This is a genomic window from Bacillus sp. FG16, from assembly GCF_057809515.1.
Genome location: NZ_JBMDKC010000001.1, coordinates 1 through 113,878, shown reverse-complemented (window position 1 = coordinate 113,878; position 113,878 = coordinate 1). Strand labels below are relative to the sequence as shown.

Genomic DNA, 113,878 nt, shown 5'->3' with positions numbered 1-113,878 from the left:
TGCAATTTCAGCACGCTCTTCAATTGTTTCTCCCATGCCAAAAATCGCCCCAGAGCATGGTGAAATACCAGCTTGTTTCGCTTTTTGAACTGTATCAACACGATCATCATACGTATGCGTTGAACAAATACTATCGTAATTATTTGCATGTGTATTTAAGTTGTGGTTATAACGATGCACGCCTGCTTCCGCTAAACGTCCTGCTTGATCTTCATTTAAGAAACCTAAACAACAACAAATCTTCAAGTCTGTCGTTTCACGAATTTCCTTAACTGCTCCAATTACGTGATTTACCTCTTTATCCGTCGGACGACGACCAGATGCTACAATACAATATGTACCCGCTTTACGGCGTATTGCTTCATGTGCCCCTTCTACAATCTTCTCCTGCGTTAACCATGCATATTTATCAATCGGCGCTTCTGAAATAATAGACTGTGAGCAATATCCACAATCTTCAGGACATAATCCAGATTTCGTATTAATAATCATATTCAATTTTACTTTCTTACCAAAGTGATGATGGCGAATAATGTAAGCTGCATTCATAATTTCTAAAACTTCTGTATCATCAGCTTCTAATATCGCTATTGCATCTTCTTTCGTAATCATCTTCTCTTCCACTACGTCGTATGCAAGTTTTTTCCAATCCCTTTTTGTTTGTACTTGTTTCATTTCATCTCTTCCCCTCTTTTGTTATATGCATAAATAAAGCATGATACGTTGCCATTATCCCTTCATTTCCCGTGAAGTCTCTTTCGTATATGCGCAGCATCGCACGAAAGAGTGAGGGACTTTGACAATATGATCCTTCATTGCTATTAGTCGCTCCTACTTTTCGAATAGAATGCAGAAACTCCTTAACTTCTGTAAAACTCTCTATGTAACATGTTTCAGAAACATGCACATCCCCTGTTTCTATCTTGCATATATGAAGCAACTGATCTTTTGAATAAAAACGTTGACCAATCGATGTTTCATTTTTTATATTTCTTTCTTCTTTCGCACGTTGGAACGAAGTATGCAATTCTTGAAATGTTTCATGTCCAAACGTTGAAAAGAGTAATATCCCATCTATAGACAAATGATGAAATAAATTTCTTAACACTTGTTGTAAATTATTTAACCATTGAAATGTAGCATTTGAAATAATGACATCATATGATTCTTCTAATCGTAATCGCTCAATATCTTCACAGTGAAACGTTACATTTTTTACATTTTGTCTAGTTTGCGCAATCGCAATCATACTTTCAGCAAAATCAACTGCTGTAATATGTGCTTTCGGAAATAACTTTGATAATTGCTCTGTTACATACCCCGTCCCGCACCCCAGTTCTAAAATACGTATCGATGCCGTTTCACTATATCGTTCCTTTAAGATTGAAAGTAATGAATGTGCCATCTTTTTTTGTACATTTGCATATCGATCGTAAGATACGGCTGCCCCATTAAACCGTTTTTGTAGTAACGTTTTGTTGATCATGTCGTATCCCCTCTACAAATTGAATTATCTCATTTACGCAATATTCAAAATTCGTTACACATAATGCATGCCCTGCTTCACTTACTACTTTCAGCTCGCTACTGCTATTCTCCGTCATACTACGTGCCGCAGACAATGGGCATATTACATCCTGTTCTCCGTGAATAAGTAGTATAGGTACTTTAATTTCTTTTAGTTCTTCTCTCATATCTGTTTCTATTAAATAATCCAAACCTAGTTGTAAAGACTGAATAGAATCACCTTTAAAACGGTCTACAATGTCTTCAAAGTTTTTATTCTCTTTTAGCTCATCTTTCGTAAACATATTTTCATAAAACCGCTTGAGCGTATCTTCTTTCCTTCTCGCCAAATTCCTTTTCAGCCGTTCTACATGCAAAGCATTCCATCCGTTACTGTAATCGCTCGTATTTGTAAATTTAGCAGTACCACCAATTAATACGATGCCTTTTGCCTTAATCTTTTTATAAGCTTCAACTGCTGCTAACGCTCCTAGTGACCAACCAACTAAAATTACGTTGTCGTTATGTGCTACATCTATAATTCGTTCCACAAATTCACTTCGTTCGTTCACATTACGCCAATCTATGCATTGAACAGGATATCCTTTAAAATACGGAAGTACTAAATCCCAAATATTCTCTTCCATTCCCCATCCGGGGATAAAAATAATCTTTAGCTCTTTCATACGAAAATCTCCTCTTCTTTCGCAATGTGAATAATTCGGTCAATAGCCCATTTTAAATCAGCTATTGTATGTTGCGATGTAACTGCAAAGCGAATTCGAGAACTATGAATTGGCACAGTTGGCGGACGAATTGCAATGGCCGCAATCCCTGCCTCTTGCAACCTTTTACTAAACCTTAAAGCATGTTCATTTGAACCGACTACAATCGGTACAATATGAGTTGAGCTATTCCCAATATCAAAACCAGCATCCCTTAATTTAGTTCTGAAGTATTCTCCATTTGCTATAAGGTTCTCTCTTCTTTCGTTATCTTCTTTTACAATTTCAATTGCTTTTTGCACCGCTCCTAACGTACTTGGTGGTAAAGCTGTAGTAAAAATAAAGCTTCTCATCATATTTTGTAAATACTCTATATAAATTTCATCACCTGTCAAATACGCACCATAACACCCTAAAGCCTTGCTAAACGTCCCCATATGTATATCAATTTTTTGAGCAAGATTTTTTTCTATATGAGATAACCCAGCTCCGCCGATTCCATATATTCCACTCGCATGTGCTTCATCGACTATAATGATTGCCCCGTATTTCTCTTTCAGCTGTACTAAATCTCTCAAATACGCAGTATCACCATCCATACTAAAAACGGTATCTGTTACGATTAATTTCCTTTTTTCAGGCGAAGCCATTTTCAACAACTTCTCTAAATGATCCAAATCATTATGACGATACCTTTTATGCTCTGCCCCGCTTAATATGATTCCATCAACAATACTTGCGTGATTTAACTTATCACTAAAAACAATATCGTGCCGAGAGGCTAAAGAAGATATGGCACCTATATTTGCCGTATATCCACTATTTACAATTAAAGCTCTTTCAGTACCTTTCCAGTCACATATGCTTCTCTCAACCTCTTCATATAATGGATGATTTCCTACAACAAGGCGGGAGGCAGTCGCTCCAGTTCCATATCTTTTTGTACAGGCAATAGCAGCTTCTTTTAACCTTTCATCTCCAGCTAACCCTAAATAATTATTTGACGCTAAATTTAACATCCTTTTTTTATCTCGAATAAGCCAAGTCTCTTCTGCCTTCTCTGTTACATGCAAATCACGATACTGCCCTTGCTCATGTAATTGTTGTAATTTAGATTGAAGGTGCGCCCGCCACGTTTGATTCATTTTGGATAAACTCCTCTAATTTTGAAATCATAATATGTTCTTTTGCAGCTTCTAATACTTCTTCTTTCGTAAACTCACCTGCAAAGAATGGCAATAATCCTAAAACTGGTACCCCGCTCAGCTCTTCAATCATCTCTTTATTTTCTTGCACTCTTTCCATTTCACATTCTTTACAACCTGATAAAATGACACCCGCTACGGTTAAACCATGCGCCTTTGCGTAAGCAATCGTTAACACTGTATGATTTACTGTTCCTAATGTAGGACGAGCTACTACAATAAGAGGCAACTGTAATTCTGTTGCAAAATCTATTACTAAAGCATCTTCTGTATATGGGACAGCAAGCCCACCTGCTCCTTCTACAAATAAGCTATTAAACTCTTTTAATAGTTCATTATAGTAATCAGTAATTTCTTTTAACTTTACTACTCTTCCAGCTCTTTTCATGGCAAGTCTCGGAGCAAGTGGTTCTTCAATAGAATAAGGGCAAATTTCATTTTCTTGTGTCGGTACACCTGATAGTACTTTTAACCTTGCCGCATCTCCCTCAGGGTTTGATGCAACATGCCCACTTTGCAACGGTTTATATACCCCTACGTTATATCCTAATTCTCTAAATACACCTGCCATAGCACCTGCAACTACTGTTTTTCCAACTTCAGTATCAGTTGCTGTTATGAAAAAACCACTCATTATTCTCCCTCCGTAACATCCGAGATTGCCTTGTATAAAATACGTAACATATCATCAATCTCTTCAAAAGTAGAAGCAAGTGGTGGCATAAATACAATCGTATTACCTAGCGGTCGTAAAATCATACCCAGCTCTCTTGAGCGTTTACATACTTGAACACCGACTCTTTCTGTCCAGTCAAAAGCTTCTTTCGTTCCCTTATTCTTCACAAGCTCAATACCAACCATTAATCCGCACTGACGAATATCACCTACATGTTTATAGGCAAAGAGCTTTTCTAATTGCGCTGCCACATAATCCGTTTTACGTGCCACTTCTTCTATTAAATTTGTTTTTTCATATAGTTCTAGATTCGCGATTGCTACGGCACACCCTAACGGATTGCCTGTGTAGCTATGTCCATGGAAAAATGTTTTTTGTTCTTCATATTCTCCTAAGAAAGCATTATATATTTCATCTGTCGTTACCGTAACTGCAATTGGTAAATATCCACCTGTTAAACCTTTCCCAGCAGTTAAAATGTCTGGCGTCACATTTTCATGTTCACACGCAAACATTTTCCCTGTACGCCCAAATCCAGTCGCTACCTCATCTGTAATAAATAATACATTGTACTTTGTACATAAATCGCGCAGTCCTTTTAAATATCCTTTTGGCATTGTAATCATTCCGCCAGCACCTTGCATTAATGGCTCTACAATGATGGCAGCTACTTCTTCATGCTTTTCTTTCAACAATTCTTCCATTTCTTCTAAATGGCTTTTTACAATTTCCTCCTTATTATTTCCGTAAGGAGAACGATATGTATATGGATACGGCATTTTAATCGCATCAAATAAGAGCGAACTATACACTTGGTGAAACAAGTCTATTGCTCCTACTGAAACAGCTCCAATTGTATCACCGTGATATGCTTCTTTTAATGTAACGAATCTTTGTTTCTTTGGTTTCCCTTTATGCTGCCAATATTGGAAAGCCATCTTAATTGCAATTTCAACAGCGGTAGAACCTGAATCAGAGTAGAATACCTTCTTCAATCCATCTGGTACAACCTCAATAATTTTTTCTGCTAATAAAATAGATGGAACGTTAGCAAGTCCTAACATAGTAGAATGAGCAATTTTATTTAATTGCTCACGAATTGCTTCATCTAATTCCGGTACTTGATGTCCGTGAACATTTAACCATATAGATGAAACACCATCCCAATACTCATTACCATTTACATCGTATAGTTTTCTTCCCTCTCCACGTTCAATAATGACAGGATCTTCTTCTAAATAATCTTTCATTTGTGTAAATGGGTGCCATACATAAGCTTTATTTTTCTCTGCTAATTCTTCATATGTATAAGATGATTTTTCAATCGTTTTACTGTTTATTGTCACAATTGCCACCCCTAATGTTAACTTGTTTATAAATATAGTTAACATTAAATCCGAATGACTGTCAATTATTTTAAAATCAAATAGTTCTTAAAAAAGAACAACTTATCATACGATAAGTTGTTCTACTTTCCATGCTGTATCTTTCCAATTTCTAAAATAATTTCTTCATCTTTTTTTCCCTCTGTATCAATTCCAAGTTGCTTAGCGTGCTCAATTAATAAATCATGACGCTTCTCAAACCTAGCGGTATTCACTTCTTTCGTAACCTCTTCTTTTGTTTTCCCCTCAGTAGAAACTCCTAGTTTCTCTGCTGCTTTTTCCATTGATTTCTTCTCTTCTATTTCTTTTACTTTCTTCACTTCTGACTGTTGTATTTGCTTTTGTTTCAACTGCTCTGATTCAGCCGCAAAAGCTGTGTAAATTCCAGCACTTCCTCCAATAACTAATAAAGTGGTAAAAAGAATTATTTTTTTCTTCACTCTTTCCTCCCCCTTTCAAATTCATTATAACGTACATTTTTACAGCGTTAAAAACAATTCTCCTTTATTTCCCTAAAAAAATATTTAATATTTTTATTGACATGTAAGATGAAAATATGATAAAAATTTAACTAACATCATATGAATCGGCGTTGATAGGATTTAGTAGTATTTCGATTTCTGATTTCAGAGAGCTGGTGGTCGGTGCGAACCAGTACAGAGCGAATTATGAATTACCCCCTGGAGCTTCTTTTACGAAACGTAAGGAGTAGTGAAAGACGGTTATAGACCGTTATGTCTAAAGAGTGGTGGAACGAAACTGTTTCACAATTTAGGGTGGTACCGCGAATTTTTCGTCCCTGCATATATTGCAGGGGCGTTTTTATTTTATTAACGCATATCATACGACCCTTTATTTTGTGATACATTCATTTCACAAGCTAGGGTGGTACCGCGATTTCTTCGTCCCTGCATAATTATATGCAGGGGCGTTTTTTTATCCAATCATTTCCGCATCATATTGAGATATGGACAATTACCGGTAATTTGTCACAAAATTCTAAATTCTAGAAGGAAATAAACAATATTGGCGAATTTTATATAAAAAAGAGCTATTTTAGATTACTTAGGAGGGGAAAACAATGGTTTCAAAAATTGAATCTGTTCTTTTAACAATTTTTATCTTTTTCTGCATTGGCTTTAGTGTTATCAAATTAGAAGTTTCACCACACATCCCAATTTTATTTGGTATCGTTCTTTTATTAGCATTTGGATTCTTGAAGAGAATCTCTTGGTCTACTATGGAGAAAGGGATGATCAGTAGTATTTCAGCTGGTATTCCATCTATATTTATTTTCTTACTTGTAGGCGTATTAATTAGCGTTTGGATCGCAGCTGGAACTATTCCAACTTTAATGGTATACGGCTTCCAACTTGTATCTCCAAAAATTTTCGTTCCAACTGTTTTTGTTGTTTGTGCAATTGTTGGAACGAGTATCGGTAGTGCATTTACAACTGCTGCAACTGTAGGACTTGCCTTTATGGGAATGGGTACTGCCCTTGGATACGATCCAGCTCTTATTGCTGGTGCAATTATTTCTGGTGCATTCTTCGGAGATAAAATGTCTCCTTTATCTGATACAACAAACTTAGCGCCTGCTGTAACAGGTGTAGATTTATTTGAACATATTCGTAACATGCTTTGGACAACAGTGCCAGCTTTCATTATTGCATTTATCGCATTTTTCATTTTAGGAAGCGGATCTGGTGGAAACGTTGATTTCTCAGCATTTATTAACACATTAGAAAAAAATACAACAATTTCTATCGTTACACTGATTCCTATTTTATTACTGTTCCTATTCGCATTTAAAAAGGTACCCGCAGTTCCAACATTACTTGCAGGAATTGTGGTAGGAATTATTATTCTCTTTATTTTTAAACCTAGCACTTCTTTAGCTGATTTAATGAAAATTATGCAAGACGGTTACGTTTCTAAAACTGGTATCAAAGATATTGATAGCTTATTATCTCGCGGTGGCCTGCAAAGTATGATGATGTCGATTGCCCTTATTTTCCTAGCTCTTTGTATGGGAGGATTATTACAAGGAATGGGTATTATAGCGCAGCTGATGAATATTATCTCTAGCTTCGTAAAAAATAGCACACGCTTAATTATTTCTACTGCTTCAACTGCAATTGGTGTAAACTTCTTACTTGGTGAACAGTACTTATCAATTGTTTTAACAGGACAAGCATTTGCTAATAAATACGATGAAGTCGGTTTAGAACGTCGTAATTTATCACGAGTATTAGAAGATGCAGGTACAGTTATTAACCCGCTCGTACCATGGGGTGTAAGTGGCGTATTCTTAACAAACGTCCTTAGCGTTCCAACATTCGATTACCTTCCATACGCAATCTTCTGTTTAGCTTGTCCAGTCGTAACGATTATCGTCGGCTTTACTGGATTTGGCCTGTCATGGAAGAAAGAAAAAGCAGTACCAGTTTCATAATATAACAAAAAGGATTACCAAATCGGTAATCCTTTTTATATTTCTCGACTATCTATTCGCTTTCTTTCTTCTAAATAACAGAAGGAATCCCGCTCCAACAAACGCAAGACCAGCTCCAATTGTAGAAGCAATACTTGCACCTGTTTTTGGTAAATCACGTTCATCTTTTTCAGCTTCTTTATTTTCACTTACAGTTGTTGTTGTTTCTTTTGTATTTTGATCATCTGTTGTAGTTTGTCCAGATCCAGTATTGTTTCCATCTTGCTTTGGTTCATTACCATTATTACCTTCTTCTGTTGGTGGTGTTGGGTTTTCTCCATTACCTGTTGGCGGTGTCGTTGGATTTTCTCCACCACCTGTTGGCGGTGTCGTCGGATTTTCTCCATCACCTTTCGGCGGTGTCGTTGGATTTCCTTCACCAGTTTCTTTATCATCATTCTTCTTCGTTATATCAATTGCATATTTAGCAAATTCATTTTCAGATGGTCCAACATATGAAATCTTTCCATCTGCCTTTATATACTTTTGTGCATTTGGTGAAGAATCAAATGTTGTATTTAATTTATCTGCAACAATCGGTTTAAACGTCCAATTTTTATCTGCTTCCGGATTAATAACTGGTGTTTCTTGCATATACTTCACAATAATTTGACGTGTTTCATCTTGTGATTGGTATACAACTTCCCCTTTACTTACACCCGGGAACGTCTGGCTACTTCCACGATAGTTATTTGTAGCGACGATGAACTCTTGCTCGTCAGCTACTGGCTTACCTTCATATGTCATATTTATAATACGATTCGTATTTGCATTTACAACTTTTCCATCTTTATCGTATTTCGCCGGTTGTGTTACATCAATTTCGTATTTTAAGCCATCTAAAATATCAAAGTTATATGTAGGATAGCCTATATTTACTAATGGCTGTTCTTCTGTTTTCTTTGGATCAATTTGATTAAACTGACCTGCAGACATTTCAAGCCATTCTTTCACTTGTGCCCCATTTACTTTTACAGCATATAACGTATTTGGATACACGTATAAATCTGCAACGTTTTTAATCGCTAACGTTCCAGCTGGAATATCAGTATAATATGTTGCACCGTTTCGGCCACCTGCTTTAAATGGTGCACCTGCAGATAAAACTGGAATTCCTTTATATTTGCTATACTGTCCATTTTCAGCAAATAACTTTTCTACATACCACTTTTGTGCATTTGTCACAAGTTGTACAGAAGGATCATCTTGTACTAATGAAAAATAACTATTAATTGGTGCTTTCGTTTCACCTACAGCTGTATTTACATAGTCGATTGTCGCTTGATGATCGTCTTTAATTTCATTAACTAAATTTTGATCAGATTCTACTAATGGTTTTCCTTTACTATCAGCAATCGGACGAAGTTGCGGCTTCGATTGCTCTTTTTGTACTTCCCATGTTCCGTTTACCTTTTTCAATTGCATATCAATAATACCTAAGTTACTACCAAAAACACCAGGCATTACAACTGGAACACCATTAAATACATCCTTCACTTCAGTATGTGAATGTCCCATTAATACTGCATCTACGCCAGGAACTTGCGTTGCTAAATGATATGATGCATTTTCCATTTTATTCACTTCTTTATATTCGCTCTTATCGACGCCTGAATGAGCCAATGCAACGATAATATCTGCACCCTCATCTTGCATTTTTTTCACCATTATTTTTGCTGTTGCGACGATGTCTTTCGCTTTTACTTTTCCTTCTAAGTTCGCTTTATCCCAGTTCATGATTTGTGGTGGAACAAATCCCATTACACCAATTTTCACTATTTGTTTTTGACCTGCTTCATCCACTACTTCTTTCTTTAAAATATGATATGGTTTAAAATAATTTTCATCGTTCTCTTCCTTATCATCATGGTCAACTTTATATACATTCGAGTTAATAACCGGGAAATCCGTTTTTTCAATCACCTTGTTTAAATAATCTAAACCGTAGTTAAATTCATGATTCCCAAGAGAGATGACGTCATACTTCATTAAATTCATTACACGATATAATGGATGTGTATAACTAGGATCCACAAGATTTTTCGGATCATTTATTTTATTCGCTACGTAATCCCCAAGCGGTGTCCCTTGTAATGCATCCCCATCATCAAATAGGACAGAGTTTTTCACTTCTTCACGTGCTTTATTAACGAGTGTTGCCGTTTGTACAAGACCTACTTTATTATCTGTTTTCGTTTGATAATAATCGTAATTCATTAAGTTAACGTGAATATCTGATGTTTCTAGAATTCGTAAGTTAACTGTACTCTCCCCAGTGTTATCATCTGCATGAGCTGTTGCTGGCATTACTTGCGGTGCCATTACACCAATCGCAAGAGTTGCTCCAGCTAGCATTTTTTTTGACTTTTTCACAAAAAATCCCCCTTATACAATTACCAGAAATAATGAAATGAATCCCTATCCGTCTCTAACCACATACCTTTTTTCTTCTATTAGAGACACAATTTTCATTTCACCCTGCGCTAACGAGTAGTCCCCTTAAACGCTCGATTGATGAAGACTAACAATTAATAGGAAATAAAGCTCCCACTAATTAAAATTTCACCTTATCTGACATTATCATATATAAAGTTCTTTCCTATCGTCAATATTTTTTGACAAACTTCAACAAATTTTCTGTAAAGTTATTATAAACTTTTCATAAACATATAATATGCCCTTACATTGCTAATACTGCTGAATATGATACAATTACCAATTACAAGGAGGATGAATTTATGAAAAAAGTCATCTTAACAATTGTTTGTCTCCTCCTTCTGATCATTTCTTATTCTTATTTTGAAAAGAACGACGAGACAAAACAAAATGAATCTGAAGAAAAAACAGAAAAAACATCTGCCCCAAATTGGATTGATAAGCAAACAAACGAATCTTTTTATCATCTTGTATTAGGTGATTCACTCGCTAAAGGATATGGATCGACACAAGGTGGATTTGCTGAATTAGCTTCTAAGCAAATAGAAGCACAAATTCATAAACCAATTACAGTAGAAAACCTTGGGGTAAACGGTCTTACAACAGATCGTCTCGCTAAAAAAGTTCAATCAGAAGATGTAAAGGAAAAAATTAGAGCAGCAAATATAATTACAATTAATATTGGAGGAAATAATTTATTTCGTTTAAATCGTGATGTTGGTGTTATAGATGGTATAAAAATGTTAAATAAAGAAAAAGCTCATTTTGAAGCGGATGTAAAAAATATTGTAAAGACAGTCCGAGATCAAAATCCGGATGCTTTACTCATTCTTTCTGAACTCTATAACCCGTTACAACTCGATGACTCCATCGCAAGTTATGCAGATATGTTTTTAGACGGCTGGAATGAATCCGTTTATTTCATTGCAAAAGTGAATCAACCATCTATCGTTTTGCCAATTCGTAAATTAATATCGAATGATAAAAAAGAATTGCTCTTTGACCAAGTACACCCAAATGATAAAGGCTATACGATTATTGCCGATTCATTTACAAAAAAAGTGTTGGCCTACAAATATTAAAATTCCCATGAAACAATTCTATTTTTATAACATGTCTTTTTTGTTACAATGATAGTGGAAGGGGGCCTTTATATGGAATCACGCGAGTGGGAACGTATTGTTGATCATCTTCTTTCGCTAGTGCCTCTTTTTTATCGCAAATTTATGCTTCCTGGAGAATTTTCTTCTCAAAGACATATGCCGCCATCACATACACAAGTATTACTGCTTTTGCATGAAAACGGCACATTAGCAGTTTCCGAAATCGGCAAGCGGCTAGCGATTTCACGGCCTAACATGACACCTCTATTAAACAAACTTATTCAAGAAGAACTAATAGAGCGTCATTATAGCGAAAAAGATCGACGGGTCATTTTAATTTCTCTAACAGCTGAAGGGAAATTATTAGTAAATCAGTATCAGCAATTCATTTTAGACAAACTAAAAGAAAATTTCCAAACATTATCTGAGGAAGAGCGCGAAAAGCTCATTCATTCTCTTCAAACCATTCAAAATTTAATTTTGAAAACAAACGTATAAAGCTGCTTCTAAATAGAAGCAGCTTTATGATTCGTAATAATTACCATAGTACACATTGGAATATGGCCATGTTGTTAAATATGGTTTTTTTTCCTGTGTAGGCTGTTGTTGTGGTAATTGTGGTATTTGCTGTAATTGTTGTTGCCGATATAATTCGTATTGTCTACTCGTATCATAAACCGGATAATAATTTACATATGGATATACTTGAGGTACGTAATAATAATACATTATCCTCTCCTCCTTTTTCTTAAACATATTCAAAGGAGAAAATGAATGTGACATTGTTTATAATTGTACAAGTGGTTCTCTCACTCGTTTCTTCCTTTTCTTCAAGCGTAACTTACGGTTCTTTTCGTATAAATAATGCACAACGAAATATGAAATGAGACCAAACACAACTCCTAAAATCGTCATTCCAATTAATACATACACTTCACTTTGTAATAAGCTCTTTAATATCGTAAAAATGTGACTTGAAAACAAGTCCGCTATCGTAAATGGTTCATGATGAATTTTCTGTACATGAAATGGATAAATCATTTTTCCTAGCGCATACGCAAGCGGAAATAAAAATACTGGGAGAAACGATATTTTCCCAATAATATTGCCAATAACTGCCGCAGGAAAAGATCCCTTTGCTAACCTGACGATTGGATAAAATATTACATATACGAGCGATGCCGTATAAATGACTAACATTTCTAAGCCGAATCCTATAGCAAACCCTAACGATACTTTCTTTGCGCCTTCTGGCGATCGAAGCAACTTATAATATTGAAACTTTAATATTCTCCATATCCGCTGAAAAAACGAATATGTTTTCTTAGTTGTTTTCACCCTCATCATCTCTTTAACTATATTTTTATATGTAGTATGTCCTTACACACTCTGAAAAACAAATTTAGTTTTCTCTTTTATTATAAATGATATCGAAATGGTTAACCAAATATACATCCGACATTTTAATATAAAAAAACCTCCCTTTTAGGAAGGCTCTTCTACATTTCTAAATAAACTCACTAATAATGCTTTTTGAGCATGCAATCGATTACCAGCTTGCTCAAAGACGATAGACTGTGGTCCATCTATAATTTCTCCTGTTACTTCTTCTTCACGATGGGCAGGTAAACAGTGTAAGAAACGATATGTTTGCTTCGCATGCTTAACAAGTTCTTTATTAATTTGGTAAGGTTGAAATAAAGAATATTTCGCTTCTTCTCCCTCTTGCCCCATGCTCATCCAAACGTCAGTATAAATGAAATCTGCTTCATTCACCGCTAATTCAGGATCATGCAAAACTTCAATTTCAGCTCCTGTTTCCTTGGCAATCGCTAACGCTTTTTTTACAATCTCTTCATTCGGTTCATATCCTACAGGCGTTGCAACAGTCATATGCATTCCGACTTTTGCACTCGCTAGCAACAATGAATGACATACATTATTTCCGTCACCTACGTAAGCCAATTTTATTCCTTTAAATGTATTTATTTCTTCATATATCGTCATGAGGTCTGCCAATGCTTGACAAGGATGATGATCATCCGTTAAACCGTTAATAACAGGAATACTCGATTCTTTTGCAAGCTCTTCTACATCCGCGTGTGAGAATGTACGTATCATGATCCCGTCAATATACTGCGATAATACTTTCGCAGTATCTGAAACGGTTTCTCCTCTTCCCATTTGCATCTCTTTCCCACTTAAAAACATACCATGTCCCCCGAGTTGTACCATTCCCGCTTCAAAAGATACACGAGTACGAGTTGAATGCTTATCAAAAATAAGCCCTAATATTTTGCCTTGTAATAAAGGCTCTTGCTTATTCTTTTTTAAATATATAGCGAACTCAATTAAAGAAATAATTTTTTCTTTCGTTAATTCTTCTAGTGTTAAAAGATCTTTCGTATTTAATTTCGGTACTTGTACAGTTGACATGAAACTTCCCCCTTATATGATTGATACGTTTTTTGTACAAACTACTTTTTTTATTATATATACTGCCTGTTCTAACTCTTCATTCGTGACAATGAGTGGCGGTAATAGTCTTATAACATTAGGGCCTGCTTGTAATACGAGAAGTCCTTCGTTTTCTAGTTGTTCTATAAAACTTGCAACTTCATGCTTACACTCAATCCCAATCATAAGCCCCTTACCACGTATATTTTGAATACATTCGACATGCTGTAATTCCTCTTGCAACTTCTCTAATACGTACTCGCCTTTTTCTTGTACTTCTTTTAAAAACGATGGTTTTTTACTCACTTGCAATACTTCTTTCGCTGCAGCCATCGCGATGTAATTCCCGCCAAAAGTTGAACCGTGTGATCCTGCAGTAAACGACGTTCCGAGCTCTTTCCCGCCAATCATCGCTCCGACAGGAATCCCATTCCCAAGTGCCTTTGCAACGGTAACGATATCAGGCTCTATTCCCACTTGTTCATAAGCGAATAGTGTTCCAGTTCTTCCTATCCCCGTTTGTACTTCGTCTATAATAAATAAGGAACCGAACTTATTACATAATGTTTCAATCTCTTTCAAAAAAGATAGATCAGCAGGTATTACTCCTCCCTCTCCTTGAACAACTTCTACCATTACCGCCGCAACTTCTTCATTCATTACTTCCTCTAATGCTTTAATATCGTTAAAAGGGATATGTAAAAAAGATGGAAGTAATGGACCAAATCCTTCTTTCACCTTATCTTGGCCCGTTGCACTCATCGTTCCCAATGTTCTACCGTGAAAAGACTGCTGGCATGTTACGACGAGAGATTTTCCAGTATGCTTACGTGCTAACTTTAAAGCTGCTTCATTTGCCTCTGCCCCACTATTACAGAAAAACACATAATCTAATGCTCTATTTTCTGTTAATAATGACGCAACTTCTTCTTGTAAGCTGTTTGTAAACAGGTTAGATATATGCCATATATCATCAAGTTGCTCTTGTACACCTTTGAGAACAGTAGAGTGACAATGTCCTAAATTACATACGCCAATTCCTGCTGTAAAATCTAAATATTGCTTACCTTTATTATCAATAACTTTCGTTCCAGTTCCCTTTACAAACTCAATAGTTCTTCTGCCATACGTTTGAAAAAGATGACTCGTCATGCAATACTCACACCTTTCGTTACCGTCGTTCCAATAAACTCTCCCGTAACCTCAGTAAAATCTTTTGTACCATTCACAATACTTATCTTTTGCACTCCCATTTTTAATGATGCTAGTGCCGCCTGTACTTTCGGAATCATCCCACCTGTAATAACACCTGTTTCTATAAAAGTTGCAATTTCAGATTCATCCGTTTCCTTTACCAAATTCCCTTCATGTAATATTCCATCTACATCCGTAATAAAAATAAGCTCTTTTGCCCCTAACGCGGCCGCAATCCCAGCTGCAGCATTGTCCGCATTTATGTTATAAATTTCATTACCATTTACCCCGATTGGAGCAATAACAGGAATATACCCCATATTTATTAATCCTTTTAATAAGGCTGTTTCTACATAACTTACTTCTCCCACATATCCTATCTCCTCGCTGACAGGTTGAACTTGAAGTAAATTACCGTCACACCCCGAACAACCTACAGCAAGTAAATTATGCTTTTGTAAATTCATTACGAGTTTTTTATTCGTACTTCCGCATAGCACCATTTGAACAACATCCATAACTTCTTTTGGTGTTACGCGTAATCCATCTCTTTTTTCTACGTTGATGTTACAATCTTTTAATTTGGCATCAATTTCTGGCCCACCACCATGAACAATCACTACTTTATACTTCTGTTGCAATTTCTTTATACAATCAAAAAACACAGCATTTAATTGATTCAACATACTACCGCCGCATTTCACTACAATATAATCGCTCATCTTCTCTCTCCTTATGTACGATAACAAGCATTTATTTTCACATATTCATAGCTTAAGTCACAGCCCCAAGCTGATCCTGTCTCTTCACCTAAGTGTAAGTACACATTAATGACTATTTCATCTTCTTGTAATCTCTCTTTCATTTCTTCTTCAGAAAATATTTGAGGCTCACTATTTTTTAATACCGATATAGATTGAAGAGTAATGTCAATTGTGTTCGGATTAATAGCTACTTCACTTTGTCCAATACTGCTAATAATTCGCCCCCAGTTTGGGTCTTCACCATGTATTGCTGTTTTCACAAGACTCGAACCGACTATTTGCTTTGCAATTTTTTTTGCCTCTTCATTCGTTTGAGCTCCTAGCACATTTACTTCTATTAACTTCTTAGCTCCTTCACCATCTTGCGCAATTTTTTTCGCTAAATCTTCACATACCTTCTGTAAAGCACATACGAAAGTTTCCCAATCTGTATGTTCCATATTTATCGGTCTTGTTTCTGATAATCCACTTGCCATAACGATGACCATATCATTCGTAGAAGTATCTCCATCTACCGTAATTTGATTAAATGTATGATTCGTAATTTGGGATAACACTGTTTGCAATACGTCATGCTCTATATGAGCATTTGTCGTAATAAAACTAAGCATCGTTGCCATATTCGGATGAATCATCCCTGAACCTTTTGCAACACCCGCAATCGCCACTTTCTTCCCATCAATAATCATTTCATAGCAAGTTTCTTTCGTTATAAGATCCGTCGTTAAAATTGCTTCAGAAAAACAATATGCTTCACTTTCTTCCTTCGTTGGTATAAGAGTTGCAACTCCCTTTCGGATTATATCCATCGGCAGTGGAACACCAATTACACCTGTTGAAGCTACTGCAACGTAATTTTCTTTCATCCCAAAATGTTCCGCCCCTAATGCGCGCATCTCGTATGCGTCTTGTAATCCTTTCATTCCAGTACAAGCATTTGCATTTCCACTATTGACGATAATAGCTTGTAATTTCCCTTCTGCCGTTATACTATCCTTCGTTACTTGCAAAGGAGCTGCTTGTATTTGATTCGTTGTATACACAGCGGCACATGATGCTGGTACATCACAAACGATGGCACCTAAATCCTTTTTCTCCTTTTTTAAACCATTTGCAGTACCAATTGCCGAAAAGCCTTTCGGCGTTACAATTGAACCATTTTCTAATTTTGTAATAGACGCTACTTTAATCATCATGTCCCCCCTTATAGATAAAGCGGCATATGTTGTAAACCTGTTGTCTCTTCTAGTCCCGCTATTATGTTTGCATTTTGAATCGCTTGCCCAGCCGCGCCTTTCATCATATTGTCTATAACAGAAACGACCGTAACTCTTTCAGCTCTTTCATCGTAAGCTATGCCAATATCACAATAATTTGAGCCTCTCACTTCTTTTGGACTTGGAAATTTCCCTTGCGTACAAATTCGGATGAAAGGCGATTGTTCATACGTTTCTTCATACAATTTTTGAAGTTGCTTTATTTCCATCTTTTGTTTTACTTTTGCATAAAGTGTAATCATGATTCCTCGTGATATCGGTATTAAATGTGTGCTAAATGTAATTGGCTGTGATTCACTATTCCATTCTGTAAGCATTTGCTCAATCTCTGGAACGTGCTGATGCTCATTCACTTTATAAATGTGCAAGTTATCATATAGCTCAGGAAAATGAGTCATTGTTGTTGGTGTTTTACCTGCTCCTGATACCCCTGATTTCGCATCAATAATAATCGAATCTTCTTCAATCATGCCGCTACGTACTAACGGCGCTATCGCTAGCAATGTGGCTGTAGCAAAACATCCTGGGTTTGCAATTAAATTTGCCTTTTGAATCCCAGTCCTTTTCCATTCACTTAACCCATACACTGCTTTTCTAAGAATTTCTTCTTTCGCTGCTGGCCTTTTATACCACAGTTCATATGACGAAGGATCTATCATACGAAAGTCTCCAGATAGGTCAATTACTTTTAAACCTTCTGCTAATAACTTGGGAGTTAACTCCGCCGATGCTCCTGCTGGGGTTGCTAGAAATACGAATTCTGCTTCTTTTCCTATCGTCTCCACATCAATTTCTTGTAACGTATGAAAAAGGACATTTCGAAGATGCGGATATACATTTGTTATACACTCACCAACTTGTGAAAAAGAATGGAGAGATGCTATCGAAAAATATGGATGTTGTGCTAATAAACGAATTAACTCAATGCCCCCATATCCAGTGGCTCCAATAATTGCGACTTTCATAAGTTCCTCCTCATATCGATTCTTTAAATTAAGTATGATTATAATATTGTATATTTATAGAGTCAATTAAATATTTATAAATTTTTAAATCTAAAAAAACTTAATTTTATTAGAAAAATAATATACTCAACCGAATTTTTATACAAAAATAGTGCATAGTAGTTTTTTTATTTCACTTCAAGTACAATAAAACAATACATACGTACATACAGGCGGGGAAAAATATGAACGAAAAATTAATTGAGAAAATGATTATAAAAAGTTTTCAACAATATCAATGCAGTCCAATATCAAAAGAAGATCAGGAAATGCTAGTGAAACATATTCAAACGGTGACTCATTCAAATATTGAAATTGATTTATACGAGGAAATTGAGGATATTGTTTATGATTATGTAACTGGAAAACAATAAAAAATAGGAGATTTCCATATGGAAATCTCCTATTTTTTACTTAATGATTTACCTGCTACACGTTCAAATAAACCTGGGAATAAAGCATAAAGTTTCGGGCCAATTCCCATCCACTTCGGTAAGTTTACTTCACGTTTTTTCGTGTGCATCGACTTTACGATTTGTTCTGCTACGTATGTTGGTTTTAACATGTAACGTCCCATATTCTTTACATATGTACCAGATTGATCCGCTATTTCAAAAAAGTTTGTATCTATCGGACCTGGATTAATTGCTGTAACATAAATATCTGTATTGGCTAATTCCATGCGTAAACTATTCGTAAATCCTAATACGGCATGTTTCGTTGCTGCATAAGCACTCGATTTCGGAGTTGCAATTTTTCCAGCAAGTGAAGCAATATTAATAATATGTCCTTCATTCTTGTTTACCATATAAGGTAGTACCTCTTTCGTACATGCTACTAATCCAAATACATTTACTTGGAACATATCTTTTACTTCACCCATTGACGCATCTTCAAACGTTTTAAAAATACCAAATCCCGCATTGTTTACTAATATATCAATACGTCCCACTTCTTGTAATACCTTTGAAAAAACAGACTGTACTTCCATCTCTTCACTTACATCTAATACATAATAATAGCAAGGCGTATTATAAGTTTCTTTAATTTTGTCTACTAACGCTTGTAGTTTCTCTTCTGTTCGAGCCATTAATACTGGAGTCGCTCCCTGTGCTGCAACTTGCATTGCAACTTGCTCACCAATCCCACTAGAAGCACCTGTAATGACGATTACTTTATTTTGTAAACGTCCTGTCATTGCTGTCACCTACTTTGCATAATAAATCAATTGTTGCGATGACTCATCAATCATCACTTGTTGATTATATGCTAAATAGTCCAATTGTCCAACCGTTTCTGAAATAGTAAGTGGTAATTGTTCTTTATATAATACTGGAAATAATTTTACACATACTTCAAATGCTGTCATTGGTTTTTCCTTTAATAACTCAAGCACTTTAAAAGCACGTGTTTCTTGCTTTTGTAATCTCGTTTCAATAAGTTGTTTCACATTTAGAACATCTTCCCCATGCCCTGATAAAATGCGTGAAATATTCATTTCGCTTAAACGCTGTAATGTTTGATTATATTGTAGTAATGGGCGTGCCCGTTCTGTTTGCCCTTCATATGGTGGTTCTAGTATTGGATTCGAAGAAATATGACTAATGAGAGCATCTCCACCAATTAATATTCCATCAGATTCTCTATATAAAGAAATATGAGTAGAAGCATGACCTGGTGTTTCAAGCACTGTAAATCCAGGCAAAGAATTAATACGATCTCCTTCTCTCACAGTATGCGTTAACGATCTATTACAAGAATATTTAAGTGTCCTCGTCGTCAATAACGACTCGTCTTTCAAAAATGCTACTGGCACACCAAACTGTAAGGCCGTCTCTCTAAAAAATTCATGATACCGCTTTAAAAACTCTGGATTTTGTGTGATCCAAGGCTCATTCCAAGGATGTCCAATAATATTCGTCTTCTCAGAAAATATATTTAAAAGTCCACAATGATCTGCATGATGATGCGTAATGACTACTGTTTCAATATCTTCTATCGTATGTCCTAATGCACCTAATTGACTTTCTAACGCATTTCTTGCCTCTTCTGTATTCGTCCCTGTATCAATTAATGTTAATGTCTCCCCCTCAACTAAAAACACATTCACAGTTTCTACTGCAAATGGTACAGGAATCTCCATTCGGTGAATCGCCGTCATGCTTAGCCCCCCTGTCTCTTTCCGGTTCAAAAATGAATACTTCTTCAGTTTACAACTTCTATATATATTTGTCATTATTTTCAGATAAAAAGAGGTGTTTCCTATAAAAAAACGAATGTATGTACATTTATAAGAATTTCTAACCAAAATTAAAGGAGGAACATCATGTCTATTCAAAACATTTCCTTTCTCGGTGCAGGCTCTATTGCTGAAGCTATTATTGGTGGCTTGTTACATGCAAATGTTGTTAAAGGTGAACAAATTACTGTAAGTAATCGTTCTAACGAGACAAGATTACAAGAGCTACATAAAAAATACGGTGTCAAAGGTACTCATAATAAAAAAGAATTACTTACTGATGCAAATATTCTTTTTCTAGCAATGAAACCAAAGGATGTTGCAGAGGCGCTTACCCCTTTTAAAGAATACATAAATAATAACGTGCTTATTATTTCATTACTAGCAGGTGTTTCTACTCACTCAATTAGAAAACTACTTCAAAAAGACGTTCCAATTATTCGTGCAATGCCAAATACATCCGCAACCATTTTAAAATCAGCTACCGCTATCTCCCCTTCGAAACATGCAACAGCGGAACATATTCGCACTGCAACATCTTTATTTGAAACAATTGGTCTCGTCTCTGTTGTAGAGGAAGAAGATATGCATGCTGTCACTGCATTATCCGGAAGTGGACCTGCTTATATTTATTACGTAGTGGAAGCTATGGAAGAAGCTGCAAAAAAAATTGGTTTAAAAGAAGATATTGCAAAATCACTTATTCTTCAAACGATGATTGGTGCTGCTGAAATGCTAAAAGCAAGTGACAAACACCCTTCTATTTTGCGAAAGGAAATTACTTCTCCTGGCGGAACTACCGAAGCAGGTATTGAAGTATTACAAGAACATAAATTTCAACAAGCACTTATTTCTTGTATTACACAGGCAACGGAACGATCACATAATCTTGGAAAAACATTAGAACAACTAACAAAAGAAAAATAGAAAAAGGAGCTCAAGTTTATTTGAGCTCCTTTTTCTATAATTACACTTAGTTATTGTTCTTCCCAAAAATCTCTTCTTGCAGGCGACGACCAGTCGGCGTTGCTGCAAGTCCACCTTCCGCTGTTTCACGAAGTGCTACTGGCATCGTTTGTCCGATTCTAAACATTGCCTCAATTACTTCATCACATGGAATTGTACTCGTTACACCAGCTAATGCTAAATCTGCTGAAATCATCGCATTTGCAGCTCCTGCTGCATTACGTTTTACACAAGGTACTTCTACAAGTCCTGCAACAGGATCACACACTAAACCAAGCATGTTCTTTAATGAAATTGCCATCGCTGTAGCTGCTTGATCTTGTGTTCCACCAGCCATCTCAACTGCAGCTGCAGCCGCCATTCCACTTGCTGAACCAACTTCAGCTTGGCATCCTCCTGCCGCACCAGAAATACAAGCGTTATTCGCAACAACCATACCGAAAGCTCCTGCTGTAAATAAGAATTCAATCATTTCTTCACGTGTAGGCTGCAATTTTTCTCTTAGCGCAAATAGTACACCTGGCACTGTTCCAGCAGACCCTGCTGTTGGTGTTGCACAAATAATTCCCATCGCTGCGTTTACTTCATTTGTTGCAACAGCTTTGCTTACTGCATCCAAAATCGTATCTCCAGATAAGCCTTTTCCACTCTTCATATACGCTTGAACTTTTACAGCATCTCCACCAGTTAAACCAGTTGGTGATTTCACGCCGCGAATACCACGTTCTACTGCTTGTTCCATCACGACTAAGTTCTTTTCCATACCAGCAATTACTTCTTCACGTGAAATACTTCTTGTTTCCATTTCACATTGAATCATAATTTCTGCGATTTTTACATTTTGTTCTTTAGCTTGCGCCACTAGTTCCGCTGCGTTCCGAAACATGGTGTGTCCCCCCTGCAATTAATCCATAATAGTTACTTGACAAATATTTTGTTGCGCTTTTATTTCTTCAATTACTTCATCTGCTAATAATTCATCTGTTTCAATAACCATAAGCGCTCTTCTTCCTTTTTCTTTACGAGAAACACTCATTGTACTAATGTTAATCTCGTTTGTAGCAAGGATTGAAGCTACTGCTGCAATAGCACCAAAGCGATCGTTATTTACAATAAGTAGTGCTGGACTTGTGCCTGATAATTGAAGATCGAATCCGTTTAATTCTACAACTTCAATTTTACCGCCACCAATTGAGCAAGCAACCACTTCAATTTCTTCTTCACCTTTATACAAACGAATTTTCGCTGTATTTGGGTGAGGTGCATTGGCATCTTCTTCAATGAATTCCACTTCAATTCCGCGCTCTTTTGCTATTTCTAGCGCCTCTGGAATACGTAAGTCATCTGTTTCAAATCCTAATATTCCACCGATTAGTGCTACATCCGTACCATGCCCTCGATACGTCTTTGCAAATGATCCATATAACGAAATGCTTACTCTTTCTGGTTCATGACGAAACAGCTGGCGAGCAACTTGCCCCATTCTTGCCGCGCCTGCTGTATGTGAACTTGATGGTCCAATCATAACTGGACCGATAATATCAAATACTGAGCGATACTTCATCATAACTCCCCCTAAACCTCTATGCAAAAATTTATTCTACTATTCTATTAACCTGCTACATCTGTCGCTTTTCCAGTTGTACCACGAATTTGTTCTGCTGTATGAATTGGATAATTTTCAAATAAAAGTAATCCAATATAACCTGAAATAATACCAGTTATAATAATACATAAGAATCTTAGCATTATTTTCATTAAAAAATGATATAAGATAATCCACAATAAAGTCTGGTAGCAATCCAAAGTTTAACACAGAAGCCATTGCAAGGATAGCATAAACAAGCGATATCTTTCCTATTATAATTCTCATGTTACTCTCTCATGGTTTAGTCAACTTCACTTGTTACGATAATAACTAAAAAGCATGTGACTTATCATAAATTATAATCTGCCCTCATTATAGCTTGTTTTTTATAAAACGCTTACTTTTGTTGAATTTTAAAAGTTCTGAATAAAAGTCCATTCCTGCTATTTGTATCACTTGTATGTCATCTGACTTATATAACAGTTTTTCTAAATAATCATTATTTCGTATTTTTATCGTATATATTCAAACCATTCTAATTTTCTGTATCATCCAAGTATAAATATAAAATAATAACAGTTTTATTTTTAAATTTTTTTAGACATAAAAAAATGGTAACCTATCGTTACCATTTTTTACAAAATTATTATTTTTCTACTGGGAATGATTTCAAATCTGTCGCTATTTCTGTATTAGAAAACAACTCTCTTGCCTCTTTCAATAATTCCTTATATGTATCTCCTTGATAGCGAGAACTAATGTGAGTTAAGATTAATCGCTTCGCATTTGCCTGAAGTGCAATGCTCGCAGCTTGCTTAGATGTGGAATGAAAATAATCATGCGCTTGTTGCTCATCTTCTGCTGCGAAAGTCGCTTCATGGACAAGTACATCTGCATCTTGCGCAAGCTCCCTACTCGCTTCGCAATATCGCGTATCACCTAAGATAGTAATAATTCTTCCTTTTTGAGGTGGGCCGATAAACTCATTTCCATTTAATATCGTGCCACCCTCTAATTCAACTACTTCTCCATCCTTTAAACGTTTAAAGATTGGACCTGGTTTCACACCCATCTCAAGCAACTTATCAACTAAAAGAGCACCTTGTATATCTTTCTCTACAATACGATATCCAAAACATTCTATACCGTGTGACAATCTTTTCGTTTCTACATAAAATTCATTATCTTCAAATACGGTACCTTCTTCTGTTATCTCCACAACTTCAAGTGGATATTTCACATGTGTCGTACTTACCGATAATGCCACTTCAATAAATTGTTTAATTCCTTTCGGTCCATACACCGTTAAAGGCGTAGTTCCTCCTTGAAATGAACGGCTACCTAATAAACCAGGCAATCCAAAAATATGATCGCCATGTAAATGCGTAATAAATATTTTTTCAATGCGGCGCGGACGTACAGATGTATGTAATATTTGATGTTGCGTGGCCTCGCCACAATCAAATAACCAAGTTTGTCCTCGTTCTTCTAACAATTGTAAAGCAATTGCTGAAACGTTCCTTCCTTTTGAAGGAACACCTGCACCAGTTCCTAAAAATACAAATTCCACTTTCTTTCCTCCAGCTCTAAATATACTCTATCTCTCATCTTACGGAATGTTATTTCAAATGGCAAATTGAATTTACATAACCAATCATCTAGACAACTATATAACACGAACATTATACTTAAAAAATTTAGCAATCGTTCGTGTTTTGTGTTAAAATGATTATACTACATTTTAAGGGAGCGTTTTATTATGAAAGAAGTATTTCGTTTACAAACTGATTTTTCATCTTCATTTGATCGCTGGGTAAGTTCTTTCGTGTCTGATCACCCAGCACAATTAGAATGGACAACTTTAAAGGAATTAATCCATGAATATACAACATCACATACAAATGATACGTTACCAGCATATATTTCTTCAGCTTTAACATATTACGCCCAACGCGTTTCAACTACAAACAGTTCAGAGATTGTTATTTTTGAAAACCCTACAATCTCGTAATCTATAATAAAAAAGCACTGGTTACAGTGCTTTTTTTATTTATACTTATTTAGCAAATGATTATATTCCGTCCAAAAGTCTGTATACATACTTTGATCAAACTCATCTAAAATTACCTTTTCACTTGATTTATTGAATAATTCTTTTGCTTGTAGCGCAAAAGAAACAATTTGTTTTCTATATTCATTTTCATTTACTTCTATATGAAGCCCTTCATAGTATATAGCCTCTTGATCAGTAGAAATAACTTTGACAAAATCCTTTAAAACCACATTTTCACCTATATGGTTTATAGTCCAATGAATTGAAATTGGGCATCCTAACATGAGCATAGTGCCACATCCGTGCAAAATAAGCCCCTCTTCATTTTCAATATCACAAATATATTCTTTATCTAAAGTTCGTAACAGAGCTAAAGCTGATTCACTTATTCCCCATTCCTCATCCATACCTGTCTACGTAATAATCGTTCCAGCCACATTTAAATAAAGGGAAACTTTAATCAGTGGGGGGCACCGTCCCCACTGATTATTAGTTGAACCAATCGGGCTTTTACGGGCAGTTTGATCTCTCCCACCTAACTCCTTTGCTCTAGCCGAATTTTGAGGTGGGAGTCTTACTGCCCGTTAATGCGGGATATATTTCTCCATGAGAACATAAATCTTCCTGCTCATTAAACAACCACTTTTGATTCTCAATATTTATAATAAAATTTTGTGGTACCATTACAAATTCCCCTCTTATAAAAATATTTATTTTCCACATTATTTATAATTAATATCATGCATTTCATCCCATATATCTATTATAAATCCATTTAATATTTTAAAAACACAGATAAAAAAGATATTGACACTACGATTTTACAGTGCTAACATTCAACATGTAATTGAATATGGTCTCTGTTAGGTGAGGCTCCTGTATAGAGAAACGCTGCTGCCCAAAAATGTCGAGAGACGCCAATGGGTCAACAGGAAAGGTCGGAATGAAGGCCTTTCTTAACGTAGCTGGTTTCAGTACCTATGCTATACAGTGCTAAAACTCAACGAGGGAGAGGTGCATATATTTTGTCACACACAAAAACTGTTTTTATTTATGTCTACTAGCAGTCTTTGTTGTGGACTCTTTTAACTGCGAATTCAGACCTTTACTCGTTTTGAGTAAAGGTCTTTTTACGTATCTATGCACCTTACTATGAAACAAACATAGCATATTCAGAAACTACTAAATTGTACGGAGGTGAGGAACAGTTGGCAATTGATGATTCGGCCCAGATACCCATACGTTTTACATTCATATTTCATCATGTAGGTAGGAAAGAAACTGTTCCTCACCATTTCAAATAGTTAGGTAACAGATTGTTTCCTCCTTCATGACAGAGGAGGAACTACCAATGTTTAATTTACAAAGACAAGAAACAAAGCATGCTTATGAGCAAAATAGCATGCAAACAAATAACGAATTATTAGTGGAGGTTGCAACACAAGATGTAATCTCTGCGTTAAAACTTCTAGAAACAACACAAGATGGATTATCTAAACAAGAAGCGTCTCGTAGACTTTCTTTATACGGTCCGAACGAAATAGCTCATAATAAAATGGCGCCGTGGTACATTCAATTTCTTTCGGCATTTAAAAATCCATTTATTTTCGTTTTATTAGCTCTTGGAGCACTCTCCTTTTTCACAGATGACATACAAGGAACAATTGTCGTATCTGCAATGGTACTACTTAGTGCAACGATTCGGTTTTCCCAAGAATTTCGTTCTCAAAAAGCTGCCGATAAGTTAAAAGCTATGGTTCGAACAACTGCGAGTGTATTTAGAATAAATGGATTTGTACATGAAATAAAAAATGTAACGAATTTAAATCGAAATTACACAACAGAAATTCCAATTGAGGAACTTGTACCTGGCGATATTATTTCCCTTTCAGCAGGTGATATCGTTCCCGCTGATGCGCGTATTGTATCCGCTAAAGATTTATTTGTTAATCAATCTTCCTTAACAGGGGAAGCACTTCCTGTAGAAAAATACGAACACTGCTACCATACAGAAAATAAGCATATCTTACCGAAAAACATGAAAAAAAATTACAATCCACTCGATATGGAAAACCTTTGTTTCATGGGAACAAATATTGTAAGTGGTAGCGCAAAAGCTGTTGTCATCTCAACAAGTACTGATACGTATTTCGGCTCTTTAGCAAATAAGGTAATCGGAAAGCGTGTAGAAACAAGCTTTGATAAAGGTGTAAACAAAGTAAGCTGGCTCTTAATTACATTCATGCTTATTATGGCGCCTATTGTCCTTCTCATTAATGGATTCACAAAAGGAGATTGGCAAGAAGCTTTCTTCTTCGCTATTGCAGTTGCTGTTGGTCTTACACCAGAAATGTTACCAATGATTGTAACTGCTAATTTAGCTAAAGGTGCCGTTAACATGTCTAAACAAAAAGTAATTGTAAAACAACTAAATTCTATTCAAAACTTAGGTGCTATGAACATTCTTTGTACAGATAAAACCGGAACTTTAACAGAAGATAAAGTTGTCCTTGTTCGTCACTTAGATCCTAGTGGAAATGAATGTAATCGCGTCTTGCAATTTGCCTATTTAAATAGTTTCTATCAAACTGGATTGAAAAACTTAATAGATAAAGCTGTTATTAAGCATACAGAGGAAAACAATACATTTGATCCATCAGCTTTTCAAAAGCTAGATGAAATTCCATTCGATTTCGCCCGCCGGCGTATGTCAGTCATCGTAAAGGATAGTTCAGGTGAACATACAATGGTTTGTAAAGGTGCCGTAGAAGAAATTTTATCAATTTGTAACTACACTGAAGTGGATAAAAAAATAGTTACACTCACTGAGGAGACACGCTCAAATGTCAAAAAACTAAGCGAGACATTGAATAGTGAAGGTATGCGGGTTATTGCTGTGGCTTATAAAAAAGATAGAAAAATAAATGATAAAGAGTACGCAGTAAAAGACGAAACTGATATGATTCTCGCTGGATATATCGGCTTTTTAGATCCACCGAAACCATCTGCAGCAGCTGCAATTCAAGCATTACAAAAGCATGGTGTACAAGTGAAAATTTTAACTGGCGATAACGAAATTGTTACAAGAAAGGTTTGTAAAGAAGTTGGATTAAATATCGGCGAACCCATCCTCGGTTACGAGATTGATTCTTTACCAGATAAAGCATTAGCAAAACTTGCTGAAGAAACGACTGTATTTGCGAAGCTAAATCCAATGCAAAAATCTCGCATTATACGCGCACTACAAGGAAATGGACACACTGTAGGTTATATGGGAGATGGCATTAACGATGCTGTAGCATTACGTGAAGCTGATGTCGGAATATCCGTTGATACTGCTACTGATATTGCAAAAGAAGCTTCCGATATTATTCTACTCGAAAAAAGTTTAACTATATTAGAAGCCGGGATTTTAGAAGGGCGTACTACATTCGGAAATATTTTAAAATATATTAAGATGACAGCTAGCTCTAACTTCGGTAATGTGTTTAGCGTGTTAGTAGCAAGTGCTTTCATTCCCTTTTTACCGATGCTTGCCATTCATCTTTTAATTCAAAACTTACTTTATGATATTTCACAACTTTCTATTCCATGGGACAAAATGGATAAAGAGTTTCTAGAAAAGCCACGAAAATGGGATACTGCAAACTTACGAAACTTCATTATTTGTATCGGCCCAATTAGTTCTATATTTGATATTATCACATACGTAGTCATGTGGAATGTATTTGGCGCAAATACACCGAGCGAACAATCATTATTCCAGTCCGGTTGGTTTGTCGTTGGATTGTTAACACAAACTTTAATTGTTCACATGATAAGAACACAGAAGATTCCATTTATTCAAAGCGCTGCATCAACACCAGTCGTTTTATTAACTGCTCTTATTATGGCAATCGGGATTTATATTCCATTCTCACCACTTGGTGCAGCCGTTGGTTTACAAGCATTGCCACTTAGCTACTTCCCTTGGTTAGTAGGAATACTATTAGGCTACGCTGTCTTAACACAATTCCTGAAAAAGCTTTATATTAAAAAGTTTCATAGCTGGTTGTAAAAATAAGAATGAGTGGGTATCCCCCGCTCATTCTAAAAAACATAACAGATACTTATATATGGAGGTGACCATGATGGTATGGTACGACATTGTATTCAGATTAGTTATCGCAATTATTGTAGGTGCTTGCATCGGAATGGAAAGGCAATGGAGACACCGAATGGCCGGGCTGAGGACAAATGCTCTCGTATCACTTGGTGCCTGTATATTTGTTTTATTATCCGTCATGCTTGATCATGATGCTAGCCCATCCCGCATTGCTGCTCAAGTTGTTAGTGGTATTGGTTTTTTAGGGGGTGGCGTTATTATCCGCGATGGTTTTAGTATTAGAGGGCTAAATACGGCAGCTACTTTATGGTGTGCAGCTGCTGTCGGTACTCTTACAGGCGCCGGTTTCCTCGTTGCAGCTATATTAGGTGCAGCCGGCGTGTTACTAGCAAATATACTTCTTCGCCCAATTGCTCTTTTTATGAATAAAAAATCAAAAGAAGAATCACCTGAACAAACGAACTACTTACTTTCCCTTACTTGTTCAGAAGAAAATGAAGCACATATTCGTTTTTTACTTATGCATATGGTAAGTACAGAAGGGCTCAGTTTAAAAGAGTTGTATAGTGAAGATGTAGATTCTAATCAAAAAGTTTGTATACAGGCTACATTACATTGCAAGACAAATGCAGCTATCTTAATTGAAAAAATAGTAAGTAGAATGCTATTAGAATCTGGCGTTACTGGAGCTGGATGGAAGACTTCTTTAGATTTAGAAGCGAGTTAAATAGGAAAGGTGTCATGATATTTACTACTTCATGACACCTTCTACATAAACTTATTTTCTAACTTTTGTTGAAACGACTTCTCTTGCTTGCGTAGTAGTTGACTACCTCGTTGTAAAAGCGGGGTTCCATACTTATCATTAATTTGATCAATGACAGCAAGTAGCGGTTCTTTTTTTGCATCCTCTTCAAATGAAAACAAATCTAATTGTTTCACCGATTCTGTCTTCCACTCTATTTCAGTAGCTGTAACACCTAGTAAACGCACGGAATCACCATCCCAATGTTGCTTCCATAAACGGGATGCTGCTTGAAAAATATCGCGTTCTTCCCAAATCGCATTTTTCAATTGCTTACTCCGTGTTACTGTTCGCCTATCATGGTATTTAATCATAATTTGAATATTATAGCTGACAAGGGTTCGCTTTTGTAACCTTTTACTCACTGACTTTGATAAACGTTCTAACATATCAAGTAATTCTTTCTCTTCATCCATATCCTTTGAAAAAGTCATCGAGTTACCGACGCTTTTATGCTGTCCCATTTGACTCGGATCCACTTCCCTATCATCCATACCTTTTGCACGCCTTTGCAAATCAACACCGTGCTTGCCAATTTTAGCGCGAATGATATGCTCGTCTCCCTTTGCCAACTGTTCAATTGTCTGTATATGAATATCATTTAATTTTTCAGCTGTTTTCTCACCAATTCCATGCATTGCTCTAACTGGACGTGGCCAAATCAGTTCTGGAATATCGCGTTTTCGAAGCACGGTAATACCAAGTGGTTTTTTCATATCTGAAGCGGTCTTTGCTAGAAATAGATTTGGAGCAATTCCGATACTACACGGTAGCTGCAACTCTGTTAATAGTGCCTGTTGAATCATCTTTGCTATTTCAAGAGGCGAACCAAGTGCGTAGCAATCTGTAATATCTAAATATCCTTCATCTATTGAGACTGGTTGTATCTTTTCTGTAAAACGAGAAAGGACTTGAAACATTTGAAATGAAGCTTCGCGATATAATGTGAAATTAGGACGCCTTACAACTAATTGCGGGCATAACCTTTTCGCTTCCCAAAGGGGCATCGTCGTACGTATTCCGTATTCTCTCGCCTCATAACTACATGTTATAATAATTCCTTTTCTCTCTTTTTCATTTCCAGCAACCGCTAATGGCTTTCCTTGTAATGATGGATCATGAGCAATTTCAACAGATGCGAAAAAGCAATTCATATCTACATGCAAAATTACACGACCATTTTTCGGATACATTTCTCGCATAGTACTCACCCCCCTAATCAGAACATTCGTTCTTTCATTATATCAAATTTTGCACAATAGTTATAATAATTACTTGTTCTTTTTTATAATCCATATAAAGAGGATACACATGTGAAAGAGGCTGATTATGATGAAATTAACTATATGTTCCTTGTAGTTATATTAATCATCATAATTAATTATTTACTCCTTCCAATTTTCAACATGAATACGTTTGGATTTTTCTCTCGTCTAATATTATATACTGCCATGATTTTTCTTGTATTGGCTTATACGCCTTATAAAAATAATCGAATCAAAATAAAAAGCGTGTAAATCACAATTGATTTACACGCTTTTTCTATTCTATTACTTCGCTACTTCTTCAATAATTGCAACAACTAATTCTGCTGTTTTTGCTAACTCTTCAACAGGAATCTTCTCGTTTGTTGTATGAATTTCTTCATAACCAACTGCCAAGTTAACTGTTGGGATACCGTGTCCTGCAATTACGTTTGCATCACTTCCGCCACCACTTTGGTGAAGAGAAGGTGTACGACCAATTTTTTCAGCTGCACGTTTCGCAACTTCTACAACGTGATCGCCATCTGCAAATTTAAATCCTGGGTACATAACGTTTACTTCAACGTCTGCATGACCACCCATTTCTTTTGCAGTTGTTTCAAATGCTTCTTTCATTTTCGCAACTTGTGCTTCCATTTTCTCATTGATTAAAGAACGAGCTTCTGCAAAGATTTGTACATGATCGCAAACGATATTCGTTTGTGTACCACCTTCAAAACGTCCAATGTTTGCAGTCGTTTCAGAGTCAATGCGACCAAGTGGCATCTTCGCAATTGCTTTCGCTGCAATAGTAATTGCAGATACACCTTTCTCCGGTGCTACACCAGCGTGAGCTGTTTTCCCGCGAATAATTGCGTTCACTTTCGCTTGTGTTGGAGCTGCAACAACGATTTCACCAACTTTTCCATCGCTATCTAATGCGTAGCCATACTTCGCTGTAATACGCTCACGATCTAAAGCTTTTGCACCAACAAGACCTGATTCTTCTCCGACTGTAATAATAAATTCAATTTTACCGTGAGGGATATTTTTCTCTTTTAAAACACGGATTGCTTCGAACATTGATGCTAATCCAGCTTTATCATCCGCACCTAAAATTGTTGTACCATCTGATACGATATATCCATCTTTAATAGAAGGCTTAATTCCATTACCAGGAACTACTGTATCCATATGAGAAGTAAAGTAAATTGTATCAACACCATCTTTTGTTGCTGGTAAAGTACAAATTAAGTTACCTGCACCATGACCAGTTACAGCCATTGTGTCATCTTCAAATACTTCTACACCTAAATCTGTAAATTTCTTCGTTAATACTTTGCAGATTTCTGCTTCAAATTTCGTTTCAGAATCTACTTGTACTAATTCCATAAATTCATTTACTAAACGTTCTTGATTAATCATAAGACTGCGCCTCCTGCACTACCATTATGTATGTAACACTATTAATTATAACAGAATTTCGCAAAAGTTTCGAAATACAAGACAAAAAACAGATGGTTTACATGTCTAGATAACCATCTGCTTTCTATTACTCATTTAACAATACCCAGCGCATATGATCCTCCCACACGCCATTTACCATTAACATCTTCCTAGACACGCCTTCATATTGAAAGCCTATCTTCGTCACTACTTGTATAGATGCTAAATTACGAGGCATAATCGGAGCTTCTATACGATGTAACTGAAATCCCTCAAAAGCAACTTGAATTGCTTTTCTAAGCGCTTCTGTCGTATACCCTTTGTTTAACTCTGCTTTATCTAATTTATAACCGAGTACACAAGATTGATAAATGCCACGAACGATTAAATTAAATGAAATGCACCCAATTATTTTCGTATCATCACCTTTTTTAAAAATCCATAGTCTGATGATTTTCCCTTCTTCGAACTCTTTTCTATCCTTTTGCAACTTTTTCTTTTGATAATCTAGCGTAAAAAAATCATCCGGTCTATACTCTTCCCAAGCTTTTAAAAACTCACGATTTCTGTCGTAATATTGAAGAACTGTTTCAGCATACGACTCATCAATTTCCCTTAAATATAAACGATCTGTTTCGTATATTTTCATCATCGTATCTCCATTCTTCAGCTTGCCCAACTAAAAATTAACAATATACCCTTTTACTATATTCTCTACACACACTCAAATTTCCTGTTATATTTTGCAACCCCTTCCCGAATTTTGTCCTTACTCTCCCCTTGTCCATAATTTCATTTCTCGTTACAATGAAATTGTACTGATTTGCAAGGAGGTATAACGATGCATAAAAAAGCTCAAAAAATTATGGTTTATGTGATGCTAATTTCTATGCTTGTAACAACATTACTTGCTGGCGCGAGTATGTTTTGGTAAAAAGGGCGATGTGTTCGTCCTTTTTTTACTTTTTACACATGACAAAATAAACCATCTCGACATCGAGATGGTTTATTTTATATAAAACACAATCGCTACAATACTAAAGGAAAATGACATTACAAGTGCTATTACAAAACTTGTATATTGTTTCTGCTGAAATGCCCCGATAACAAAAGTGAGATTAAGTAATGCCATACATACAATCGCTACAAGATAAGAACATATATTAAAAGTTGCCAATATGAATGTAATAACAAATAGAAATCCCATAAAAAACTGCATATACGAAAGTTTTGGATTCAAGTACATATGAGCAACCCCTTTATCTAATTTTATCTTTCTATACTTTCATTAACGCACGGTTATGTACACATGTCAAGACAACTTATTACAATAGAAAAAGCCAACCTTTTCGTTGACTTCTTCATATGCAACGGCTCCTTTTTCTTTTGCCAATTGCTGAAATGATTTTTTCGATTTCACAATCCATACTTTCGTTCCAATTGGAATACGATCAAACAAATATTCCACATCGTTTTTCTTCATTCTTATACATCCTTGTGAAATATACTTTCCAATTGAACTCGGTTGGTTTGTTCCATGTATTCCATATTTACTTCCATCAGTTCCTCTTGCATTAAATCCAATCCACCTTGATCCAAGTGGATTTTTTGGCGATCCACCTGGAATATCCTTCGCAATATAATACGGATCCTTCGCTTTCATTACAACATCAAAAGTTCCTTCTGGAGTTAATTCATTCGTTTTTCCTGTCGCTACTGGAAAAACCTTTTGAATCTTTCCATCGTCAATGTAAGCTAATTTATTCGTTGCTTTATTTACAATAATAAAAGGATCTCCGGCACGTGGATTATCCCCAAGAGGCCAAATCGGCGATAAAGAAAGACATAATATGATAGAGAGAAGATACGGCATAGATAATTCCTACCTTCTATATAAGTTCTTTTATATTATCCTTTCCCTTAAAGCGACTTTTAATGAGTAAATATTGTTCCATTTCATACACAAGTTGAACAAGTTTCGCACGTATCTCAAATTCTTCGCGTGTAGCTGGCAATGGCATGTCTCTAAATAATTCCCTCATTTCTTGAAGCTGCCTTAAGGAAATAACTCCAGTACTCTCAGGGCTAATAGCATTACCAATGTTTTCAACAACATCTGCAATCATGTCAGCTTGTTCATACGTCCACGATAAAGAAGCTGCTAGTGGTATCATTCTCTCTAAAATTTCGAATTGTTGCATACGCATATTAAAATAACGATAGTAATAATCATCTTCTCGCATAAATGCATTCTCAAGTTTTTTAAACGATAAATCTCTTGCTTCATTTAACATATTCTCGGTTTCAATGAGTTCTGCTCCACTCCAACTACTTTCTCGATTTCGTAAATACACAACCATTTCAAACAAAATCGTTTTAAAATTACTCTCTATTTTATCCTGATACTCTTTTAGCTTATTTTCACTACTCGGCATATACATATTTACTAATAACGCCACGCTAATCCCTATCGTTAATATAGCAATTTCATTTCCAACTATAAGCCATGTAATTTGCTTCAATGAATATAGATGCATAACAATAACTGAACTCGTGACAATACCTTCTTGAATTTTAAGCATTACTGCAGTCGGAATAAATGTAAGTAACAATATGCTAATTGCAAGTGGTGTATAGCCGATCGTTTCAAAAATACAAAACGCGAATACCATTGATAATACACACGCTAGAAAACGATGTAACGACACTTGAAGCGATTTGCGCTTCGTATTTTGTACACATAAAATAACTAAAATACCTGCTGAACTATAAAATTCTAATCCTAATAACTGAGCAATAAAAACTGCCGCGCCTGTCCCAATTGCTGTTTTTACTGTACGGTATCCAATTTTGAACATATCATTGCTCCTATATGTATAAACGTATTTACAGCTAGTATAAAAAAAGGATGACACAATGTCATCCTTTTCTACTTATTATTCACATAACCTTTTCATATTACAATATTTTTTGTAAAAATTGTTGCGCACGTTCACTTTTCGGCGCTGCAAAAAATTCTTCTGGCGCACTATCTTCTACAAGCTTTCCTCCGTCCAAGAAAAGAACACGATCTGCCACTTCTTTTGCAAAGCCCATTTCATGTGTAACGATAGCCATCGTCATTCCAGTCGTAACTAACGATTTCATAACTTCTAACACTTCTTTCACCATCTCTGGATCTAGCGCCGATGTCGGTTCATCAAATAACATAACTTCCGGTTCCATAGCTAACGCTCTTGCAATTGCTACACGTTGCTTTTGTCCTCCCGAAAGACGATTCGGATACGTATCTTTTTTATCTACTAATCCAACCTTTTCTAAAAGTTTCTCAGCTTTCTTTTCAGCTTCTTGCTTCGTTACCCCTTTTACATTGATAGGAGCATACGTAATATTTTCTAATACAGTCATATGAGGAAATAAGTGAAAATGCTGAAAGACCATACCGACATTTTCACGAACATGCATAACATTCGTTTTCGGATTCGTTACTTCTTCCGTTCCAATCCAAATGTGACCATTCGTCGGTGCTTCTAACATATTCATACAACGTAAAAATGTTGATTTCCCTGATCCAGAAGGCCCTATAATTGCAACTACTTCCCCTTTTTCAATCGTTGTTGTGATTCCTTTTAATACTTCGTTTTTACCAAATGATTTATGAAGGTTTTCAATTTTAATCACTTTTCTTCATTCTCCCTTCAATTGCCTTCCCGACTAATGTAAGAATAATGACTAACATATAATAAATCAGTCCAACAAAAAGTAATGGTTCAAGATATTTAAACGTTTCACCGCCTACGATGTAAGCACGGCGCATTAAATCAGTCGCGCCTATTACTGTTACTACAGCTGATTCTTTCGTAAGTGTCGCAAATTCGTTCACAAGCGCTGGTAATATATTTTTTAATGCTTGAGGGAAAATAATATTTCTCATCATTTTTCCGTACGGTATCCCTAAAGCCATTGCTGCTTCTGTTTGTCCTTTATCAACTGCTTGAATACCAGCACGAATCACTTCTGACATGTATGCACCTGAATTTAAGCTAAATGCAAGTACAGCTGCTAAGAATGCTGGTATTTCATAACCAATTATTTGCGGGACGCCGAAATAAATAATCATTAATTGCAATACAAGTGGTGTACCACGAAAAATTGATGTATAAAAATCTGCTGCTATATTTAACGCTCGTATTCTAGCAATTTTACAAAGTGCTAATAATGTTCCTAAAATAAATCCTGCTAAAGCTGATACTGCTACAATTTTCAAAGTAACTTCTAAACCTTTTAGTATATACGGTATCGAAGGCGTAATCGCCGAGAAATCTAAATTCATACTGCTCATTCCCCTCACAGAAAAGTGAAAGGCAGCTTATTTTTCGCTGCCAAACCATTTCTTCACTAATTTATCCATTTCTCCATTTTCTTGCATTTTTTTAATTACTTTATTAAATTCAGCTGTTTTATCACTGTTTTTCGGAAGGGCAATTGCTGCTCCAACTTCTTCTGGTGCTTCTTTAATTTCAATTCCTTGTAAATCTTTCATTTTCTCTAAATAATTTTTAGCAACTGTGTCTTCTATAATTGCAGCGTCAAAACGACCAGCTTTAATTTCTTGTACGATTTCTGGTATACGGTCACGTCCCTCAACTTTGAAATCTACTTGTTTTTTAAATTCTGCTGCTTTCTCTTCTTGAATAGATCCTGTTTGTACTCCTACTTTTTTCCCTTTTAAATCCTCTACAGATTTAATGTTAGAATCCTTTTTAGAAACGACCATATTTTTCGCAACAAAATAAATATCTGTAAAATCAACATTATTTTTACGCTCTGCAGTTGGCGTCATGCCTGCCATTACGAAATCAACTTTTCCTGAACTAAGAGATGCTAATAAACCACCAAAATCCATATCTTTCACTTTCACTTCATACCCAAGTTCTTTTCCGATATATTTAGCAACATCAACATCAAAACCAATAATTTCATCACTTTTTGAAGCTTCCACGTATTCATATGGTTTATAATCTGCTGAAGTCCCCATTACGAGTACTTTCTTATTTCCTTTTGTTTCTTTCGATTCCCCATTACTACAAGCGCTGAATATACTTACAATTAAAATAAGTGCAAACGATATTGATAATAACTTCTTCATCTTTCTTCCCCCTAATAATGTATATTTAAAAGTTTAATAGAATATTTATTCGATGTTTGTATTGTATCAGCACTTTCATTTTTATGCAATATATAAAATAAAAATAAATAAAATTACAATACAAATGCTGTTTGTTATGTATAAAATTATGCATAAAACAACACAACTATGCATATCTCAGAAATTGAAATAATAAATAAAAAAAGGCGGTACATCCACTTGATTGTGGACGTACCGCCTTTTTTCTTATTTTTTATAGTTCTTCACAATTCTCTTCGAAATACGATTGTAGTTTCGCAATAACTTGCATCGGTTCATGTCCTTCAATTTCATGACGCTCTACCATCGTTACAATTTTTCCATCTTTTAATAAAGCAAATGATGGAGAAGAAGGTGGGTACCCTTCGAAATATTCACGCGCTCTTGCTGTCGCTTCTTTATCTTGACCTGCAAACACCGTTACAAGGTGGTTAGGACGTTTATCATAATGTACGGAATGCGCAGCAGCAGGACGAGCAATACCACCTGCACAACCACATACAGAGTTTACCATTACAAGTGTTGTTCCATTTCTTTTAAACGCTTCTTCTACCGCTTCCGGCGTCGTCAATTCTGTATATCCAGCAGAGACAATCTCTTCACGCGCTTGGCGAACAACATCATTCATAAAAAAGTTAAAATTAATCACTCTTTTCCCTCCTCTAAAACTACCTATTTGTATCTTACCAGTTAATGTTTATGAAATACAAGTAAGTTTACTTGTATTTCAGTATAGAAAAGGTGTTAGAGCACTTGCTCTAACACCTTTTCTTTAATGACCACGATGTTTTTGCTTTGCTTTTTGTACTTTAATTAAACGTCTTCTTTCTTTTTCAGCTTCTCGCTTCTCTTTAGACTGCACTTTCTTTTCTTGTTTATGCAATTCATAAGATAAACTAATCGCCTCTTGCGCCTTAGTAAAACGTTTAACATTTGTTTCTTTTGCTACTTGTCGTATGATACGCTTTATGTTTTTAGGACGCTGTTTTTCTTTAACTTCTACACCACATTTTGCAAAATGCTGAAAGTGCTCTAAAAGTGAACCATTCACAAACATAAGCACTTCTTCATCTGACGGTTCCGTTCCAAAAATATACCTCGCTCCATACAATTTCCCTTGTTCTTTGCATGTAATAATTCCAACAAAAAATTGACCATCATGATATACTGTCAACTCCATTGACAGCCCCTCCTTTAAAAAATTAGAAATACGGGACATCCCGGAGGGGAAGGTTACTGACATAAAATCATGCGTCTGGACTACCAACCAGAGCTGTGTTTTTGTATTTCTTTCACTATTATTATATCTTTTTTTCCATAATCTTCATATATTCAACAATCATTTTTTTATGCGATCCTACAATATAGTCAGGTAGTTCTGTTACTGAAAAGAATTTAAGCTGAACTGCTTCTTCTTTATTCATAACAAAATCCCCTTCGTATTCATCCGTATAATAGGCGGTTGTTACAGATTGAAATTCATCACCGTTTGCTAATTTTGTAAAGTAGTTCGCTCCAGAAAATACATTGATTAGTCGCAAGTTCTTCACTCTTATTCCTGTCTCTTCATATACTTCACGATAAGCTGTTTCTTCTGGTGATTCACTAAGCTCCATTAGCCCGCCAGGTAGCCCCCATTTTCCGTACGGCTCTGTCCGCTGCTGCAATAAAACATAACCATTTTCATTTATAACGAGTACAACAGCACCAACTAAAATTAAAGGGCGATGACCAACTATTTTTCGTAATTCTTCTACATATCCCACCGTATCGCCTCCTTTTTCGTTGTCCACACTATTGTATCATATGTACGAAACGACAAAATGCGTATATTTTTCATTTTTTTAACAAAATATTTATTTTATGTGATTCATCTACTGTAGCTAACATAATGGATTCAATTTCCGCACTCTTCTCTAAAAACTCTTTTGCCCACTCTTCTGTTTTTCCTATTAAAGCGAGAACGTCCTGCTGAATCCTTCCATCTTTCACTAAAATAAAAGAAACTGGAGACCTTCTCCCCGCCACTTTTAGATCACGCCGGGAAGCTGCTTCATATTCTGGATACTGAAATATAGAAACAACGCCACTCGCTTCCCATAATGCTAATTTAACCGTTTGAATATCGCTCACATTTCGCATGCGAAGTTCCGAAAATAAATATTCCGCCGTAATTCTCGCCTTTTTCAAATTGCTAAAATCAATGGAACCATTGTGTATAAGAACAATAGGTGCTGGCTCTAAAAAACGTCTCCATCTATCCCATTTCAACATTAAAATAGAGCTTACAATATGAAGTACAACTAGTATAAAAGTTGTAATCATTGAACCAAGTAATCCGACTTTTTCATCAGATAGTGCATTAGAAATATTCCCACCAAGCAATAATACTAATACAACATCTAAAAAGCGCAGCTGCGCGATGGATCTTTGCCCCATTGCTTTCGCAACTAATATTAAAAATATGTACGCTATTATAGCTCGAACAACCCATTCACCAATCGAAAGATGCCTTGCTCCTTCAAAAATATGCATATGCATCACTTTGCACTCCTTACATCCCAAACTGCTAGTCTGTTTTAGTTTGCAACGTTTATGAGCATATATGTAAAAAAGCTGGTTCGTTTAAAAACGAACCAGCTTTTTTTACTTAACTGAAAACATATATTTTTTATACGTTTTCCGTACCGATAGTATGAGCCCCATCATAATCATATTCGAGAATAAGGAACTTCCCCCGTACGATAAGAAAGGTAATGCAATACCTTTTACAGGCATTAATCCAACGATCATACCAATGTTTTGGAATATTTGAACCGTTAATATACCGATTGATCCAGCGCATAATAATGTACCAAATATATTATCAGCGGAATAACCAATAATAATTGTTCGATATAGTAGTAATAGGAACAAGAACACAACTAACGCCGCGACTATAAATCCACCTTCTTCGGCAATTGTAGCGAAAATAAAGTCAGTATGTTTCTCTGGGATATAGACGCTTCCTCCCCCAAACCCTTTACCTTCCATTCCTCCACTACCTACAGCTAAAATCGATTGCTGCGTTTGATAACCTTGATCTGCATTTTCAAATGGATTTAACCAACCTACAATACGCGACTGTTGGTGAGGTTTTAGTAAAGTAACTAAATTATTATAGAAAAAATCTTGATACTTAAAGAAAATAAATATTAAAGCAGATAGTATGGTCAACGGAATAACTGTACATAATGCTATCAATTTCTTTTGAATACCTGACATAAATAAAATACATGCAATAGCAGCAGCATATAAGAACACCATACCTGTATCCGGTTGACTATATACAACCGCCATAGGTGGCAGTGACACTAGCATAATTTTACCTACTAGCTTTAAATCTGTTTGGAATGTCCTTGCCATATACTGTGCATTATGTTTCACTGCTATACTCGCTACTACAAGTAGCAATGCAATTTTGAAAAACTCAGACGGCTGAATTTGTCCAAATACTGGGAAAACAAACCATCTTTTTGCACCTAATTTTTCAGGTGTAAAACCTGATGGTGGTAATACTTTCAAAAGAATAAGTGAAGCAAACCCGGCAATATAAAGCGGCCAAGATAATTTTTGTAACTGATCTAAATCAATGCTTGCAACAAGAAGTAACAATACAACCCCAATTATGTAGTTAACACCTTGTTTCATAGCAAAGTTTGCAGCTCCATACTGTCCCGTTTGCTGACTGCTATATATAGCAGCTATACTCGTCACACATAGTGCACACAAAATTAAAATTAATTTTACATCTAAACTTTTTAGAAACTCGGTACTTCTTTTCATGACATCCTCCTGAAACATTGTTACGGCAAAAATAAAAAACCAGGAGTCAACATTCTTCATGTTTTGACGACTGATTACACATTATCTATAAAACACTTATATAGAATAACTCTCTTTTTCATACAATACAATATATTATACTACAGTTTCATCAGTAAGATTTGCCAAAAAAATTATTCTTTTCTTATTTTATATCCATATACCATATATCAGCAATGTATTTTCGTAAATTCCTAATACATAATCGTTTATTGTAAGATTACTGGGAAAGGTATTTATACATATAGTAGGATGTAGATGAAGAAATAAGATAATAAAAAGCTCGCATAAGCGAGCTTTTTATTAATATACAGATGTATTATTTTCTGACATGTTTTCTAAAATTTCTTTAACACGTCCTAAGAACTTACCACAAATTAAACCATCAAGTACGCGGTGATCAAGTGATAAACATAAGTTAACCATGTCACGAGCACCGAACATACCGTTATCCATAATTACTGGGCGTTTTACAATTGATTCAACTTGTAAAATAGCCGCTTGTGGGTAATTAATAATACCCATAGATTGAACAGAACCGAATGATCCTGTGTTATTAATTGTAAATGTTCCACCTTGCATTTCGTCTGCTTTTAACGATTTCGTGCGTACTTTTCCTGCAAGTTCTGTAATTTCACGAGCGATACCTTTAATTGTTTTCTCGTCCGCTTGCTTAATTACTGGTACAAATAGTTCTTCCTCTGTTGCAACAGCGATAGAAAGGTTAATATCTTTCTTCTGAACAATTTTATCGCCAGCCCACATTGAATTAATTTGAGGATACTCTTTTAACGCTTGTGCCACTGCTTTTACGAAGAAAGCAAAGAACGTTAAGTTAAAGCCTTCACGCTTCTTAAAGTCACCTTTAATTGAGTTACGGTATGACACAAGGTTTGTCACATCTACTTCAATCATCATCCAAGCATGTGGTGCTTCATGTTTACTACGTAACATGTTTGCTGCGATTGCTTTACGCACACCTGTGACTGGAATTTCGATATCTCCAGGCATTGTAGGTACAGAAACTGGTTTCGCAGCTTCTACTTTTTGCGCTACTGGTGCTGCTTTTGGTGCTTCTGGGCGAGCTTCTACTACCGCCGCTACAGCTTCCTCTTTTTTCGCACCTGCTTGCGGAATATTTCCAGATTCCACTAGCTTTAAAATATCTTTACGAGTGATACGGCCATTTGCTCCCGTACCTTCTACTAAATCTAAATCAACGTTATGCTCACCCGCAAGTTTTAACACAGCTGGTGAAAAACGTGGCTTTCCATCAGTTGGTTGTTTTACTTTCGGTGCTTTTTCAGGCGTAATTGCTGCTGCCTTTGGTTCTTCTTTCGTTTTTTCCTCAACAGCTGTTGCTGCTACTTCGTCTGCGCCTTCTACTTGAATCACACAAACTACTTCACCTACAGCTAACGTATCACCTTCACCAGCTATTAACTCTTTCACAATACCAGTGAAAGAAGATGGTACTTCAGCATTTACTTTATCAGTCATTACTTCTGCAAGCGGATCATACTTGTTTACGTGATCGCCAACATTAACGAGCCATTTACTAATTGTGCCCTCTGTAACGCTCTCCCCGAGCTGAGGCATTGTAATATTTTCTACAGCCATGTATAGTCCCCCCGATTAAAATTCCGCAAGTTCACGCATTGCTTTTTCAACTTTATCTGGATTTACCATAAAGAATTTTTCCATTGTTGGTGCATATGGCATTGCTGGAACGTCTGGACCTGCAAGACGTGCGATTGGCGCATCTAGATCAAATAGACAGTTTTCAGCAATAATTGCTGCCACTTCACTCATAATGCTTCCTTCTTTATTGTCTTCTGTTACAAGAAGAACTTTACCTGTTTTAGAAGCCGCTTCAATGATTGCTTCTTTATCTAATGGATATACAGTACGTAAATCAAGAATGTGTGCAGAGATGCCATCTTGTGCTAACTTTTCAGCTGCTTGAAGAGCAAAATGAACACATAATCCGTACGTGATAACTGTAATATCATCACCTTCACGTTTTACATCTGCTTTTCCGATTGGTAATACGTAGTCATCCTCTGGCACTTCACCTTTAATTAAACGATATGCACGTTTATGTTCGAAGAATAATACTGGATCTTCATCACGAATGGCTGCTTTTAATAAGCCTTTTGCATCATATGGTGTAGAAGGGATAACGATTTTTAAACCTGGTTGGTTTGCAAACATCGCTTCTACAGATTGTGAATGATACAATGCACCGTGAACACCCCCACCAAATGGTGCACGGATTGTAACTGGACAAGTCCAATCATTATTAGAACGATAACGAATTTTTGCTGCCTCAGAAACAATTTGGTTTACTGCTGGCATGATGAAATCAGCAAACTGCATTTCAGCGATTGGACGCATACCATACATTGCTGCACCAATTGCTACCCCAGCAATTGCAGATTCTGCAAGCGGTGCATCAAGCGCACGATCTTCACCAAATTGATCATACAAACCGTGTGTCGCTTTAAATACGCCACCTTTTTTACCAACATCTTCTCCTAAAACGAATACTTTTTCATCGCGTTCCATTTCTTCGCGCATTGCTAATGTAATAGCATCAATATAAGACATTACAGCCATGAAACGTTCCCCCCCTATTCTGCGTATACGTGCTTCAATGCATCTTCAGGTGCTGCATACGGAGCATTTTCTGCATATTCTGTTGCTTCATTTACGATATGCATAATTTCGTCTAACATTTGTTTTTCCGATTCCTCAGTTAACACACCAGCTTCTTTTAAATAAGCCGCGAATGTTATAATTGAATCTTTTTTCTTTGCTTCTTCTACTTCTTCTTTATCACGATAAACACGATCATCATCGTCACTAGAATGTGCTGTTAAACGATATGATACTGTTTCAATTAAAGTTGGGCCTTCACCACGACGACCGCGATCTGCTGCTTCTTTTACAGCTTTATATACTGCAAGCGGATCGTTTCCGTCTATTGTATATCCAGGCATACCATAACCAATTGCACGATCTGATACGTTTTTACATGCTAATTGTTTTTCAACCGGAATAGAGATTGCATATTTGTTATTTTCACACATAAAAATAACAGGTAGTTTGTGTACACCAGCAAAGTTTGCCCCTTCATGGAAGTCACCTTGGTTTGAAGAACCTTCTCCAAATGTAACGAACGTTACTAAATCTTTCTTCTCCATTTTTCCAGCTAGTGCAATACCAACTGCATGTGGTACTTGCGTTGTTACTGGAGATGAACCTGTAACAATACGATTTTTCTTTTGACCGAAGTGACCAGGCATTTGACGACCACCAGAGTTTGGATCTCCAGCTTTTGCGAAAGCAGACAACATAAGCTCTTTAGCTGTCATACCAAATGCTAGTACAACACCCATATCACGGTAGTATGGTAATGCATAGTCTTTCTCTCTATCAAGAGCGAACGCCGCTCCAACTTGTGCAGCCTCTTGTCCTTGACAAGAAATTACGAATGGAATTTTTCCAGCACGGTTTAATAACCACATACGTTCGTCGATTTTACGTGCAAGTAACATCGTACGGAACATTTCTAATACTTGCTCATCACTTAAGCCAAGCTCTTCATGGCGCTTTTCTTTTACTTCTGCCATTTTTCATAACCTCCTAAATCCACATTTTTATGCGTGTAACGCTCTTCCATCTACAGCAAGTGCTGCTTCACCAATCGCCTCAGATAATGATGGATGCGGATGAATTGTATGTGCTACTTCCCAAGGTGTTGCATCAAGTACTCTTGCAAGACCAGCTTCAGAAATCATATCTGTTACATGTGGTCCAATCATATGAACACCAAGAATGTCATTTGTCTCTTCATCAACTACAAGTTTTACGAAACCATCTGATTCTCCGTATACAAGTGCTTTTCCGATTGCGCGGAATGAGAACTTACCTACTTTTAACTTATAGCCTTTTTCTTTCGCTTCTTGTTCTGTTAAACCGACAGAAGCAACTTCTGGACTGCTATATACGCATTTTGATACCATAGAGTAATCAATTGGTGTAACTTCTTTCCCTGCAATATGTTCTACTGCAGCAATCCCTTCATGAGAAGCAACGTGAGCAAGTTGCAAACCACCGATTACATCTCCAATTGCGTAAATATGCGATTCTTTCGTTTGATAAAACTCATTTGTTTGAATGTATCCTTTTTCCACAACGATATCTGTGTTCTCTAAGCCAATATTTTGTGTATTCGCTTGTCTTCCTACAGATACAAGCATTTTTTCAGCTTTAAATTCTTTATTCTCACCGTTATGTTCAGCTTGGATTGTTACTCCATTATCTTTTACCAATGTTTCTGGTAATACTTTTGCACCAGTTACCACTTTAATACCTTTTTTCTTGAATAGACGTTGCATTTCTTTTGAAACGTCCTGATCTTCTAGTGGTAATATCGTTTTCGCATACTCTAATACTGTAACTTCTACACCGAAGTCAGCAAGCATAGATGCCCACTCAATACCGATTACACCGCCACCAACGATAATAATCGAACTAGGAAGCGTTTCCATTTTTAGGGCATGATCTGAAGACATTACGTATTCTCCATCTAATTCTAAACCCGGTAATGAATTTGGACGAGAACCTGTTGCAACAAGTACATTTTTTGGAATTAACATTTCATTCTCTTCTCCACTTGCAAGTTCAACTGAAATTGTCCCTGGCATAGGAGAAAAAATAGACGGGCCAAGAATACGGCCAATACCTTCAAACACATCAATTTTACCTTGTTTCATTAAATGTTGAACGCCTTTATGAAGCTGCGTTACAATCTTCTCTTTACGCTCTTGTACTTTCGCAAAGTTTAGTTCTACATTGCTTGCGATAACTCCGAACTCCTCGCTTTTTTTAGCAGTTGCATATACTTCCGCACTACGTAAAAGAGCTTTACTAGGAATACATCCTTTGTGTAAACAAGTACCACCAAGATTTTCTTTTTCGACTAGTGCTGTTTTTAACCCTAATTGTGATGCACGAATTGCAGCAACATATCCACCAGTACCGCCGCCAACGATGACTAAATCATATTCTTTTGCCATTATCTCAACCCCTAGCTACCGTTTCTTTTTCACGTACAACGTATTCTTTTGGAGCTTCTTCTTCACGTAATACACGAAGTGCTCCTTCTGCTAACGCTTCTAACTCATCTTCGCCTGGATGTACGATAACATCTGCAATCCAGTCCACTCGCTCTTTAATTTCATCGACAAGAATTTTACTGTATGCCAGTCCACCAGTTAATACGATTGCATCGATTTTCCCGTGAAGTACAGCGCTAGCTCCGCCAATCTCTTTTGCAACTTGATATGCCATTGCTTTATAAATAAGAGTTGCTTCAGGATCACCTTTTTCAACCATTTGCTCTACTTTAATCGCATCATTTGTACCGATTAAACTTACAAGTCCACCTTGTCCGACAAGTTTTTTAATCATTTCATCACGGTAATACTCACCAGAGAAACACATTTCTACTAGTTGCCCTACTGGTACTGTACCAGCGCGCTCTGGACTAAATGGTCCTTCTCCGTTTAAACCGTTATTCACATCGATTACTCTTCCTTTTTTATGAGCACCAACTGTAATACCGCCACCCATATGTGTAACTAATAAATTTAAATCCTCGTATTTGTGATTTAACTGTTCAGCTACTTTACGAGCAACTGCTTTTTGATTTAATGCATGGAAGATACTTTTGCGTTCCATACCAGCAATGCCACTTATACGAGCAACCGGCTCCATCTCATCTACAACGACAGGATCTACAATGAATGCAGGAATGTTTAATCCAGAAGCAATTTCATATGCCAAAATGCCTCCAAGGTTTGAAGCGTGATGACCGCTAAAGCCATTTTTTAAATCTTCTAACATCGCATCGTTTACTGTATACGTACCGCCTTCGATTGGACGGAGTAATCCACCACGTCCACAAACAGCGTTTAATTTTGAAATGTTAATACCATGAGAATGTAGAACTTCTAAAATCGTTTCTTTTCGAAACTCATATTGGTCGATAATTCGCTTATATTTTCCAATCTGTTCTACGTCATGACGAATCGTTTCTTCTAGAACGGGTCTTTCATTATCAAAAACACCAATTTTTGTGGATGTACTACCTGGGTTAATAACAAGAATTCGATTTACAGACAATGTTGCTACCTCCACTAATAAATTCAAAAGGAAGTGGAAACCTCATAAGAGGTAACCACACCTTTTGTAAAAGTTATATATGAATGATTAGCGACGGCTAATAATATCGTGACCGTTGCGTAAGTAAGTGCTACGAGAATTTTTCAAGCTTGCAATGCGCTCTTCAGCTAGACGATCTGCCGCTACATAAGTTGCTATGCCATCGCGTTTTGAAATTTCGATTACTTTTGCAATCGTGTCATAAATAGACTCAACACGTTTTAGTGCACGTTCTCTATTGTATCCATATAATTCGTCTGCTACGTTAATTACGCCACCTGCATTAATTACATAATCTGGTGCGTATACAATACCCATTTCATGAATGATGTCACCGTGACGATCTTCTTTTAATTGGTTATTTGCAGAACCTGCGATTACTTTTGCTTTAAGTTGTGGAATAGTTTCATCATTAACTGTTGCGCCTAATGCACATGGTGCGTAAATATCGCATTCAACACCGTAAATTTCATTTGGTTCAACTGCTGATGCACCGAATTCTTCTACAGCACGTTGTACAGCTTCTTTATTAATATCTGTAACGATTAATTTTGCTCCTTCAGCGTGTAAATGTTTGCATAGGTGATATGCTACGTTACCAACGCCTTGAACAGCAATTACTTTTCCTTCTAAATTGTCAGTACCGAAAGCTTCTTTTGCAGCTGCTTTCATACCACGGTAAACACCGTATGCAGTTACTGGAGATGGGTTACCAGAAGAACCGAATGATGGTGAGATACCTGTTACAAAGTCAGTTTCTTCGTGGATAATATCCATATCATCTACTGTTGTACCAACATCTTCAGCTGTAATGTATCGTCCGTTTAGTCCTTGGATATAACGTCCTAGTGCACGGAACATTGCTTCGCTCTTATCTTTACGAGGATCACCGATAATTACTGTTTTCGCACCACCTAAGTTTAAACCAGCTGCTGCGTTTTTGTATGTCATCCCTTTTGCAAGACGCAATGCATCTTCAATCGCCGCTTCTTCAGAATCATATGTCCACATTCTTGTTCCACCAAGAGCCGGTCCAAGTGTTGTATCATGAATTGCAATAATTGCTTTTAAACCAGATTCTTTATCTTGACAAAATACTACTTGCTCATAATCATATTTTTCTAAGTATTCGAAGATTTCTAATGTCATTGTCGTTTCCCCCTAATGTTTTACCCTTTTTGGTTTATTTTGAAGCAGTCGCAACTGCCAATGCTAATGAATATACTTTTGTTTCTGCTGAATCAGCACGAGATGTTAAAACAATCGGTGCTTTTGCGCCAGCAATCATTGCTCCTACTTTTGCATCCGCAAAGTATACGAGTGATTTATATAGCACATTTCCAGCTTCAATCGTTGGGACGAGTAAAATGTCTGCCTTACCTGCTACATCACTTACTATGCCTTTATGCTCTGCTGCAATTTGTGATACTGCATTATCTAAAGCAAGTGGTCCATCAACGATACAATCTTTAATTTGTCCGCGGCGATTCATTTGTGTTAACATCGCTGCATCAATTGTCGCCTGCATCGCTGGATTCACAACTTCTACTGCTGCAATTGGTGCCACTTTTGGCAAGTCGATTCCTATTGCCCGGGCAACTTCTACAGTATTTTGTATAATAGCAGCTTTTTGTGTTACATCAGGTGCGATGTTCATCGCTGCATCTGTAACGAAAATAAGACGATCATAATTTGGAACTTCAAATGCTGCTACATGTGAAAGTACGCTACCTTTACGTAGGCCCCACTCTTTGTTTAACACAGCCTTCAAAATATTCGCTGTTGGGATGTTACCCTTCATAAGCACGTCTGCCTCACCATTTCTCACAGCTTTAACAGAAAGTTCTGCAGCCTCTGCATTAGACATTGCTGCAATCACTTCAACATGTTCTGAAGTTTGTAAACCATGTTCTTGTAGCATCCCCATTATTTTTTCTTGATTTCCATATAGACGAAATTGAGCTAGCTGTAATTTAATTGCTTTCGCTACAGCTTCAATTACTTCATGATCTTCAGCTACTGCTACAGCTACAGTTTTTTTAGGCTGTCCCGCTGCTTGATCAATTAAGTATTCTAACTTCATATTTTGTAATCAACCCTTTCCGTCGTCCCTCGTCTATTTATAAAGCAAATACCGTGCCAACTTTTAAAAGTGGTCTTACCAATAATGAAAACGCATTCAAAATGCAGTAAAATCAATACTTTGGAAAATAACAAAATATTCTGTCTTATTTTGTCGCTTTTTGTATACCATGCAATAAATTGCACGGTACGCAATTTATTGCATGCTATTTTTTGCACGGTCATACTTTTCTAGCTTATAATATAAATTTCGAACGGAAATTCCTAATGCTTTTGCAGTTTGTGTTTTATTCCCATCAAATCTCTCCAAATATTCATGAATAATATTCCCTTCAAACTCTGTTACTAAATGTTCAAGTGGCTTTTCTTCTAATTCAGGTAATAAATGAGATTGCTTTGACTCCACCTGCTCTTCATTATGTAATGGCGGTAAATGTTGTACATCAATATAGATCTCGTTATAATTCATAAAAATAATCGCTCGTCCTAAAATATTTTCAAGTTCTCTCACATTTCCTGGCCATTCGTATGATTGTAAATATAAAATAGCTGAATCAGTGAGCCCTTCTACATTACGACCATAATCTTGATTAATTTTTTGAATCAACCTGTCCGCAATTTTCGGTATATCTCCTTTACGTTGACGAAGAGATGGAATTTGAATTGGAATTTTATTTAATCGATAATATAAATCCTCCCTAAACTTCCCTTCTAGAATAGCCTTTTCTAAATTCACATGTGTCGCTGCAATTACTCGAACATTAATAGGTATCGCTTTCGTTCCACCAACTTTTACAATTTCTTTTTCCTGCAATACACGAAGGAGTTTCGCTTGTGTATTTGCAGATAACTCCCCTATTTCATCTAAAAAAATACTACCGTTATTCGCTTCCTCAAAGAACCCACGTTTCCCGCCTCTTTTCGCTCCAGAAAACGCCCCTTCCTCATAACCAAATAATTCACTTTCTAACAACGTCTCCGAAATGGCCGCACAGTTTACACGGACGAACTTATTATATTTTCGATTACTTCCATTATGGATTGCATGTGCAAACAATTCTTTACCAGTACCAGATTCACCGCGTAACAGTACTGTTGCTGGTGTATTCGCTCCTAGCTTCGCCTGTTCGATAGCTGCCGTTGTTTCATCTGAATTTCCGACAATATCATCAAATGAATATTTTGCTTCTAATGTGCGAATAATTTGCCTTGCTCTATTCAATTCATTTGTTAACTTTTGAATTTCCGACACGTCACGGATAACACCGACGCTTCCCTTCAATATTCCATCCACAATAACTGGTGCTACGTTTACAATTACATCGCGCTTTTTTTGTCCAATCTTCATATGTATTCCGCGCACTGCACGACGCGTTCGAAGTACTTTCATATGCATACTTTCGCCTTCTACAATATCAGTTGTAGCAGGCTTCCCAATAATATCTTCTTCTGTTAAACCCGTTAATTTCGTATATGCCGGGTTAATGACTAAACCTCTTCCTTTTTCATCCACAACCGAAATCGCTTCTTCAGATGAGTTAATAATTGCCTCTAATAGTGTTTGAATTTCTTTTAAGTCTGTAACTTCTTCCGCTAAATCTACAACTTCTGTTATATCTTTAAAAATTGCAAATGCCCCTTGTACCTCTCCGCCCTCTTTTAATATCGGTATACGCGTTGTAATAATTTTCTTTCCATTCTCTAATGTTAGTTCATAATTTACTTCTATTTGTTTCGTACGTATAATGCGAAGTAATTTACTAGTGGGAATGACTTCTAAAATATATTTTCCTATCGCCTCTTCTTTTTTATATCCGATAATACGCTCTGCACTTTTATTAAAAAGACGAACTTGTCCCTCTCGATCAATTACGATCATGCCGTCATGCGTAGAATTTAAAATTAATTCTCCTTGTTGCGTTTGTTCCTCTAACCGCCCAATTAACCCTTCCTTCTCATGCGCTAATCCTGTAACAATTTTTGCAATATCACCTGGTATAAGAAGAGTGTCTTTTTTCTTTTTTTCCAATAAAACTTTATGTACATCATCTTCACCTGTCATATCAAATATTACATCGATATGCATAGAAAGAAATGGAGTTACACTTTCTCCAATTGCAATCCCATATTCCTTAGCAATTTGTAATCCTTTTGCCACCGGATTTATATCAATAATCCCTATAATTTGAAATATATTCGAACTTTGTAACAGATTCAGCAGTGCGCTCCCGCCTTCACCTGCACCAACAATTAATACTTTTTGTTTCATATATTACACTTCCTCTCGAAGTAGCTCTGCAAATTTTTTCACACCTTTATCTTACTCGTTCAGCAACCTCTTGACAAACCACCTTTCCATATAACATCATTAAAATATACGAAATAATCTGAAAAGGAGCGTTATGTATGCAGCGTTACGTTGCTCTACTATTAGCACTCATCCCTATTTCATTAGCTGTGTTTGGTATAAAGTTAATGAGAGATACTGTATTCGGGATTCTATTTCCACCAATCTCTATACTGTGGTTACAATTTTTAATCGGCGCTCTCTGCTTCGGGCTCGGGTTTTATATCTTTGGTGGCTTCGTCGTACACCGAGATCGCAAACGAAATAAAGTACAAGCTCGCTTCAGAAGATAGGAAGGCCCCACTATTTATAAATAAAAAAATGAGACCGTTACACGCGGTCTCATTTTTTTATCGGCAATAACGTTCTTGCCGTTTCAGGGTAATCAGTAATAATCGCCGATATATTCATATCAAAATATTTACGCATAAGCGTTTCTTCATTAATTGTATAAGGGCGAACCTCTACACCACTTTCCATCGTTAGTTCAGCAATAGCATCTTGAAGATAACGATAATTCGGATGTACTGCTGTAGCTCCCATTTTTTTCGCGTATGCCCACGGACTATGCAAACCTTCGCGATATAAAATAGCTGTTTGAATATCAGGAGCCATCATATGGCACCGTTTCATACTGTAGTGATTAAACGAAGAAAATATAACGCGATCCTCTAAACTAAATTTCCGTACAAGCGTTATTACTTCTTCCTCTAAACCTCTGTATGGAATTTTATTATTTTTAAGTTCAATATTAAGTAGCAAACTCGTTCGTTCAAGCCATTCTAATACCTCTTCTAAAAGTGGTATTTTGCAAAAACCTACTTTATCACTAAATTTATAACTTGCATCTAACTTACATAAATCCTCATATACATAATTCCGAACCGCACCTTTTCCATTTGTTGTCCGGTCCACTGTTTCATCATGAATGACGACAACTTTTCCATCTTTCGTTAATTGAACATCAAGTTCAATTCCATCCGCTCTAGAAGACTCAGCCGCTTCAAACGAAATCATTGTATTTTCTGGGTACGTTCCAGCCGCACCACGATGTGCAAATATAAGAGTCATCCTCACTCCCCCAATCTTATGCTATACTATACGAAAAAGGAGGTACTTCTATGAGACCATTACAAATTTCTCCAGATACTGCAGTCCGCTTATCAAAAGCACTAGGTGTTCCACTTGAACAACTCATGCATATGCCGCAGCACATTTTAATTCAAAAGCTAGTTGAATTAGAAAAACAAAATAAAGACGAAGAATAATACAGTCCTGTTTTGCAGGGCTTTTTATTTCCCTCCATTATACCATGGATACTTTCCCTACTAAAATTCTTCAATAGATGTACTTCGGTGCAATTTAGCCGTTCCTTCATCATTTAATAATGAATCATATCTTTTCTTTTTTGTTACAAGTCATAAAGAAAGTAGACTATTTATTTATAAGTCCCCATTGCATCCTTAAAACACGATAATACAAAACTAGAAAGCCTTTATATTATTTTTTATTGAACGTGCGGAGCATCCCCTGATTCGTATAGTTCTTTCGCCTTTTCCTCCCCGAATGTAGTTAAAATATAATGTTGCTCTTCTAACGCATCCATTGCTCTAGTTGCTTTACAAACGCTATCTTCTTGAGCATCCGAGAAATAATTGTGATCTTCTACAATTTTACTAAAATCTTTTTTCACCCATCTATCAGCAATTGCTAAAAGCTCATTTTTCTTCGCAAAGCTACTCTTATTTATGATTTCTTTTAACTTTTTAGCATTATTTTGAACCATTGGGATAGAGCCCGATTTTCGTTCTGCCACCACTTTTTGATGAGTCATGTGATGCATCGCTGTAATGACTTCGCTTTCAGTAGAATTTTCAGTAACATACACATCAACAAAGACTCCATCTACCTCTCTACCTACTATCGTTTGGTCTTCTTTTTTGTCCATTTGAGCACTCACCTCTTTATCTGCTGGATTATCGGCAAGTTCTAACATTCCAAATGTAACTGCTACAGCAAGAACTCCCATAGCTGCTACTATTCCTAACCAAGTTAAAATTTTATTTTTCATTCCCCTTCTCCCTATCTATACCTATTTAATTACCTTATAAAAAACTCACTTATATGTAATATTACTAAAAATAGGTTTTATTTTCCATGGTATGAAATAATCTCTTTTTCTCAACAAAATAAAAAGACCAACGAATCATAAAATTCATTGGTCATTGAGTGAAAAGTTTATTGGTTTTAAAATTGATATTAAGTATAGATTTCAAGAATTTGTCGGCTTAGCTAAAGAGTAAACCCTTACTATCTTTACTCTCAGCTAGCTTTATGTTCAAGTCTCAGTTTATCCGCAACCATTGCGATAAACTCAGAGTTCGTAGGTTTTGCTTTTGACATGGATACTGTATAGCCAAATAAGGATGAAATAGAATCAATATTACCACGGCTCCACGCTACTTCAATCGCGTGACGAATTGCGCGCTCCACACGGCTTGCTGTGGTATTATATTTCTTTGCGATATCTGGATACAATACTTTCGTAATCGATCCTAATAATTCGATATCGTTGTATACCATGGAGATTGCTTCTCGTAAATACATATATCCTTTAATATGAGCGGGTACACCAATTTCATGAATGATACTCGTAATACTCGCATCTAAGTTTTTCGGTTTTCCATCTACTGTTGTTGCTGATCGGAATGATGGTAGTGGACGTTTAATCATAGCGTTTGCTTTACCACTCACTTGACGAATATGACTCGTTAAATTCTCCATATCAAATGGTTTTAATATGAAATATGAGGCACCTAAGTCAACTGCTTTTTTCGTCACATCTTCTTGCCCGAATGCTGTCAACATAATTACGCTAGGCTGTCTTAACCTTTCAATATGTCGCATTTTTTCCAATACAGCTAACCCATCTAAATGTGGCATAATAATGTCTAAAACGAGTACATCAGGTTGCTTATCTGTTAATAAGTTTAAACACTCTTGACCATTATAAGCAATACCGATTACTTCCATATCATCTTGAGCGGCTACATAGCTCTCTAACATTGATACTAGTTCTTTATTATCATCCACAAGACATACTTTAATTTTCTCCACAGCTTTTCCTCCCTTACCGAATCGATTCTCCGACATGTGTATCCTTCTAGGCTACATGAATTGTTCGACAATTGTGTGAAAATTCCCTTTTAAAGTTTCTTACTTTCCGATAAAATCACAAAAAAATATGTTTATCGTTCATTTATTCCCTTTCGCAACACATTCCATCATAGAAATACAACGAAACGTTCAACCCTTTTCTTTTATTTTACAACAAAAAACACCTCTTGCGGAGCTTTTACAAAATTTCAACGAATTTTTCAACAGAAAAAACGAGCTAATATGTATTAGCTCGCTTTTTTCTCTTGATCATAAATATTAATTCCAGCTTGATGTAACATCCATTCAATATGAACACCATATCCTGATGTTGGATCATTTACAAATACATGTGTAACAGCACCAATCACTTTTCCATTTTGTACAATTGGACTTCCACTCATTCCTTGTACGATACCGCCCGTTTTCGCTAATAGGCGCTTATCTGTTACTTTTATGACCATACCCTTTGTGGCTGGAAATTTTTGCTGCACTGTACTAACAACTTCAATATCAAACGCTTCTACTTTATCTTGATCAATAACTGTTAATATTTTTGCCGGCCCTTCTTTTACTTGATGAGATAATGCGATAGGCATTGCTTTATCCATTATACCGTTTTTCATATTTGTATTTAATTTTCCAAAAATACCATATGGACTATTAATTGTAATATTGCCAATCACTTCACGATCTGGTGAGAATCTTGCTAATTTCTCCCCTGGATTCCCATGACTACCTCTTTCAATTGATGTAACTGTCGAGCGCATAATTTGTCCATCTTCGACTTGAATCGGCTTTTTTGTATCATTATCAGAAATAACATGACCAAGCGCCCCGTATTTCATAGAATCCGGATGAACAAATGTCATTGTTCCAATTCCAGCTGCCGAATCACGAATATACAAGCCAATTCGATAAGACGACTCACCGTTGTCTTTTTGTGGCGTTAGTTTCGTGCGAATATATTTTCCATCTCTTAACAATACAAGATTAAGCGGTTCACCTGTTTCTCCACTATTATGAATAAACGGTGCTACATCACTCATTCTTTCAATTGTTTTACCATTAATTTCAGTAATCATATCTCCAATTTGTACACCTGCTGTTTCACCAGGAGATATTTTACCTTTTTCAGTTTGAATTAAATGATGGCCTACAACAAGTACACCTTTTGTATTTAATTTCACACCAATTGATTGTCCACCTGGAATCACCTTAAAATCTTTTAACACTTTCACATTTACTTTTTTCACTGGAAAACCAGCAAGCTGAAATACCATATCAGCTTCACCATTTTGATGAGAATTTACCATAAGTCCTTGTTTTTGTTCATTCGAACTCACTGTAAACACATGACGATTTGTGGATGAAGCTTTGAAAACTGGTAATGATGATATTTCTGATTGTTGTCCCTCAAAAACAACAAGTTGTTTCGGTGATGAAATAAACGTTCGAAGCGGTTTAAAACATCCAATAAAAACTAAAGAAACAAGGAGACAAAGACCTATTATTTTTCGAAATTTTTCTAATTTCAACTTGTTCACTCTCCTCGCTCCTACCCCACATTCAGCCTTTTGGCTTCACTTTTTAATCTCTCCTTGCAGTGCTTTATTTATAACCGGAAGAATTAAGAAATCGTCATTTGAGAAAAAAAGCTATCCATTACTGGATAGCCTCTGCTGTCTGTTTAAAATGATGCGCTTGCGTAAGTAATTCTTTCGCATGCTCTGTCGTTAAATCTGTAATTTCCACACCAGAAATCATTCGAGCTATTTCTGTTACTTTATCCTCCATAGTTAAAACAGTAACTGATGTAATTGTCCGATCATTCGCTACTTGTTTTCGAATAAATAAATGCGAATCCGCCATTGAAGCTACTTGAGGTAAGTGCGTAATACAAAGTACTTGCGAGTTTACTGATACTCGATAAATTTTTTCCGCAATAGCCTGTGCGACCCGGCCACTTACACCCGTATCCACTTCATCAAAAATAACAGATGCAACCCCTTGATGCTTAGAAAAAATGCTTTTTAAAGCTAAAATGATACGAGATAACTCTCCACCAGAAGCAACCTTTGAAAGTGGTTTTAGCGGCTCTCCTGGGTTCGTTGAAATATAAAATTCCACATGATCGTAACCATCCGCCGTAAGTCTTACCGGTGCACCTTCCACAAGGGGCTCTTCTGCATTTCCTTCTCTCTTCATAATTCTCACTTCAAATTTCGTTTTTTCCATATATAATTCTTTTAATTCCTGATGAATTGCATTTGTAAGATGTTCTGCAAGCTCATGACGCATATTACTTAACAACGTTGCTTCTTTCAGAATAACACTTTCTAATTCCTTCAACTGTTTCTTCGTCGTTTCAATATGAACGTCTTTATTTTCAATCGTAAAAATTTCCTGTTCAATTTTATCAGCATACGCTAAAATCTCTTCTACAGTATTTCCATATTTTCTCTTCAGCATACGAATTTCATTCAAACGTGTTTCGATTTCATCTAAACGATTTGGATCATATTCCATCATATCGAGCTTTTCTCTCAGTTGATATGCAACCTCTTCTAACAAGTAATAGCTATTTGCAATTGAATCATGATTCTCTTGATACATTTCATCTAAATGTGTAATACTTTCCATTTGTCCCATTGCGCTTCTTACATTATCTAATCCTTGTCCGTCAGCACTTAACGAACGATATGCATCACCTAATGCTTTATAAATCTTTTCAAAATTAGAAATTTGCAATCGTTCCTCAGTTAATTCATTTTCTTCATCCATCTTTAAATCAGCTTTGCGAATTTCTTCATGCTGAAATTGAATTAAATCTAAGCGATGTGCCATTTGTTGTTCATTTTCACTTAACGATTTTAATTGTTTTTTTAATTTTTCATAGTCAGCGTATACATTTTGATATATGTCTAGTTGTTTAACGATTCGATCCCCATCAAAGTGATCAAGCATAAACAGATGTCGTTCTTCATTCATTAAATCTTGCGTTTCATGCTGTCCATGAATATCAACAAGTGTTTTCCCAATTTCTTTTAATATGCTAAGTGTAACAAGCTTCCCATTTACACGACATACACTCTTCCCGTTCGCAGCAATATCACGCTTCAAAATAATCATGCCATCTTCTATTTCTATATCTAACTCTTCTGCCTTTTCAATACATGGATGCTTCTCATCTTCAACATAAAACAGCCCTTCAATCTCAGCCTTTTCTGTTCCATATCGAACAAACTCTGCTGACCCACGGCCACCTACAAGTAAACTAATTGCATCAATAATAATCGATTTTCCGGCCCCTGTTTCACCGCTTAAAACCGTTAAACCTTTTTGAAAAGAAATATTTAATGCTTCAATAATAGCAAAGTTTCTAATCGATAATTCCGATAACAATGCCCCATTCACCTCGTTATAAAATAATCCCTTACTAAAGGATTTTCTCAGTTCTTCATTCAAATAATCATACTATATATTTGTATGTATATACTCTTCTAACCCGCTTCATTGTACCAAACATTTGTTTTACGGGTCAATCCATCTATTTTCTAACTTTATGCATACAAAATATTATATTACAATTAGAAAAATCATATTTTTAACCAATAAAAATATCTTGTTCACTTCCCACTTTACGATGGAAAGCAAACAAGATTTTTTGTTACAACATATTTAAGAAACGATCAGAGACAACACCTGTATCGTCAGGTGTACGGCAAATAATTAAGCAAGTATCATCACCACAGATGGTTCCGATGATCTCATCCCACTCTAAATGATCAATAAGTGCTCCAAGTGAATGAGCGTTACCAGGCAATGTTTTTAGCACAAGCATATGTCCTGCCGTGTCTAATTTTACAAATGAATCCACTAGATTTCGTTTTAATTTTTGTAACGGGTTAAATCGTTGATCGGCTGGCAAGCTATATTTATAGCGCCCATCATGTAATGGCACCTTCACTAAGTGCAGTTCTTTAATATCGCGCGATACTGTTGCTTGCGTTACATTAAATCCCTCATTACGTAAAATATCAACTAATTCATCTTGTGTTTCAATTTCTTTGTTTGCAATAATTTCCCTGATTTTAATATGGCGCTGACCTTTATTCATACATTTGCACCTCACACTATCTCTTACCATAGTTTAAACATTGGTATACTTCACTTATTTATGTTAACTTATAATTCGTTTCTTGTACACAATTGTTTTTACAATCATTATACAATTACAACAAAAAGAGGAACAACATATGTTATTCCCCTTTCCCTTTTTGTTTTAGAACGTCATGCGCTTCTGTAACAACTTGCTCTATAGAAATCGGAGAATGATTTTCGCCATTCTCACGTTCACCATGCCATTTCAGATGAATTAAAAATTCAATATTACCATCCCCACCCGTAATTGGTGAGAATGTTAAACCTTCCACATCATAGCCCTCTTTTAAAGCAAAATCGACAATCATTTCCACAACAGCTTCATGTACTTTTCTATCACGAACGATACCTTTTTTCCCAACTTGCTCTCTTCCAGCTTCAAACTGCGGTTTAATTAATGCTGCTACATCTCCGTTAGGCATAAGCATTGTTTTTAAAACCGGCAGTATAAGCTTTAATGATATAAATGAAACATCAATACTTGCAAATTGAGGTAAACCACGTTCTAAGTCTGCTGGTGTCACGTAACGGAAGTTTGTTCGTTCCATTACAACAACACGCTCATCTTGACGTAATTTCCACGCTAGTTGATTGTATCCTACATCTAATGCATAAGATAATTTCGCTCCATTTTGAAGTGCGCAATCTGTAAAGCCACCAGTTGATGAACCAATATCTATCATAACTTTATCTTGTAAATCAAGATGAAATGTCTCTAATGCCTTTTCAAGTTTATAACCACCACGACTTACATACGGCATAACTTGCCCCTTCACCGTAATCTCAGTATCTTGCGAGATTTTCTCTCCTGGCTTATCAAGTCTCATTTCATTTGCATATACGAGTCCGGCCATAACGGCGCGCTTTGCTTTCTCACGCGTTTCTATAAGTCCTCGCTCTACTAATAGTACATCTACTCTTTCTTTTTTTACGCTCATTTGTTACGCCCTTTTTTGTTTTGATGGAATCATTGTATGAATACGGTCTACAACAGCATCTGTCGTTAAACCAATTTCTTCTAATAATTTTGTTACACTTCCGTGCTCTATGAAGCGGTCTGGAATACCCATTCGTTCAACTAATGCACTATGGTAACCATTTTCAGATGCAAATTCAACTACTCCTGTTCCAAAACCACCGATTAAACAAGCTTCTTCAATCGTTAAAATCGGTATATTCTTTCCTAGAAGATCATGTAAATATGCTTCATCCATTGGTTTAATAAAGCGAGCATTCACTACTTTCACTGAAACTCCAGCTTTTTCAAGACGCTCAGCGGCTTCCATTGCCATTGGTATTGTCGTACCAAACGTTAAAATAGCTGCTTGTGTACCCTCTTTTAACGTCTCCCACGTACCGATTGGAATCGCCTTTAATTCTTCATCCATAGGAACGCCAAGTCCATTACCGCGCGCATAACGCAGTGCGATTGGTCCATCTTCATATTGCATTGCCGTATAAACTAAATGTTGCCCTTCATTTTCATCTTTCGGCATCATAAGCACCATATTTGGCAAGTGACGTAAGAATGAGATGTCAAATACACCTTGATGCGTTTCACCATCTGCTCCTACTAATCCCGAGCGATCTATTCCGATGAAAACATTTAAGTTTTGGCGGCATATATCATGAACAACTTGGTCATATGCTCTTTGTAAAAATGTCGAATAAATTGCTAAGAATGGCTTCATTCCTTGCGTTGCCATACCTGCTGCCATTGTTGTAGCATGCTGCTCTGCAATACCTACATCAATCATACGATCTGGGAATTCTTTTTGGAATTTCTCAAGTTTTGATCCAACAGGCATTGCAGGTGTAATTGCTACGATACGCTCATCCGCTCTCGCTAGCTTAAGTACTGTTTCACTAACAACAGCACTCCATGCTGGTGCAACTTCTTTCGGCTTAACGAAGTCACCTGATTCAATTTTATAAGGTCCTGTTCCATGCCAAGTTCCAATAACGTCACTCTCAGCCGGTTTATAACCTTTTCCTTTTTTCGTAATAACGTGAACAAGTACTGGACCTTTTGTTTTCTTTGCATATTGCAACGTTTCGAATAACTTTTCATAATCATGCCCATCGACTGGACCTAAATATGTAAAGCCTAACTCTTCGAAAAAGACACCAGATACTAGTAAATATTTAAGACTATCTTTTATTTTCTCTGCTGTCGCAGCCACTTTCCCACCAACTGCTGGGATTTTCTTTAATATATACTCTAATTCATCTTTTACCCAGTGATATTTTCCTGCTGTACGTAAACGACCGAGTACATTATGAAGCGCACCAACGTTTGGTGCAATCGACATTTCATTATCATTCAAAATAACAATCATGTCTGTTTTTTCATGTCCAATATGGTTCAATGCCTCTAAAGCCATTCCGCCTGTTAAAGCACCATCCCCAATAATTGGTATAACATATTCTTTCGTTTTCTTTAAATCACGTGCCAGAGCCATTCCCATTGCAGCCGATAACGACGTTGAGCTATGACCAGTTTCCCATACATCGTGCTCACTTTCGCAACGTTTCGGAAAACCACATAGACCTTGATATTGCCTTAATGTACCAAACTCTTTCGCGCGTCCAGTTAAAATTTTATGTACATAGGATTGATGTCCTACATCCCATAAAAATTTATCTTGCGGGCTATCAAATAATTTATGCAGAGCAATTGTGAGTTCTACTACACCTAAATTAGGTGCAATATGTCCACCTGTTTGAGAGAGCTCTTCAATTAAAAACTTACGAATATCCTCACTCAATCCCTCTAGTTCACTGATAGACATATCTTTCAAAAAACTAGGGTTTTGAATTTGCGTTAGATCCACATGGATCACTCACTTTCATTTCATAATCTGTCAACATGTCAAATATTATAAAAAACATTTACACAAAACAAGAAATTCTCTTTTCTATTTTTCGTCTTGTCCCGCTATTAACCAGTCTATTGCGCCTTAATCCTATTATAAACCATATTTCTTTAGGCGATGAAAAAAATAGCCGCTAACACGAAGTGATAACGGCAATGTAATCTACATATATTTTTGCCAATAACAAGAAAAGAAAAACCTTTTCCTACATTTATATCATAAAATGATGAATGACTCAACAAATGAAAACGCTGTTATATTAGTTATTACGTTTTGCAATCAAATCGCAAATAGATAGTAAATATTCATCTTGTAATTGCAAGGAGCTAATCGCACCTTTTGCTTCTGCAATTGTTTCTTCTAAAATATCCTTTGCTCTATCTACAGTAAACAACGTCGTATATGTGCTCTTTTCATTAGAAAGATCGCTACCAATCGGTTTTCCAATCTCTTCTTCGGTTCCTTCGACATCTAAAATATCATCTCGAATTTGGAAAGCTAGACCGATATATTTGGCAAACGTAAGCAACCTTTCTTCTTGCTCTTCTGTCGCATCAGAAAGTATCGCACCCGCAAGTACAGCAAATTCAAGCAGTTTTCCGGTCTTATGTTTATGGATGTACTCCAATTCATCAATCGTAAGGCGTTTCCCTTCAGCTTCCATATCTGCCACTTGTCCGCCAACCATTCCTTCTGGTCCTGCTGCTTTTGCAAGTTCAAGTACAAGTCTTACTTTTTTTTCGGCAGAAATTTCTTTTTGTTCATATGCCATAATAACTTGAAAAGCATACGTCAATAAGCCATCTCCTGCTAAAACTGCCATCGCTTCACCAAATACTTTGTGATTTGTGGGCTTTCCTCTTCTTAAATCATCATCATCCATACAAGGTAAATCGTCATGAACTAACGAATATGTATGAATCATTTCAAGAGCACAAGCTGCACCTACTCCAAGATTTCTTTCTTTCCCGAACGCTTGTAATGTTGCAAACAAAAGTAACGGGCGGAGACGTTTTCCACCCGCTTCCAAAGAATATGCCATCGCTTCACGAAGTACATTTGGACATTGTAATTCATTTGCATAGCTTACAAGTTTCTCTTCTACGAAAGTTTTACTTTCCTTCAAAAAAGTATCAAAAGCAATCGTCACTATGCTTCATCTCCTAAAGCAGTAAACGGTTCAAGCTCTCCATCTTCCCCAAGAATAACTGCCATTTGTTCTTGTACATTCTTCAACTTCTCATCACAAAGCTTAGATAATTCCATACCCTCTTTAAAATAAGAAATTGCTTCTTCTAAAGGTACGTCACCTTGTTCTAGCTTAGAAACAAGATGCTCAAGTTGCGAAATTGCCTCTTCAAAGCTTAATTTATTTTCCATTATTCAATTCACGCTCCTCTATGCCTGATACGCTACAATCTAGTATTCCATCTTGTAATTGAACTGAAACAGCATCTCCAAGGCTTACATCTTTCACACTTTTTAACACTTGCTTCTCTTCATCATATACAAGCCCGTACCCTCTCATCATTACTTTAAGCGGACTTAACGCTTCAAGTTTTTGAGCAGCTCTTACAAAGGCAAATTCTTTCGTTTGGAGTAACGTTTGCATTTCACGTTGTAATTGCTTTTGCAACGTTTCAACAGCTACCTTCGTTTGCATAATTTTTTGAGATGGGTGGTGCTTCTCTAAATAAAATGAAAGTTGCTTTAACTGATTCACCTTTTTATCAATATAGCGCTCTTTCGCTAAAACAAGCTGTTCTAGCGCTCTATCTAATTGCTCTTCCTTTTGCTCATATACTTGTCTTGGATAACGGAACGCATACGATTTTTGCAACACTTGTAGTTTTTCTTCTTTTTTATGTACTAACTCTTTCATTGCTCTTTGCAATCTCAGAGTTCTTTGTAATACCTTTTCTTGTAACTCTATAATGTTAGGTGCTGCTAGCTCAGCTGCTGCAGTCGGTGTTGGCGCGCGTAAATCTGCAACAAAATCTGCGATTGTAAAATCCGTTTCATGGCCTACTGCCGAAATAATAGGAATTTCACTCTTAAAGATTGCTCTTGCAACCATTTCCTCATTGAAAGCCCATAATTCCTCAATAGAACCTCCACCACGACCAACGATTAGTACATCTATCTCTCCCATTTCATTCGCTGTACGAATCGCTTGTACAATCGAGGGAGCCGCTGACTCCCCTTGTACAAGTACCGGAAATACAATAACATTCCCAATTGGATAACGACGTTTAATCGTTGTTATAATATCACGAATCGCTGCTCCTGTTGGCGACGTAATTACACCTATTGTTTTAGCGTAAGGAGGAATTGTTTTTTTATAAACTTGAGAAAAAAGTCCTTCTTCTTCTAAACGAACTTTTAACTGTTCGTACGCTAAATGTAAATTTCCGACTCCGTCAGGCTGCATGTCTTGAATATAAATTTGATAAGAACCACTCGCCTCGTAAACAGAGATTTTCCCTTTCACGAGTACCTTCATCCCATTTTCAGGTTTGAATTTAATATTACGATTATGACCCGCAAACATAACCGCTGCGATTCTTGCATTTTCATCTTTCAATGTAAAATACATGTGGCCACGGCTATGATTTTTAAAGTTGGAAATTTCACCTTTTAACCAAACAGACTGCAAATGCGGATCATATTCTATTTTTGTTTTTATATAGCGTGTTAACGCTGTAACGGTTAAATATTGCTTCTCCATTTCTCTCTCCTCATAGCCGACTCAAATTATTTACAAACGACACCTGTACGTTTGGCAGATTCAACAGTATTATGAAGAAGCATTGTGATTGTCATTGGACCAACACCCTTTGGCACAGGTGTAATGTAACCCGCAACATCTAACACGTTGTCAAAGTCAACATCACCACAAAGTTTTCCTGTTTCTAAACGGTTAACACCAACGTCAATTACAACCGCTCCTTCTTTAATATAATCCGCTGTTATCATTTTAGGTCGTCCAACAGCTACGATTAAAATATCAGCTAACTTCGATAACTCTTTCATATTTTGCGTCTTAGAATGACAATATGTGACAGTTGCATTTTCATTTAAAAACAATTGCCCCACTGGTTTACCGACAATATTACTTCTTCCAATTACTACTACATGTTTTCCAGAAATATCAAGATTTGTTTCTTTTACTAATTCTACAATACCATGCGGTGTACATGGAAGGAATGTATCTTGTCCCGTCATCATACGTCCCACGCTGATTGGGTGAAATCCGTCTACATCCTTTTCTGGTGAAATTCTTTCAATGATAGCTTTTTCTTCAATATGTTTTGGTAAAGGTAATTGCACTAATATGCCATTAATACGGTCATCGCCATTTAAGCGATCGATTTCAGCAAGCAAACGTTCCTCAGTAATTGTTTCAGGAAGTTCAATTAGCTCTGAGTAAATCCCTACTTGTTCACAGCCTTTTTCTTTTCCTTTCACATAAGAACGAGATGCTGGATCTTCTCCAACTAAAATAACTGCTAATCCTGGTACAATACCTTGCTCTTTCAACTTCACAACTTCTTCTGTTAATTGTGCTCGTTTTTTCTCCGCAACTTCATTTCCTTTGATGATTACTGCTACCATTTTAAGATTCCCCCTTAAAGAATTTACAGTGTATCTTTTATATTAGATAAAACGCCGTTAATAAAACGACGAGATTCCTCATCCCCAAATGTTTTAGCAATTTCAATTGCTTCGTTAATTGTTACGTTGTGTGGAATTTCTTCCATGTATTTCATTTCATACACAGCTACACGTAAAATACTGCGATCAACAATGCTAATACGCTCAAGCTTCCACTTTTTTAAGTTTTGACGAATCGCTTCATCGATTGCTTCTTTATTTTCTACAAAACCTACTACAAGTGACTCTAGAAACTCATTTGTTTCTTCGCCTTCATCTAGCGTGTTTTCCACTGCTACTTTCGGTTCTAATTCACCTGTAATATCCATTTGGTATAATGCTTGCATTGCTCTTTCTCTAGCCGTCCTACGTTTCATTGTAACTCTCCTTTATGCTTCAAGTCTTTCCTTATACTTTGTTATATTATTATAATTTATAAGCCGTCAATTCACTTACTCTTACAGTTTTCATTGATTTTCCAACCTTATAATACAATGATAATAACACAATTTATCGTTTCACACACGGGTTACAAGGCTGAAAAATAATAAAAAGATTAACTTCAAGTTCCATATCTTATCACAATGTACGTTTTTTGGAAAAACGACACATTTTCTTGTTTATTTCTTATTTTTTGAAATAGTATAATAATTAGAGGGTTGTAATTTGTGAAGAAATGAAACGATAAAAAAGATGCCTATGTTACTAGGCACCTTTTCATTCTTACACTGGTTCGATTTCTGTTTTTTGTGTTTCGAATGTTACGCCAACGATGTGAACATTCACTTCTTTTGGCTCAAGTCCTGTCATTGTAAAGAGTGCTTGGCGAATATTGTCTTGAATCTTTTGTGCAACAACTGGAATTGCTACACCAAAATACATTACAACATAAAGGTCAACGATAATATCTTCGTTTGCTAATTCAACCTTTACACCTTTACCGTGATTTTTCTTACCTAACTTCTCAACAACATCTGTAGCAAAATTACCGCGCATTGCCGCTACACCTTCTACTTCAGCAGCTGCAATACCTGCAATTACTTCAATTACTTCTGGTGCAATTTCTACTTTACCAAGAGTTGTATCTTGACCCATATCTAACATATGTTCAGCCATGAAAAAAACCTCCTTTAATGTATCACTGCGTCACAAGTTCATGCTCTTCCAAAAATTTCGTATTAAACTCACCTTTTACAAAATCAGGATGATCTAGCAATTGCAAATGGAACGGGATTGTTGTATGTACGCCTTCAATGACAAATTCACTAAGTGCGCGCTTCATTTTTGCAATTGCCTCTTCACGTGTTTTTCCGTGAACAATTAATTTAGCAACCATCGAATCATAGAAAGGTGGGATTGAATATCCCGGATATACAGCTGAATCGACGCGAATACCAAATCCTCCTGGTGGTAAGTACATTTCTACTTTACCTGGAGATGGCATAAATTTTTTGGCAGGGTTTTCCGCATTAATTCGACATTCAATTGCCCAACCATTAAATTGTACTTCTTCTTGCTGTAACGATAACTTTTCTCCTGAAGCAACAAGAATTTGTTCTTTAATTAAGTCCATTCCCGTTACCATTTCAGTAACCGGATGCTCAACCTGAATTCTCGTATTCATCTCCATGAAATAAAAGGTTTTCGTTTTATATTCATAAATAAACTCAACCGTACCAGCACCTGTATAATCAACCGCTACCGCCGCTTTAACTGCCGCTTCACCCATCTGCTTGCGAATATCTTCATCAAGTGCAGGTGATGGACTTTCTTCTAATAGTTTTTGCAAACGGCGCTGAATTGTACAATCACGCTCTCCTAAATGAATGGCATTTCCGTGTGTATCTGCCATTATTTGAATCTCAACATGGCGGAAATCTTCAACGTACTTTTCTAAGTATACACCAGGGTTCCCAAAAGCGGTACTAGCTTCTTGCTGTGTAATTTGAATTCCTTTTATAAGCTCTTCTTCATGGCGTGCAACACGAATACCTTTTCCGCCGCCACCTGCAGTCGCTTTAATAATAACTGGATATCCAATTTGATTAGCAAGCTCGATCGCTTCTTCGGTATTTTTAATAATTCCTTGTGAACCTGGTACAATCGGAACCCCTGCTTCTTTCATTGTATCACGAGCAACGTCTTTTGTGCCCATCTTTGAAATAGCTTCTGGACTTGGACCGATAAAAATCAAGTTACATTCACGGCATAACTCTGCGAAATCTGCATTCTCTGCTAAAAATCCGTATCCCGGATGAATAGCATCGCAGCCTGTTAACTTCGCAACGCTAATAATGTTCGTCAAATTTAAATAGCTTTCTTTCGAAATCGTTGGTCCTACACAATACGCCTCGTCTGCAATCTGTACGTGAAGTGACTCTTTATCTGCTTCTGAATAAATTGCAACTGTTTCAATATCCATTTCTTTACAAGCACGAATAATTCGTACAGCAATTTCCCCACGATTGGCTATTAATACTTTTTTTATCATCACAAAGACTCCCTTATTACGCTTTTACAAGAAATAGCGGTTGTCCATATTCAACAAGCTGTCCGTTATTAACAAGAATTTCAACAATTTCGCCCTCTACATCAGCATCAATTTCGTTAAATAACTTCATAGCCTCGACAATACATACGATAGAATCTTTCGATACTCTATCCCCAACACTTACATATGGAGGTGTATCAGGCGAAGAAGAAGAATAGAATGTACCTACCATCGGTGATGTGATTTTATGTAGGTTTTCATTTTGAACAGCCTTCTTCTCTTCTTGTTTTGGCGCTTCTGCTTGCGCTGCTGCTACTGTCGTTTCAACTTCAACAGGCGCTACTGGTTGCATAGCTTGTTTTGCTGCAGGTGCTTGCACAGCAACAACTTCATTACCACGCTTTTTCATTTTGATTGTTGTACCGTCTTTTTTGTATTCAAATTCATCAATATTAGAGCTATCAATTAATTTAATTAATTCACGAACTTCTTGAATTTTAAACATGTAAAATCCACTCCCATACTCTTGTTTGTCCCGTTTTTACAGATTCTCGTCACGAAAACTAGATTGACTGTAAAAATACGATGTATTCTATTAGAAAATATATTTCATTAACTAATAGAAATATTTACTATTTCCATCTTACGATAAATTTTTTAAACATTCCAATTTATATTTCTTTATAATAAATCGAAACTCCTGTAAAAATATTATTCCAATAAAAATTTAATACCTAGTAATAATACCAAGTTTCACATGAAATTGGCAAGACCACTTCTTAAAAAACATTCACTACTTTAGCAAAACGTTACACAGCAAACATGCCATTCCCTCTCTACTCTTCACCACACCTATAGTCAATAACATATTTTTACCAAATATTATTTTTTTGTTTACACGCCGTTCATCATTCCTTCATATAAGAATAGTATGTTCAAAGTGTAGAAAATATATTGTGTCGAGGTGTGGAAATATGATATGGCTCATTCTCTTTTTACCTGCCGTAATCGTTTGGGCATGTGTTCTTTGCATCCACGTCAAATCCGGAAAAAGTAATCATCAGTACCATGAACCATTAATCTTTTACTCGCAACGTGTTTCTCCATTCCGAGTTGAACATAGTAAAAATAACTACAAAGACGAAATAGAAAAAAGCTATCGAAAATGATAGCTTTTTTCTATTCACACATTTACTTACATACTCTATTTTACTATTTGCATACCCTTTGCTTAGTAAAAGATAATAATCCGCAGGGAAATCCCTGCGGATTAAAGTTTCACTTATTTCGCTGGTGGATCAAATTTCACACCTACATCTTTTGATCCGCCTTCACTTCTTACAAGTTGAATAATTTTATTTGCTTCTTTCTGTGAATGTTTTGCCGCTTTAACCGTTACTCTAATATCAGTACCATCAGCTCTTACAAGAGCATCTGGATATCCTCCTTGAGATTTAATTACTGTCTCAAGTAATTCTTGCTTCGTTTCCATTGTAGTGATTGCATCAAAGTTATCTTTCGCTTTACTCTTTTCTGTTGCTGAAGATTTCGAAGAATTCATCACTTCTTGTAATTTCGCTTTCGCTTCACTACGTTGATCTTCCATTTGCATACGTAAAGCTGTGAAATTCTCATCACTTGATTGAACTGATACATTGCCCTCTTTTTTACTTGTTTCTTTTTTAGTATTTTCTTTTTTGTCTGTTTCTTTATTCGTTGTTTCCTTGCTTGTATTTTCTTTTTTCGGAGTTTCTTTAGGTGCTTCGTTTGTTACTGCTTTATCAGTACCTTGTTTTTCTTGTCCAATCTTTTCACCTGTTGCTGGCGATGCTGTATTCATTTTGTCAGGAGTTGTCACGTAATACACCGATAGTACAACAACTAAACTTAACATCGTTAATAGCCAAACTGTTTGTTTTTTTAACACTTTATTTCCTCCCTATCAATTTTTCGGTGAAACTGAAACGCGATGGGCCGGTACATCTAGCAGCCTTATCACAGCTTCTTTTACCATTGCTTTAACTTGTATATTATCCACTCCCTTTGCTACGACAAGAACACCACGTACTTTCGGCTTCTCTGTTCGTAAAACAACAGGAGTTTCTTTATCCCCTTCACGTATAATGACAGTCTTTTCATCAAGAGACTCGTCCTCTACTTCTCTTTTACCGCCTGTTTTATCTGTTTCACCTGTTGTTTGTGAGCGTTTCACTGTATTTTTTTCTAAAATTTTTTCTTCAGATGAATCTAAATTCACTTTAATCGTTACGTCTTTTACTCCTGCTATTTCTTCTAAAGCAGTTTTTAATTCTTGTTCATACGCTTTTTCATATTTTTCTACATTTGACATACTATCATTACTTTTTTGTCCGAAAGTTGGTACGTCTTTTTCTTGATTTTGAGTTTTTTGTTCTTTAAATACAGGTACTTCTTCTTTTTTACTTGAAAAGAGACTACTAGAAAACATAAGCAAAATTCCAAGTATGAGTAGGACAAGTAAAAACTTAGGTGTTACCTTTTTACCCTTCTCGTTGCTTTCTTTTTGATCCCCATTCAATAAGTTTCGAAAAAATGAGAACTTCGAATTTTTATCTTTATTGTCCATTTACTCTACCTGTCCTCCCTTCCATTTGAACTTGGATTTGTTTACCCTCTAGTTGCCACCTGCTTGAAAAGAAATCTTTCATTTCTACATTCGTTTCTTCCACTTTTTTTGGAGGCTCTTTCGTGTTAATTTCAATTGGCTTTACTGTTTCGATTGCATCATTTTTACTACGTTCTTTTTCTTTCAACGTCACAACAACAGATTGAATATCTTTCGCTGACTTTACTTCTTCTATATTTTCTGCTGCGACTATTTGTATTTCAGAGACAGTCATACCATACTTTTTCTCAAACTCTTTTCCTACTTCTTTTTTCATTTTGGTAGCCATCTCTTCTAAACTATATGCACGTGTTAGAGCTTGTATTTCTTTTTTCTTCGAATCTATTGAATTTTTTACAGATCCTTCTGCTACGTACTTTTCTTCATTAAAATTTGCAATTACTTCATTTACATCTGTCTGCAATAGTTTAAAAAGAGGCGTTAAAATTAATACAACTAACAAAAGACTTACAACGAATTTAACGTACTTTTGCAAATTCGAATTTGGAAGAATAAGATGAAGCATTGTCGCTAAGAGCAAAAAAACGATAATATTTCTGATCCACTCTGTAACAAATTGCATACTCTTCACCTCCTACCGCATCATAAGTGTAATATTCCCCGCAGCAATAATAATTGTAATACTTAAAAAGAACATAAATGATACGATAGCTAAGCAAGCAAATACGTAAATGATACTTCGTCCAATAATGTCTAAGCATTGAATAATTGCTCCGCCGCCAACCGGTTGCAATACTGCTGCTGCGAATTTATAAATAAATGCGATACAGAAAATTTGAATCGCTGGAAAAGCAACAATTAAACATAAAATGACGAGCCCAATAATTCCGACTGTGTTTTTCAATAATCCTGATGCGCTAATAACAGTATCTGCCGCTTCCGTAAACATCCTTCCAACTACTGGAATGAAGTTTCCTGTTACAAATTTAGCAGTTTTCACAGCTATTCCATCAGCAACGGCTGTTGCTGTTCCTTGTACAGATAATACTCCTAAAAAAATTGTTAAAAAGACACCGATAATCCCTACGCTAACGTTTTGCAGAAGCTTGGATAATTTCGTCACTTTATATTGATCACTCATTGTACTTACAATACTTAATATCGTTGCCAGTAATAAAAGTGGTAGAACGATATAATTCATAAGAAGCCCACTCGTATTCATTAAGAAAATGATAACCGGATGAAAAAATGATACAGATACAACCCCGCCCCCAGTTGCTATAAGCGCCAGCAAAATTGGCAATAACGCTAATATGAAATCTACCATTGTTTGTATCGTTTCTCTTGCATATGTCATAACGACATAAAAACTATTTAAAGCAAAAATAATAAGTACCATATATACAACAGCATCAGCAATTTTACTTACGCTACTTTTTGAAAAAGCGGATTGCAGTGATTGCAACAATGCACTAAAGATTGTGAGCATAATAAGTGTGCCAAGCAGTTTTCCATTAGCAGCAAGCTCATGAAATAAATATTTTAATAACCCTATCATCCACTCTTTTAGAGAGAATTCTTTTTCTCCCTTTACAAACTCCATAAAGCTCCCTTTTTGACTCTCTGGCAAATAGCCTCCATATTTTGTAACAAGCCCGTCCCAAAATTGCTTCACATCTTCAATTCCGAGCTTATCCAATTGTTGATCAACGACGTTTGTTTCTACAGGAGAAGCTTGTACAACAACCGGTAAAGAAAAGAAAAGGAAGCAAGCAAATAGCAGCTTAGCTCCAAACCTCCTCAACATTCACTCCCCCTTATCCCGTCGGTAAAAATCCGAGAATAGTTTCAATTACAACCGTCAAAATAGGAATCGCCATAACGAGAATTAAGATTTTCCCAGCAAGTTCAATTTTCGAAGCGATGGCACCTTGACCAGCATCTTTTGTAATTTGGGCTCCAAACTCAGCAATATAAGCAATTCCAATAATCTTTAGTAACGTTTCCACGTAGACGTTACTAACTTTCGCTTCACTTGCTACTCTCTCAATCATTTGTAAAATAGAATGAATTTGATCGATTAAAATAAGAAACATCACGCTACCTACGAACACAATAAATAAAGATGTAATACTAGATTTATGCTGATTCAAAACAGCAGCTAAAAACGTAGCAACGAGGCCTAATCCGACAATTTGTATAATTTCGATTCGAACCGCCTCCTTTACTGGAAGAGAAAGACACTTTTAATCTTGTCAAATAGCGTATTAATTAAAAATGCAACATGAAATAAAATGACGACAAAACCGACAAGGATAACCCAATTTGCAATATCCTCCCGCTTTAATTCTTTTAGTACAGTATGAATGAAAGCTAAAACAATGCCGATTCCGGCGATTTGAAATATTAATCCAACATCAATGGACATCGCCTTTCTCCCCCCTATAGCAGTAAAATTACAATAAGTAGCCCTGCTAGTACCCCTAAGCTCTTGATCATTTTTTCGTATTGCAGTTGTAATGCTTTCGCTTCTCCTTCTTCTCTCTCCAAATGTGTAATACATAAGCGAATATGTTTTTGTTGTGATTCACGATCATGTTGCCCGAGCGTTTCACCAAATTGCTGCAGTATTTCATACTCAGTTTGTTGAAATGCGGTTAACTTCCAGTTCTCTTTCAAACTATCTATCCACGCTTCTCTTACTGTTTGTTCTCCACTTTCTAGTTTTTTAGCGAAACTTTGAAATATCCAATTTAATGGCTTCGGCATTTGTTTCACTAATCGCTCGGCAGCTTCAGATAAAGGTGTGTGTCCATACATAATTTCTGCTTCTAATGATTGTAATGCCGCCTTTAATAACCTAAGTTGCCGCGGTCTCTCACTGTACCTTTTAGCGTATGAAAATCCGAAAAAGGTGCTGACAGCAACTATTAATACCGCACCAAATATTTTCACCATACGCCTTGCGCCTTTTTATGAGGTAGTACTGGTTTTCCAGCTCTATCTTTCACTTGCATTACCGTTCCTGGACCTCTCGCTTTTGACAATTCCACAAACCTGTCAAACACGCCAAGTTCCAGCACCGCTTTTAGTGATGGCCGCTTTACAACATCTTCATAGGAAAATCCGTGTGCACTTATAAAAAGCTGAACACCTGCATGCACCGCTTCCATAATTGCTTCACTATCTTCTTTACGGCCAATTTCATCTACGATCAAAATATCAGGACTCATAGAACGAATCATCATCATCATTCCTTCAGCCTTTGGACATGCGTCTAACACATCGACTCGTGTGCCAAAATCATATTGCGGGATTCCTTTCACACAGCCAGCAATTTCTGATCGTTCATCAACAATCCCCACTTTACAGGAAGGAATTTCCGAAGCACTTACCCCTTGACTCATGCAGCGTGCCACATCTCTTAAAAGTGTCGTTTTTCCCGTTTGTGGAGGGCCAATTACCATCGTGTTTAACCATCTTGTTTCATACAAATATGGCAAAAGCGGTTCAGCAATTCCTATTTTTTGACGAGCGATACGAATATTAAAGGAAGAGACATCACGAATCATTTTCACTGCGCTTTTTTCTGTAATGACTTTTCCCGCTAACCCGATTCTATGCCCCCCGCGAAGCGTCACATACCCACGTTTTAATTCCTCTTCCATCGTATAAATTGAGAATTGACTTAACTTATTCAATAAGTAAATAGCATCCTCTGCAGTAGTGATATAGTCATAAAAAAATACCTTTCCATGTGCAATACACTCTAGCGGTCTTCCAATTCGAACACGAATTTCCTCTAAAGCATCGTATTGCTTACATTCTTCAATTAAGTACTTCATCGTTTTTGGTAAAACTTCTAATACCTCTTTCATCGGCTTCTCCCCACTATACTCGACTTACTATTTCAGTAATGCGATAAAAATACAGCAAATTCCAAGCGCTAGAAAAAAGAGCTTCAAGAAAGAAATTTCACTTGCTACACTCGCTATCCCAATTGTCATTGTTAAAATTAATACGGTAGGTCCAACAAACGCTAACATACCATTTATAAACAACGCTTTCTTCGCATCATTCACATAAAGCATAAGCAAAGCAGCAAATATCTCCGCACTACCTGAAAATAATCGAAGTGCTCCCATAACAAGCACGGATGTTTCCATTGCCGCTAGCCACTGTTTCATTCTTCCACCTTCTCCCGTAACAGTTACTAACTTCATATTCTAAAAAAGAATATATTTGTACAACCATATGCAGAGGTTGTCTATTTCAGAAGCAAAAACATAACTTTTCTCTAAAGTCTGCATTTTAATCTGAATATTCATATTATTTTATGGTATATTATGGTATATTTAGTTTAAAAGGGGTATAAGCCATGCAGCACGTCACTTTATTACCACTAGATTTATGCTATACAAATGTGATTTTCGAGCTATCAAGTGATCCACATATAAAAAATGCATTAGGGCTAACGGTAGAAAACATCGAAGACACGAAAACATTTCTTCTTTTCGCAATAGAAGAAGAACATCAAAAGAAATCATTATCGAGAATGATTGTGAATGAAGAGAATGAAATAATTGGCCTCACCACACTTAAACATATTAATAATGAGAAGAAGCAATCTCACATTGGTAGTTGGCTCGGCTATCCGTACTGGGGAAAAGGCTATAACGAGGCTGCTAAAAAAGAAATCTTTAAAATCGCTTTTTTAGACTTACAACTTTCCTACGTATTTGCTGGTGCTAAAACGAATAATATCCGCTCGTTAAAAGCACAAGAAAAACTACCTTATATTTCATTGCATGTGGAAAACAAGTTTCCAGACGAACACGCTGCACTAGAGAAAGAAGTAAAGTCAACTTGCTCTCTGCATGTCGTGTCACGTGAAAATTTTTTAAACTGGTTGGAATTACAGAGTGAGGAGGAAAAATATGAAGGCATTGAAAATTAGTTTAACCGTTGTAGTAGAATTAGCTCTTATTTATCTTTTTTCATTGTTGGTCGGTTGGTCATTTATAGAGACCTTTTTCCTTGGTAGTTTAGGGATATTTGCAATTATGTGGTTAATTATTATGAGTAACCATAGAAATAACATTACAGATCACGCAATAAGTAAAACATTAACTGGCGTTGAGACTGGCGAAATAAAACCATTTCAAATTGTTTTGACTCCATCTATTATGGCTACTCTTTCACTTGTTTTAGTAAGTTTTATTATAACCACTATTTACTATCTACCCTATTTCCTATAAAAAAAGCACTCGTGATTATCACGAGTGCTTTTCTACTATGCACGAGAAACGTATTTACCTTCACCAGTGTTGATGATAAGCATTTCGCCTTCGTTAATGAAGATTGGTACTTGTACAACAAGACCAGTTTCTAATGTAGCTGGTTTTGTTACGTTAGAAGCAGTATCACCTTTAATACCAGGCTCTGTTTCTGACACTTTTAATTCAACTGTATTCGGAAGTTCAACACCAAGTACTTCGCCTTGGTAAGTCATGATTGCTACTTCCATGTTTTCTTTTAGGAATTTAAGCTCGCGCTCGATTTGTTTTTCACCAAGCTCGATTTGCTCATAAGTTCCGTTATCCATAAATACGTGAGCCTCACCACTTGCGTATAAGTATTGCATACGACGGTTTTCGATGTGTGCTTTTTCTACTTTCTCACCTGCACGGAATGTTTTCTCCTGAACAGATCCTGTGCGAATATTACGTAGTTTAGAACGAACGAATGCAGCACCTTTACCTGGCTTTACGTGTTGGAAATCAAGTACTTGCCAAAGGGCATTGTCCACTGAAATTGTTAAACCTGTACGAAAATCGTTTACTGAAATCATGTAAAAAAATCCTCCTGTGTATTACAAAATAATAAGTTCTTTTGGTGATTTCGTAATTACTTCATTACCTTCACTTGTCACAATGATATCATCTTCAATACGTACGCCGCCAATACCTGGAATATAAATACCTGGTTCTACTGTTACAGCCATACCGGGTTCAAGTACTGTATCAGAACGGAACGCTAAACCTGGCGCTTCATGGATTTCAAGACCTATTCCATGACCAGTAGAGTGTCCAAAGTATTCACCATATCCTTTTTCCGTTATGTAATCACGCGTTAGCGCATCAGCCTCGCGACCTGTTAAACCAGCTTTAATACCGTTCACACCACGTAGTTGTGCTTCTAAAACGATATTATAAATTTCTTTTAATTTATCAGATGGTTCACCGACTGCAATCGTACGAGTAATATCAGAGCAATATCCTTTGTAATAAGCGCCGAAGTCTAATGTAACGAAATCTCCTGTTTCTATCACTTTTTCAGATGCCACGCCGTGCGGTAATGCCGAACGAAGACCTGAAGCAACGATAATATCAAACGAAGAAGATGTTGCTCCTTGTTTTCTCATGAAAAATTCAAGTTCATTTGACACTTCAATTTCAGATACTCCCGGGCGAATGAATGATAGAATATGCTCAAAGGCAGCATCTGCAATCTGTGCAGCTTCCTTTAATATCTTAATCTCTGAATCAGTCTTTATCAAGCGTAACTTTTCTACAAGTCCAGAAGTTGGGATAAATTCAGCATCAATCGCTTCCTTATGCGCTGAATAAGAACTATATGTAAGAGTATCTTGCTCAAAACCAAGCTTTTGAATTCCAAGCTCTTTCACTTGCTTTGCCACTTCATCAATGATTAATCCTGCGTGCTGTACAATCTCATATCCAACCGCTTGTTTACTTGCCTGCTCGACGTAACGGAAATCTGTAATAAATTGCGCACGATCTTTTGAAATAAGAACTACACCTGCTGTTCCTGTGAAGTTAGCCATATATCTACGACTATGTTCATTTGTTAACAAAATACCGTCAATGCCAGCCTCACCAAATGCACTTCGTAATCTTTCAATTTTCTCCATTACTTTATGCCTCCCTCAATTTCTCCATTAATGCAAATAACGCTAACTTATAGCCATAAAAACCAAATCCAACAATTTGTCCTGCACAAACAGCTGCCGTCACAGATTCGTGACGGAACGATTCACGCTGATGAATGTTAGAAATATGTACTTCAATAACAGGAATCGAAATGCTCGCAATGGCATCACGAATCGCATAGCTATAATGCGTAAATGCTCCTGGATTTAAAATGATCCCTTCATATATATCTTCCGCTTCATGAATAATGTCGATAATGGCACCTTCATGATTCGATTGGAAACATTCTAACTCCACTCCCATTGTTTCTGCTTCTTGCTTCATATCTGCTTCAAGTGTCGCTAGCGTGCCCTTTCCATATACATTTACCTCACGAACACCGAGGCGATTTAGGTTAGGACCGTTTACGAGGAGTAACTTTTTCATATTCTTAAAACTCCTTAATATTAAATATCTATACAATATTTTAACATAGGAGTTACTTATTTGAATAGTTCGTCTTCTCTTGTCCTTCTTGTTCTACTTTATTGCTATTTACTGCGTAAGAAACAGAATATGCTATAAACACACCATACAATATAAAAATACATATTGTCGTCACAATTGTCTCTTTTGGTAAATGGAGCGCACTTTTAATAACAGGGGCCATTAAACCCATCCCAAAAAACAGCAATGCCCACCAAAATAGCCCATAAATAATTCCCGGAATAACCCCTTCAAACTTCGCAAAAAATGCTTTATACAAAAAGGCAATCAAAATTGAAAGAAGTCCCATACACACTATTCCTGACACATTGCCCCATACACCTTCTTTCCAACTTCCAAACGCAAATGGTAAAAGGAAATAATTCGGTCCCGCCTCCGTAAATGAAAATATATGAAGGAAATACCATATCCCGCCCCAAAAGATTCCACCAAACAAACCAATCTGCACAAAATTCCTTGTTCCTAATTGTTCTTGACTCACATCGACACCTCCACTCAATAGTATGCCCGAAACTATTTTGAAGCATGTTTAAATCCTGCGAAATTTGTCTATAAAAAGAATAAGAAATGTCCGACTCTCATAACATTTTCCCTTGTCATCTACTTGTATTTGCCGATAAAATAAAGGAAACTCGGTGATTGTCTTATTTCAAAACGACAGAACCCAGTATGACAATTGCCTCTTTTTCTACATAAGAGAGAAACAAATACAGGTTGGTGTTAACATGGCAGAAGAGTCAAAACAAATATATGGCGGGCAAGCGGTCATAGAAGGAGTTATGTTTGGCGGTAGAGAATATACTGTTACAGCGGTTCGTCGTAAAGATAAATCGATTGAATTTTATCGATTACCACGCGTTCGTAATAAAGTATTATCTACGCTGAAAAAAATTCCATTTTTACGAGGGATTGCCGCTATTGTGGATGCAAGTGCGAATGGAGCAAAGCATTTAAACTTCGCTTCAGAACGATTTGACGTCCACCCAGAAGATGATGAACAAATTGCAAATAAAAAAGAAGAACAATCAAAATTAACGATGGTATTAGGAGTTGCAGCGGTTGGCGTTTTATCTTTCATATTCGGTAAAGTCATCTTCACAGCAGTTCCTGCACTATTAGCTGAATTAACGAGACCGATTTTCCCATCTCATACCGGGCAAATCATTGTCGAAAGTGTCATTAAGCTCATGCTATTATTGAGCTATATATACTTTATTTCTTTAACCCCACTTATTAAGCGGGTATTTCAGTATCACGGTGCGGAGCATAAGGTAATCAATGCTTACGAGAATAACCTTCCTCTGACTGTAGAAAACGTTCAAAAGCAAACTCGTCTCCATTATAGATGCGGCAGTAGCTTTATTATATTTACAGTCATTATTGGAATGTTCGTTTATTTCCTCGTCCCTACAGATCCTCTTTGGGCACGAGTTATAAACAGAATTTTATTAATTCCAGTTGTACTTGGTATTTCTTTCGAAGTATTGCAATTTACAAATCGATTACGAGATATTCCCGTATTACGCGTACTTGGATATCCTGGATTATGGCTACAACTATTAACAACGAAAGAACCAACAGATGATCAAGTGGAAGTAGCAATTGCATCGTTTGAAGAATTATTACGTTTAGAGAACAAACAATAATTATTTAAAAATGGTGTTCAACTCCTTTCCTCATCGTTAATATACTAATTTCAATATATGTTTTTAGGAGGTGTTCCTTATGAATGGTCGTTCGTTTACTTTCGCTATATTTGTGCTTATTATCGGATTGGCAATATTCGGCCTTGTTTCATCTGTTATTACAAATCCCATGGGTGTATTAAGAAATATCGGGTACATGTTACTTGTTGTCGGTATCTTTTATTTGCTATACAAGATGTTTACAAATTCCAGTGGTTCTGCAAATTCGCAAAGCTCATATAAGCGTGCGGCAAAACAATCGAACCGCAAACATGGGAAACAAAATGTAGCACCCCTAGGCAATTCTTTCTTTAAGTCAAATACTTCTAATGACAAAAGTAAAAAAGGGGATTCTTCCACTTTGAAACGAAAAAGAAAACAGTCTCATTTAACTGTCATTGAAGGCAAAAAAAGCAAAAAGAAAGACCGTGCTTCCTTTTAGGAAATACGGTCTTTTTTTATACTTTGAAGCACTTCTTTTAAACTTTTCTCTCTCATACTTTCAATTCGAAGATGATGATTTTCAAATGGTAAATTCCGTGTCACATCATTAGGTACAACAACGCACATTAATCCCGCTGCAACTGCTGCTCTCAATCCATTTAATGAATCTTCAAATACAACAGCTTCAGACGGCTTAATTCCTAACTCTTCTATTGCAACTCGATAAAGAGCTGGATCTGGTTTTACCTTCTCAACATCTTCCCTCGTTTTAATTACTTCAAAATATTCTCGAATCTGTAGCTCTTCTAAAAAATGAATAACCCATTCTCTAGATGAACTAGAAGCTAGTGCGATTTTCAATCCCATTTCTTTCGCTTCTTCTAAATATTCTTTTACCCCGTCACGCGCTTCTGGTATTTTCATTTTCTCTTTATGTAAAGTTGCCACTTTTTCTTTTAATACACTTTTGTTAAACTTCTCTTTTAATTGATCATTTAAATATGCAAAAAGCACCTCATCTGTTGTTCCAATGCATTTCGCAAATTCCTCTAAAGGTAGCTCTCCGCCGTATTCACGAACAGCATCTCTGAAAGAGTGAAACCATATCGTTTCTGTGTCCACAATTAATCCATCAAAATCAAAAATAATTGCTTTCATAATTCTCCCATCCTTTTCGAATTGAAATAAAAAAGGAAACGCCATCCGTTCCCCTTAATTACTTTTCTCTTCATTTGCTTTTTGAACACCACGAAGTGTTTCCACTCGAACCTCATCTTGTTCAAAGTATTGTACTAAATCACCGATACGGTCAATTGATTCCCAACTTAAATGATGTTCAATTCCTTCTACATCATTATAAATTTTGCTTTCATCCACACCGATAATGCGCATAAACTGTTCTAACAATTCATGTCGATATACGAGACGTTCCCCGATTTTTTTACCTTTTGATGTTAATACAAGCCCTCTATATTTTTCATAAATTAGATATTCGTCTTTGTCTAATTTTTGTACCATTTTTGTTACAGAGGATGGATGTACACTAAGCGCTTCAGCAATATCAGATACACGGGCATAACCCTTTTCATCAATCAACAAATAAATTTGTTCAATATAATCTTCCATACTAGGGGTAGGCATCGGTTTCCTCCATCCAATTTCATTTTGCTTATTCCGTACGAAGCAATCAATAAAATGATACACCAGAAAGAATAACGTGACAAGGTGGAAACGAGCCTAAATCTGCAAAAGTGAAAAGAACCTGCATTCAAATACAAGTTCCTTTCATGTAAAATATTGAATTTCTGCTTCAGGAAAAAAGTGATGAATATATCCTCGAATCGTTTCTTCCAATACTTCTGCATCATCTTTTTTATATACATATTTCCCAATTCCATATCGTCCCCATTTATACTTTCGCTTCTCTTCATCCATTTCAAGCTTCGTATTTGGATAACGCTCTTGAATAACCTTTTTTGCTGGTTTCGTAAAACGATGCTGAATTAATTCAAACGTTAAATTTGGTATCGTCATATCTTTCAGCGCATTGTACAGTCGTTCAAATAATTCGCGGTATCCTTCTTCCCATCCCTCATGCATATAAAGTGGTGCAACTATAAAACCAAGTGGATAACCTGCACCTGCTACTTTACGAGCCGCCTCAATTCGCTCTTCAAACGGCGATGTCCCTGGTTCAAAATTTTTAATTACATATCGTGAATTTATACTAAACCTGAAACGAGTTTTCCCATTATGCTTTGCATCTAATAAATGATCAACATGCGAATATTTCGTAACGAAACGTAAACGCCCATATTCACTTTCTCCAATGAATTCAATCGCCCGCTTTAATGCATGTGTTAAATGATCAATCCCAACAATGTCTGATGTACACGCCGCTTCAAATCTTGTTATTTCAGGTTCTCTTTCATCCATATATTGCTTTGCCTTCTCAAATATTTCATCGAGATTCACATACACGCGAACGTAAGGCTTACTCCCAAGTGTCGTTTGCAAATAACAATAATGACAATGCCCCATACACCCTGTTGCGAGCGGGATTGCATATTCAGCTGACGGTTTTGACGTATCAAACTTTAATGTCTTCCTCACCCCAACGACAAGCGTTGCCTTTGCATTACGATACTTTTGCAAATCATTTTCACCTGGCAAATTTCTAATTTGATTATGAGATGTCGTTTCACGAATCTCTAGTCCCATCTTCGTAAACTTCTCATACAGCTCTTTTCCAAGTGGATATTCAAGTGCCTTCGGTTCAAAGTAAACGAGTTTTGGCATAAATGGTTTCATACGCTTCCCTCCTCTCGTTAGTATGGGAAACGTTTAAAAATTAACACGCATTAAAGTTTTCCACATCAGTAACTTGCGTTGCAAGTTACTGAATGTTATAATTTGGATACCAGCTACCTTGCAAGGCAAGTTACCTGAATAAAAGGTGGTGAAATCATGCACAGCCAAATGTTAAAAGGTGTGCTCGAAGGTTGCATCCTATACATCATTTCACAAGAAGAAGTGTACGGATATGAACTGAGTACAAAATTAAATAAACACGGATTTACATTCGTAAGCGAAGGAAGCATATATCCGTTATTGTTACGTATGCAAAAAGAAAAATTGATTGAAGGAACATTAAAAGCCTCCTCACTCGGTCCAAAACGTAAATATTATCACGTAACCGAAAAAGGATTAGAACAGCTTGAAGAATTTAAACAAAGCTGGGGAATGGTTTCAACAACCGTAAACAACTTATTACAAGGGGAGTGATAGGGAATGAAGGCGAAAGATTTAATCGAACTAAATAACGAAAAGCGTAAATTATTAACTACAGAAAATGAAACCGCCTATAGTGACATGTTAATATACATTCGCTTAGCTAAAGTACCAGAATACCACGCGGAAGAACTGCTAATTGAAATTCTCGATCACCTTATTGAAGCCCAGCAAGAAGAAAAAAGTGCTTATGATATTTTTGGCGACGACTTACAGGCATACTGTGATGAACTAATTGCTGCCCTACCGAAACAAAGTTTACGGGAACAATTATCGATTCCTTTATTTATAACTAGTTACCTGTTAGCAATATATTTTGCTATTTCTTCCGTAATTGCATTGGTATTTCCCTTATTTTCAAATGAAGCACGTTTTAAATTTGTACACATTGATTTCATTTATCTGTTCGCATTTATCTTGTCCGTACATCTTATGATACGTTTTGTTTTCGATTTTATTAACACTGATTTATTTAAAAATAAAACAACTGTTTGGAGGCATATTGGAGGATTTTTAATACGCCATAGCCTATGGATACTATTAATCGGTATTTCATTTTTATTTATTAAACAGCCCTATACTACATTACAAATCTCACCTTGGATCGGTGCTTTACTAGCCATCTCTTGCTATGCACTATACAAAATCTTCTTCAAAAAAGAATATTTAGCCTTTCAAAAGGAGTGACGATATGATGACTGAAAAAGAAATGGCTAAGTTGAACAATGAAAAAAGAAAGTTATTAACACCTGAAAACGAAGTTGCTTATGGTGATATGTTAGTATATCTTCGAATATCAAACGTACCCGAGCAACAAATGGAGGAACTGTTACTAGAAATATTAGATCATCTCATCGAAGCACAAGCTGAAAATAAAAATGCTTATGACATCTTTCGAGATGATTTACAGTCTTATTGTGATGAACTTATATCAGCTTTACCTACCCAAACAAAGTTAGAAAAAACTTCTCTAATCGGTTTTGCTATTAGTTTGCTTCTTGCTATACAGTTTGGAATCGATGCAATTGTTTCATTTTTCATTTTAACTTTTGGAAAGAGTACGGAACACTTCACCCCAGCTTTTAGTGTCCCTGGAACTATTTTGTCTGTTTCACTCATTATTCTAGGGATACTGCTTATTTTGTATTTTTTAAAGCGTTACTCCTTTGATCAAAAAACGACTTGGAAAAGAAGAATTCTATTTGGATTTACGTTCGCTATCCCATTTTGCGCATCTGTATTTTTACATGTTTATTTTAAGAAGCAACCTTATCTCATTTATCATTTAACATTTTGGCAAAACGCCTTAATTGCTATCTTATTTTTTATTTTATATAAATTACTATATAAAAAATCAAATTTTTAACAGCCTTTCAAAAGGCTGTTTTTCTTCTGTCTAATTTTACAAATTGAAAAATTTCATAAAGAAAATAAGAAAAATGCAAAATAATTAAAGTTAATTGTTGACGTGATGCTTTTATTATCGGTATCATAAATCTTCGTGAGCAATTATTTTTCGTTATACGATTTTTTTATTATTACTGAATTTTTGAGAGGAGAAATTAGATGTCAGTTAAGAAGAAAACGCAAGTACGCACCGGCAAAATGGTACGTGAACTAATGTTAGCAGACGAAGATGTAAATGCTTCGCTAATTATGGTATATAGTGAAAACGGTGTAAACGCAGAAATTAAAATCGAGGGCTTAACGCCGAAATGTAACGAAGAATTATTTTTGAGCGGAAACGTGGATTGGAACAAGAGTGTTATTTATAAAATTGTTGATTTCACTGGAAACGCTGAAGTTGGTAAAGTTACATTAACAGCGATGAACAAAAACAATGTTTCTCTAGAAATTGAACGCGTTATGTGGAGTAAAGAAAATAAAGAAGCTGCCGAGCAAGAAGAAACACAGGTAGAAGCAGCACCGAAAAAAGAAGTAGTTGTAGAAGCTCCAAAAGCAATTACACCTGCTCCTAAGCCTGTTACGCGTGTGGAAACACCTGCTATGGCACCTAAACCTACTCCGGTACCGACACCGAAGCCAGTAAGCGTAGAAGCGGCTGTAGAACTAACTACTCCAGCACCTGTGAAAAAAGTAGTCCCTACTCCAGTTACAAAGCAAGAGACAGCACCGGTTGCTCCTGCAAAACCGAAGCAGCCTGCTTTGACTGAAACAAATTCAAAACTACAAGAAAATTATGTTAAACTCGTGAAAAAGACAATTGAAGTTTGTCAAGATTACGAGCTTGGCATCGACATAGATGATTCTATTGAAAGCTTAAAAGAAGAACTACAAAGCCAAGGTATTAGCGTTACATTTGATAAAGAAATTATGGACGTTGTAAGTCGTCTTCGTTCTTTACAAGATAAAGGAATCAAAGTAGAAAAAGTACTTAATTTACTATAAAAAAATAAGAGGTGGCAATTGCCATCTCTTATTTTTTATAATTCCACTCATTACTTTCATACTTTTCTTTCGCTAACGTTTGAACTTCATGTAACTGTTCTTCTGTTAATTCATATGGAACAAGTTCTACATCCAATCCTTTTTCAAACCCAATTTCAAACGCTTTAATTAACTGTTCTATCGTAAATGTACGGTCTGTTAATTCATTAATTACTACTGCTTTAGAAGAGAACATACTCTTCATACGTTCCTTCACACGTTCATTTGGGAATAAAAATAGATCATATAGTTCATCTAAATCAATTTCTAATGGAATCGATCCATGCTGTAAAATAACACCTTTTTGACGTGTTTGAGCACTACCAGCAATTTTTCTTCCTTCCACTACAATTTCATACCAAGATGGTGCATCAAAACATACACCTGAACGTGGATTTTTCAAATTTTCACGATCTGCTTCTGTTTTTGGAACTGCATAATATGCTTCTAACCCTAATGCCTTAAAACCATCTAATAAGCCTTGCGAAATAACACGATACGCTTCTGTAACTGTTTTTGGCATATTCGGATGATCTTCAGACACAATAACACTATACGTTAACTCTTTGTCATGTAGTACACCCCTGCCGCCTGTTTGACGACGAACGAATCCATATTTCTTTTCGTTAACTACATCCATATTAATATCTTTCTCAACACGTTGAAAATATCCAACTGTTAATGTTGGTACTTCCCATTCATAAAAACGAATTGTTGGCGGCATTTTCTTTTCACTTTGCCAACTTAACAAACATTCATCTAACGCCATATTAAATGCCGGTGAACATTGACCAGAGTTAATATAACACCATTTTTCTTTTCCCATCCTGCACCTCATATAACCAATTATTTTTCACATTCTCTAGTCTACCAAATTCGACAAAATTTGTGAAAGAATACGAAATTTCTTCTTATATGCAAATGAATCTGTTGCATAAATACATATGGGCATTATAATATTGAAAGTAGGATAAGAAAAAAGGGAGCGATAGAATCGTGTCAACAACTTGGATTATTTTATTAGCCGTAATCGTAGCATTTATCGGCTACACTGTATGGATGTACTTCTATCAGAAAAAATTAATTAAAACTCTTACAGAAGAAGAATTTCGCGCTGGCTACCGTAAAGCACAGCTTATCGATATTCGTGAAACAGACGAATATAACGCAGGGCACATTTTAGGTGCACGTAACATTCCGTTATCACAAATTCGCCTTCGCCATAAAGAACTTCGTCAAGATCAACCTGTTTACTTATATTGCCAAAGCGGATTCCGTACAGGTCGTGCAGCGCAATACTTAAAAAAACAAGGCTACAAAGATTTCTACCAATTACAAGGTGGATTTAAATCTTGGACAGGCAAAATTAAAAAGAAATAATAACATACAAAAAACTAGCTGAATAAATCGGCTAGTTTTTTCATTTCATCTTGTTCGCAATGTATAATAAATTCTGCTTAATCGTTTCTTTATCGTTCTCTTCTACATTCCGATACAATAGCTGATATTCAATTCCTTTCTCTTTCCATATAAGCGTAGCAAATTCGTCACCACGTTCATAATCATCTTTATTTTTAAAATAAGCAGACGTTCTATTATTCAGTTTCATTTGTTCTTGAAATCGCTTCTCTTCCACGAGATCCGGAAAACTATAAGGAAAGTTCGCGACATTTAACTCAATATACTCATTTCGACCTGGCTCCTGCTGTTTATATTTAATCGTTAAGACAGCGTTCTTTTTCCCAAGCGTTCTTACTTCACCCTTCACATCACTTGTAATGTCGTACGGTAAAAACGTTGGAACTTTAAACTTCACCGGAAAATATTTTGGAAGTTCCTTTAGCGGAATAGGATCCGTAACACGATCCATAGCTCCTCCTGTTGTTCCCACAAAGTGTTTTTCTTCTTGCATCGTTTGCTGAAACGAACACGAACTAAGTACAAAACTAGAAAACACGAAACAAATGATTCTTTTTTTCAATTTGTTTCCGCCCTTTCATACCGCTCTCTTAACGAACGAAGCGTTGATATGCTCTTCATATTCGCTTTGTCATTAAACTCCACCTTTGAAAACTTTCCACGTTATTCTCACACATTTTGACAACACTTTTTGCAAACAAAAAAGACCCCTATCATTCTTACGCCCAAGTGAAAAGGTTACGCGAATAAAAAGAAGTCTTATTAATACCATAGTTTGTGAAAAGCTTTTCAGGTCAAGATTTTTTCTTTCTTATTATTTTCCCTTTATAATAAGGGAAAGAGGTGATACATATGGCCAATATAAAACAAATTGCTAAAACTGCTGGTGTATCGATATCAACTGTTTCTCGTGTCCTGAATAATCACCCTTACGTAAAAGAAGAAAAGCGTAAGCGTGTTCTAGATGCTGTTGAAGAATTAAACTACGCAAAAAATATAAATGCTGTCCATTTAATAAGAGGGAAAACATATACAATTGGCGTTATGCTTCCTTTCATTAACCTCCCCTACTTCAGTACCATTATTGAAGGAATCGGTAACGAAGCATTATTAGCTGGGTATCATATTAATTTATGCCAAACAAATTACGATAACCTTGAAGAGATTCGTGTTCTTGAAATGATGAAAATGAAACAATTTGATGGGATGATTATTTGCTCCAGAACGAGCTCTTGGGAACAAATCGAACCTTTCGCAAAATTTGCCCCTATTATTTCATGTGAAAAAATGAACCATCCCCTCATTTCATCCATCTACGTAGATCATTATGAAGGCTTCCGTCTCGGTACTGCCTATTTACTAAGTAAAGGCCATGAAAAAATCGGAATTTGTTTAGCGAGAAAAACAAGTGTAAATTCCATGGAGCGTGAAAAAGCATTCGCCGATACACTTCGTAACGAAGGGAAAACGTTGCATCCTGAATGGATTTTTCACCAATGCTATACAATGCAGGACGGAGCACAAATACTCCATCGTATTTTAAATATGAAAAATCGTCCAACTGCTATTTTCACAGCGAACGATCAAGTTGCAGCTGGTTTATTAACAGAGGCTCGAAAACATGGCATTCGAGTACCTGAAGACCTTGCTATCCTTGGATTTGATAATCATGAAATTTCAAAGGCATTAGAAATTTCCACAATTGAACATCCCGGTCTCGCAATGGGCTCACATGCTTTTTCTTTATTCCATAAGCAGATCCAAAGCGAGCAAATTGTCGGCAGTGCAAAAGAACTTTCATTCCATTTAATTGAGCGAGAGACTGTCTAAAAAGAGCGTTACCTATAACGCTCTTTTTCAGCTCTTCACCTATTGACATTATATTTTCCATCTCATATAATTAACCTAACGAACGGTAGGTAGGGGATGAAAATGACAGCAAACCGCATTAAAGCTGTAGCACTTTCTCATTTCGCACGCTACGGCTATGAAGGAACTTCATTGGCAAATATTGCTCAAGAAGTTGGGATTAAAAAACCATCGATTTACGCACACTTTAAAGGAAAAGAAGAGCTATATTTCATATGCTTAGAATCTGCTCTTCAAAAAGATTTGCAGAGCTTCACAGGCGATATCGAAAGCTTTTCCAATTCGTCCACTGAAGAATTGCTTTTAAAATTATTAAAAGGCTATGCAAAACGCTTTGGTGAAAGTGAAGAATCAATGTTTTGGTTACGAACTTCTTATTTTCCGCCTGATGCATTTCGCGAACAAATTATTAATAAAGCAAATGTACACATTGAAAACGTCGGAAAACTTTTATTCCCTGTATTTAAAAGAGCAAGCGAACAAGATGAGTTGCATAACATTGAAGTAAAAGACGCCTTAGAGGCTTTTCTATGCTTACTCGACGGTCTTATGGTTGAACTACTATACGCAGGTTTAAATCGTTTTGAGACACGTTTAGACGCTTCTTGGAAAGTATTTTGGCGCGGACTTTCAAACTGACGGATTGCTCCTTTGCAATGCGTCGTTTTTAAGCCCTTTACCTAACGACTGGTAGGAAGGAGAAATGACATATGGCATGGATTTATGTAATCATCGCTGGTATTATTGAAATCTTTTGGGTGATTGGACTAAAAAAAGCAGAGGCACCACTTGAATGGGCTGGTGTTGCGCTATTAATTACAATTAGTTTCGTCTTATTATTTAGAGCTTATAAAGATTTACCTGTCGGCACTGTATACGCAGTCTTCACAGGAATTGGGGCTGGCGGAATCGTTCTGACAGAGATTTTCGTCTTCGGAGAACCTTTCTCTATTGTAAAAGTATTATTAATTGGTTTAATCTTCTTCGGAGTAATTGGTTTAAAACGAGTAACAGAAGAAAAAGAAGCGAAGGAGGCCGCATAAAATGGCTTGGGTATTTTTAATTCTAGCTGGTATTTGTGAAATTATTGGTGTACTCTTTATGAAAGTAGCCACTGAAAAGAAAGGCTGGGCACCAAAAGTTATTTTAATCGCTAACTTCGCAGTAAGTTTCTTTTTCTTATCTCTTGCGATGGACACGTTACCGATGGGAACTGCTTACGCGATTTGGACTGGAATCGGAACTGCCGGTAGTGCACTTCTTGGTATTCTTATTTTCCGTGAATCAGCGGATTGGCGTCGTCTTGCTTTCTTAAGCTGCATTTTATGCGGCGCTGTTGGCTTAAAACTATTAAGCTAACGTGAGGTGAATGTCATGTGGAAAGAAAAAGGGAAGCAAATGTTAGCATGGATTACACTCGGGATTGTCATTCTATTGCAAATAAGTTTTCATATAATAGAATGGTTGTTTCATAAAGTAGTATCCATTCTCACATTCCTTCCTAACATGACACTTGAAATTATATCAATCGTTTGGTCCATTATTGCCTCCATTGCAATCGTCATTATATGGAGTATCGCCAAGCTATGGAATAAGTTATTTAAAAAGGACAGTACTTCTGAAAAAGAGTAACTGTCCTTTTTCGTATTCATTCAGATTTTCTATAAAAGTTAGATGCAATAAGACAAAGAAGACCAACTATGACAATACTTATACCAATTCCTTTATGCAAATTAGGAAACGGTGATGGTATGTCTGAATAAAAATTTGCTAATATGAGACCGATTGAAACGAAAAGTACCCCTATTCTATATAACCATTTTCTTTTGTTCATCATTCTCCCCTCCTAAAATTTTTCATACACTCCTTTCTTTTGGACATACTACCTAAAAAAGGAGTGAATAATATGCAAAATTCTATACATAAGCAAATCCTATTTTTATTTTTCCTATTTCTTATTCTCATCATCGTTTTCAGCTTTATATTACATACTCCGAAAGATGTACCAAATAGCGTTTCTTTTTATAAACTACTGCTCTCGTATTGTCGTTATTGAAGAAGGTGCCTTTTTTAAGGCACCTTTTAAAATTCTCTTTTTTCATATATTTTTACTGAAACGAAGATAGATGCTATGAACATACATATTGAACTAACGAATAACATGCTGTTATATAGTTGAATTTGTTCTAGGTTGATTTGAAACAAAGTTTCTACAATAACAATCGGTGCCATGAATATGACTATCGTAATAAAAATAGTTTTTTTATATCCTAGCCAAAACGATATCGGTAGAACAAAACTTAAATACACTAAAATAAAGCTAATACTAGTAAACACCGTTGTTTCAATAAATTCAAATATATTAGTTCCATTCTTTATCCCCATCGTAAAACAACCAATTGATACACTTATAAAAAGAATAATAATCGATACGACATATTTTGCAAATACAATTTCTTTTTTCACTATCGGTAAACTATTTACTATTATTTCACTCTCATTTTTACCATCCGCTTCAAACGTTTTTATCGTCGCCATAACTGTAAAAATGACCGACATAATTACGAATACATTTCCTGTATCTTTTAAGGCCATATAAAAGAGAATGGGATAGAGTATGTACCACATTAAGAATTTCCATTGAACGATGCAATCTTTTAAGATTAGTTGTTTCAAAGCTATTCTCCTCCCTATTACAAATCACGCTCACTATACAAATTAATTGAGAGTAACATAGACATAATATATAAAAGAAGCAGCCCAGCTATAAAACAAACATTTACGACTAAACTCGTGCTCCAAGCATTCTCTACATCTAACCATATGTTATTTACAATCACTCCACATAGTCCACCAACTATGCCTCCCATAAAATAAGCGGCCTGTTTCGAACCGCTATATTCTAACGAAAATTCAATTGGAAGTACGATCATGCTATAAACCAATCCTCCCGTTATTCCGCCAAGAATCGCTCCCCACAGCATAAATCCATTTATATGTTCATTTTGCAATTGAATTAGACCAACTAAAAGTGAGAAAACCACACCTAAAACAACTAAAATACTTACAAATATGTATTTGGCTATGACAATTTCCTTACGTTGAAGTGGTAAACTATTTAATATCTTTTCACTCTTATTTCTAGCCTCATAACTCGTCGACCATATTGTTCCAAGGAGAGGTATAGTTATACTAAGCGTCATAAGAACATTGTCGCTACCGAAATCAATAATTGTAAAGAAAAGCAAACATATAAAACTAATAAATCCTAACTTTCTTTGCAACATCATATCTTTTAAAACTAGTTGCTTGATCATGTATTACACCTCCTAGTATGAAAAGAGCCTCTTCTACAAATCACGCGCTTCATAAATTCTAATTGTAAGAAACATAGAAGCGATATAAGTACTAACTAATATAATGAATCCAACTATAAATACACCAATATGCATAGGATTTATAATCCACTCCATGAATGAAGGTGTTGTTTCATTCAGCCCATCACTAATAAATATCCAAAGTATCCCCCCAACTATTATTGAAGCTGCTGCTATTATACTTATTACCGCCTTCGATTTTGTAACATAGTAAATAGGAAAAAAAGTGACCATCCAAAATACGGCATAAACAATTCCATTTATTACTTCATACCATGAAATCTCAATATAAAGCTTAGGATAGTATGCACCGATATCACCAATAACAGCGATACCTCTTATAAGAAAAACAACTAGCATAGTAGAAATCATGCCACCTACAATGAATATTGCACAGGAAATATATCTAGCAATTATGATATCCTTTCTGCTTAACGGTAAACTATTCATAATAATTTCACTTGTATTTCGTTCATCTATTGCGACCAATATCATAACTGCGGAAAGAGTTATAAATAAACAACTCATAGGAAAAAGCATTCCATCACCGTTTTCAAATAAAAAGAATATAAAGGGTATAATAAGATACACTGGCCATATCCCCCGAAAAAAGAATAAATCTTTATATACGAGCTGACGCATAAGCACCTCTCCCTTTCGCAGTGTAAACGATGATATCGTCTAATGTAGGCTTTTCTATTACAACCTCATTTCCAAACCAATCGATAATTGCTTGTTTATCCTTCGCTAAACCTTCGAAACCGAATTTATTTTTTCGTAATCCAACAAATAGTTCTTTTCCTTCTCGATCTAATAAATCATTGCTTCCCTTTACGATTACGTAGTTCTCCATTAATTCATCTTTTTCACCAGTAAATATAATTTCTCCATCGTTGATAAACGTAATATAATCTGCAATACGTTCTAAATCCGTTGTAATGTGGGTTGAGAATAATACAGATACTTCATCTTCCATTACAATTTCTTGCAACATATCAAGTAATTCACTTCGGACAACTGGATCTAATCCTGCTGTCGGCTCATCCATAATGATAAACTCTGCATGATGTGAAAGTGCGATGGCAATCGCAAACTTCATTTTCATCCCTTTAGATAGCTCTTTAATTTTTTTATACTTTGGAACTTGCAATCTTTGCATATACGATTGGTATTGATTTTCGTCCCACTTTTTATATAACGGTGCAATAATACGTTTCATTTGTTCACACGTTAAATCTTCGTAATAATGATTTTCATCATATACAAAACCAATATTTTGTTTTATGTCCTTTTCGGCTTTCTTATTGTCTTTGCCAAAAATTTTTATATCGCCGCTATCTTTTCTAATTAAATTCATAATCATTTTGATCGTTGTACTTTTCCCAGCACCATTTGGTCCGACAAACCCCATAATATATCCTCGTGGTAATGCAAAACTTATATTTTTCACTGCAAAATCTTGATAACTTTTACAAACATTTTTTAGCTCTAACATCTCTTATTCCCCCTTATATAAACACGCAATCATCTGCTGCAATTCTTCAAGTGAAAGCTGCAACACTTTACTTTCATTCACAATCTCTTCCGCTTTACTTTCCAATAGGCGAAGCCTTTGTTCTTTTAATAGTTCATTATTTTTACGTGAAACATAAGTCCCCTTCCCAGCAACAGTTTCTATATATCCTTCTTTTTCAAGCTCCTCGTATGCACGCTTCGTTGTAATGACACTAATTTGTAATTCCTTCGCTAAGCTACGAATAGACGGTAATTGATCTCCACCCTTTAAACCGCCATTTAAAATAAGCTGGCTTAATTGTTTTCTTATTTGCACATAAATAGGGTCTTGGGAAGAATTCGAAATAATAATATTCATGTTTTCCTCCAGTGTGTGTATATACTGTGTATATCTTATATATACAGTATATACACAGCATCCTATTTTTGGCAAGAAAAAAAGACCAACATTTTCCTGTTGGTCTTTCGTATATGTATCACTTTTCAAAGCGATCTAACATCTCATCTCTCATTCCGAAACTTACTACTGCAATTCCTATATACATAAACAGAAGGAATGCCGGATGAACCGTGTTGTACCAGCTGCTGTCAACGATTAAGTAAATCGTTAATGCCACAACAAGAACAAACGCTAAGATAAACATATAAAAGTGTCTTGTACTACCCATGATAAACTCCTCTCTTCTCACTTCACCATTCAACAGTTTATTTTATCGAATAATTCGATATGACTCAAGGTTAACTTTCTGTTATGTAATCAAGTTCCACCTTTACAATGTCCTCACATGCTATTGAAATGATTGTTCCTTGTTTATCAATCGCCGTCACTTCTCTATTATCCATTACACGATTTGCTACTCTTTCTAACACTTTCCCTTGGTCTCGATAGCAAAATTCTTTTACATCTTTAATTGTTTCTCCATTTTCTAAATGGTATACCATTCTATAACATCGATATCCCACACTTTCACCCCCGTCTTGCTCGTTTTTTCACATATACATAAAAATGAGTAATTTTTGCCTCATCACATCTTCTTAATTTCAATAAAATTCTAACAAAAATAAATACTTTTATCAAACCGACTTTTTCAACAAAACTACCTATAAAACTACACCTTTACACCATTAGGAAACAAAAAATATAATTTTTTAACATTTTCTTCACTATTTCTGCATAAAGTGAAACTTTAATCAGTGGGGATTTTTGTTCATCCCCACTGATTATCAGTTGAACCAATCGGGCATTAACGGACAGTTTATCTCCCACCTGGCTTCTTTGCACCAGCTAAGTTTTGAGTTGGGAGTTTACTGTCCGTTAATGCGGGACAAATTATCCATACAAAAAAAGAACCCGCCGTAGCGAGTTCTTCTTTTGTTATTCTAATCAAACTTGTACAGGAGCTAGCTTTGCATAACGTAAAACTGGTTTACGTGCAGCCATCGTTTCGTCTAAACGTTTAATGACTGTCGTATGCGGTGCTTCTTGTACAACTTCTGGATTTTCTTCTACTTCTTTAGCGATTTGAATCATCTTATCAATGAAACCATCTAATGTTTCTTTTGATTCTGTTTCTGTCGGCTCAATCATAATACATTCTTCCACATTTAATGGGAAGTAAATTGTTGGTGGATGGTAACCGAAATCAAGCAGACGTTTTGCAATATCTAATGTACGTACACCAAGTTTCTTTTGACGACGACCTGATAATACAAATTCATGCTTACAATGTCTATCGAATGGAAGATCGTAGAATGGCGCTAATCTTCTCATCATATAGTTCGCATTTAATACAGCATACTCTGTTACTGCACGCAAGCCATCTGGACCCATAGAGCGAATATACGTGTATGCACGAACGTTAATTCCGAAGTTACCATAGAATGGTTTCACACGACCAATTGCTTCTGGACGGTCGTAGTTGAAGTGATAACCATTTTCCGTTTTTTCTAAAATTGGTTTTGGTAAGTACGGAATTAAATCAGCTTTCACACCTACTGGACCAGAACCTGGGCCACCACCGCCGTGAGGACCTGTAAATGTTTTATGAAGGTTTAAATGCACAACGTCAAATCCCATATCTCCTGGGCGCGCTTGGCTTAATACCGCATTTAAGTTTGCACCATCATAGTATAATTTACCGCCTGCATTATGGACGATTTCTGCCATTTCTAAAATATTTTCTTCAAATAGACCTAATGTATTAGGATTTGTTAACATAAGTGCTGCTGTTTCTTCGTTTACAACACGTTTTAAGTCTTCTAAGTCAACAAGGCCATTTTCATTTGATTTTACTGTAATTGTTTCAAAACCAGCTACAGTTGCAGATGCTGGATTCGTTCCGTGAGCAGAGTCAGGCACAATTACTTTCGTACGGTTAAAGTCACCATTCGCTTCATGGTATGCACGAATTAACATTAAACCTGTCCATTCTCCGTGTGCACCAGCTGCTGGTTGTAAAGTAACAGTATCCATACCTGTAATTTCAATTAAATGCTCTTGTAAGTCGTACATTAATTCCATTGCACCTTGTACTGTCTTTTCATCTTGCAGTGGATGAATATTTGCAAAGCCTGCGAAACGAGCCACGTTTTCATTAATTTTCGGATTATATTTCATCGTACAAGATCCAAGTGGGTAGAATCCAGAATCAACGCCGTGGTTACGGTTTGAAAGCGCTGTGTAATGACGCATAATATCAAGTTCAGATACTTCTGGAAGCTCTGCATCTTCAACGCGAATATAATCGCTCTCAAATACATCTTCTAATTTTACTTCTTCTACATCTAATTTGGGTAAGCTATATCCTACGCGGCCTTCTTTAGTCACTTCAAAAATAAGTGCTTGGTCTTGGTTCTTCATTGGATAGCCCCCATTTCATTTACAAGTGTGTCAATTTCCTCTTTTGTACGAAGCTCTGTTACTGCTACAAGCATATGGTTTTCATGCTCTTTATAATCACGGCCTAGATTGTAACCACCGATAATATTCTTTTGTAATAATGCATCGTTTACTTCTTTTACTGGACGTTTGCAATCTACAACAAACTCATTGAAGAATGGTCCAGCAAATGTTACTGTGAAGCCTTTCGCCTCAAATTGACGTTTTGCATACTGTGCTTTAGAAATGTTTTGACGTGCCATTTCTTTCACACCTTGTTTGCCAAGTGCCGTCATTGCAACAGAAGCTGCTAATGCATTTAACGCTTGGTTTGAACAAATGTTAGATGTCGCTTTATCACGGCGAATATGCTGTTCACGTGCTTGTAACGTTAATACAAATCCACGTTTACCATCTGAATCTACAGTTTGTCCAACAAGACGTCCTGGAATTTTACGCATAAATGCTTTCGTTGTTGCAAAGTAACCACAGTGCGGTCCACCAAACTGCGTTGGAATACCGAATGGTTGTGCATCACCGATTACAATATCAGCACCAAATTTCCCTGGTGGTGTTAATGCGCCTAATGATAATGGATTTGAAGAAACGATAAATAATGATTTTTGTTGATGAACGATTTTTTCAATATCAGCTAATTTTTCAACTTGTCCGAAGAAGTTTGGATATTGAACGATTACACAAGCAACTGTATCATCTACTTCACTTTGTAATACGTCTAAATCTGTTACACCATCTTTATGATTAATTTCAACAACTTCAAGATTTTGACCTTTTGCATACGTTTCAAGTACTGCTCTTGATTCTGGATGAACCGCGCTAGATACAAGAATTTTCTTTTTGCGAGTATGGCCAGCTGCTAACATTGCCGCTTCAGCTAAAGCTGTACCCCCGTCATACATAGAAGAGTTTGCTACATCCATTCCTGTTAATTCACAAATCATTGTTTGGAATTCAAAGATTGCTTGTAATTCCCCTTGTGAAATTTCTGGTTGGTATGGCGTGTAAGCTGTATAAAATTCTGAGCGAGAGATAACGTGATCTACAATTACTGGAGCGTAATGATCGTATACGCCTGCACCTAAGAAAGAAGCGTACTCTTTTAAGTTAGCATTTTTACTAGCCATTTGAGATAACTCTTTTAAAAGCTCTGGCTCTGATTTTGCTTCTTTAATTTTTAAATCCCCTTTAAAACGAACACTCTCTGGAATATCAGAGAATAACTCATCGATCGTTTGAACGCCGATCGTTTGTAACATTTCTTTTTTGTCTTCTTCTGTCATTGGAAGATAACGATGCAACATGAAATCTACCCCTCTCCCCGTTACTTTGAACGTTTATAAAATGGTGTTGGAACAACTACTGCTTTGACGCGTTTATTACGAATTTCAATTTCTACTTCTGTATCAACTGTTGCGTATTTTACATCAATTAGTGCTAAACCAATGCTTTTCTTTAACGTTGGAGATTGTGTACCACTCGTTACTTCCCCGATTTTTTCTTCTCCAATAAATACAGGGTAATGCGTACGAGGAATTCCACGTTCGATTACTTCGATGCCGACTAACTTACGAGGCGCACCGTTTTCTTTTTGCTCTTTTAACGTTTCTTTTCCAAAGAAGTCTGCTTCTTTATTTGGTTTTACCGCAAAGCCAATTCCAGCTTCAATCGGTGTAATATCTTTTGATAATTCTTGTCCATAAAGTGGTAATGTTGCTTCGAATCGAAGTGTATCACGAGCACCTAAACCACATGCTTTTAAGCCTTCTTCTGCTCCAACTTCAAGAAGTTTCTCCCAAAGTTTTGCAGCATCTTCACTCTTACAATAAATTTCGAATCCATCTTCACCTGTATAACCTGTACGAGATACAAGTGCTGGAATTCCATCTACAAGAATATCGTTTTTAAATTTAAAGAACTTAATTTCTTTCAAATCTTCTGACACAACTTTTTGTAAAATGCCTTCTGCTTTTGGTCCTTGAATTGCAAGCTGTGCAACTTCACTAGAAACATTGACTACTGTCGCATCGCCAATTACATGACTTGCTAACCATTCGTAATCTTTCTCGATATTTGATGCATTGATTACTAATAAATAGTCTTCTTCACCACGTTTGTAGATTAATAAATCATCTACTGTACCACCATTTTCGTAGCACATAGCTGTATATTGTGCGCCCCCTACCTTTAAGGTAGATACGTCATTTGTAACAACACGTTGTAAAAATGCTAAACTATCTACACCTTTTACTTCAACTTCTCCCATATGAGACACATCGAACAAACCTGCAGCTGTACGTACAGCTTCATGTTCTTCTTTAATGCTTGAAAATTGAACTGGTAATTCCCAACCACCGAAGTCGATTGTTTTCCCACCATACTTCGCGTATACATCAAATAACGGTGTACGTTGTAATGTAATCATGCTCTCTCCCCCTTATGCTTTGACAAATCAATAAAAGTTGCTTCCCTTTTCTAAACATTTTCATTCTGAAAAGATAGGATATACGGAATCTCATTATATTTTTTTATGAAAGCGTAAATAAAAAATCACTTTCTTGGATAAAATACGAAAGATTCCACACATTTCACACCATTATCCTAACATCATTCGCTATATTTCATCAATATTCTAGCATAAAAAATAATTTAGAATTTTTTATATTAAAACTCAATAAATACAGCTTTTAAGATTTAATACTTTATTATTGTCTATTGTATAGCCTTTAATAACGATAATCATGCCTTCTTTTAAGGCAAATCATCATACATTAAAAAATAATTACTTTAGTTTATAAAAGGTGGGAGAGTCGTAATGAATGTCGATATTTCCGTAGATCGGACGTGGCAAAACAATTTTTTAAATAGAATTGACGAAGATGGTCCTTGGACAAACTGGGATTTATATCACTTAGCTTATGAAACAGAAAAATCGTTACTTGTTCCTACTTTTGATGGACTACAAGCACCGAAACATTTATCACATTTCACACCGCTTCCTCATCAATTAGAAGTCGCTCAAAATGTGATTGAACAAATGAATGGTAAAGCGATTCTAGCAGATGAAGTAGGTCTTGGAAAAACAATCGAAGCTGGACTTATTTTGAAAGAATACATGGTCCGCGGGCTTGTGAAAAAGGTACTTATACTTGTCCCAGCTTCTCTCGTATCACAATGGGCATACGAGCTGAATACAAAGTTTTTCATTCCCGCTGTAGCACAAAAGAAAAGCTACTCGTGGGAACAAGCTGACGTAATCGTATCATCAATTGATACTGCGAAACGTTCACCACATCGCGATATCGTGTTGAACTTAGAATATGACCTTATTATTATCGATGAAGCACATAAACTAAAAAATAATAAAACAAAAAACTATGAATTTGCACAACGATTAAAAAAGAAGTTTTGTTTATTACTAACCGCTACTCCTGTTCAAAATAAGATTGATGAAATTTTTAACCTTGTTTCTTTATTAAAGCCAGGACATTTAGGCAATCAATCCAACTTTGAAGAATATTACGCTTCCAAAAATCGTTCAGCCGAATCAGATGAAGACTTAAAAGCTCTCATTAACAAAGTAATGGTGCGAAATAGACGACATAATACCGGTATCGATTGGCCGAAGAGACATGTACGTACAATTTTTGTTGAGTTTAATGAACAAGAACAAGCTCTATATAATGATATCGAAAATTGGCGAGGACAAGACGCCTTCACATCTGCTTTCTCATCATTAACTTTAAAACGGGAAGCGTGTAGTAGTCGTGAGGCTGTTTACTATTCATTGAAAAAGCATGTAGAAAAAAGACAGAAAGAAAATGAACATTATATAAAAGATCCACATATCGATGTGCTAATGGACAAAATTAATCATATTCCTTTTAACTCGAAAGCAACTAAAGCTCTAGAGCTTATAAAAGAAATTGACGATAAAGTCGTCATTTTCACGGAATACCGAGCATCACAGATGTACTTACAATGGTTTTTACAACAACACGGTATTTCTTCTGTCCCATTCCGCGGCGGATTTAAACGCGGGAAGAAAGATTGGATGAAGGAACTTTTCCAAAATCGTGCCCAAGTGTTAATTGCAACGGAAGCTGGCGGAGAAGGCATTAACTTACAGTTTTGTAGCCATATGATTAATTATGATTTGCCATGGAATCCAATGCGTCTTGAACAAAGAATTGGACGTATTCACCGTCTTGGACAAAAAAATGATGTTCATATTTATAATTTAGCGACAAAGCACACTGTTGAAGAACATATTTTGAAATTGTTATATGAAAAAATCAATTTATTTGAGCGTGTTATCGGTGAACTGGATGAAATTTTAACGAGAATTAATATGAAAAACATCGACGCGCACATTCAAGAAATATTTGCGCAATCAAAAAGCGAAGGAGAAATCCGAATTAAGATGGAAAACTTAACATCTATTATCGACTTTGCGAAACGAAATGAAGCTGAGGTGCAAGGCTATGCAGCAACATGAAATTCATAATTACTTATACAATTTCTTTGAGGCGAATAACTGTGAAATTTTAGAACGTTCTCCTCATTTATTAGATGTACAGTTAACAATTGAGATGGATAAATTATTAATGAATCGTCCTTTTTATTGGCACTATCTTGAGAAAACAGGAGGCGTACCGAATCCGATGCGCCTTACTCTTATTACAAATCCAGAAAATGAAGAAAACGATGGTGAGCTTATTCACTACGGTTCACCACGTCTACATCAAATTTTCCAAACGACAAAAGAATTAGGCTCATACATACGTTTATATGAGGATGTAAGACATAATGGGGCAACACATACACCGCTCCACCCTTGGCTCGGTATTAATATAAAAGTTTCCTATCAATGTGATCGAAAAAAAGACATCCTTCACTCAATTGGTATTCATCTCATTTCTGGAACAATGATGGCAAACTTTCATGAAACATTAACTAACATTAAACTTACACCAAAAATACCTGATTTTTGTTTTACGCTCTCGCCCATCATTAAACCTCAAAGTGGTTTACAACGCATAGAAGACGCTTTAAAAAATATAATTGCAGAAGATGACCATACGTGGGCGAAAGAAGCAAGAGTGCGTTGGAATCATGATCTAGACCTTTTAAACCGTTTTTATGAAGAAAGTGACGAACTTCCTGAGAGCTATGAGATTGAAAAACAAGCTCTGCAAGAACAGTATGAACCACGTATTACAGTGCAAATTATTAACGGTGGCCTTTTTTATGTTACCGCGAATCATTTTCTATCTTGAAGAAGCTCCTTCTGCTTTAGAAGGAGCCTCTTTTGAGCTATTTTCTACCCTACTCGCTATCGCCACTACGCTCTTGCTGTTTTTTCTGTGCCATACGTTTCTGCTGTGCACGATCCTTTGCGCTCACATGATTTGCATCAGTTGGAAGATTTTCTTTCGAACGTCCAATTCCATTGCTCATCTTTCCCACTCCTTTTTGCGTTTTTCAAAATACATGTTTATTTTCAGCTAGAGTTACAATCCTTATACAAAAAAATAAGAGCAGCCATTGGCTACTCTTACTCGCTCACATATTTTTGAAACATATCATGGATGCCTTTATTTACTAGGTTCGAGATCTGCTCGTCAGATTTATTCGGATAACGATCACGCAATCTGATAGATGCCTTCACCATTAAATTTTCTAATACAGAACGGCCACCTTCTCCATAAATAATTTCAGCATATTTAACAAGCCTTCCATCCTCTACTGTTGCTGGATTATGATTGAAGAAAAATTTACTCATTGTCTCCACCTCTCTCTTTTGATAACGTTTACATTTATATAGATTATTTATGTTATTTATTTCACAATATTGTATGCATGTATATTTAATTAGTTTCATTATAAAGCAACATATCGATAGTAAATATGTGATTTTCCGTCCATTTTGTGAACAAACTAAAAATGAAAGCGTTTCCTTTATTATATACTAAAAAAACTTACTACGCTAGGGGCAATTTTTTTCAATCTACTAATCCCTCAAAAATTGATATATTTTTTCTTTTCCCATTAAACCTTATACAATTTTCAGAAATTATATTATAAAATATATGTATGACTTAAGGAGGCTTTGTATGAATCAAAATAAAAAAGCTATATTAGATCTTGTCTTTTATCTCGTAATCCCATTCCTCATTTGGAAATTTGCAAAACCTTATATCGATCCTTATTACGCGATGTTACTTTCCTCTGTTCCGGGGATTATTTATACACTGTATACCTTTAAAAAAGAAAAACAGTTTAACGTGACAGGGTTCTTTATTTTAATTACACTCATTTCTAATACAACGGTAGATCTATTATCTGGGTCAGCTGAACGAATGTTATGGAACGATGCGTATTATCACATCGTACTCGGTATTATCGTCATATGTACAATTTTTATAAAAAAACCACTTATGTTATATTTCGCAGCAGATATTGCCGCACTTCAAGGTCATGACCGTGATAAAAGTCGTGAGCTTTATCGTGATAGTCGTATATATCCAGCACTGCAATATTTAACGTTATTTTTCGGGCTACAATTTATATTAAAAAGCTTTTTAAAAATTTATTTCATCTCTGTTTTTGGTGTAGATGGCTACGGTGAAATGAGAGCGATTATGACCGCTGTCGGCTGGGGTATTTCTATTTGTATCGGAATAGGGTTCGTATGGGTGAACAATAAAATACATGCCGTTACGGAAGAACAAGAATCCGTGCAGTAAACAAAGATGCCCTAGTGTATTACGACACTAGGGCATCTTTATTTTGCTAGACATATGACTAAAATTTAACTTGATTTTTTTCTTTTACTTTTTACATTTCGATAAAACAAAGCAGCACTCAGCGGCATAACACCAAACCACTTATTCATAAATGGCTCTTTTTCAGCACGGCGTTGTTCTTTCTTTTGTTTTCGATCTTCTTTTGGAGCATCCATATACGACACAAACTGCTGCGTCACAAAGCGAACATAATCATTAGTAGACATATTATCATCACCTCTACTTGATTAGTATGTCCACTTTTTTATACATTAATCTTTTCCTTTAATTCATTCATAATTTGCTTTACAGACTTATTTGTCGTATCGATATGAATATGAGCCTCTTCATAATAAGCTCGGCGTGATTCAAATTTCGTTACAAATGCATCTATATCTTTCTTTTGAAATAGTGGACGTGTCGTATCTTCACGAAGCCTTTCTGCAATTACGTGCGGATCACAATATAAATACACGACAGTTCCGTTCTCTTTCATCCACTTGCGATTTTCCGCTCGTTCAATAATTCCCCCACCAGTTGTAATAATGACATTATGGACTGGTAGCGAACGTAACATTTCGCTTTCATATTCCCGAAAAGCCATTTCGCCTTCTTCGGCAAAAATATTTCGAATTGCCTTCTCTTGCTTCTCTTCGATTTTTTGATCAGTATCTACAACATCCATTTGAAGTTCCTTACTTAACGCTTTTCCAATTGTTGTTTTCCCTGCTCCCATATAGCCGGTTATGTATATAGATTTCATTTTCTGTCCTCTCAATCGTCATTTATTAATTGTTATTATAACGAAAGATGCTACTTTGTTTAATAAAAAAACGTTTTGTTCTTATACTATGAAGAACAAAACGTAACACTCGCTTTTACTTATAAGTACCTCTTCTCACCCACTGCGTTGCAATCCATTTCTCGCCTTTCGTTACAGGTGCCCCTCCGTGTAACGTAAGCTCATTTAGTGATTGATCTTGATAAAAATACTCAAAGTATACTGCCATTCCCTTTCTAGGGTGTACAGAAAGATTTAATTTCGGGAAGTACGTTTCCCCGCCTTCTTCTACATCATTTAAGTACATTACAAGCGTACTAATACGATTGTTAGCAGCTGATCTACTATGTTCCGCAAAATAATCATAGTGTGCTTTATATTGTTGATCCACTTCATAATTTAAAATGTGCAATCCTTCACCATGCGACGCAGGAACATTCATGATAGATGAAATTCGTTTTTCAATCTTTGAAGTAAGTTCATTGTCTTCCAAAAATGCACCGCTACTTGTTCGAATATCATTTACATCACGTGATGAACCAACTTTAGAACGCTTCATTTTATTTTTAGACATTTCAATCAATTCATCACACTCTTCATCACTTAGTACATTTGCTAATACGACAATAAGAGGTTCTTCGAATTTTGAAATAATGTGTATTTCTCTATCTTCTGTCATAATCGTATTTCCTTTATGATCAAAAATAGTTTGTTCCTTATTTTCACCTATTTGATTGTTGTTTGTCATTTCCCTATTCTCCCTAAAAATAATGATTGGATAGCATGAATATATCACATTCTTTCTACCTTTCTCTTTTTTGAGAAAATTTAAACTTTTAATCATTATATTTATCCATTTCTTCTAAAAAATCAATTCAATTTACAATAGAAATCCCTGGTTTTTCTTCGTATTTTTTACATATTATCCTTCTATCCAATCGACTATTTTTCCATCCTTTTTTCTATACCGAAAGCTCACCGTATAGAAAACTTCCTGTTTGAGTGTACACTGCAACGCAACGAGAATTAAATCATTTTCAAAGATATAATTTCCACTCACTTCTCCCTTTTCATACTGAAAGAAAAATGCACCTTCTTTTTCTTTTTGCTGTAAGTCTTTTTTTATATCTGTAATAGATCGGTTAAGCAGTTCATCCAGTAAAAACTTTTGTTCTATTTCTATATAAAAATTTTTATCTGTAAACAACATATTTGTTTCGTATATAAAAAAAGAAGTTAATAAAATAAGAAAGATGAGCGTTCCAGGCATTGTAAACCCATTTTGCCCTCTCATACATTCATTTCCATTTCACTATATCGCATAACTACACCTTCATATATTTTTCCGCTAGTATCTTTCACATTTATAATGAGTACATGAGGTGTTAGTTTGTAAGAAACCGTTCCAATATTTTGTAAAACAACTTCCCTCCCGCGCCTATTTACCTTTCTTATAAGACGACTATTCTCTTTTTCATACGATACTTCACTCCCATTACGCGATCGGAATCGTAAAATACTATCTCCATTTTCAAATGCTAGCTGTTCTCCAGATGATACTTCTCGAAACTCCAATTGCATTTGACCTAAAAATACATCCCACTCCCAATCATTTAATCCTTTTGACTGTTTATTTTCCATTCCAATGAAATGTAGGCGGGGAAAGAGCAAAAAAAATATTGATAATAGAAACAGACATACAATCATTTCTATTAATGAAAAACCAAATTCTAATTTATTTTTTCTCCTACATAAAAGCATTGTTCCATCATTCTGTCTTTCACATCTCTCCACATGGTACAAACTTCATTGCCTCCCCAATATGTGTAATACACAATTCCATTTATATTCTTTTCTATTATTCGCTTTTCTTCATTTCCATACATATATATAATTGCTTCCTTTTTTAATAATCCAGATGCCTTATAACGAATTTGTATATTTTTTCTTTCTTGCATAACTAATACTGTTTGCGGTAGTAGTAACGATACAGCCATCATTAAAACACTTAACGATACAATCATTTCAGCCATTATGGATCCTTTTTGACATTTCACGATACGTAAATCTCCCTCTTCCAAGCTGAAATACAATTTCATATTTATAATTTCTATACGAAATTATAATCGTACCACCTCTATTAATATTTCCACTTGGATTATATGTCATCGGATTTGGAAACGTATGCAAATCAATTTGTATATCTTCTTCATACTCTCGCTTGACGATATAATACTTTGTACCTGACTCTTTTATAGCATACATATTTCTATCTTTATGCCAACGTAATGTATAGTGCTTTTGACGATTTATCGCTAATTGCTGCATATACAAAATATCATTTGAAAACTGTCTCAAAAATTGTTCAACTTTTTGTCGCTCGTATAAAGAATGAACACTAAAATACGTAACTATACTTAATACAGAAATAGCAAATAAAACGAGTAACATTTCTAAAAAAGTAAACCCCTGTTGTTTCACAATGCCCTAATTGATACTGCGCCATCATCTGAAATATGAATAGATTCGCCATTCGGACACTTATCAGTTGTAATATACTTTTCATCCGTCAGTTCTTTTAACGATGGAATTTTATTATGTTGTAATTGATATACTTGTATTTGTGCTTCTATAGATTTCACGTAAGCTGCACACCCTTTTCCTTGGACCGATGAACGCTGTGTAACTACATTCGGAATAATTAATAGTAATAATATAGTTATGACAACCATTACTAATAGCATCTCTAACAGAGTAAATCCTTCCTCATTCTGCATACAAATGCCCCCTAAATAGAATTCATCATTTGAAACATCGGCATAATCATCGCTAAATACATAAGGACAACGATTCCTCCAATACATGTAAATAAAATAGGCTGAATGATAACTAACATATGTTTAATTTTCCGTTCCATCTTTTCCATAATAAGATCGCTATAGTCACCTAATTCAATCGCTAAATTGCCGTTTGCTTGTCCATGCGTAATAACACAAGAAAGTTCTTTCTCGTAATACCCACTTTTAGCAATGATAGATTGTAACTGTTCTCCTCCAATTAATTGTCTTTCAATCCGGCTCGCTTCATATTGAAAGAACGGATGATATCTTTGCTCCATCATTATTGTTAAAGCTTCACATACTGATAGTCCACCATTTAATAAACCACTCAACTGAGTAGCAAAATAATGCGAATGCTTTAAAATAAGAAATGTTTTGATCAGGGGAATACGAAGCATGATTTTTACCTGTCTAATATGTGGAAGTTTCCTAAAATACAACATATATAAACTACATCCAATAATAACAGTTAAAATAGCAGTTAAAATAATGTAAGGTAGCAGTTTTATTGCACTTAAAATTCTTTCTGTAAGTAGTGGTGTATTAGAACCGAACGAACTATAAACCATTTCAACCTGAGGTAATAAGATGAGGTTAAAAATAAAAAGCATGATTAGTAGAAAAAACATCAAAAACATAGGATACTGCATTATTTTCATCATGTCTCTCCTATACTTATCTTTCTTATAAAGAAGTGCACTTCCTTGTTGCAAAGCAAAAGAAATATCACCATGTTGCTCAGCATAAAATAAATAACTTAACATGTCCTGATGAAACTTTAACTGATGAAAAGAATCGTGTAGACTTTTCCCATCTTTTAACCCCTCAATCATGTTCTGCAATTGTACTTTCTTTTCTACAGGTAATTGAAACTGTAAAAATTCTAATGCTTGTAAAAGAGAGTAGCCTTTTTCTAATAATTCTCCTAAACGTTTCAACAATACTACTTGATCACTTAAACTCCAAGTTTTCTTAAACATAAACATCATCTTCTAAAAAACCTAAAGCATATCCTTTTCGTATTGACGATTCTAAAGTCTCATGTTTGTAAGTAACACATTCTCCATCTGCTTCTTTAAGCGCTTGTTTTAACTCATATCCATATAGTATCTCATAAATGCTTGCTTGCCTTACTTGCCTCATTGATTTACATAAAGTTGAGCACTTTCCTCTGCAAAACGGACACTTCAATTCGACAAGTCGCTGTGCAGCTACAGCCAATAAAGACTGTTCAATCTCTTGCCTCGTTATACCATAATCCATGAAACGAATGATTGCTCCTTTCGCATCATTCGTATGCAGCGTTGTCATGACTAAATGTCCTGTCAAACTTGCTCTTATAGCTATTTTTGCTGTTTCTTCATCACGGATTTCACCGACTAAAATAATATCTGGATCATGACGTAAAATAGCCTTTAATCCTGTTTCATATGTGAGACCCGCTTTTTCATTTATTTGAATTTGTAATACATCGTCACTTCTTTTTTCAACCGGATCTTCAAGTGTAATGATGCGACGTGTTTTCTTTTTTCTAATTACCTCTAATAATGCATACATTGTCGTTGTCTTCCCAGATCCAGTCGGTCCAGTAAACACGAGTAGCCCCTGTGAATAGCGTAAAAACGAGAGTAGTTTTGCTGCCGTACTTGGAAATAACGAAAGATGTGATAAGGGCTGAACAGATGCTTGTAAATGAAGGCGAATAACGAGACTTTCTTGATATACTGTTGGAAGTGTTGAAAGGCGTAAATACACTTCTTGTCCGTCAATTTGCAAATACAACGAACCATTCTGTGGCTTCCGTTTCTCTCCTATGTCCATAGATGCTAAAAATTTAAAATGTGAGACAAGTTTTTCTCCAAACTCCTTTTCAATACAATGTCTCGTCATTAAATCTTTTCCTATACGTAGTTGCACCGCTACATCCTTCTGCCGGGGCACAATATGTAAATCTGACGCTTGTACCCTACACGCCTCTTTTAAAATTGTATTCGCAAAAATTTCAATCCCATTCATCACTTTTCCCTCCTTACTATGTATATAGCATGAAAACATGCACAATAAAAATTTGGAATTTTGTATTTTCACTAGAACAAAAAGGAAAAATATGTTTGTGAAATTATGAACAATTTCTGAATTATTGTCTGAAATTACCTATACTCATGTTTATCTGTATTATAATGTTATTATCTTGGATAAAGTGATAAAGGTGGAGATCCTCATGGAACAAGCTTTAAAAATTACAGGTGTTTTAGCTGACCCAACTCGTTATTACATTTATAAATATATTTCGCAAAAACATAGTTACGTAACTGTACAAGAAATTGCAGATGAATTCGATATTCATCCAAACGTAGCACGTTTACATTTATCTAAATTAGAAGATGTTCATATGCTTAAATCGGAAACAAAGAAAACTGGAAAAGGCGGAAGACCAAGCAGATTATATGTCTTATCTGAAGATGTTATTCAATTGCAATTTCCATTCCGTGATTATCAATTGTTAGCAAGAATAGCATTTAATTCTTTACTTAGCCTTGGCGCTGCTGGTGAAAAAGCGCTATACGAAACAGGAAAACAATTCGGGGCCGAATTAATGCAACAACATATGCAACGTTTAAATGTGAGTGAAGATGCTTTAACAGTAGAGCAAAAAGTTCAAATTGCAAAAGAAGCTTTCTCAACAGCCGGCTTATCACCTGCATTTGAATTAAGTGCAGATGGAACAAAAATTTTCTATGATGTACACAATTGTCCATTTAAAGAAGTTGCTGTTCATCATCCAACTGAAATTTGTAACATGCACGGAGATATGATGAAAGGAATTTTTGAAATCCTATTCCCTAACATGGAATTAACTCGACATGATAGTCTATTAGATGGATGTAAATCTTGTAATTATAAACTAACAATTTAATTTCTCATATAAAAAGAAGCCAATAATAATTGGCTTCTTTTTATATGAACGAATATTTACAATAGTAAGAAAAATAAACTATAATGAAAAGAGGTTTTACTTTTTCTAGAAAAGGAGGGAAATGGCATGGATCGCATGTTTCGCGTTCTCGGCTTTTGGACTGGAATTTTCTCGGTTATGTTTTACGTAGGAGATATGCAACAGGCTGCACTACTATTTTTAGGACAAACAGGTTTCTTCGTACTTTTAAGCTATTTAAAATTAACAGAGCGTATGTATATATACGTATTCGGGGCATATTTAACTGTTTTCTTCATAGGATTTACATACTACACGACATTTTTACTTGTCCCTGGGGCTGGACATTAAAAGATGGCATTTTGCCATCTTTTTTTTAATCCCGGAATTTCCTAGTTGACTTATAGGTTTTATTACCTTATATTCTATATAACAGATTGGAATTAGGGGGAATCAACATGAATACACTGCTTGTCGGAATTAACGTTGCAGTCATGCTCATCTTAGTTGGCGTATTATATTATATGCAACGTAAGCATGTATCTTTTAATAAACGTGTATTTACCGCTTTAGGAGTCGGAATTTTATTCGGTCTTATATTACAATTCATTTATGAGCCAACTTCTAAAGTAATTATTGAATCAAATACTTGGTTTGGCTTAATTGGTAACGGTTATGTGAAATTACTTCAAATGATCGTTATGCCACTTATTTTAGTATCTATTATTTCAGCATTTACAAAATTACAGTTAACGAAAAACCTTGGTAAAATTAGTGGTCTTATTATCGGAATTTTAATTCTTACTACAGGAATCGCTGCAGCTGTCGGTATCGCTGCAAGTGCAGGATTTGATGTATCTGCAACAGGCTTGCAACAAGGTGATGCAGAATCTGCTCGTCTGAAACTAGTTGAAGAAAGATTTACTTCTATTGAAAAGACAACAATTCCAGATAAATTATTAGAGCTATTGCCTACAAATCCGTTTCTTGATTTAACAGGCGCTCGTCCAACATCAACAATTTCTGTCGTAATATTTGCAGCCTTTATCGGCATTGCCTTTATAGGTGTAAAACGAAAATATCCAGAACAAGCAGAGCTATTTAAGAAAATGCTTGATGCTGGATATGCAATCGTAATGCGTATGGTAACATTAATTTTACGCCTTACACCATACGGCGTATTAGCTCTTATGGCAAAAACAGTTGCTGGTAGCGACATAAACGCTATTTTAAAACTTGGTAACTTCGTGTTAGCGTCTTACGTGGCACTTATCGTAATGTTCGTTATCCACTTATTATTAATTGCTCTATCTGGTTTAAATCCAATTCAATATTTAAAAAAGGTATTCCCTGTATTAACATTTGCATTCACATCTCGCTCTAGTGCTGGTGCGATGCCATTAAATATTGAAGCTCAAAAAGAAAAGCTTGGTATCTCCGAAGGAATTGCAAACTTCGCAGCTTCATTTGGGGTATCTATCGGACAAAACGGTTGCGCAGGTATTTATCCAGCAATGCTTGCAATGATGGTCGCTCCAACTGTAGGAATTGATCCATTACAACCACAATTTATTTTAACTTTAATCGCTGTTGTTGCTATTAGCTCATTCGGTGTTGCCGGAGTTGGTGGCGGTGCAACATTCGCAGCTTTAATCGTACTATCTACAATGAACTTACCAATCGGTATTGTTGCTCTAGTTATCTCGGTTGAGCCATTAATCGATATGGGTCGTACAGCTCTTAACGTAAGTGGTTCTATGACAGCAGGTCTTATTTCAAGTAAATGGCTTGGTGAATTAGATCAAGATACGTACAATCAAGATGATACAAAAACTGGTGAAATTGCTTCATAATGAAAAAAAGACGCTAACATACAATTGTTAGCGTCTTTTTTATTCCGTTCCCTCTTTATAGATCTTATCTTGAGAATTATCACTCCAAGTATTCTTCTAATTGCTCTTTTAACTCTTCCTCAATCTCATAACAAGATTCATCAGCGAGTTCTCCTACTTTCTTACTACCCAAAATGTTTGATTGAATTGACATTCCTAAAAAGATTCTTTCGCATTTCCAAATTGTAATATCGCGAAATTTAATCATCTCTTTTTCTTCATCTAATATAGCTATAGCAACTGTTGAATAATAACCCACCTCAAAGGGATTTTCTTTTTCTCTTGCAAATCCCATATCTAATTCCATGTTTTTTTCTATGTATAAATGCGAATACTCTTTATACAATTTAAGTGACATTCGCTCTATTTCCTTCTCCATACATTGAATGTTCTCTTTTAACTCCAACGTAAAATCTCTTTCTGTATACTTCATCTCCGCCTCCTTAAACATAGAAAAAGAGAATACAATAATATATTCTCTTTCCTCAAATATATTTCATTATCTCACAGCCCGTCCTTTTCACAAATAACCATTTTGTTCGCACCATTTATGAAATTGTCCTACATCTACTCCAACTAACACGATATCCTTTAGCTCTACATCAATAATTTGTTCTCCAATTACAATAGCAAACTGCGATGCTAATTTTGTCTCGTTTTTCTTTACAATTCCAATTCGGTTCCGATGCGGTCCATCTTTTATATATGCTTTTTGTCCTACAATATCAAAGTTCAAGATTCTCACCTCTTTTACTGCGCTCAAATTGGAAATACGATCTCCACCTCGGAAAATTTCCTTTCATTGCACTATTTCTCTATATATATGACGAAACAATAAAAGAGTCCTTCCTTCTTTACAATTATTTTTTCTTTGTTTCATTTTTGTGATTGAAACGTAAAGTTTATAATAAAATACATTTGGAAGCGCTTTCTATGTAATTTTTTATGTTATAATATAAAAGTAGAACTTCGTAAAGAGGGTTAAAAAAATGAATACAAAAATGATTAAAAAAGTAATTGAAGCATTAAAAGTATATGGCTTTCAGGATGTATCATTCTGTGACAAAACGAGGCAATTTTTATTTCATAACGAAACCGATATTATGAGCGGCTATGCAGAAATAACATATAGTAGTCAATTTGAAAAATTCAACGTACAAATTCATCCAATTGAAACACATCACCAAGCAGAGTTACAAGAGGTTGAAAGACATATACAAGCTTGTATAAGAAAAGTGGAATATTTAAACGCACTTCTTACCGGGCAGACAAAACTAGATGATAAAATTATTATTATGTAAAAAAAGAACGTGATCCAATCACGTTCTTTTTTCCAGAGTGTTGGGAAACCCTTTAGGGGTTCCCAACATTCTGGAATCATTTTGATTTTAGCGAATAAAAACAACATAAAATAATAGAGTTTCAAAAAA

General features: G+C 35.9%; 137 protein-coding genes, 1 pseudogene, 1 riboswitch and 1 other annotated feature (1 of these 140 cut by a window edge). Of the genes and pseudogenes, 34 read left to right on the top strand and 104 right to left on the bottom strand.

The window, feature by feature from the left end; genetic code table 11:
• From bioB to ACODS7_RS00660, 7 genes are all read right to left on the bottom strand, one after another.
• Positions 1-675 carry the 5' portion of a biotin synthase gene (gene bioB, locus ACODS7_RS00690; RefSeq protein ID WP_000815856.1) on the bottom strand. Its footprint begins 324 nt before the window's first position, so 675 of the gene's 999 nt are visible here — the first part of the coding sequence; its start codon is at positions 673-675; the stop codon falls past the left edge of the window.
• A gap of 1 nt (position 676) precedes the next feature.
• Positions 677-1,486, bottom strand: coding sequence for a malonyl-ACP O-methyltransferase BioC (gene bioC / locus ACODS7_RS00685; RefSeq protein WP_029443262.1), 810 nt, complete (start codon positions 1,484-1,486; stop codon positions 677-679).
• On the bottom strand, positions 1,452-2,192 hold the full coding sequence (locus tag ACODS7_RS00680) for an alpha/beta fold hydrolase (RefSeq protein WP_242306732.1): 741 nt from the start codon (positions 2,190-2,192) through the stop codon (positions 1,452-1,454). Before ACODS7_RS00680 ends, bioC begins: the two co-directional genes overlap by 35 nt.
• Positions 2,189-3,376: an 8-amino-7-oxononanoate synthase gene (gene bioF / locus ACODS7_RS00675; RefSeq protein ID WP_098138101.1), complete on the bottom strand. Its 1,188-nt coding sequence runs from the start codon at positions 3,374-3,376 to the stop codon at positions 2,189-2,191. Before bioF ends, ACODS7_RS00680 begins: the two co-directional genes overlap by 4 nt.
• Positions 3,342-4,070: a dethiobiotin synthase gene (gene bioD, locus ACODS7_RS00670; RefSeq protein ID WP_098138103.1), complete on the bottom strand. Its 729-nt coding sequence runs from the start codon at positions 4,068-4,070 to the stop codon at positions 3,342-3,344. The genes bioF and bioD overlap by 35 nt, the downstream gene beginning before the upstream one ends.
• The gene (gene bioA, locus ACODS7_RS00665; protein WP_142315909.1) at positions 4,070-5,503 is read right to left on the bottom strand and encodes an adenosylmethionine--8-amino-7-oxononanoate transaminase; all 1,434 of its coding nucleotides are present in this window, start codon (positions 5,501-5,503) and stop codon (positions 4,070-4,072) included. The genes bioD and bioA overlap by 1 nt, the downstream gene beginning before the upstream one ends.
• A 77-nt stretch (positions 5,504-5,580) precedes the next feature.
• Positions 5,581-5,937, bottom strand: coding sequence for a hypothetical protein (locus ACODS7_RS00660; protein ID WP_000726902.1), 357 nt, complete (start codon positions 5,935-5,937; stop codon positions 5,581-5,583).
• Positions 5,938-6,080: 143 nt separating this feature from the next.
• Positions 6,081-6,301, top strand: a binding site (T-box leader).
• Positions 6,302-6,578: 277 nt separating this feature from the next.
• Between ACODS7_RS00660 and nhaC the strand changes: the two genes are divergently transcribed.
• Positions 6,579-7,952, top strand: coding sequence for a Na+/H+ antiporter NhaC (nhaC, locus tag ACODS7_RS00655; RefSeq protein WP_224413397.1), 1,374 nt, complete (start codon positions 6,579-6,581; stop codon positions 7,950-7,952).
• A 48-nt stretch (positions 7,953-8,000) separates the two neighbouring features.
• Here nhaC and cpdB read toward each other — a convergent pair whose 3' ends face one another.
• Positions 8,001-10,364: a bifunctional 2',3'-cyclic-nucleotide 2'-phosphodiesterase/3'-nucleotidase gene (cpdB, locus tag ACODS7_RS00650; protein WP_243168069.1), complete on the bottom strand. Its 2,364-nt coding sequence runs from the start codon at positions 10,362-10,364 to the stop codon at positions 8,001-8,003.
• Positions 10,365-10,729: 365 nt separating this feature from the next.
• Here cpdB and ACODS7_RS00645 point away from each other — a divergent pair, with 365 nt between their 5' ends.
• Together ACODS7_RS00645 and ACODS7_RS00640 are read left to right on the top strand one after the other, a co-directional pair.
• Positions 10,730-11,509, top strand: coding sequence for a GDSL-type esterase/lipase family protein (locus tag ACODS7_RS00645; RefSeq protein ID WP_243168070.1), 780 nt, complete (start codon positions 10,730-10,732; stop codon positions 11,507-11,509).
• Positions 11,510-11,581: 72 nt separating this feature from the next.
• Positions 11,582-12,028 carry a MarR family winged helix-turn-helix transcriptional regulator gene (locus ACODS7_RS00640; protein WP_000445819.1) on the top strand — a complete coding sequence of 149 codons (447 nt, stop codon included), beginning with the start codon at positions 11,582-11,584 and terminating at the stop codon, positions 12,026-12,028.
• A gap of 24 nt (positions 12,029-12,052) precedes the next feature.
• Here ACODS7_RS00640 and ACODS7_RS00635 read toward each other — a convergent pair whose 3' ends face one another.
• The 7 genes from ACODS7_RS00635 to argC form a co-directional block, all read right to left on the bottom strand.
• Positions 12,053-12,259: a hypothetical protein gene (locus ACODS7_RS00635; protein WP_016080355.1), complete on the bottom strand. Its 207-nt coding sequence runs from the start codon at positions 12,257-12,259 to the stop codon at positions 12,053-12,055.
• 57 nt (positions 12,260-12,316) lie between these two features.
• A complete protein-coding gene (locus ACODS7_RS00630) occupies positions 12,317-12,877 on the bottom strand; it encodes a DUF2062 domain-containing protein (RefSeq protein WP_050844491.1) in 561 nt (186 codons plus the stop codon).
• Between the two features lie 138 nt (positions 12,878-13,015).
• Complete coding sequence (gene argF, locus ACODS7_RS00625) at positions 13,016-13,966, bottom strand: ornithine carbamoyltransferase (RefSeq protein WP_243168071.1); 951 nt, start codon at positions 13,964-13,966, stop codon at positions 13,016-13,018.
• 12 nt (positions 13,967-13,978) lie between these two features.
• Positions 13,979-15,139, bottom strand: a complete 1,161-nt coding sequence (gene argD / locus ACODS7_RS00620) for an acetylornithine transaminase (protein WP_243168072.1) — start codon at positions 15,137-15,139, stop codon at positions 13,979-13,981.
• Positions 15,136-15,903 carry an acetylglutamate kinase gene (gene argB, locus ACODS7_RS00615; protein ID WP_050844494.1) on the bottom strand — a complete coding sequence of 256 codons (768 nt, stop codon included), beginning with the start codon at positions 15,901-15,903 and terminating at the stop codon, positions 15,136-15,138. Before argB ends, argD begins: the two co-directional genes overlap by 4 nt.
• A gap of 11 nt (positions 15,904-15,914) precedes the next feature.
• A complete protein-coding gene (gene argJ, locus ACODS7_RS00610; protein WP_243168073.1) occupies positions 15,915-17,138 on the bottom strand; it encodes a bifunctional glutamate N-acetyltransferase/amino-acid acetyltransferase ArgJ in 1,224 nt (407 codons plus the stop codon).
• An 11-nt stretch (positions 17,139-17,149) separates the two neighbouring features.
• Complete coding sequence (gene argC / locus ACODS7_RS00605; protein WP_243168074.1) at positions 17,150-18,187, bottom strand: N-acetyl-gamma-glutamyl-phosphate reductase; 1,038 nt, start codon at positions 18,185-18,187, stop codon at positions 17,150-17,152.
• A gap of 224 nt (positions 18,188-18,411) precedes the next feature.
• Between argC and ACODS7_RS00600 the strand changes: the two genes are divergently transcribed.
• Positions 18,412-18,600, top strand: a complete 189-nt coding sequence (locus tag ACODS7_RS00600) for a YqzH family protein (protein ID WP_001003222.1) — start codon at positions 18,412-18,414, stop codon at positions 18,598-18,600.
• Positions 18,601-18,629: 29 nt separating this feature from the next.
• Here the strand turns inward: ACODS7_RS00600 and ACODS7_RS00595 are convergent, their stop codons facing one another.
• Together ACODS7_RS00595 and ACODS7_RS00590 are read right to left on the bottom strand one after the other, a co-directional pair.
• Positions 18,630-19,424, bottom strand: a complete 795-nt coding sequence (locus ACODS7_RS00595) for an SDR family NAD(P)-dependent oxidoreductase (protein WP_243168075.1) — start codon at positions 19,422-19,424, stop codon at positions 18,630-18,632.
• A gap of 9 nt (positions 19,425-19,433) precedes the next feature.
• Positions 19,434-20,387: an MBL fold metallo-hydrolase gene (locus tag ACODS7_RS00590; protein ID WP_016080348.1), complete on the bottom strand. Its 954-nt coding sequence runs from the start codon at positions 20,385-20,387 to the stop codon at positions 19,434-19,436.
• 165 nt (positions 20,388-20,552) lie between these two features.
• On the opposite strand from ACODS7_RS00590, the gene proI reads away from it, so the two are divergent.
• Entirely contained in the window at positions 20,553-21,392 is an 840-nt protein-coding gene (gene proI, locus ACODS7_RS00585) for a pyrroline-5-carboxylate reductase ProI (RefSeq protein ID WP_029443271.1), read from the top strand.
• Between the two features lie 46 nt (positions 21,393-21,438).
• Here the strand turns inward: proI and sdaAA are convergent, their stop codons facing one another.
• From sdaAA to rnz, 4 genes are all read right to left on the bottom strand, one after another.
• Positions 21,439-22,317, bottom strand: a complete 879-nt coding sequence (gene sdaAA / locus ACODS7_RS00580; protein ID WP_000489461.1) for an L-serine ammonia-lyase, iron-sulfur-dependent, subunit alpha — start codon at positions 22,315-22,317, stop codon at positions 21,439-21,441.
• Between the two features lie 18 nt (positions 22,318-22,335).
• A complete protein-coding gene (gene sdaAB, locus ACODS7_RS00575) occupies positions 22,336-22,995 on the bottom strand; it encodes an L-serine ammonia-lyase, iron-sulfur-dependent subunit beta (RefSeq protein ID WP_000877449.1) in 660 nt (219 codons plus the stop codon).
• A 47-nt stretch (positions 22,996-23,042) separates the two neighbouring features.
• Complete coding sequence (locus tag ACODS7_RS00570; RefSeq protein ID WP_042969069.1) at positions 23,043-23,189, bottom strand: hypothetical protein; 147 nt, start codon at positions 23,187-23,189, stop codon at positions 23,043-23,045.
• Positions 23,190-23,665: 476 nt separating this feature from the next.
• On the bottom strand, positions 23,666-24,589 hold the full coding sequence (gene rnz, locus ACODS7_RS00565) for a ribonuclease Z (RefSeq protein ID WP_243168076.1): 924 nt from the start codon (positions 24,587-24,589) through the stop codon (positions 23,666-23,668).
• 189 nt (positions 24,590-24,778) lie between these two features.
• Between rnz and ACODS7_RS00560 the strand changes: the two genes are divergently transcribed.
• The gene (locus ACODS7_RS00560; RefSeq protein WP_000665709.1) at positions 24,779-25,030 is read left to right on the top strand and encodes a DUF3932 family protein; all 252 of its coding nucleotides are present in this window, start codon (positions 24,779-24,781) and stop codon (positions 25,028-25,030) included.
• 35 nt (positions 25,031-25,065) lie between these two features.
• On the opposite strand, the pseudogene ACODS7_RS00555 reads toward ACODS7_RS00560, so the two are convergent.
• Positions 25,066-25,574: pseudogene (locus tag ACODS7_RS00555) on the bottom strand (hypothetical protein).
• A 350-nt stretch (positions 25,575-25,924) separates the two neighbouring features.
• Positions 25,925-26,092: riboswitch (M-box (ykoK) riboswitch) on the top strand.
• A gap of 331 nt (positions 26,093-26,423) precedes the next feature.
• On the opposite strand from ACODS7_RS00555, the gene mgtA reads away from it, so the two are divergent.
• Positions 26,424-29,129: a magnesium-translocating P-type ATPase gene (mgtA, locus tag ACODS7_RS00550; protein WP_243168077.1), complete on the top strand. Its 2,706-nt coding sequence runs from the start codon at positions 26,424-26,426 to the stop codon at positions 29,127-29,129.
• Between the two features lie 73 nt (positions 29,130-29,202).
• Positions 29,203-29,904 carry an MgtC/SapB family protein gene (locus ACODS7_RS00545; protein WP_050844500.1) on the top strand — a complete coding sequence of 234 codons (702 nt, stop codon included), beginning with the start codon at positions 29,203-29,205 and terminating at the stop codon, positions 29,902-29,904.
• 41 nt (positions 29,905-29,945) lie between these two features.
• Here the strand turns inward: ACODS7_RS00545 and ACODS7_RS00540 are convergent, their stop codons facing one another.
• The 3 genes from ACODS7_RS00540 to ACODS7_RS00530 all read right to left on the bottom strand — a co-directional run bounded on the left by ACODS7_RS00540 (position 29,946) and on the right by ACODS7_RS00530 (position 33,324).
• A complete protein-coding gene (locus ACODS7_RS00540; protein ID WP_098138119.1) occupies positions 29,946-31,184 on the bottom strand; it encodes a DNA polymerase IV in 1,239 nt (412 codons plus the stop codon).
• A gap of 348 nt (positions 31,185-31,532) precedes the next feature.
• The gene (locus tag ACODS7_RS00535) at positions 31,533-32,651 is read right to left on the bottom strand and encodes a tripeptidase T (RefSeq protein WP_000609803.1); all 1,119 of its coding nucleotides are present in this window, start codon (positions 32,649-32,651) and stop codon (positions 31,533-31,535) included.
• 127 nt (positions 32,652-32,778) lie between these two features.
• Positions 32,779-33,324 (bottom strand): GNAT family N-acetyltransferase, encoded by a 546-nt coding sequence (locus ACODS7_RS00530; RefSeq protein WP_042969071.1) that lies wholly within the window; start codon positions 33,322-33,324, stop codon positions 32,779-32,781.
• A 189-nt stretch (positions 33,325-33,513) separates the two neighbouring features.
• On the opposite strand from ACODS7_RS00530, the gene prli42 reads away from it, so the two are divergent.
• Entirely contained in the window at positions 33,514-33,606 is a 93-nt protein-coding gene (gene prli42, locus ACODS7_RS00525) for a stressosome-associated protein Prli42 (protein ID WP_000549037.1), read from the top strand.
• 72 nt (positions 33,607-33,678) lie between these two features.
• On the opposite strand, the gene ACODS7_RS00520 is transcribed toward prli42, so the two are convergent.
• From ACODS7_RS00520 to ACODS7_RS00430, 19 genes are all read right to left on the bottom strand, one after another.
• Positions 33,679-33,918: a DUF3894 domain-containing protein gene (locus tag ACODS7_RS00520; RefSeq protein ID WP_000281167.1), complete on the bottom strand. Its 240-nt coding sequence runs from the start codon at positions 33,916-33,918 to the stop codon at positions 33,679-33,681.
• 66 nt (positions 33,919-33,984) lie between these two features.
• Positions 33,985-34,545 carry a L,D-transpeptidase gene (locus ACODS7_RS00515; RefSeq protein WP_050844501.1) on the bottom strand — a complete coding sequence of 187 codons (561 nt, stop codon included), beginning with the start codon at positions 34,543-34,545 and terminating at the stop codon, positions 33,985-33,987.
• A 16-nt stretch (positions 34,546-34,561) separates the two neighbouring features.
• On the bottom strand, positions 34,562-35,530 hold the full coding sequence (locus tag ACODS7_RS00510) for an aromatic acid exporter family protein (RefSeq protein WP_000472671.1): 969 nt from the start codon (positions 35,528-35,530) through the stop codon (positions 34,562-34,564).
• A gap of 100 nt (positions 35,531-35,630) precedes the next feature.
• On the bottom strand, positions 35,631-36,353 hold the full coding sequence (locus tag ACODS7_RS00505; RefSeq protein WP_000590208.1) for an amino acid ABC transporter ATP-binding protein: 723 nt from the start codon (positions 36,351-36,353) through the stop codon (positions 35,631-35,633).
• Positions 36,346-37,005, bottom strand: a complete 660-nt coding sequence (locus ACODS7_RS00500; RefSeq protein ID WP_001046915.1) for an amino acid ABC transporter permease — start codon at positions 37,003-37,005, stop codon at positions 36,346-36,348. The genes ACODS7_RS00505 and ACODS7_RS00500 overlap by 8 nt, the downstream gene beginning before the upstream one ends.
• Before the next feature lie 36 nt (positions 37,006-37,041).
• Positions 37,042-37,821: a transporter substrate-binding domain-containing protein gene (locus ACODS7_RS00495; protein ID WP_016080336.1), complete on the bottom strand. Its 780-nt coding sequence runs from the start codon at positions 37,819-37,821 to the stop codon at positions 37,042-37,044.
• 253 nt (positions 37,822-38,074) lie between these two features.
• Positions 38,075-38,488, bottom strand: a complete 414-nt coding sequence (locus ACODS7_RS00490) for a BrxA/BrxB family bacilliredoxin (protein ID WP_001979317.1) — start codon at positions 38,486-38,488, stop codon at positions 38,075-38,077.
• A gap of 144 nt (positions 38,489-38,632) precedes the next feature.
• Positions 38,633-39,040 carry a YjdF family protein gene (locus ACODS7_RS00485; protein WP_016080335.1) on the bottom strand — a complete coding sequence of 136 codons (408 nt, stop codon included), beginning with the start codon at positions 39,038-39,040 and terminating at the stop codon, positions 38,633-38,635.
• A gap of 121 nt (positions 39,041-39,161) precedes the next feature.
• Positions 39,162-39,626 (bottom strand): NUDIX hydrolase, encoded by a 465-nt coding sequence (locus ACODS7_RS00480; protein ID WP_050844502.1) that lies wholly within the window; start codon positions 39,624-39,626, stop codon positions 39,162-39,164.
• A 70-nt stretch (positions 39,627-39,696) separates the two neighbouring features.
• Positions 39,697-40,401 (bottom strand): DUF421 domain-containing protein, encoded by a 705-nt coding sequence (locus ACODS7_RS00475; RefSeq protein WP_016080333.1) that lies wholly within the window; start codon positions 40,399-40,401, stop codon positions 39,697-39,699.
• A 105-nt stretch (positions 40,402-40,506) separates the two neighbouring features.
• Positions 40,507-41,685 (bottom strand): FtsW/RodA/SpoVE family cell cycle protein, encoded by a 1,179-nt coding sequence (locus ACODS7_RS00470; protein ID WP_016080332.1) that lies wholly within the window; start codon positions 41,683-41,685, stop codon positions 40,507-40,509.
• 342 nt (positions 41,686-42,027) lie between these two features.
• Complete coding sequence (locus ACODS7_RS00465; RefSeq protein WP_048563849.1) at positions 42,028-43,344, bottom strand: dihydrolipoamide acetyltransferase family protein; 1,317 nt, start codon at positions 43,342-43,344, stop codon at positions 42,028-42,030.
• A 15-nt stretch (positions 43,345-43,359) separates the two neighbouring features.
• The gene (gene bfmBAB / locus ACODS7_RS00460) at positions 43,360-44,343 is read right to left on the bottom strand and encodes a 3-methyl-2-oxobutanoate dehydrogenase subunit beta (RefSeq protein WP_000290071.1); all 984 of its coding nucleotides are present in this window, start codon (positions 44,341-44,343) and stop codon (positions 43,360-43,362) included.
• Positions 44,344-44,357: 14 nt separating this feature from the next.
• The gene (gene bfmBAA, locus ACODS7_RS00455) at positions 44,358-45,359 is read right to left on the bottom strand and encodes a 3-methyl-2-oxobutanoate dehydrogenase subunit alpha (RefSeq protein ID WP_000852551.1); all 1,002 of its coding nucleotides are present in this window, start codon (positions 45,357-45,359) and stop codon (positions 44,358-44,360) included.
• A 27-nt stretch (positions 45,360-45,386) separates the two neighbouring features.
• A complete protein-coding gene (gene lpdA / locus ACODS7_RS00450; RefSeq protein WP_001051295.1) occupies positions 45,387-46,808 on the bottom strand; it encodes a dihydrolipoyl dehydrogenase in 1,422 nt (473 codons plus the stop codon).
• A gap of 4 nt (positions 46,809-46,812) precedes the next feature.
• Positions 46,813-47,916, bottom strand: coding sequence for a butyrate kinase (gene buk / locus ACODS7_RS00445; RefSeq protein ID WP_000115781.1), 1,104 nt, complete (start codon positions 47,914-47,916; stop codon positions 46,813-46,815).
• A gap of 87 nt (positions 47,917-48,003) precedes the next feature.
• Positions 48,004-49,104: a leucine dehydrogenase gene (locus ACODS7_RS00440; protein ID WP_000171355.1), complete on the bottom strand. Its 1,101-nt coding sequence runs from the start codon at positions 49,102-49,104 to the stop codon at positions 48,004-48,006.
• A 34-nt stretch (positions 49,105-49,138) separates the two neighbouring features.
• Positions 49,139-50,038, bottom strand: a complete 900-nt coding sequence (gene yqiS, locus ACODS7_RS00435) for a phosphate butyryltransferase (RefSeq protein WP_000764675.1) — start codon at positions 50,036-50,038, stop codon at positions 49,139-49,141.
• Positions 50,039-50,233: 195 nt separating this feature from the next.
• On the bottom strand, positions 50,234-52,306 hold the full coding sequence (locus ACODS7_RS00430; protein ID WP_243168078.1) for a sigma-54 interaction domain-containing protein: 2,073 nt from the start codon (positions 52,304-52,306) through the stop codon (positions 50,234-50,236).
• A gap of 137 nt (positions 52,307-52,443) precedes the next feature.
• On the opposite strand from ACODS7_RS00430, the gene ACODS7_RS00425 reads away from it, so the two are divergent.
• A complete protein-coding gene (locus ACODS7_RS00425; protein WP_001190212.1) occupies positions 52,444-52,677 on the top strand; it encodes a DUF2627 domain-containing protein in 234 nt (77 codons plus the stop codon).
• 49 nt (positions 52,678-52,726) lie between these two features.
• On the opposite strand, the gene ACODS7_RS00420 is transcribed toward ACODS7_RS00425, so the two are convergent.
• Positions 52,727-53,455, bottom strand: a complete 729-nt coding sequence (locus tag ACODS7_RS00420; protein ID WP_050844505.1) for a glycerophosphodiester phosphodiesterase — start codon at positions 53,453-53,455, stop codon at positions 52,727-52,729.
• 50 nt (positions 53,456-53,505) lie between these two features.
• Between ACODS7_RS00420 and ACODS7_RS00415 the strand changes: the two genes are divergently transcribed.
• A complete protein-coding gene (locus tag ACODS7_RS00415) occupies positions 53,506-53,652 on the top strand; it encodes a YycC family protein (RefSeq protein WP_001247671.1) in 147 nt (48 codons plus the stop codon).
• 239 nt (positions 53,653-53,891) lie between these two features.
• Here ACODS7_RS00415 and ACODS7_RS00410 read toward each other — a convergent pair whose 3' ends face one another.
• The 15 genes from ACODS7_RS00410 to accB all read right to left on the bottom strand — a co-directional run bounded on the left by ACODS7_RS00410 (position 53,892) and on the right by accB (position 69,230).
• Complete coding sequence (locus ACODS7_RS00410; protein WP_243168079.1) at positions 53,892-54,455, bottom strand: PRK06770 family protein; 564 nt, start codon at positions 54,453-54,455, stop codon at positions 53,892-53,894.
• Between the two features lie 251 nt (positions 54,456-54,706).
• On the bottom strand, positions 54,707-55,501 hold the full coding sequence (gene spo0A / locus ACODS7_RS00405; protein ID WP_042969082.1) for a sporulation transcription factor Spo0A: 795 nt from the start codon (positions 55,499-55,501) through the stop codon (positions 54,707-54,709).
• A 287-nt stretch (positions 55,502-55,788) separates the two neighbouring features.
• A complete protein-coding gene (gene spoIVB, locus ACODS7_RS00400) occupies positions 55,789-57,087 on the bottom strand; it encodes a SpoIVB peptidase (RefSeq protein WP_002000940.1) in 1,299 nt (432 codons plus the stop codon).
• Between the two features lie 118 nt (positions 57,088-57,205).
• Complete coding sequence (gene recN, locus ACODS7_RS00395; RefSeq protein ID WP_029443279.1) at positions 57,206-58,945, bottom strand: DNA repair protein RecN; 1,740 nt, start codon at positions 58,943-58,945, stop codon at positions 57,206-57,208.
• Positions 58,946-59,210: 265 nt separating this feature from the next.
• The gene (gene argR, locus ACODS7_RS00390) at positions 59,211-59,660 is read right to left on the bottom strand and encodes an arginine repressor ArgR (RefSeq protein WP_001032580.1); all 450 of its coding nucleotides are present in this window, start codon (positions 59,658-59,660) and stop codon (positions 59,211-59,213) included.
• Positions 59,661-59,802: 142 nt separating this feature from the next.
• Positions 59,803-60,642, bottom strand: coding sequence for a TlyA family RNA methyltransferase (locus ACODS7_RS00385; protein ID WP_016080325.1), 840 nt, complete (start codon positions 60,640-60,642; stop codon positions 59,803-59,805).
• A gap of 3 nt (positions 60,643-60,645) precedes the next feature.
• Positions 60,646-62,538, bottom strand: a complete 1,893-nt coding sequence (dxs, locus tag ACODS7_RS00380; protein WP_016080324.1) for a 1-deoxy-D-xylulose-5-phosphate synthase — start codon at positions 62,536-62,538, stop codon at positions 60,646-60,648.
• 301 nt (positions 62,539-62,839) lie between these two features.
• Positions 62,840-63,730: a (2E,6E)-farnesyl diphosphate synthase gene (gene ispA, locus ACODS7_RS00375; RefSeq protein ID WP_029443280.1), complete on the bottom strand. Its 891-nt coding sequence runs from the start codon at positions 63,728-63,730 to the stop codon at positions 62,840-62,842.
• Positions 63,730-63,960: an exodeoxyribonuclease VII small subunit gene (gene xseB, locus ACODS7_RS00370; RefSeq protein WP_000428423.1), complete on the bottom strand. Its 231-nt coding sequence runs from the start codon at positions 63,958-63,960 to the stop codon at positions 63,730-63,732. The genes ispA and xseB overlap by 1 nt, the downstream gene beginning before the upstream one ends.
• The gene (gene xseA / locus ACODS7_RS00365) at positions 63,950-65,308 is read right to left on the bottom strand and encodes an exodeoxyribonuclease VII large subunit (RefSeq protein ID WP_016080322.1); all 1,359 of its coding nucleotides are present in this window, start codon (positions 65,306-65,308) and stop codon (positions 63,950-63,952) included. The genes xseB and xseA overlap by 11 nt, the downstream gene beginning before the upstream one ends.
• A gap of 26 nt (positions 65,309-65,334) precedes the next feature.
• Positions 65,335-66,195, bottom strand: coding sequence for a bifunctional methylenetetrahydrofolate dehydrogenase/methenyltetrahydrofolate cyclohydrolase FolD (gene folD / locus ACODS7_RS00360; RefSeq protein WP_043935926.1), 861 nt, complete (start codon positions 66,193-66,195; stop codon positions 65,335-65,337).
• Positions 66,196-66,218: 23 nt separating this feature from the next.
• Complete coding sequence (gene nusB / locus ACODS7_RS00355) at positions 66,219-66,611, bottom strand: N utilization substance protein NusB (RefSeq protein WP_000830247.1); 393 nt, start codon at positions 66,609-66,611, stop codon at positions 66,219-66,221.
• 346 nt (positions 66,612-66,957) lie between these two features.
• The gene (locus ACODS7_RS00350) at positions 66,958-67,350 is read right to left on the bottom strand and encodes an Asp23/Gls24 family envelope stress response protein (protein WP_000807630.1); all 393 of its coding nucleotides are present in this window, start codon (positions 67,348-67,350) and stop codon (positions 66,958-66,960) included.
• 22 nt (positions 67,351-67,372) lie between these two features.
• Positions 67,373-68,725, bottom strand: a complete 1,353-nt coding sequence (gene accC / locus ACODS7_RS00345; RefSeq protein ID WP_000592870.1) for an acetyl-CoA carboxylase biotin carboxylase subunit — start codon at positions 68,723-68,725, stop codon at positions 67,373-67,375.
• Between the two features lie 16 nt (positions 68,726-68,741).
• On the bottom strand, positions 68,742-69,230 hold the full coding sequence (gene accB / locus ACODS7_RS00340; protein ID WP_048563843.1) for an acetyl-CoA carboxylase biotin carboxyl carrier protein: 489 nt from the start codon (positions 69,228-69,230) through the stop codon (positions 68,742-68,744).
• Positions 69,231-69,699: 469 nt separating this feature from the next.
• On the opposite strand from accB, the gene ACODS7_RS00335 reads away from it, so the two are divergent.
• The gene (locus ACODS7_RS00335) at positions 69,700-69,894 is read left to right on the top strand and encodes a hypothetical protein (protein WP_002000935.1); all 195 of its coding nucleotides are present in this window, start codon (positions 69,700-69,702) and stop codon (positions 69,892-69,894) included.
• Between the two features lie 113 nt (positions 69,895-70,007).
• Here ACODS7_RS00335 and ACODS7_RS00330 read toward each other — a convergent pair whose 3' ends face one another.
• Genes ACODS7_RS00330 through ACODS7_RS00290 form a run of 9 tightly spaced genes read right to left on the bottom strand, consistent with a single transcriptional unit; the run spans position 70,008 to position 75,517 of the window.
• On the bottom strand, positions 70,008-70,652 hold the full coding sequence (locus ACODS7_RS00330) for a SpoIIIAH-like family protein (RefSeq protein WP_000914711.1): 645 nt from the start codon (positions 70,650-70,652) through the stop codon (positions 70,008-70,010).
• 15 nt (positions 70,653-70,667) lie between these two features.
• Positions 70,668-71,330 carry a stage III sporulation protein AG gene (spoIIIAG, locus tag ACODS7_RS00325; protein WP_000368890.1) on the bottom strand — a complete coding sequence of 221 codons (663 nt, stop codon included), beginning with the start codon at positions 71,328-71,330 and terminating at the stop codon, positions 70,668-70,670.
• Positions 71,320-71,952, bottom strand: coding sequence for a stage III sporulation protein AF (spoIIIAF, locus tag ACODS7_RS00320; RefSeq protein ID WP_029443282.1), 633 nt, complete (start codon positions 71,950-71,952; stop codon positions 71,320-71,322). The genes spoIIIAG and spoIIIAF overlap by 11 nt, the downstream gene beginning before the upstream one ends.
• A gap of 12 nt (positions 71,953-71,964) precedes the next feature.
• The gene (gene spoIIIAE / locus ACODS7_RS00315) at positions 71,965-73,137 is read right to left on the bottom strand and encodes a stage III sporulation protein AE (RefSeq protein WP_000946113.1); all 1,173 of its coding nucleotides are present in this window, start codon (positions 73,135-73,137) and stop codon (positions 71,965-71,967) included.
• A gap of 10 nt (positions 73,138-73,147) precedes the next feature.
• On the bottom strand, positions 73,148-73,531 hold the full coding sequence (gene spoIIIAD / locus ACODS7_RS00310) for a stage III sporulation protein AD (protein WP_077393170.1): 384 nt from the start codon (positions 73,529-73,531) through the stop codon (positions 73,148-73,150).
• Positions 73,532-73,554: 23 nt separating this feature from the next.
• A complete protein-coding gene (spoIIIAC, locus tag ACODS7_RS00305; protein ID WP_000020914.1) occupies positions 73,555-73,758 on the bottom strand; it encodes a stage III sporulation protein AC in 204 nt (67 codons plus the stop codon).
• Between the two features lie 14 nt (positions 73,759-73,772).
• Complete coding sequence (gene spoIIIAB / locus ACODS7_RS00300; protein WP_016080319.1) at positions 73,773-74,288, bottom strand: stage III sporulation protein SpoIIIAB; 516 nt, start codon at positions 74,286-74,288, stop codon at positions 73,773-73,775.
• Entirely contained in the window at positions 74,282-75,208 is a 927-nt protein-coding gene (spoIIIAA, locus tag ACODS7_RS00295; RefSeq protein WP_016080318.1) for a stage III sporulation protein AA, read from the bottom strand. Before spoIIIAA ends, spoIIIAB begins: the two co-directional genes overlap by 7 nt.
• 27 nt (positions 75,209-75,235) lie before the next feature.
• Entirely contained in the window at positions 75,236-75,517 is a 282-nt protein-coding gene (locus tag ACODS7_RS00290; RefSeq protein ID WP_000816050.1) for a YqhV family protein, read from the bottom strand.
• A gap of 191 nt (positions 75,518-75,708) precedes the next feature.
• On the opposite strand from ACODS7_RS00290, the gene ACODS7_RS00285 reads away from it, so the two are divergent.
• Both ACODS7_RS00285 and ACODS7_RS00280 read left to right on the top strand, forming a co-directional pair.
• Entirely contained in the window at positions 75,709-76,287 is a 579-nt protein-coding gene (locus ACODS7_RS00285; protein ID WP_098629392.1) for a GNAT family N-acetyltransferase, read from the top strand.
• Positions 76,268-76,588 (top strand): hypothetical protein, encoded by a 321-nt coding sequence (locus ACODS7_RS00280; protein WP_043935930.1) that lies wholly within the window; start codon positions 76,268-76,270, stop codon positions 76,586-76,588. The genes ACODS7_RS00285 and ACODS7_RS00280 overlap by 20 nt, the downstream gene beginning before the upstream one ends.
• A 35-nt stretch (positions 76,589-76,623) precedes the next feature.
• Here the strand turns inward: ACODS7_RS00280 and efp are convergent, their stop codons facing one another.
• From efp to ACODS7_RS00260, 4 genes are read right to left on the bottom strand one after another with little or no spacing between them, the layout of a single operon-like run.
• Positions 76,624-77,181, bottom strand: coding sequence for an elongation factor P (gene efp, locus ACODS7_RS00275; protein WP_048563839.1), 558 nt, complete (start codon positions 77,179-77,181; stop codon positions 76,624-76,626).
• Positions 77,182-77,202: 21 nt separating this feature from the next.
• Positions 77,203-78,264 carry a Xaa-Pro dipeptidase gene (gene pepQ, locus ACODS7_RS00270; RefSeq protein WP_000411057.1) on the bottom strand — a complete coding sequence of 354 codons (1,062 nt, stop codon included), beginning with the start codon at positions 78,262-78,264 and terminating at the stop codon, positions 77,203-77,205.
• Positions 78,265-78,268: 4 nt separating this feature from the next.
• A complete protein-coding gene (gene aroQ, locus ACODS7_RS00265) occupies positions 78,269-78,709 on the bottom strand; it encodes a type II 3-dehydroquinate dehydratase (protein ID WP_000735140.1) in 441 nt (146 codons plus the stop codon).
• Positions 78,710-78,761: 52 nt separating this feature from the next.
• Complete coding sequence (locus ACODS7_RS00260) at positions 78,762-79,250, bottom strand: YqhR family membrane protein (RefSeq protein ID WP_016080314.1); 489 nt, start codon at positions 79,248-79,250, stop codon at positions 78,762-78,764.
• Between the two features lie 244 nt (positions 79,251-79,494).
• On the opposite strand from ACODS7_RS00260, the gene ACODS7_RS00255 reads away from it, so the two are divergent.
• The gene (locus ACODS7_RS00255) at positions 79,495-80,415 is read left to right on the top strand and encodes a DUF1385 domain-containing protein (protein WP_000807121.1); all 921 of its coding nucleotides are present in this window, start codon (positions 79,495-79,497) and stop codon (positions 80,413-80,415) included.
• Between the two features lie 79 nt (positions 80,416-80,494).
• Positions 80,495-80,896, top strand: coding sequence for an SA1362 family protein (locus ACODS7_RS00250; protein WP_016080312.1), 402 nt, complete (start codon positions 80,495-80,497; stop codon positions 80,894-80,896).
• On the opposite strand, the gene ACODS7_RS00245 is transcribed toward ACODS7_RS00250, so the two are convergent.
• The 3 genes from ACODS7_RS00245 to splB all read right to left on the bottom strand — a co-directional run bounded on the left by ACODS7_RS00245 (position 80,893) and on the right by splB (position 83,208).
• Complete coding sequence (locus tag ACODS7_RS00245) at positions 80,893-81,555, bottom strand: HAD family hydrolase (protein ID WP_029443288.1); 663 nt, start codon at positions 81,553-81,555, stop codon at positions 80,893-80,895. The two genes, ACODS7_RS00250 and ACODS7_RS00245, sit on opposite strands and share 4 nt — an antisense overlap.
• A 54-nt stretch (positions 81,556-81,609) precedes the next feature.
• A complete protein-coding gene (mntR, locus tag ACODS7_RS00240; protein WP_001143080.1) occupies positions 81,610-82,038 on the bottom strand; it encodes a transcriptional regulator MntR in 429 nt (142 codons plus the stop codon).
• 144 nt (positions 82,039-82,182) lie between these two features.
• On the bottom strand, positions 82,183-83,208 hold the full coding sequence (gene splB / locus ACODS7_RS00235; RefSeq protein ID WP_098629391.1) for a spore photoproduct lyase: 1,026 nt from the start codon (positions 83,206-83,208) through the stop codon (positions 82,183-82,185).
• Between the two features lie 156 nt (positions 83,209-83,364).
• Between splB and ACODS7_RS00230 the strand changes: the two genes are divergently transcribed.
• The 4 genes from ACODS7_RS00230 to ACODS7_RS00215 all read left to right on the top strand — a co-directional run bounded on the left by ACODS7_RS00230 (position 83,365) and on the right by ACODS7_RS00215 (position 86,097).
• Complete coding sequence (locus tag ACODS7_RS00230; RefSeq protein ID WP_061677431.1) at positions 83,365-83,682, top strand: PadR family transcriptional regulator; 318 nt, start codon at positions 83,365-83,367, stop codon at positions 83,680-83,682.
• Positions 83,683-83,688: 6 nt separating this feature from the next.
• On the top strand, positions 83,689-84,375 hold the full coding sequence (locus tag ACODS7_RS00225) for a DUF1129 family protein (RefSeq protein WP_098629390.1): 687 nt from the start codon (positions 83,689-83,691) through the stop codon (positions 84,373-84,375).
• A 7-nt stretch (positions 84,376-84,382) separates the two neighbouring features.
• Positions 84,383-85,054: a DUF1129 domain-containing protein gene (locus ACODS7_RS00220; RefSeq protein ID WP_098629409.1), complete on the top strand. Its 672-nt coding sequence runs from the start codon at positions 84,383-84,385 to the stop codon at positions 85,052-85,054.
• 200 nt (positions 85,055-85,254) lie between these two features.
• Positions 85,255-86,097 carry a hypothetical protein gene (locus ACODS7_RS00215; protein ID WP_043935934.1) on the top strand — a complete coding sequence of 281 codons (843 nt, stop codon included), beginning with the start codon at positions 85,255-85,257 and terminating at the stop codon, positions 86,095-86,097.
• Between the two features lie 28 nt (positions 86,098-86,125).
• Here the strand turns inward: ACODS7_RS00215 and ACODS7_RS00210 are convergent, their stop codons facing one another.
• Positions 86,126-86,962: a lipoate--protein ligase family protein gene (locus tag ACODS7_RS00210; RefSeq protein ID WP_243168080.1), complete on the bottom strand. Its 837-nt coding sequence runs from the start codon at positions 86,960-86,962 to the stop codon at positions 86,126-86,128.
• Between the two features lie 170 nt (positions 86,963-87,132).
• Here ACODS7_RS00210 and ACODS7_RS00205 point away from each other — a divergent pair, with 170 nt between their 5' ends.
• Positions 87,133-87,516: a rhodanese-like domain-containing protein gene (locus ACODS7_RS00205; protein ID WP_000108654.1), complete on the top strand. Its 384-nt coding sequence runs from the start codon at positions 87,133-87,135 to the stop codon at positions 87,514-87,516.
• Positions 87,517-87,556: 40 nt separating this feature from the next.
• Here ACODS7_RS00205 and ACODS7_RS00200 read toward each other — a convergent pair whose 3' ends face one another.
• Entirely contained in the window at positions 87,557-88,093 is a 537-nt protein-coding gene (locus tag ACODS7_RS00200) for a DNA polymerase III subunit delta (RefSeq protein ID WP_142333805.1), read from the bottom strand.
• A gap of 314 nt (positions 88,094-88,407) precedes the next feature.
• Here ACODS7_RS00200 and ACODS7_RS00195 point away from each other — a divergent pair, with 314 nt between their 5' ends.
• From ACODS7_RS00195 to ACODS7_RS00175, 5 genes are all read left to right on the top strand, one after another.
• Complete coding sequence (locus ACODS7_RS00195) at positions 88,408-89,385, top strand: LacI family DNA-binding transcriptional regulator (RefSeq protein ID WP_050844511.1); 978 nt, start codon at positions 88,408-88,410, stop codon at positions 89,383-89,385.
• A 96-nt stretch (positions 89,386-89,481) separates the two neighbouring features.
• Entirely contained in the window at positions 89,482-90,063 is a 582-nt protein-coding gene (locus ACODS7_RS00190) for a TetR/AcrR family transcriptional regulator (RefSeq protein ID WP_002005730.1), read from the top strand.
• A gap of 71 nt (positions 90,064-90,134) precedes the next feature.
• Positions 90,135-90,467, top strand: coding sequence for a DMT family transporter (locus ACODS7_RS00185; RefSeq protein WP_000312344.1), 333 nt, complete (start codon positions 90,135-90,137; stop codon positions 90,465-90,467).
• A gap of 1 nt (position 90,468) precedes the next feature.
• Positions 90,469-90,783 carry a DMT family transporter gene (locus tag ACODS7_RS00180; RefSeq protein WP_016080306.1) on the top strand — a complete coding sequence of 105 codons (315 nt, stop codon included), beginning with the start codon at positions 90,469-90,471 and terminating at the stop codon, positions 90,781-90,783.
• Between the two features lie 15 nt (positions 90,784-90,798).
• On the top strand, positions 90,799-91,056 hold the full coding sequence (locus tag ACODS7_RS00175; protein WP_016080305.1) for a DUF3975 family protein: 258 nt from the start codon (positions 90,799-90,801) through the stop codon (positions 91,054-91,056).
• A 16-nt stretch (positions 91,057-91,072) separates the two neighbouring features.
• Here the strand turns inward: ACODS7_RS00175 and ACODS7_RS00170 are convergent, their stop codons facing one another.
• From ACODS7_RS00170 to gcvT, 12 genes are all read right to left on the bottom strand, one after another.
• A complete protein-coding gene (locus ACODS7_RS00170; RefSeq protein WP_042969072.1) occupies positions 91,073-91,258 on the bottom strand; it encodes a hypothetical protein in 186 nt (61 codons plus the stop codon).
• Positions 91,259-91,506: 248 nt separating this feature from the next.
• Positions 91,507-92,100, bottom strand: coding sequence for an ABC-2 transporter permease (locus ACODS7_RS00165; RefSeq protein ID WP_098629387.1), 594 nt, complete (start codon positions 92,098-92,100; stop codon positions 91,507-91,509).
• Positions 92,101-92,117: 17 nt separating this feature from the next.
• Positions 92,118-92,741 carry an ABC-2 transporter permease gene (locus ACODS7_RS00160; RefSeq protein ID WP_098629386.1) on the bottom strand — a complete coding sequence of 208 codons (624 nt, stop codon included), beginning with the start codon at positions 92,739-92,741 and terminating at the stop codon, positions 92,118-92,120.
• A 33-nt stretch (positions 92,742-92,774) separates the two neighbouring features.
• Positions 92,775-93,443 (bottom strand): ABC-2 transporter permease, encoded by a 669-nt coding sequence (locus tag ACODS7_RS00155; RefSeq protein WP_098629385.1) that lies wholly within the window; start codon positions 93,441-93,443, stop codon positions 92,775-92,777.
• Entirely contained in the window at positions 93,424-94,296 is an 873-nt protein-coding gene (locus ACODS7_RS00150) for an ABC transporter ATP-binding protein (RefSeq protein WP_098211700.1), read from the bottom strand. The genes ACODS7_RS00155 and ACODS7_RS00150 overlap by 20 nt, the downstream gene beginning before the upstream one ends.
• A gap of 3 nt (positions 94,297-94,299) precedes the next feature.
• A complete protein-coding gene (locus tag ACODS7_RS00145) occupies positions 94,300-94,674 on the bottom strand; it encodes a GntR family transcriptional regulator (protein ID WP_002111795.1) in 375 nt (124 codons plus the stop codon).
• Positions 94,675-94,792: 118 nt separating this feature from the next.
• Entirely contained in the window at positions 94,793-94,984 is a 192-nt protein-coding gene (locus tag ACODS7_RS00140) for a hypothetical protein (protein WP_000535933.1), read from the bottom strand.
• 70 nt (positions 94,985-95,054) lie between these two features.
• Positions 95,055-95,258, bottom strand: a complete 204-nt coding sequence (locus tag ACODS7_RS00135) for a DUF3929 family protein (RefSeq protein WP_000262496.1) — start codon at positions 95,256-95,258, stop codon at positions 95,055-95,057.
• Positions 95,259-95,572: 314 nt separating this feature from the next.
• The gene (locus tag ACODS7_RS00130) at positions 95,573-95,704 is read right to left on the bottom strand and encodes a glycine dehydrogenase (RefSeq protein WP_080990836.1); all 132 of its coding nucleotides are present in this window, start codon (positions 95,702-95,704) and stop codon (positions 95,573-95,575) included.
• Positions 95,701-97,176, bottom strand: a complete 1,476-nt coding sequence (gene gcvPB, locus ACODS7_RS00125; RefSeq protein WP_048563832.1) for an aminomethyl-transferring glycine dehydrogenase subunit 2 — start codon at positions 97,174-97,176, stop codon at positions 95,701-95,703. The genes ACODS7_RS00130 and gcvPB overlap by 4 nt, the downstream gene beginning before the upstream one ends.
• The gene (gene gcvPA / locus ACODS7_RS00120) at positions 97,173-98,516 is read right to left on the bottom strand and encodes an aminomethyl-transferring glycine dehydrogenase subunit 1 (RefSeq protein WP_243168081.1); all 1,344 of its coding nucleotides are present in this window, start codon (positions 98,514-98,516) and stop codon (positions 97,173-97,175) included. Before gcvPA ends, gcvPB begins: the two co-directional genes overlap by 4 nt.
• A gap of 20 nt (positions 98,517-98,536) precedes the next feature.
• Positions 98,537-99,637 carry a glycine cleavage system aminomethyltransferase GcvT gene (gcvT, locus tag ACODS7_RS00115; RefSeq protein WP_098138133.1) on the bottom strand — a complete coding sequence of 367 codons (1,101 nt, stop codon included), beginning with the start codon at positions 99,635-99,637 and terminating at the stop codon, positions 98,537-98,539.
• A 390-nt stretch (positions 99,638-100,027) separates the two neighbouring features.
• On the opposite strand from gcvT, the gene ACODS7_RS00110 reads away from it, so the two are divergent.
• The gene (locus tag ACODS7_RS00110) at positions 100,028-101,710 is read left to right on the top strand and encodes a DEAD/DEAH box helicase (RefSeq protein ID WP_001100040.1); all 1,683 of its coding nucleotides are present in this window, start codon (positions 100,028-100,030) and stop codon (positions 101,708-101,710) included.
• On the top strand, positions 101,697-102,491 hold the full coding sequence (locus tag ACODS7_RS00105) for a YqhG family protein (RefSeq protein ID WP_001183963.1): 795 nt from the start codon (positions 101,697-101,699) through the stop codon (positions 102,489-102,491). The genes ACODS7_RS00110 and ACODS7_RS00105 overlap by 14 nt, the downstream gene beginning before the upstream one ends.
• A gap of 49 nt (positions 102,492-102,540) precedes the next feature.
• Here ACODS7_RS00105 and ACODS7_RS00100 read toward each other — a convergent pair whose 3' ends face one another.
• Both ACODS7_RS00100 and ACODS7_RS00095 read right to left on the bottom strand, forming a co-directional pair.
• Complete coding sequence (locus tag ACODS7_RS00100; RefSeq protein WP_000064665.1) at positions 102,541-102,672, bottom strand: hypothetical protein; 132 nt, start codon at positions 102,670-102,672, stop codon at positions 102,541-102,543.
• Positions 102,673-102,769: 97 nt separating this feature from the next.
• Positions 102,770-102,997: a hypothetical protein gene (locus tag ACODS7_RS00095; RefSeq protein ID WP_000032702.1), complete on the bottom strand. Its 228-nt coding sequence runs from the start codon at positions 102,995-102,997 to the stop codon at positions 102,770-102,772.
• A 73-nt stretch (positions 102,998-103,070) separates the two neighbouring features.
• Between ACODS7_RS00095 and ACODS7_RS00090 the strand changes: the two genes are divergently transcribed.
• Together ACODS7_RS00090 and ACODS7_RS00085 are read left to right on the top strand one after the other, a co-directional pair.
• On the top strand, positions 103,071-103,187 hold the full coding sequence (locus ACODS7_RS00090) for a hypothetical protein (protein ID WP_003279814.1): 117 nt from the start codon (positions 103,071-103,073) through the stop codon (positions 103,185-103,187).
• Between the two features lie 141 nt (positions 103,188-103,328).
• Positions 103,329-103,961 (top strand): VC0807 family protein, encoded by a 633-nt coding sequence (locus ACODS7_RS00085; RefSeq protein ID WP_001073111.1) that lies wholly within the window; start codon positions 103,329-103,331, stop codon positions 103,959-103,961.
• A gap of 65 nt (positions 103,962-104,026) precedes the next feature.
• Here ACODS7_RS00085 and ACODS7_RS00080 read toward each other — a convergent pair whose 3' ends face one another.
• From ACODS7_RS00080 to comGA, 10 genes are all read right to left on the bottom strand, one after another.
• A complete protein-coding gene (locus ACODS7_RS00080; protein WP_000106083.1) occupies positions 104,027-104,227 on the bottom strand; it encodes a YqzE family protein in 201 nt (66 codons plus the stop codon).
• Positions 104,228-104,265: 38 nt separating this feature from the next.
• Entirely contained in the window at positions 104,266-104,763 is a 498-nt protein-coding gene (aroK, locus tag ACODS7_RS00075) for a shikimate kinase AroK (protein WP_000836655.1), read from the bottom strand.
• Between the two features lie 115 nt (positions 104,764-104,878).
• Positions 104,879-105,529, bottom strand: coding sequence for a 2OG-Fe(II) oxygenase (locus ACODS7_RS00070; RefSeq protein WP_000183863.1), 651 nt, complete (start codon positions 105,527-105,529; stop codon positions 104,879-104,881).
• A gap of 174 nt (positions 105,530-105,703) precedes the next feature.
• Positions 105,704-106,075 carry a competence type IV pilus minor pilin ComGG gene (comGG, locus tag ACODS7_RS00065; protein ID WP_016080292.1) on the bottom strand — a complete coding sequence of 124 codons (372 nt, stop codon included), beginning with the start codon at positions 106,073-106,075 and terminating at the stop codon, positions 105,704-105,706.
• Positions 106,072-106,542, bottom strand: a complete 471-nt coding sequence (comGF, locus tag ACODS7_RS00060) for a competence type IV pilus minor pilin ComGF (RefSeq protein ID WP_029443294.1) — start codon at positions 106,540-106,542, stop codon at positions 106,072-106,074. The genes comGG and comGF overlap by 4 nt, the downstream gene beginning before the upstream one ends.
• Positions 106,512-106,814 carry a hypothetical protein gene (locus tag ACODS7_RS00055; RefSeq protein ID WP_016080290.1) on the bottom strand — a complete coding sequence of 101 codons (303 nt, stop codon included), beginning with the start codon at positions 106,812-106,814 and terminating at the stop codon, positions 106,512-106,514. Before ACODS7_RS00055 ends, comGF begins: the two co-directional genes overlap by 31 nt.
• Positions 106,807-107,262: a competence type IV pilus minor pilin ComGD gene (gene comGD / locus ACODS7_RS00050; RefSeq protein WP_000813141.1), complete on the bottom strand. Its 456-nt coding sequence runs from the start codon at positions 107,260-107,262 to the stop codon at positions 106,807-106,809. Before comGD ends, ACODS7_RS00055 begins: the two co-directional genes overlap by 8 nt.
• The gene (gene comGC / locus ACODS7_RS00045; protein WP_001178687.1) at positions 107,259-107,558 is read right to left on the bottom strand and encodes a competence type IV pilus major pilin ComGC; all 300 of its coding nucleotides are present in this window, start codon (positions 107,556-107,558) and stop codon (positions 107,259-107,261) included. Before comGC ends, comGD begins: the two co-directional genes overlap by 4 nt.
• Positions 107,559-107,569: 11 nt before the next feature.
• A complete protein-coding gene (gene comGB / locus ACODS7_RS00040; RefSeq protein WP_029443295.1) occupies positions 107,570-108,601 on the bottom strand; it encodes a competence type IV pilus assembly protein ComGB in 1,032 nt (343 codons plus the stop codon).
• Positions 108,594-109,637, bottom strand: a complete 1,044-nt coding sequence (gene comGA, locus ACODS7_RS00035; RefSeq protein ID WP_029443296.1) for a competence type IV pilus ATPase ComGA — start codon at positions 109,635-109,637, stop codon at positions 108,594-108,596. The genes comGB and comGA overlap by 8 nt, the downstream gene beginning before the upstream one ends.
• A gap of 205 nt (positions 109,638-109,842) precedes the next feature.
• Between comGA and ACODS7_RS00030 the strand changes: the two genes are divergently transcribed.
• The 3 genes from ACODS7_RS00030 to ACODS7_RS00020 all read left to right on the top strand — a co-directional run bounded on the left by ACODS7_RS00030 (position 109,843) and on the right by ACODS7_RS00020 (position 112,409).
• Positions 109,843-110,538, top strand: a complete 696-nt coding sequence (locus tag ACODS7_RS00030; protein WP_000434107.1) for a helix-turn-helix transcriptional regulator — start codon at positions 109,843-109,845, stop codon at positions 110,536-110,538.
• A 126-nt stretch (positions 110,539-110,664) separates the two neighbouring features.
• Entirely contained in the window at positions 110,665-110,907 is a 243-nt protein-coding gene (locus ACODS7_RS00025) for a DUF2626 domain-containing protein (protein ID WP_000375619.1), read from the top strand.
• 107 nt (positions 110,908-111,014) lie between these two features.
• A complete protein-coding gene (locus tag ACODS7_RS00020) occupies positions 111,015-112,409 on the top strand; it encodes an L-cystine transporter (RefSeq protein ID WP_029443297.1) in 1,395 nt (464 codons plus the stop codon).
• Positions 112,410-112,488: 79 nt separating this feature from the next.
• Here the strand turns inward: ACODS7_RS00020 and ACODS7_RS00015 are convergent, their stop codons facing one another.
• Both ACODS7_RS00015 and ACODS7_RS00010 read right to left on the bottom strand, forming a co-directional pair.
• Positions 112,489-112,881 (bottom strand): hypothetical protein, encoded by a 393-nt coding sequence (locus ACODS7_RS00015; RefSeq protein WP_029443298.1) that lies wholly within the window; start codon positions 112,879-112,881, stop codon positions 112,489-112,491.
• Positions 112,882-112,968: 87 nt separating this feature from the next.
• Positions 112,969-113,184: a DUF3912 family protein gene (locus tag ACODS7_RS00010; RefSeq protein ID WP_001008326.1), complete on the bottom strand. Its 216-nt coding sequence runs from the start codon at positions 113,182-113,184 to the stop codon at positions 112,969-112,971.
• Positions 113,185-113,437: 253 nt separating this feature from the next.
• Between ACODS7_RS00010 and ACODS7_RS00005 the strand changes: the two genes are divergently transcribed.
• Positions 113,438-113,749 carry a hypothetical protein gene (locus ACODS7_RS00005; protein WP_001093240.1) on the top strand — a complete coding sequence of 104 codons (312 nt, stop codon included), beginning with the start codon at positions 113,438-113,440 and terminating at the stop codon, positions 113,747-113,749.
• The last annotated feature ends 129 nt before the right edge of the window (positions 113,750-113,878 follow it).

Bases quoted from the DNA above. Each gene is read 5' to 3' on its own strand.
- bioC (WP_029443262.1), bottom strand. From the start codon at position 1,486: ATGATCAACAAAACGTTACTACAAAAACGGTTTAATGGGGCAGCCGTA.
- ACODS7_RS00680 (WP_242306732.1), bottom strand. From the start codon at position 2,192: ATGAAAGAGCTAAAGATTATTTTTATCCCCGGATGGGGAATGGAAGAG.
- bioF (WP_098138101.1), bottom strand. From the start codon at position 3,376: ATGAATCAAACGTGGCGGGCGCACCTTCAATCTAAATTACAACAATTA.
- bioD (WP_098138103.1), bottom strand. From the start codon at position 4,070: ATGAGTGGTTTTTTCATAACAGCAACTGATACTGAAGTTGGAAAAACA.
- bioA (WP_142315909.1), bottom strand. From the start codon at position 5,503: ATGTTAACTATATTTATAAACAAGTTAACATTAGGGGTGGCAATTGTG.
- nhaC (WP_224413397.1), top strand. From the start codon at position 6,579: ATGGTTTCAAAAATTGAATCTGTTCTTTTAACAATTTTTATCTTTTTC.
- ACODS7_RS00645 (WP_243168070.1), top strand. From the start codon at position 10,730: ATGAAAAAAGTCATCTTAACAATTGTTTGTCTCCTCCTTCTGATCATT.
- ACODS7_RS00640 (WP_000445819.1), top strand. From the start codon at position 11,582: ATGGAATCACGCGAGTGGGAACGTATTGTTGATCATCTTCTTTCGCTA.
- ACODS7_RS00635 (WP_016080355.1), bottom strand. From the start codon at position 12,259: ATGTATTATTATTACGTACCTCAAGTATATCCATATGTAAATTATTAT.
- ACODS7_RS00630 (WP_050844491.1), bottom strand. From the start codon at position 12,877: ATGATGAGGGTGAAAACAACTAAGAAAACATATTCGTTTTTTCAGCGG.
- argF (WP_243168071.1), bottom strand. From the start codon at position 13,966: ATGTCAACTGTACAAGTACCGAAATTAAATACGAAAGATCTTTTAACA.
- argD (WP_243168072.1), bottom strand. From the start codon at position 15,139: ATGACGAGTCATCTTTTTCAAACGTATGGCAGAAGAACTATTGAGTTT.
- argB (WP_050844494.1), bottom strand. From the start codon at position 15,903: ATGAGCGATTATATTGTAGTGAAATGCGGCGGTAGTATGTTGAATCAA.
- argJ (WP_243168073.1), bottom strand. From the start codon at position 17,138: ATGATTAAAGTAGCGTCTATTACAAAATTAGAAAATGGTTCAATTGTA.
- argC (WP_243168074.1), bottom strand. From the start codon at position 18,187: ATGAAAGTCGCAATTATTGGAGCCACTGGATATGGGGGCATTGAGTTA.
- ACODS7_RS00600 (WP_001003222.1), top strand. From the start codon at position 18,412: ATGAACGAAAAATTAATTGAGAAAATGATTATAAAAAGTTTTCAACAA.
- ACODS7_RS00595 (WP_243168075.1), bottom strand. From the start codon at position 19,424: ATGACAGGACGTTTACAAAATAAAGTAATCGTCATTACAGGTGCTTCT.
- ACODS7_RS00590 (WP_016080348.1), bottom strand. From the start codon at position 20,387: ATGACGGCGATTCACCGAATGGAGATTCCTGTACCATTTGCAGTAGAA.
- proI (WP_029443271.1), top strand. From the start codon at position 20,553: ATGTCTATTCAAAACATTTCCTTTCTCGGTGCAGGCTCTATTGCTGAA.
- sdaAA (WP_000489461.1), bottom strand. From the start codon at position 22,317: ATGTTTCGGAACGCAGCGGAACTAGTGGCGCAAGCTAAAGAACAAAAT.
- sdaAB (WP_000877449.1), bottom strand. From the start codon at position 22,995: ATGAAGTATCGCTCAGTATTTGATATTATCGGTCCAGTTATGATTGGA.
- ACODS7_RS00570 (WP_042969069.1), bottom strand. From the start codon at position 23,189: ATGAAAATAATGCTAAGATTCTTATGTATTATTATAACTGGTATTATT.
- ACODS7_RS00560 (WP_000665709.1), top strand. From the start codon at position 24,779: ATGAAAGAAGTATTTCGTTTACAAACTGATTTTTCATCTTCATTTGAT.
- mgtA (WP_243168077.1), top strand. From the start codon at position 26,424: ATGTTTAATTTACAAAGACAAGAAACAAAGCATGCTTATGAGCAAAAT.
- ACODS7_RS00545 (WP_050844500.1), top strand. From the start codon at position 29,203: ATGGTATGGTACGACATTGTATTCAGATTAGTTATCGCAATTATTGTA.
- ACODS7_RS00540 (WP_098138119.1), bottom strand. From the start codon at position 31,184: ATGCGAGAAATGTATCCGAAAAATGGTCGTGTAATTTTGCATGTAGAT.
- ACODS7_RS00535 (WP_000609803.1), bottom strand. From the start codon at position 32,651: ATGATTAATCAAGAACGTTTAGTAAATGAATTTATGGAATTAGTACAA.
- ACODS7_RS00530 (WP_042969071.1), bottom strand. From the start codon at position 33,324: ATGATGAAAATATACGAAACAGATCGTTTATATTTAAGGGAAATTGAT.
- prli42 (WP_000549037.1), top strand. From the start codon at position 33,514: ATGCATAAAAAAGCTCAAAAAATTATGGTTTATGTGATGCTAATTTCT.
- ACODS7_RS00520 (WP_000281167.1), bottom strand. From the start codon at position 33,918: ATGTACTTGAATCCAAAACTTTCGTATATGCAGTTTTTTATGGGATTT.
- ACODS7_RS00515 (WP_050844501.1), bottom strand. From the start codon at position 34,545: ATGCCGTATCTTCTCTCTATCATATTATGTCTTTCTTTATCGCCGATT.
- ACODS7_RS00510 (WP_000472671.1), bottom strand. From the start codon at position 35,530: ATGTTCAAAATTGGATACCGTACAGTAAAAACAGCAATTGGGACAGGC.
- ACODS7_RS00500 (WP_001046915.1), bottom strand. From the start codon at position 37,005: ATGAATTTAGATTTCTCGGCGATTACGCCTTCGATACCGTATATACTA.
- ACODS7_RS00495 (WP_016080336.1), bottom strand. From the start codon at position 37,821: ATGAAGAAGTTATTATCAATATCGTTTGCACTTATTTTAATTGTAAGT.
- ACODS7_RS00490 (WP_001979317.1), bottom strand. From the start codon at position 38,488: ATGAATGATGTTGTTCGCCAAGCGCGTGAAGAGATTGTCTCTGCTGGA.
- ACODS7_RS00485 (WP_016080335.1), bottom strand. From the start codon at position 39,040: ATGGAGTTGACAGTATATCATGATGGTCAATTTTTTGTTGGAATTATT.
- ACODS7_RS00475 (WP_016080333.1), bottom strand. From the start codon at position 40,401: ATGCATATGCATATTTTTGAAGGAGCAAGGCATCTTTCGATTGGTGAA.
- ACODS7_RS00470 (WP_016080332.1), bottom strand. From the start codon at position 41,685: ATGAAAAGAAGTACCGAGTTTCTAAAAAGTTTAGATGTAAAATTAATT.
- ACODS7_RS00465 (WP_048563849.1), bottom strand. From the start codon at position 43,344: ATGGCTGTAGAAAATATTACAATGCCTCAGCTCGGGGAGAGCGTTACA.
- bfmBAB (WP_000290071.1), bottom strand. From the start codon at position 44,343: ATGGCTGTAATGTCTTATATTGATGCTATTACATTAGCAATGCGCGAA.
- bfmBAA (WP_000852551.1), bottom strand. From the start codon at position 45,359: ATGGCAGAAGTAAAAGAAAAGCGCCATGAAGAGCTTGGCTTAAGTGAT.
- lpdA (WP_001051295.1), bottom strand. From the start codon at position 46,808: ATGGCAAAAGAATATGATTTAGTCATCGTTGGCGGCGGTACTGGTGGA.
- ACODS7_RS00440 (WP_000171355.1), bottom strand. From the start codon at position 49,104: ATGACATTAGAAATCTTCGAATACTTAGAAAAATATGATTATGAGCAA.
- yqiS (WP_000764675.1), bottom strand. From the start codon at position 50,038: ATGAAGTTAGAATACTTAATTGATCAAGCAGCGGGACAGCCTAAAAAA.
- ACODS7_RS00430 (WP_243168078.1), bottom strand. From the start codon at position 52,306: ATGAAACAAAAAGTATTAATTGTTGGTGCAGGTGAAGGCGGGAGCGCA.
- ACODS7_RS00425 (WP_001190212.1), top strand. From the start codon at position 52,444: ATGCAGCGTTACGTTGCTCTACTATTAGCACTCATCCCTATTTCATTA.
- ACODS7_RS00420 (WP_050844505.1), bottom strand. From the start codon at position 53,455: ATGACTCTTATATTTGCACATCGTGGTGCGGCTGGAACGTACCCAGAA.
- ACODS7_RS00415 (WP_001247671.1), top strand. From the start codon at position 53,506: ATGAGACCATTACAAATTTCTCCAGATACTGCAGTCCGCTTATCAAAA.
- ACODS7_RS00410 (WP_243168079.1), bottom strand. From the start codon at position 54,455: ATGAAAAATAAAATTTTAACTTGGTTAGGAATAGTAGCAGCTATGGGA.
- argR (WP_001032580.1), bottom strand. From the start codon at position 59,660: ATGAATAAAGGTCAGCGCCATATTAAAATCAGGGAAATTATTGCAAAC.
- ACODS7_RS00385 (WP_016080325.1), bottom strand. From the start codon at position 60,642: ATGAGCGTAAAAAAAGAAAGAGTAGATGTACTATTAGTAGAGCGAGGA.
- xseB (WP_000428423.1), bottom strand. From the start codon at position 63,960: ATGGAAAATAAATTAAGCTTTGAAGAGGCAATTTCGCAACTTGAGCAT.
- xseA (WP_016080322.1), bottom strand. From the start codon at position 65,308: ATGGAGAAGCAATATTTAACCGTTACAGCGTTAACACGCTATATAAAA.
- folD (WP_043935926.1), bottom strand. From the start codon at position 66,195: ATGGTAGCAGTAATCATCAAAGGAAATGAAGTTGCGGAGAAAAAACGA.
- nusB (WP_000830247.1), bottom strand. From the start codon at position 66,611: ATGAAACGTAGGACGGCTAGAGAAAGAGCAATGCAAGCATTATACCAA.
- ACODS7_RS00350 (WP_000807630.1), bottom strand. From the start codon at position 67,350: ATGGCTGAACATATGTTAGATATGGGTCAAGATACAACTCTTGGTAAA.
- accC (WP_000592870.1), bottom strand. From the start codon at position 68,725: ATGATAAAAAAAGTATTAATAGCCAATCGTGGGGAAATTGCTGTACGA.
- accB (WP_048563843.1), bottom strand. From the start codon at position 69,230: ATGTTTAAAATTCAAGAAGTTCGTGAATTAATTAAATTAATTGATAGC.
- ACODS7_RS00335 (WP_002000935.1), top strand. From the start codon at position 69,700: ATGATATGGCTCATTCTCTTTTTACCTGCCGTAATCGTTTGGGCATGT.
- spoIIIAG (WP_000368890.1), bottom strand. From the start codon at position 71,330: ATGGACAATAAAGATAAAAATTCGAAGTTCTCATTTTTTCGAAACTTA.
- spoIIIAF (WP_029443282.1), bottom strand. From the start codon at position 71,952: ATGCAATTTGTTACAGAGTGGATCAGAAATATTATCGTTTTTTTGCTC.
- spoIIIAE (WP_000946113.1), bottom strand. From the start codon at position 73,137: ATGTTGAGGAGGTTTGGAGCTAAGCTGCTATTTGCTTGCTTCCTTTTC.
- spoIIIAC (WP_000020914.1), bottom strand. From the start codon at position 73,758: ATGTCCATTGATGTTGGATTAATATTTCAAATCGCCGGAATCGGCATT.
- spoIIIAB (WP_016080319.1), bottom strand. From the start codon at position 74,288: ATGGTGAAAATATTTGGTGCGGTATTAATAGTTGCTGTCAGCACCTTT.
- spoIIIAA (WP_016080318.1), bottom strand. From the start codon at position 75,208: ATGAAAGAGGTATTAGAAGTTTTACCAAAAACGATGAAGTACTTAATT.
- ACODS7_RS00290 (WP_000816050.1), bottom strand. From the start codon at position 75,517: ATGAAACAGTGGCTAGCGGCAATGGAAACATCCGTGCTTGTTATGGGA.
- ACODS7_RS00285 (WP_098629392.1), top strand. From the start codon at position 75,709: ATGCAGCACGTCACTTTATTACCACTAGATTTATGCTATACAAATGTG.
- ACODS7_RS00280 (WP_043935930.1), top strand. From the start codon at position 76,268: ATGAAGGCATTGAAAATTAGTTTAACCGTTGTAGTAGAATTAGCTCTT.
- efp (WP_048563839.1), bottom strand. From the start codon at position 77,181: ATGATTTCAGTAAACGATTTTCGTACAGGTTTAACAATTTCAGTGGAC.
- pepQ (WP_000411057.1), bottom strand. From the start codon at position 78,264: ATGGAGAAAATTGAAAGATTACGAAGTGCATTTGGTGAGGCTGGCATT.
- aroQ (WP_000735140.1), bottom strand. From the start codon at position 78,709: ATGAAAAAGTTACTCCTCGTAAACGGTCCTAACCTAAATCGCCTCGGT.
- ACODS7_RS00255 (WP_000807121.1), top strand. From the start codon at position 79,495: ATGGCAGAAGAGTCAAAACAAATATATGGCGGGCAAGCGGTCATAGAA.
- ACODS7_RS00250 (WP_016080312.1), top strand. From the start codon at position 80,495: ATGAATGGTCGTTCGTTTACTTTCGCTATATTTGTGCTTATTATCGGA.
- ACODS7_RS00245 (WP_029443288.1), bottom strand. From the start codon at position 81,555: ATGAAAGCAATTATTTTTGATTTTGATGGATTAATTGTGGACACAGAA.
- mntR (WP_001143080.1), bottom strand. From the start codon at position 82,038: ATGCCTACCCCTAGTATGGAAGATTATATTGAACAAATTTATTTGTTG.
- splB (WP_098629391.1), bottom strand. From the start codon at position 83,208: ATGAAACCATTTATGCCAAAACTCGTTTACTTTGAACCGAAGGCACTT.
- ACODS7_RS00230 (WP_061677431.1), top strand. From the start codon at position 83,365: ATGCACAGCCAAATGTTAAAAGGTGTGCTCGAAGGTTGCATCCTATAC.
- ACODS7_RS00225 (WP_098629390.1), top strand. From the start codon at position 83,689: ATGAAGGCGAAAGATTTAATCGAACTAAATAACGAAAAGCGTAAATTA.
- ACODS7_RS00220 (WP_098629409.1), top strand. From the start codon at position 84,383: ATGACTGAAAAAGAAATGGCTAAGTTGAACAATGAAAAAAGAAAGTTA.
- ACODS7_RS00215 (WP_043935934.1), top strand. From the start codon at position 85,255: ATGTCAGTTAAGAAGAAAACGCAAGTACGCACCGGCAAAATGGTACGT.
- ACODS7_RS00210 (WP_243168080.1), bottom strand. From the start codon at position 86,962: ATGGGAAAAGAAAAATGGTGTTATATTAACTCTGGTCAATGTTCACCG.
- ACODS7_RS00195 (WP_050844511.1), top strand. From the start codon at position 88,408: ATGGCCAATATAAAACAAATTGCTAAAACTGCTGGTGTATCGATATCA.
- ACODS7_RS00190 (WP_002005730.1), top strand. From the start codon at position 89,482: ATGAAAATGACAGCAAACCGCATTAAAGCTGTAGCACTTTCTCATTTC.
- ACODS7_RS00185 (WP_000312344.1), top strand. From the start codon at position 90,135: ATGGCATGGATTTATGTAATCATCGCTGGTATTATTGAAATCTTTTGG.
- ACODS7_RS00180 (WP_016080306.1), top strand. From the start codon at position 90,469: ATGGCTTGGGTATTTTTAATTCTAGCTGGTATTTGTGAAATTATTGGT.
- ACODS7_RS00175 (WP_016080305.1), top strand. From the start codon at position 90,799: ATGTGGAAAGAAAAAGGGAAGCAAATGTTAGCATGGATTACACTCGGG.
- ACODS7_RS00170 (WP_042969072.1), bottom strand. From the start codon at position 91,258: ATGAACAAAAGAAAATGGTTATATAGAATAGGGGTACTTTTCGTTTCA.
- ACODS7_RS00160 (WP_098629386.1), bottom strand. From the start codon at position 92,741: ATGATCAAGCAACTAGTTTTAAAAGATATGATGTTGCAAAGAAAGTTA.
- ACODS7_RS00155 (WP_098629385.1), bottom strand. From the start codon at position 93,443: ATGCGTCAGCTCGTATATAAAGATTTATTCTTTTTTCGGGGGATATGG.
- ACODS7_RS00150 (WP_098211700.1), bottom strand. From the start codon at position 94,296: ATGTTAGAGCTAAAAAATGTTTGTAAAAGTTATCAAGATTTTGCAGTG.
- ACODS7_RS00145 (WP_002111795.1), bottom strand. From the start codon at position 94,674: ATGAATATTATTATTTCGAATTCTTCCCAAGACCCTATTTATGTGCAA.
- ACODS7_RS00140 (WP_000535933.1), bottom strand. From the start codon at position 94,984: ATGGGTAGTACAAGACACTTTTATATGTTTATCTTAGCGTTTGTTCTT.
- ACODS7_RS00135 (WP_000262496.1), bottom strand. From the start codon at position 95,258: ATGGTATACCATTTAGAAAATGGAGAAACAATTAAAGATGTAAAAGAA.
- gcvPB (WP_048563832.1), bottom strand. From the start codon at position 97,176: ATGAAGAACCAAGACCAAGCACTTATTTTTGAAGTGACTAAAGAAGGC.
- gcvPA (WP_243168081.1), bottom strand. From the start codon at position 98,516: ATGTTGCATCGTTATCTTCCAATGACAGAAGAAGACAAAAAAGAAATG.
- gcvT (WP_098138133.1), bottom strand. From the start codon at position 99,637: ATGATTACATTACAACGTACACCGTTATTTGATGTATACGCGAAGTAT.
- ACODS7_RS00110 (WP_001100040.1), top strand. From the start codon at position 100,028: ATGAATGTCGATATTTCCGTAGATCGGACGTGGCAAAACAATTTTTTA.
- ACODS7_RS00105 (WP_001183963.1), top strand. From the start codon at position 101,697: ATGCAGCAACATGAAATTCATAATTACTTATACAATTTCTTTGAGGCG.
- ACODS7_RS00100 (WP_000064665.1), bottom strand. From the start codon at position 102,672: ATGAGCAATGGAATTGGACGTTCGAAAGAAAATCTTCCAACTGATGCA.
- ACODS7_RS00095 (WP_000032702.1), bottom strand. From the start codon at position 102,997: ATGAGTAAATTTTTCTTCAATCATAATCCAGCAACAGTAGAGGATGGA.
- ACODS7_RS00090 (WP_003279814.1), top strand. From the start codon at position 103,071: ATGCATGTATATTTAATTAGTTTCATTATAAAGCAACATATCGATAGT.
- ACODS7_RS00085 (WP_001073111.1), top strand. From the start codon at position 103,329: ATGAATCAAAATAAAAAAGCTATATTAGATCTTGTCTTTTATCTCGTA.
- ACODS7_RS00080 (WP_000106083.1), bottom strand. From the start codon at position 104,227: ATGTCTACTAATGATTATGTTCGCTTTGTGACGCAGCAGTTTGTGTCG.
- aroK (WP_000836655.1), bottom strand. From the start codon at position 104,763: ATGAAATCTATATACATAACCGGCTATATGGGAGCAGGGAAAACAACA.
- ACODS7_RS00070 (WP_000183863.1), bottom strand. From the start codon at position 105,529: ATGACAAACAACAATCAAATAGGTGAAAATAAGGAACAAACTATTTTT.
- comGG (WP_016080292.1), bottom strand. From the start codon at position 106,075: ATGAGAGGGCAAAATGGGTTTACAATGCCTGGAACGCTCATCTTTCTT.
- comGF (WP_029443294.1), bottom strand. From the start codon at position 106,542: ATGCTTTTATGTAGGAGAAAAAATAAATTAGAATTTGGTTTTTCATTA.
- ACODS7_RS00055 (WP_016080290.1), bottom strand. From the start codon at position 106,814: ATGGCTGAAATGATTGTATCGTTAAGTGTTTTAATGATGGCTGTATCG.
- comGC (WP_001178687.1), bottom strand. From the start codon at position 107,558: ATGCAGAATGAGGAAGGATTTACTCTGTTAGAGATGCTATTAGTAATG.
- comGB (WP_029443295.1), bottom strand. From the start codon at position 108,601: ATGTTTAAGAAAACTTGGAGTTTAAGTGATCAAGTAGTATTGTTGAAA.
- comGA (WP_029443296.1), bottom strand. From the start codon at position 109,637: ATGAATGGGATTGAAATTTTTGCGAATACAATTTTAAAAGAGGCGTGT.
- ACODS7_RS00030 (WP_000434107.1), top strand. From the start codon at position 109,843: ATGGAACAAGCTTTAAAAATTACAGGTGTTTTAGCTGACCCAACTCGT.
- ACODS7_RS00025 (WP_000375619.1), top strand. From the start codon at position 110,665: ATGGATCGCATGTTTCGCGTTCTCGGCTTTTGGACTGGAATTTTCTCG.
- ACODS7_RS00020 (WP_029443297.1), top strand. From the start codon at position 111,015: ATGAATACACTGCTTGTCGGAATTAACGTTGCAGTCATGCTCATCTTA.
- ACODS7_RS00015 (WP_029443298.1), bottom strand. From the start codon at position 112,881: ATGAAGTATACAGAAAGAGATTTTACGTTGGAGTTAAAAGAGAACATT.
- ACODS7_RS00005 (WP_001093240.1), top strand. From the start codon at position 113,438: ATGAATACAAAAATGATTAAAAAAGTAATTGAAGCATTAAAAGTATAT.